The sequence below is a fragment of the Alloyangia pacifica genome, from assembly GCF_020524285.1.
Classification (GTDB): domain Bacteria; phylum Pseudomonadota; class Alphaproteobacteria; order Rhodobacterales; family Rhodobacteraceae; genus Salipiger; species Salipiger pacificus_B.
In genome coordinates, this window is the sequence record NZ_JAIVKX010000009.1 from 112,072 (window position 1) to 222,051 (window position 109,980).

Genomic DNA, 109,980 nt, shown 5'->3' on the forward strand with positions numbered 1-109,980 from the left:
GATAGAGCATCCGTCTCTCCCTCTCCCGGCGCCTCTGCGCCGCTCCTTCAGGTCCTGCCGCGGGATCGGGGCTCCTCTTCCCCGGTCACGCGACCCTGTCTCTCTGCCGGACCGGCGTCAGGCGGGTCCGTGCGTCTCTTCGGGGTAGGCGCGCTTCGGCGGCACGGCGTAGCCGGTCGCCTCCGAGTGCCGCACCAGCCAGAACCAGGCCCAGAGGCCCGCCGCGCCCCCCGCCGCCGCCAGCAGCAGCGCCGGCAGTATGCGCCCCTCGCTGCCGGTCAGTGCGAGGTAGCCGAAGGCCCAGAAGCCCGCCCAGGCCACCACGTTCAGGATCGCCACAAGTTTCGCCATGTCACCGTCCTCCCCTCGGTTTCCGTCCTGTCAGCCCGCCTCCCGCGGGCCGTCATCTGTCGCCGCATACTCCCGGCGGAGGCGCACTCCGCCGGGAGCCGGTCTACACCCTTTCGATGATGCGCTCTCCGAACAGCCCCTGCGGACGGAACAGCAGCACGATCAGCGCCAGCACGAAGGCGAACCAGGTCTCGGTATTGCCGCCCATCAGCGGCTGGCCCCAGTAGATCTCGAAGAGCTTTTCCAGCATGCCGATCATCAGCCCGCCGATAATCGCCCCGGTGATGCTTTCGAGGCCGCCGAGCATGAGAACAGGAAGCGCTTTGTAAGCAATGACTTCCAAGGCAAAGCTCACCCCGGCCCTTGCGCCCCAGGCAATGCCGGTGACCAGAGCGATGATGCCCGCGATGAACCAGACCAGCACCCAGATCGTCTGCAGCGAGATGCCCACCGACAGCGCCGCCTGGTGATCGTCGCCAAGCGCGCGGATGGCGCGGCCCATGCGGGTCTTGCCGAGGAACAGCAGCAGCGCCACCACCAGAAGCGCCGCGACGAGGACCGCCGTGATGTCCTTCTGCTCGAGGATCAGCAGTCCACCCCAGGGCTCGAGCACCACCGAGTCCGTCGGGATTCCGAGTTCCTCGGTGATCATCACTTTGTTCTCGCCGCCGAAGATGATCTCGCCGAGGCCGATCAGGAACAGCGTGATGCCGATGGTGGCCATGAAGAGGATGATGTCCGGCTGGCCAACCAGCGGTCGCAGCACCACCCGCTCGATGCTCACCGCGAGCACGAACATCACCGCCAGCGTCAGCACGACGCTGACCCAGGCCGGAATGCCCATGGCGTGCAGCCCGACGAGCGTCAGCGCGGCAAAGACCACCATGATGCCCTGCGCGAAGTTGAAGATCCGCGAACTGCGGAAGATCAGCACGAAGCCGAGCGCGATCAGCGCGTAGAGGATACCCGAGACGAGCCCCTCCCAGAGCACCTGCAGCAGGAAGTCCGGCGCCGCGAACATGTCGGCAAAGGGCTGGATGAAGATGTCGTTCAGCATGAAGCCTGCTCCCTCAATGCGCCACGCCAAGATAGGCGTCGATCACGTCCTGGTTTTGCCGCACCTCGTCGGGCGGCCCGTCGCCGATCTTCTTGCCGTAGTCCATGACCACCACCCGATCCGAGAGGTCCATCACCACGCCCATGTCGTGCTCGATCAGGCAGATGGTGGTGCCGAACTCGTCGTTCACGTCGAGAATGAAGCGGCTCATGTCCTCCTTCTCTTCCACGTTCATCCCCGCCATCGGCTCGTCGAGCAGCAGCAGCGAAGGCTCGGCGGCCAGCGCCCGCGCCAGTTCCACCCGCTTTTTCAGGCCATAGGGCAGCCGCCCCACCGGCGTCTTGCGGATGTTCTGAATCTCGAGGAAATCGATGACCTTCTCGACGATCTCGCGGTTGGCGATTTCCTCGTCGCGGGCTTTGCCCCACCAGATCGCCTGGCTGGCGATGCCCGCCTTCATGTGGGTGAGCCGCCCGGTCATGACGTTGTCGAGCACCGTCATCCCCTCGAAGAGCGCGATGTTCTGGAATGTCCGCGCGACGCCGAGCCGCGCCACCTCGTAGGGTTTCATCGGCGGGCGCTTGGAGCCCTTGTACCAGAGCTCGCCCTCGGACGGCGTGTAGAAGCCCGAGATGATGTTGAGCATCGAGGACTTGCCCGCCCCGTTCGGTCCGATGATCGCCCGGATCTCGCCCTCGCGGATGTCGAAGGAGATGTCCTTGATCGCGACAACCCCGCCGAATTTAAGGGTAATGTTCCGCAGCTCCATCAGCACGCCGCCGATCTGCCGCCCATCCTCGGTGACGTAGCCCACCTCTTTGCTGGCATCCTTCACGGCGTCCTGCCTTTCATCTTTCCCCAGAATTCCCAGATCCGACCCGTCCATCATTCCGCCGCCACCTTCATCGGCGCCGCCGGCACCACCTGCGCGTCGCGGATCTGCAGCGTTGCCTTGATCCGTCCCTTGCGCCCGTCCTCGTAGGTGACCTCGGTCTCGGTGTAGATGCTCTCCGAGCCGTCATAGAGCGCGGTCAGCAGGTCGGCGTATTTCTCGGCGATGATATTGCGGCGCACCTTGCGGGTGCGGGTCAGCTCGCCGTCATCGGCGTCCAGTTCCTTGTGCAGCACGAGGAAGCGGTGGACCTGGCAGCCCGAGAGCATCTCGTCCTGCGCCACGCTCGCGTTCACTTCCTCGACGTGGCTCTGGATCGTGTCGAGCACCTGCGGGTGTCCCGCCAACTCCTGGTAGGAGGCATAGGCGATATTGTTGCGCTCGGCCCAGTTGCCCACCGCCGTCAGGTCGATGTTGATGAAGGCGGTGCAGCGGTCGCGCCCATTGCCGAAAACCACGGCCTCGAGGATATTTGGGTAGAACTTGAGCTTGTTCTCCACGTATTTCGGCGCAAAGAGCGCGCCGTCGGCCATCTTGCCCACGTCCTTGGCGCGGTCGATGATCCGCAGGTGGCCGGTGGCCTCCTCGATGAAGCCCGCATCGCCCGTGGCGACCCAGCCCTCGGCATCCTTGGTGCCAGCGGTGCTGTCGGGGTTCTGGTAGTATTCCACGAAGACGCCGGGCGAGCGGTAGAAGACCTCGCCGCTCTCGGCGATGCGGATCTCGACGCCGGGCGACGGCACGCCCACGGTGTCGGGCCGCACCTCGTTGTCCGGCTGTTGGGTGATGAAGACCGAAGCCTCGGTCTGGCCGTAGAGCTGCTTGAGGTTGATCCCCAGCGCCCGGTAGAAATCGAAGATCTCCGGCCCGATCGCCTCGCCCGCGGTGTACCCGACACGCACCCGGCTGAAGCCCAGCGTGTTCTTCAGCGGCCCGTAGACCATGAACTCGCCGAGGGCATACTTGAGCCGCTCGAACATCCCCACCGGCTTGCCGTCGAGGATCTTCGGACCGACCACCTTGGCGTGGTTGAGGAAGTGGTGGAAGAGCTTGCGTTTGAAGCCGCCCGCGTCCTCCATCCGGATCATGATCTGGGTGAGCTGCGTCTCGAAAACCCTTGGCGGGGCGAAGTAATAGCTCGGTGCGATCTCGCGCAGATCGGTCATCATCGTCTCGGCGGACTCGGGGCAGTTCACGCAGAACCCGTTCCAGTATGCCTGGCCGATCGAGAAGATGAAATCGCCGACCCAGGCCATCGGCAGGTAGGCAAGAACCTCCTCGCCGGGGGTCAGGTGGTCGAACTCCGACGAGGACTTGGCGGTCTCGATGATGTTGCGGTTCGACAGCACCACGCCCTTGGGCTTGCCGGTGGTGCCTGAGGTGTAGAGCATCACGCAGGTGTCGTCGTAGCCGAGGGCATCGCGGCGGCGGTCGAGCTCGCCGATCAGCTCGTCACGGGCGGCGCGACCCTGCGCCTGCACATGGGCGTAGTCGTGCAACGCGCGATGGTCGTATTTCCGCATGCCGCGCGGATCGACGTAGATCATGTGCTCGAACTGATGCAGGTCGTCCTGAATCTCGATGACCTTGTCGACCTGTTCCTGATCGGCGGCGATGACGAAACGCGCGCCGCAGTGCTGCAGCACGTATTCCATCTCTTCGGCCACCGCGTCCTGGTAGAGCGGCACCGGCACCGCCCCGGCCATCTGCGCCGCCACCATCGACCAGTAGAGCGTCGGTCGATTGCGGCCGATCACCGCCACATGGTCGCCCGGCGCCACGCCGAGGTTCAGCAGGCCAAGTGCAAAGGCCTCGATCTCCTCTTGCGTCTCGGCCCAGCTCCAGCTCTGCCAGATGCCGAACTCCTTTTCCCGATAGGCGGGACGGCCGGCAAAGCGCGACGCATTGCGCTGCAACAGGGCCGGCACGGAGCGCAGCCCTGCTGCGCCCTCGGACATGTAAGCCAAAGTGTCTCCTCCCTAGGCTCCCGGGATCTTGTGATTTCCCGGACGCCCCAAGCCACCTCCTCCGCAGCTTGAGACGCGCTATTTCGCGAGTCAGCCCCATTAAGGGGTTCGGTCAGACTGAGCGTCAATGTTTTCGTGATCTTTGCCCGAATGTAACGAATTGTAACCGGCAGGCGTGACCTCGGGGCATGGCCTGGAGGGCAGCGGTCGCCTCCGCCGAATTTCGCTCTGACCCTGCGATCGCGTGGCGCGCGCCTCCGACTGCCCCCCGCGTCCGGATGCGCGGACCCGCGGCGGGCGCAGATTTTCGTGGACTCGCGTGGGGGAATTTGACCTTATGTGGCCAAAAAAACCTTCCTTTACCGACACATCAATTGATCCAACAGGGAAAATGCCATGAAACATCCGCTGCTCGCATCGCTTGTCGCGACAACCGCCCTGACCGCGCAAATGGCCTCGGCAGACACGCTGCGCCTGCTGACCTGGGGCGGGTACGCCCCCGAGGAGGTCATCGCGAAATTCGAGGAGGAGACCGGCCATACCGTCGAGGTGACCACCTCGAACAACGAGGAAATGATCGCCAAGCTGCGCGCCACGAACGGCGGTGGCTTCGATCTGGCGCAACCGAGCCAGGACCGGATCACCAGCGCGCAGGAAGAGTTCGGCATCTACAAGCCGATCGACATGTCCCGCGTCGAGAGTGATCTCTTCATCCCCTCGATGCTGAGCGCGACGGCGGAGAACACCACCTACGAAGGCGAGGTCTACGGGCTTCCGCACATCTGGGGTACCAGCGGGCTGGTGGTGAACACCGCCGAAGCCGGCGAGGTCACCGACTACACCGACCTCTGCGACGATGCGGTGGCCGGCAAGGTCTCTTACCGCCTCAAGCGCCCGACGCTGATCGGCTTTGCCTATTCCATGGGGCTCGACCCCTTCGCCGCCTACGGCGACACCGAGGCCTACCAGGGCATCCTCGACAAGGTCGAAGAGGCGCTCACCGCCTGCAAACCCAACGTGAAGACCTATTGGGACGGCGGCGACGAGATCAAGAATCTGCTGCGCTCCGGCGAGGTCGTCGCCGCCATGGCCTGGGACACCGGCGGCTGGCAGCTCAACGCCGACAACCCCGACATCACCTTTGTCGCCCCCGAGGCCGGGGCGCTCGGCTGGATCGACACCTTCGTCCTGCCCGCGCGTGGCCGCGCCGATGATGCCGCCTACGACTGGATCAACTTCGTGATGCGTCCAGAGATCGCCGCCATGATCACCAATTCGGCGGGCAACTTCACCGCCGCGGTGGGAGGCGATGCCGGTGTCGATGCCGATCTCAAGGCCCGCTACCAGGGCAGCTTCGACCAGGCGGCCATCGACAACATCAAGTGGTATCCGCCGGTCCCCGCCGGCCTCGAGGCGCTCGAAGGCGAAACGCTCGACCGGATCAACGCGGCGAACTGAGCCCGAGCATGGAATTTGGAAGGGCGCCCTAGGGTGCCCTTTCTTGCCTGAAAGGTTGACTTGTGACCGAGACCTCCCCCGATCTTGCCCCGCCCGATCTTGAGTGCCGCGCGCTGGTGAAGGCGTTCGACGGCTTCCGCGCCGTGGACGGCGTCAGCTTCGACGTCCCGCAGGGCTCGTTCTTCTCCATCCTCGGCCCGTCGGGCTGCGGCAAGACAACGCTGCTGCGCATGATCGCCGGCTTCCAGTCGCCGACCTCGGGGGACCTGCTGATCAAGGGGCGCTCGATGATCGGCGTGCCGCCGAACAAGCGGCCGGTGTCGATGGTCTTCCAGCACCTCGCGCTGTTTCCGACGATGAACATCGGCGAGAACGTCGGCTTCGGCCTGCGGCAGCGCGGGGTGTCGAAACCCGAGATCCGGCGCCGCGTCGGGGAGGCGCTCGAAAGGGTCGGCCTGCCGAACGTGTCGAAGCGCCGGGTCGACCAGCTCTCGGGCGGGCAGAAGCAGCGCGTGGCGATCGCCCGCTGCATGGTTCTCGAGCCGGACGTGCTGCTGCTGGATGAGCCGCTCGGCGCGCTGGACCTGAAGCTGCGCGAGCACATGAAGGTGGAACTCAAGGCGCTGCAGGCGGCGTTCAACACCACCTTCGTCTACATCACCCACGACCAGTCCGAAGCGCTGGTGATGAGCGACAATATCGCCGTGATGAACAAGGGCCGCTTCGAGCAGATCGGCACGCCGCAGGAGGTCTACCACGCGCCGCGCACCGCCTTCGTTGCCGGCTTTGTCGGCGATGCCAACCGGATCCCGGTGCAGGTGGTCGAACAGAGCGGCGGCACGCTTACCCTGAAGACGGGCGGCGGCGCGCAGCTGAAGCTCGACGCCGCGGCGCAGGGCGCGACGGACTGGCGGCCGGGACAGAAGGCCGAGGTCTTCCTGCGGCCCGAGGCGGTGGACCTGCTGCCCGCCAGCGAGGACCAGACCGGCACGGTGAACATGGTGCCCGGCGTGGTCGATGCGGTGCTCTTCAACGGCGCCAACAGCACGGTCACGGTGCGAGCGGCGGACGGCTCGCTGATGACCGCCGCGCTGCCGCAGACCGGCGCGCTGGCTGCCCTGCGCAAGGGCGACGCGGTCACCACGCGCTGGCACCCGGCGCAGGCGCGCTGCTACCCCGCGGCGGAGGGCTGAGCCATGGCCTCCGACACGTCGAAACTCGGGTTCTACCTGCTGCTTGCGCCGATCCTGCTGTGGCTGACCTTGCTGATCCTCCTGCCGCACATCGGGCTCTTCGTCGTCTCGATCAGCGAAAAGGTCGGGCCGCGCGACTACGAGACCGGCTTCGGCAACTACGCGGCCTTCTTCACCGAGCCGCTCTACTGGCGCACCTTCGCCCGCACCGCGATCATGTCGATCCTCGCGACGGCGCTGACGCTGCTGCTGGGCTTTCCGATCGCCTATTACATCGCGAAGATCACCAAGGGCCGCACCAAGACCACGCTTTTCCTAATGTGCATGATCCCCTTTTGGGTCTCGGAGCTGGTGCGCACCTTCGGCTGGATGATCCTGCTGCGGGAAACCGGGGTCTTCTCGCAGGTCCTGCAGTGGGCGGGGCTGGTGAGCGGCCCGGTGGAGATGCTCTACAACGACGCGGCGATCATGGTGGGCCTCGTCTATACCTCGATCCTGTTCATGGTCGTGCCGCTGGTGACGACGCTCGACAGCCTCGATGACAGCCTGATCGAGGCGGGCTACGACCTTGGCGGCACGACCTCGGCCATCCTGCGCGAGATCGTCATCCCGCACGCCATGCCCGGAATCGTGTCGGGCTGCATCGTGGTCTTCATGCTGTCGCTGGGGAACTACCTGACGCCGATCCTGCTGGGCGGCAAGGACAGCCTGTGGTTCACCGGGATGATCTACACGCAGTTCATCACCCGCTTCAACTGGGAGCTCGGCTCCGCCTTCGGCTTCTTGCTGCTGGCGCTGTCGTCGCTGGTCGTCTTCTTCGGGCTCAGGCTGTCCGGCCGGTCGCTCGCCGAGACCATGGGGCGCTCATGATCCCCAGCCTGCCCCGCTCGAACGTCGCCAAATGGGCCTACCGCGCCTATGTGACGCTGTTCTTCGTCTACCTCGGGCTGCCGCTCGCGGTGGTCTCGGTCTTTGCCTTCAACGACAGCCTCTTCCCGTCGCTGCCCTGGGAGGGCTTCACCCTGGCGTGGTTCTTCGGGGACGAGTCGCCCTTCATCGGCGTCTTCCACGAGCGCGCCATCCTGCGCTCGATCGGCACCTCGGCCTTCGTCGCGGCCTGGGTCTCGGCGCTCTCGGTCTTCGTCGGAACCTGCAACGCCTTCCTCTTCGTGCGCCACGACTTCCGCGGCAAAGCGCTGCTCTACATGATGATGCTGCTGCCGCTGATCATCCCGGGCGTGATCCTCGGCATCTCGATCCTCGTCTTCACCAGTTCCGTCGCCAACACGCTCGAGGACGCCACCGGGCTCTGGTTCGACGGGCTGCGGCCGGGGCTGATCCTGGTCATCCTCGGCCAGTTCTCCTTCATCACCACCTTCGCGACGCTGGTGATCTCGGCGCGGCTGCAGAAGTTCGATCCGAGCCTGGAAGAGGCGGCGCTGAACCTCGGCGCAACCCGCGCCGGGGCGATCCGCCAGATCACCCTGCCGTTCCTGCTTCCGGCGATCATCGCCTCGGCGGTGGTCTCGATGCTGATGAGCTTCGAGAACTTCAACACGACGCTGATGCTGGTCGGCTCGGACTCGCCGCTGACGATCACCATGTTCGACAAGCTCAAGCAGGGCTCCACGCCGGTGCTGAACGCGGTCTCGCTGCTGCTGATGCTGGCCTCGGCGGTGCTGGGGCTGCTCTCCCTGCTCTTCCAGAAGAAGCGGGAGTGAGCCGGCCGAGGGCCCCATGCTCTCCGATATTGCAGCCCCCTGGCACCCCGCTGCCGCGGACGGTCCGGTCAGTTCGCCGCACAGTCGGCCCGCAGGCCCCGCAGGAAGCGGGGGCGCTGCCCCTCTTGCCGCTGCGCGGCAATTCACCCCGGCGTATTGGGAAAGAGAAGAAGCGGCCGGCGCGGTGCATCGTCGCGGCGGGCTTCTCTCCGGCGCGGCGCGGTGCTAGCCCTTGGGGTGGAGGAGATTTCATGGACAAGGATGCGCTGACACAGGCGGGGTTGAACCTGATCCAGCAGGCACTCTCGATCTACGATCGGGAGCTGAAGCTGGCCGTCTGCAACCGGCCCTTCGCGCAGATGTTCGACCTGCCCGAGCGGCTGACCCGCCCCGGGGCCAGCTTCGAGGACACGGTGCGGCACCTGATCGAGGCGGGGGAATACGGCGAGGTCGAAGACCCCGAGGGCTTCCTGCGCATACGGGTCGAGCAGGCCCGCGCCTTCGCCCCGCATTACATGGAGCGCAGCCGCGCCAACGGGCGGACCATCTCGGTCGAGGGGGCGCCGCTGCCGCAGGGCGGCTGGGTGACGGTCTACACCGACATCACCGCGGTCAAGGCGCAGGAAGAGCTGCTGCGCACCCGCTCCGAGCTGCTGTCGGAAGAGGTGATCCGCCGCGCCGAGGCTCTGGCCGCCAGCAACCGGCAGCTGGCCGCCACCAATGCCGCGCTGGAAGAGGCGCGGCGCGAGCTGACCGAGATGGAGGCGCGCACCCGCCTCACCACGGAGATGATGCCCGCCCATATCGCCCGCGTCGATGCCGACGGGCGCTACACCTATTCCAACCGCCGCCTGTCGCAGGTGATGCCCGGACGCCCGTCCGAGATCTCCGGGCTGCACGTCTCCGAGGCGCTGGGGCCCGCCTACACCAAGGTCCGCCCGCACCTGCAGCGCGCGCTGGACGGCGAGCAGAGCATCTTCGAATTCACCGATGATGGCTCCTCGCGGCGCATCCGCGCGGTCTTCACCCCCGATCCCGCCGAACGCGGGGTCTATATCCTCTCGCTCGACGTGACCGAGGAGACCCAGGCGCGCGCCGCCCTGCAGCACGCGCGGCGGCGCGAGCTGGCCACGCAGCTGACCTCGGGGCTGGCGCATGACTTTTCCAACCTGCTGACCATCATCCTCGGCATGCAGTCGAAGCTGGCGCGGATGGACCTGCCGCCCGAGGCGGCGGAGCTGGCTGCGGGCACCCTGCAGGCGGCGCGGCGCGGCGGCGACCTCCTGGACCGCATCGCCGGGATCACCTCGCACCGCGCCTGGACCCCCGAGGCCGTGGCGCCCGCCGAGTTCCTCCGCGACCTGCAGGTGCTCACCGGCCCCACCCTGCCGGAGACTGTCACGCTGGAGATCGCTCCGGCCCCCGAGGGCGCCTTCCTGCTCGACCGCGGCCTCCTGCAGGACGCGGCGCTGAACCTCGTGCTCAACGCGCGCGACGCCTGCGGCGCAGCCGGCGGGCGGATCCGGGTGGAGATGCGCGCCATCAAGGACACCTGGCTCGAGCTGGCGGTGTCCGACAGCGGCCCGGGCTTCTCGCCCGAGGCGCTGAAACACGGGCTCGATCCCTTCTTCACCACCAAGGGCGGCTCCGGCTCGGGGCTGGGGCTGGCGATGGTCTACGACATGGTCAAGCTGGCCGGCGGCACGATCAAGCTCGGCAATTCCGAGACCGGCGCGCGCGTCACCCTGCGCCTGCCGCTGCGCCGCGCGCCGCGCGTGCAGGACGGGCCGCGGGGGCTGGTGCTGCTGGTCGAGGACGACACCGAGCTGCGGGCGCAGCTGCGCGATATGCTCACCGGGCTCGGTCACGCGGTCGTCGAGGCCAGTTCGGTGGCCGAGGCCCGCGCGCTGGCCGAGGGGCTCTCGCTCGACCTGGTGCTCTCGGACCTGATGCTGGAGGGGGACGAGCCCGGCTCGGCCCTGCCCGCCGCCCTGCCCGGGCTCGACGTGCGGCTGATGACCTCGCTGCCGCCGGGAGATCCGCGCCGCGCCGCCGCCGAGGCCGTGGCGCCGGTGCTGGCCAAACCCTTCACCGAGGGCCAGCTCGCCGCCTTCCTGTCCGGAGTGCCCGCATGAGCGCGCCGCTGGTCTCCATCCTCGACGACGAGCCGGCGATCCGGGCGATCCTGTCCGACGCCCTGACAGAGGCGGGCTTCCGCACCATGGCCTTTGCCCGCGCCACCGAGTTCGAGGCGGCCCTGAAGCGCGCCACCCCCGATGTCTGCCTTGTCGACCTCAGCCTTCCGGACCGCGACGGGCTGAGCCTCGTGCACCGGCTGGCGCTGGAACAGGGGGCGGTGGTGATCATCGTCTCGGGCCGCGCGCAGGTGCAGGACCGGGTGACCGGGCTGGAGCTCGGCGCGGATGATTACATCATCAAGCCCTTCGATCCGGCCGAGGTGGTGGCCCGGGTCCGCGCCCGGCTGCGCAGCCCGCGCGCCGCGCCCACGCGCGGCGACACCGCCCGCTTCGCCGGCTGGACCGCGCATTTCGACCGTTACGCGCTGGAAGACGCCAAGGGGCAGGAAACCCCCTTCTCCCATGCCGAGGGCGAGGTTCTGCGGCTGTTTCTGGAAAGCCCGAAACGGCTCATCACGCGCGCGCACATGCAGGAAAGCCTCGGCGGCGCGGCGGGAGAGAGTTTCGACCGGGCGATGGACGTGCGCATCTCGCGGCTGCGCACGAAGCTGCGGGAGGATCCGAAAAACCCGCGCCTGATCAAGACGATCTACGGCGCGGGCTATATCTTTCTGGGGGATGTAGAGTGGGTTTGACCGCGGGGCGAAGCCGAGCTCACTCCTCCTTCGGCCTCTCCGGAAGCGAGCGCTCTTCGCCCTGGACCGCCTGAAGCAGATCCTGCAGCTCGGCCTGCATCTGCACCAGCTCGTCGCGGTAGCGCGAGGGCTCCATCGCCTTGATCACCTCGGTGAAGCCGGCCAGCACCTTGGCCTCGGACTCGCGAATGCGCGCCATCATGTCGCCGTCGATGCCGCCGAACACCGCGCGCACCGAGAGGCCCGCGCGCTTGAGCGCCGCGCTCATGTTGTCGGACGGGTCGGCATCGCCGCCGACGGCGGTGATCAGCGCGGTCAGGCGCTGGACCTGCTCGACGTGCAGCCCGTGGAAGCGCACCGCGACGAAGCGGAACTCGGGATCGGCCTTCTCGACCATCTCGTCGAACCAGCCGCGCGCGCCGATGCTGCGTGCAAGCAGGTGCTGCAACTGGTCGAGCTGACGCGGGCTGGCGGTCACCGCCTCGGGCTGTCTGGGAACATCCTTCATGACAGGGTCCTCCGGTCTGTTGTCCTGCAACAAACGCCCCTGCCCCGCGCCGGTTCCCGCAGCCATGCGCCGCCGTCAGCCGAGCGCGCTCACCGCCCCGGCCAGCGCCTTCAGCCCGGTGACAAGATCCGCTTCCGCCGTATCCTCGGCGAAGTCGTGGCTGATGCCGCCGATCGATGGCACGAAGAGCATGGCCACGGGCATCAGGTTCGACAGGTTGGTGGCATCGTGCAGCGCCCCCGAGGGCATCACCCGCCAGCCGCCCGGCGCGGCCTCTTCCGCCCCCTGCTCCAGCGCCGCCCGCAGCCGCGCATCCATGGTCACCGGCGCCAGTTCCAGCAAGGGCGCGAACTCCAGGCCCAGCCCGCGCTCGGCGCAGACCTCGGCAATCGTCTCGCGCGCGATGGCCTCCATCCGGTCGAGCCGGTCCGCCGAGCCGTCGCGCCATTGCAGGGTGAAGCGCACCTCGCCGGGGACGATGGCATGGGCGTTGGGGTGCACCTCGACGTGGCCGATGGTCCAGACGGTTGCCGGGGTGACCACGTTGCGGAAGCGGTCGTTGAGCGCGGTGGCGAAGGCCGCGAGCCCCTGGAAGGCGTCCTTGCGCAGCCGCATCGGCGTGGTGCCGGCATGGTTCTGCGCGCCCTTCAGCGTCATCGACAGATTGCGCATGCCGACGATCGCCTCGACCACCCCCAGGCTGCCGCCCTCGGTGTCGAGCACCGGCCCCTGCTCGATGTGCATCTCGAGAAAGCCGGTGAAACGGTCCGGATCGAGGAAGGCACCGGCGCGTGCTCCCAGCGCCTTGCGGGCCTCGGAAAGCGGCGTGCCGTCGGGCCCCTGCAGCGCATCCGCCTCGCCCAGCGAGATATTGCCGCCCCAGATCGCGCTGCCGGTGGTCACGCCGAAGCGCCCTTCCTCGTCCTGGAAGGACACGCAGGACACCGGCGGGCCACCTGCTTCCTGCGCGGCGCGCGCCACCTCGAGCCCGGCGATCACCCCGAGCGCGCCGTCGAGCCAGCCGCCCTCGACCTGGCTGTCGGAATGCGAGCCGATCAGCAGCGACGGCCCGTCGACCAGCCCGAAGAGCGAGCCCACCGGGTCGAAATGCGCCCGCAGGCCTGCCTCTTCCATGCGCCCGGCCAGCCAGTCGCGGGCCTCGAGATCGGCCTCGGAAAAGGCCGGGCGGCAGACGCCCTTGCCGACGCCGGTGGCGCCGAAGGAGCGCAGCATGTGGAGGTCCGCGAGAAACCGTTCTGGGTCGATCGGAAGCGTGGTCATCGGTGTCTCCTTCTGTGTGCCAGGACGGCGCCCGGCCATATCTCAGGCGCTGTTTCCGGCGCTGGCGCGCGCCTCAGCCGCCCCGCAGGATGGCTTCGATCACCGGGCGGAAGCGCTCCGGAATCGGCTCGGGCCGGGCCTGCGCGTCCACCAGGACGTGCACGATGAATCCCTCGGCGCAGGCGCGGTCTTCATCGTTGCGAAAGAAGCCCACCTCGAAGCGCGCGGAACTGCGTCCGAGGTGGCCGCAGCGCACCCCCGCGTGCAGCACGTCCGGAAACCGCGCCTCGGCATGGTAGGTGCAGCCGTTCTGCACCGCAAGAAAGCGCAGCCCGCCGGGCTGGTCGATCTCCATGCCGGCCGCGAGCTGCCAGAGCGTCACCGCCGTATCGAGATAGGACAGGTAGGACGCATTGTTCAGGTGCCCGTAGGCGTCCATGTCCTTCCACCGGGTGGCGATCGGGTAGAAGGCGCAATAGTCGGCGCGGGTTGCGGGGGGCGTGCGGCTCATGCGGATCGGATCGCCCGGAACAGCGCCGAGGCGCCCCAGCCCGCCAGCGCGGCAATTGCCAGCGACAGCAACCCGTAGGCCAGCGGCATCTGCCGCGAGAGGGTGAAGAGCCAGCGCTCGAGCCCGACCTTGCCGACCTGGATCTCGCTTTCGTGCACCGCGACGACCCGCCCCGCACGGGTCAGGAAGACCCGGGTCAGGTAGCGCCCCTCCGAAATATTGGCGGGCATCGAGATCGATGTGTCGAACAGGGTCGACTCGCGCAGGTCCACGCTTTCCTCCTCGACCTTGTAGAGCCCCTGCCGCTCGCGCACCCGGATCAGCGCCTCGGTGAACGCCTCGCTGTCCATGATGTCCATTGGCGCCCCGACCGAGCGGATGGCGCGCGGGATCGAGACCTTGTGGCGCAGGTCCTCCACCGCAGAGATGCTCTGGTTCCACGGCGCCGACGTCGCAACCGCGTAGAAGCCGGGGGCGCTGTCGACCTCCACCGCCTCGGCGTTGACCCAGATCCCGAGCTTGCGCGCCTTGCGCCAGACGGTGACCGGCTCGAGCGGGCCTTCGACGGTGACGATCACCTGCAGCGGCGGGTCCTGCTGGATCGCGATCTCGCGTTTCACCGCCCCGAAGATCAGGATGTCCGAGCCGTCGAAATCGGTGGTGATCGACACGTTCGACTGGCTGAGGCCCAGCACCACCTCCTCGGCCCGCGCGGGCAGCGCGGCGAGCAGAAGCAGGAGGGCGGCGAGGACTCTCATCGCGACACCAGCTCGTAGAGTTCCGACGGCGTGATGAACAGATCCAGCGCCAGCTTGCCGCAGACCAGCAGCACCAGCGAGGCCAGCGCGATGCGCAGCTGCTCGGCCTTGAGACGGGTGCCGAAGGCGGTGCCGATCTGCGCGCCGATGACGCCGCCGAGGATCAGCACCAGCGCCAGCAGGATGTCGACCGTGTAGTTCGTGGTGGCGTGCAGCAGCGTGGTGAAGGCGCTGACGAAGATGATCTGGAACAGAGAGGTGCCCACCACCACCTTGGTCGGCATGCCGAGCAGGTAGATCATCGCCGGCACCATGATGAAGCCGCCGCCCACACCCATGATCGCCGCCAGCACCCCGACCGCGAAACCCACCAGAACCGGCGGGATGGCCGAAATGTAGAGCCCCGAGGTGCGGAAACGCATCTTGAAGGGCAGCCCGTGCACCCAGCCGTGATGGCGGCGTTTCGGGGCAGCGCCCTTGCGCGACTTGAAGATGGCGTTGAGGCTCTCGACGAACATCAGCCCGCCGATGATCCCGAGGAAGACCACGTAGCACAGGCGCACCAGCAGATCGACCTGGCCCATACTTTTCAGCAGGTTGAAGATCCACACCCCGAGCGCCGCGCCGATCAGCCCGCCCGCCAGCAGCACCAGCCCCATGCGCAGATCCACCGTCTTGCGCTTGAAATGCGCCAGCACGCCGGAGATCGAGCTTGCCACGATCTGGTTCGCGCCGGTGGCGACCGCGACGGCGGGCGGAATGCCCATGAAGAACAGCAGCGGGGTGATCAGGAACCCCCCGCCGACCCCAAACATGCCCGAAAGGATGCCGACCATCCCGCCCAACCCGAAGAGCAGGAAGACATTGACCGAAACCTCGGCGATGGGGAGGTAGATCTGCATGGGCTGACCTTGCGTCCGTCGCAGCGATTTGGCAACGGCCCCGGCGTGACAGCCACGGCATTGTGCTGCGCCGCGGCGCTTTTCCCACAGCCCGGGCGCCGCTTCGCCCTCTCGTGCCGAAAGTGCGTCTTCGTCAAAGAAACGAAAGGGCGGCTCTGGCGCGCCGCCCCCACTTCGGTGCACCGCACGTAAGGATTCTTCTCTTTAAAAATACGCACTGCCCGGCGCCATCGCATCGCGCGGCGCCGGGCAGGAGTAGGGATCCGCTCAGCGTTCCTTGACGTAGGGCTCGCCGCCGGCGCGCGGCGGGATCGCCTTGCCGACGAAACCGGCGAGGATCACCACCGTCAGGATGTACGGCAGCGCATCCATGAACTGCACCGGGATGATGAAGCCCCCGAGGTCGATGTTCTGGTAGCGTAGCGCCACCGCCTGCAGCAGGCCGAAGAGCAGGCAGGCATAGAGCGCGTACCACGGTCGCCACTTGGCGAAGATCAGCGCCGCCAGCGCGATGTAGCCGCGGCCCGCAGTCATCTCGCGCACGAAGCCCGCCTGCAGGCCGGTGGCGAGATAGGCGCCCGCAAGGCCGGTCAGCAGCCCGCAGATGGCAATGGCGGCAAAGCGCAGCCCGACCACCGAGACGCCCGCGGTGTCGACCGCTTCCGGGGCCTCGCCGACCGCGCGCAAGCGCAGGCCGAAGCGGGTGCGGAAGAGGATCCACCAGGTCAGCGGCACCATCAGGAAGGCGACGTAGACGAGGATCGAATGACCCGAGATCAGCTCGTAGTAGAGCGGGCCAATGATTGGCACGCCCCGCAGCGCCTCGGCGAAGGGCAGCGTGATGCTTTCGAACCGGCCGTCGCCCATCAGCGACGGTGTGCGCCCGCCTTGGCTGAACCAGTCCTGCGCGATCAGCACGGTGATGCCCGAGGCGAGGAAGTTGATCGCCACACCCGAGATCAGCTGGTTGCCGCGGAAGGTGATCGAGGCCAGCCCGTGGATGCCCGACATGATCATCGAGGCGGCGATGCCCGCCAGCAGGCCGAGCCAGACCGAGCCGGTGACCGCCGCGATCGCCGCCGAGAGGAAGGCCGAGGCCAGCATCTTGCCCTCGAGCCCGATGTCGACGATGCCGGCGCGTTCCGAGAAGAGGCCGGCGAGGCAGGCCAGAAGCAGCGGCGTGGCGAGGCGCACGGTCGAGTCGAGCACCTGCAGAAGCGTCGCGTAATCCATCACGAGGACCTCCGGCGCGTGGCGAGGAAGAGTTTTTCGAGCGGCAGTCGCACCATGTTGTCGAGCGCCCCGGTGAAGAGGATCACCAGCGCCTGGATCACGGTGATCAGCTCGCGCGGGATATTGGTCCAGAGCGCCAGTTCCGCGCCGCCTTGGTAGAGGAAGCCGAAGAGCAGCGCCGCGAGGAACACGCCCACCGGGTGCGAGCGGCCCATGAGGGCCACGGCGATGCCGATGAAGCCCGCGCCCTCGGTGGCGTTGAGCACCAGCCGTTCCGCCTCGCCCATGGTGGTGTTGAGCGCCATCATCCCGGCCAGCCCGCCGGAGATCAGCATGGCAACCACGGTGATCCGCACCGGCGAGATCCCGGCGTAGCGCGCGGCGCTCTCGGAATGGCCGAAGGCGCGGATCTCGTAGCCCAGCTTGGTGCGCCAGATCAGGTACCAGAAGGCGACGCAGGCCGCCACGGCGAGGAAGAAGGTCACGTTGGCCGGCGAGCCGCGGAACAGCGGGTTCTCGGCCGTGGCAAAGAGATCCTGGAAGGTCGGCAGGTGGGTGGCTTCGGGGAACCGCCCGGTGGCCGGCTCCATCGCGCCCACGGGGCGCAGCAGGTTCACCAGCACGTAGTTCAGCACCGCCGCCGCGATGAAGTTGAACATGATCGTGGTGATCACGATGTGGCTGCCGCGCTTGGCCTGCAGCCAGGCCGGGATGAAGGCCCAGCCCGCGCCGAAGGCCGCCGCCGCCAGGGTCGCCACGACCAGCGCGATCGACCAGTGCGGGAAGGGAATGAACAGGCAGGCCAGCGCCACGCCGAGCCCGCCGATCATCGCCTGCCCCTCGCCGCCGATGTTGAACATCTTGGCATGGAAGGCCACCGCGACGCAGAGTCCGGTGAAGATGAAGTTGGTGGTGTAATAGAGCGTGTAGCCCCAGCCGGAGCTGCGCATCAGCGCGCCGTCGACCATCAGCTTGAAGGCCTCGACCGGGTTCTCGCCGATGGCGAGGATCACCAGCGCCGACAGGATCGCCGCCAGCAGGATCGAGATCAGGGGCACGAGCACCGCATCGGCCCAAGCGGGCATCTTATCCATTCGGAACCTCGTTCATGGTCGCCAGGGGCGCGCCCAGTGCGCGCGTCTGCCTCCGGCGGGAGTATTTTCGGGAAGATAAAGGAGCGCGGTCAGTCATGCTGTGCCGCCTCGCGCGCTTCCTTTTCGTGCAGCGAGGCATCCACCGCGTCGATAACCCGGCCCTCGGGCTTTTCGGTCACGCCGGCCATCAGCAGGCCGAGCTCGGTCTGGTCGGTCTCGTCCGGCATGCGCTCGCCCATGATCTGCCCGTCGAACATCACCGCGATACGGTCCGAGAGCGAGAAAATCTCGTCGAGCTCCACCGACACCAGCAGGATCGCCTTGCCCTTGTCGCGCAGGCGGATGATCTCCTGGTGGATGAACTCGATGGCACCGATGTCGACGCCGCGGGTGGGCTGGCCGATCAGCAGCACGTCCGGGTCGCGCTCGATCTCGCGCGCCAGCACGATCTTCTGCTGGTTGCCGCCCGAGAAGTTGCGCGCCGCGAGGTTCGGGTTCGGCGGGCGCACGTCGTAGCGGGTCATCTTGTCCTGCGCCTCCTCGCGGATCAGCGCATTGTTCATCAGCATGCCCGACTGGTAGTGCGGGTCGCGATGGTAGCCGAAGACGGTGTTCTCCCAGGCGGTGTAGGGCATGATCAGCCCCTCTTCCTGGCGGTCCTCCGGCACGTGGCCGATCCCGGCCTTGCGCCGGGCGCTGCCGTCGGCGCCCGCGCCCGTGAGCGGCAGGGCCGCCCCCTTCATGGTCACCGCACCGGTGGCATCGGCGTAGCCGCCCAGCACCTCGAGCAGCTCGGACTGGCCGTTGCCGGCGACCCCGGCGATGCCCAGCACCTCGCCGGCGCGCAGTTGCAGCGACACCCCCTTGAGGCGTTCGACCCCGGCGTCGTCCACGTGGCGCAGGTTCTGCACGTCGAGCAGAACCTCGCCCGGCTGTGCCGCGGTCTTGTCGACGCGCAGCAGCACCTTGCGGCCGACCATCAGCTCGGCGAGCTGCTCGGGCGAGGTCTCGGCGGTCTTGACCGTGGCGGTCATCTCGCCGCGGCGCATCACCGAGACGGTGTCGGTGATCTCCATGATCTCGCGCAGCTTGTGGGTGATCAGGATAACCGTCTTCCCCTCGGCGCGCAGGTGATCGAGGATGCGGAACAGGTGGTCGGCCTCGGCCGGGGTCAGCACCCCGGTGGGCTCGTCGAGAATGAGGATGTCGGCCTGGCGGTAGAGCGCCTTCAGGATCTCGACGCGCTGCTGGTGGCCGACCGAGAGGTTCTCGACCAGCTCGTCGGGATCGACCGACAGCTCGTATTCCTCGGCCAGCTGCTTCAGCACGCCGCGGGCGCGCGCCAGCGAGGGGCGCAGCATCGGCCCGTCCTCGGCGCCGAGGATAACGTTTTCCAGCACCGTGAAATTCTGCACCAGCTTGAAGTGCTGGAACACCATGCCAATGCCCGCCGAGATCGCGGCCTGGCTGTCGGTGATGTCCTTCTTCTGCCCGTTGACCCAGATCTCGCCAGCATCGGCCCGGTAGAAACCGTAGAGGATCGACATCAGCGTCGATTTCCCTGCGCCGTTCTCGCCGATGATGCCGTGGATGGTGCCGGGCATCACGCGGATAGAGATGTCCTTGTTGGCCTGGACGGGGCCGAAGGCCTTGGAGATGCCCTTCAGCTCGATGGCGGGGATGTCGGTCATGCGAAGCCTCGCGGCAATGGAAAGTATGGCCCGGTTTCCTGTAGACGAGGAACCGGGCCACACGAAAGAGAAAAACGGGGACACGGCAACAGCCGCGCCCCCGCTCGTCAAGTCCGGATCAGAAGTTCAGCGCCGGGCAGCTGTCATCCGCCGAGTAATCGTGAACCTCGATCTCGCCCGCCACGATCTGCTCGCGCGCGGCGTCGACGGCAGTCTTCATCTCGTCGGTGATCAGCTCGGCGTTGTTCTCGTCGAGCGCGTAGCCGACGCCGTTCTCGGCAAGGCCCAGCACCTTCACGCCGGTTTCCAGCTCGGTGCCCGCGGTCATCGCCTCGGCCACGGCCACGTCGACACGCTTGAGCATCGAGGTCAGAACCTTGCCCGGATGCAGGTAGTTCTGGTTGCTGTCCACGCCGACCGAGAGGATGCCCTCGTCCGCGGCGGTCTGCAGCACGCCGATGCCGGTGCCGCCGGCGGCAGCGAAGACCACGTCGGCGCCCTGGCTGATCTGCGCCTTGGTCAGCTCGGAGCCCTTCACCGGGTCGTTCCAGGCCGCCGGGGTCGTGCCGGTCATGTTGGAGATCACGGTGATGTCGTCGCTGACCGCCTTGGCGCCCTGGGCATAGCCGCAGGCGAACTTGCGGATCAGCGGGATGTCCATGCCGCCGACGAAGCCGACGGTGCCCGACTCAGACGCCATCGCCGCCAGCATGCCGACGAGGTACGACCCCTCATGCTCGGAGAAGAGGATCGACAGCACGTTCGGGTGCTCTGCCGGATCGACGTAGCCGTCGATGGTGACGAACTTGGTGTCGGGGTAGTCGGTGGCGACCGCGGCGATCGGCGAGGACATCGAGAAGCCGGTGGTCACGACCGGGTTGAAACCGGCCTCGGCAAAGCGGCGCAGGGCCTGCTCGCGCTGTGCTTCCGACTGCAGTTCGATATCGCGGTACGCGCCGCCGGTTTCCTTCACGAACATCTCGGCGCCGTTGTAGGCCGCCTCGTTGAAGGATTTGTCGAACTTGCCGCCGAGATCGTAGATCAGCGCCGGATCCGCCAGCGCTGCGCCGGCAGTCAGGGCCAGCGTCGCGGCGGTGCCGAGGATGGATTTCATGAAGGTCATGTCTTGCTCCCGGGTCTGGACGTGCGGGCATCATTCAGCTGGCCCGCGAATTGGACTGCACTGTGGCAGATCATGCCCGATTAATCCTGTGCGCTACCGGAGGGTCAACAGGTTTTTGCAAGTCTGCGCACAGGGTTGGCGCATCGTGACATGTAACCTCAGGTCAGCGCCCGGCGCATGAGCAGCGCGTCGTCGCGGCTGCCATCCGCATGACGATAATAGCCTTTCCGGCACCCGGATAACGTGTACCCGCAGGCGGCATAGAACCCCTGGGCCGGGGTATTTGCAGCCGCCACCTCGAGAAACACCATTGCGGCGCCGCGCGCCCGCGCCGCAGCCTCGAAAGTCTGCAGCAGCCGCCGCCCCACCCCTTGCCGCTGCTCCGCGGGATCGGTGGCGAGGGCGAGAATCTCCGCCTCGTCGAGCACCACCTGCCCCAGCACGAAGCCGCCCGCCTCGCTCACCAGCAGCGACGCCGGTTGCTCCAGCGTCCCCGCGAAGGCCTGGGCGCTCCAGGGCTGCATGTGGGTATAGGCGCGCGCCGAAAGCGCGGCGAGCTGCTCGGCCGAAAGGCTCACCGGCTCAGTCCAGCAACCGCGGCGCCGCATCGCGCGACGGCGCGGCATCGGCGGGACGGATGTAGAGCGGCGCCGGACGCTGGTCGGGCTGCTTGAGCGCGGCGGCGCGGGCGATGCGGATCGCCAGCTCGCGCGGCTCGGGTGGCAGCAGCGCCTCGGTGCCCTCGGCGGGCACCAGCTCGGGCGTGCCCCAGTGGCGCTGCACGTAGACCTGTCCGCGCGGCGCCGGCACACCGGCCAGCGCGTCCGGCGCCTCGAGGTGGACCGCCTCGAAGGTGCTGACTCCCATGGCGGGCTTTCCGAGCCCCAGCGCCAGACCGCGCGCGGTCGAGACGGAAATGCGGATGCCGGTGAAATTGCCCGGCCCGATGCCGACGGCGATGCGGTCGAGATCAGCCCAGGTGACGCCGCCCTCGGCGAGCACCTCCTCGAGCAGCGGCATAAGGCGTTCGGCCTGGCCGCGGCCCATCTCCTCGGCGTGGGCGGCCAGCACAATGTCGCCGCGCAGCAAAGCGGCCGCGCAATGCGCGGCCGATGTGTCGAACGACAGGATCAGAAGATCACTCATGGATGGAACCGGACGCTCAGACGGCGACCGGGCGCACCTCGGTGACCTCGGGGATATAGTGGCGCAGCAGGTTCTCGATGCCCATCTTCAGGGTGAGCGTCGAGGACGGGCAGCCGGCGCAGGCGCCCTGCATGTGCAGGTAGACCACGCCGCGGTCGAAACCGTGGAAGGTAATGTCGCCACCGTCCTGCGCCACGGCCGGGCGCACGCGGCTGTCGAGCAGCTCCTTGATCTGGCCGACGATCTCGGCGTCCTCGCCGGTGAACTCCTTGTGGCCGGAGGCCTGCGCCTCGCCTGCCATCACCGGCTCGCCGGACTGGAAGTGCTCCATGATCGCGCCGAGAACGGCGGGTTTCACGTGATCCCAATCAGCCGCCTCGTCCTTCGTCACGGTGACGAAGTCGTTGCCGAAGAACACGCCGGTGACGCCGCTCACGCCGAACAGGCGCTTGGCGAGCGGCGAAGTTTCGGCGCCCTCGGGGCTGGGGAAATCCGCGGTGCCTGCGTCGAGCACGGTCTGGCCCGGCAGGAACTTCAGCGTCGCGGGGTTCGGGGTGGATTCGGTCTGGATGAACATCTGCGAGATACCTTTCTCCGGGCTGCACCCTATATGCGCCGCCGCTGCTCGGACGTCAAGTTTTGGAACGGTTCTAAATTGGAGAGTCGGGCAGTTTCGAGCAGATCAGGTCGCGGCAGTCGCCGACTACCGCCCGCCAGCCTCGCTCAGGTGATGGCCTCGAGCCGCTCCTTGGACATGTCGCCGGGCACGATGGTCAGCGGGATCGGCAGGCTGCCCGAGCTGCGGGTCATCTGATTGACCAGCGGCCCCGGCCCCTTCTTGTCGGCGGCCGCGCCGAGCACCAGCACGCCGATGCTGGGATCGTCGTTCACCTGCCCGAGGATCTCGGTCACCGGGTCGCCTTCGCGGATCACCAGCTCGGGGTCGACCCCCTGCCGGTCGCGCATCCACTTGGCAAAGACCTCGTAATGCGCCTCGATGCGCTCCCGCGCCTCTTCGCGCATGATGTCCCCGACCCCGATCCAGTGGTTGAATTCGTCCGGTTCGATCACCGAGAGGATCGCAACGCCGCCCCCGGTCTTGGCCGCCCGCATGGCGGCGAACCGCATGGCATTGAGGCATTCGCGGCTGTCGTCCAGCACGACGAGAAATTTGCGCATCCCAAGTCTCCTTCGGGGCGATCATGGCGCAGGGGCAAGGCGCAGGCAACGGGCTTTTGCCACCGTCGAAAAATGCCCGACGATCCGTCCGATGTCAGCGTTCGAGATGCGCCGCCATGCCCCGCGCGACAGGCCGCAGCATCCGCGTTCCGAGCCAGCCCCCGAGCGCCGTGAGCGCCTGCGCGAAGGCCAGCCAGAGCAGCGCCACCGTGGCAAAGGCGTGGTCCGAGACGCGCACCAGGGTGCGGAAGGTCCGCGATTTGCCCAGCACTTCCATCACCCCGCGCGTCTCGGAGCCCGCCACCTCCGACACCCGCGCCAGCCGCGCCGCATCCTCGGCGCCGTCGACGTGGCGCAGCAGCAGCACGCCATCGGTCATCGAGGTATCCCCCACCACCCGGCTCACGTCGCCGGCCACCGCCTCGGCCCTTGCCAGCCGGGCGCTGTCAGCGGCGTCGCCTGTGCCCGAGACCAGCCGCCGCAGCATCGCCGGATCGGCCAGCCGCGCCAGCTCGTCGAGGAAGGAGGGCGTCAGCGTGCGCAGCCGCCGCCCCATGCGCAGCGCGGTGGCCCCGGCCTTGACCGTGGCCGAGGTGCCGCCGGTCAGCGCCAGCGTGCCGGTCGCGGCGAGCCCCACTGTGGCCAGCGTGACCTCGACCTTGTCGACCTCGGCACCGCTGAAATAGTCGCCCCCGGCGCGGCGCAGCGCATTGAGATCGCCGATCGGGGTCAGTTCCAGCGGGATGCCGCAATAGGCCAGCATCTGCAACGAGGGGCAATTGGCGATGTCGGCGGCGCAGATGCCACAGGCCTCGACCTTGCCCCAGACGCTGTCCTTGGCCTCGCGCAGCGCGTCGATCTGCTCGGACTGCGCATGTTCAGGCGCGACCCCGATCCGCGCCGCCACCGGCAGCAGCATGTCGATGCGGTCAAGGTCCTGCGCCTCCAGCGCCGCGCCGATCTCCTGCGCCAGCCGCTCCGGGGTGAGGGTCTGCACCAGCGCCGCGTCAAGCGCGCGGCGCACCTCCGCCTCGCTGGCGGTGAGGAAGGGCTGGGCAAAGGGATGGGTGGTCAGTGCCCAGAGGCCGAGCGCGAGGCTGAGCAGCAGCGGCACGGCGCGAATGCCCCGCGCTACATTTCTGCGGGACTTGCGCGGCGCCTGGCGTGCAGCGGAGCCCCCAGTGAACCCCGATGCCCGCTTGGCGCGGAGCCCCGCCCCGTCCGCTGCGGCGGCGGCGCCCTGCCCCGGGCCGACCCGCGGTGCGCCCCGATCCGTTGCGGCGTCGAAATATCGTTCCGCCCGCAGCACCTTGCGCTGCGGCTCCTGCGGGCGTGTCGCGCGAAGCGGCGGCTCGCGGCGCAAGGCTCAGCCTTCGGTCAGCGCCCAGTCCCAGTAGAGTTCGCGCACGCGGCGCGCCACGGGACCGATCTGATAGTTGGTATCCTCGAAGCCCGAGACCGGCGTCACCTTCTGCAGGTTGCCCGACAGGAAGACCTCGTCGGCGCCCTCGAAATCCTCGAAGGACAGCACCGCCTCGTGGACCTCCATGCCGTCGGCGCGCATGTTCTGGATGTGGCGCGCGCGGGTGATGCCCGACAGGAAGGTGCCGTTGGCGATCGGGGTAAAGACCACACCGTCCTTGACCATGAAGACGTTGGCCGTGGCGCTCTCGGCGACATTGCCGAGCGCGTCGGCCACCAGCGCATTGCCAAAGCCGCGCGAGCGCACATCACGCAGCATGCGGGCGTTGTTGGGATAGAGGCAGCCGGCCTTGGCATTGCAGACCGAGCTCTCGAGCACCGGGCGGCGGAACCTGGTGCGGCCCAGGTGGGTCGCCGCGCCCTCGGGCGCCATGGGAATCTCCTCGAGCGAGATGGCAAAGGCGGTGCCCTCCTCGCCCGGCACGATGGCCGTGGAGTCGCCCTGCGTCGCCCAGTACATCGGGCGGATGTAGATTGCCGCCTCCTTGGGGTAGGCCGCGAGACCCTCCCAGACGATCTGCACCATCTCCTCGGTCGACACGAAGGGCGTCAGCATCAGCGCCTTGGCCGAGCGGTTGATCCGCGCGCAGTGGGCGTAGAGATCCGGGGCGATGCCGTTGACGTAGCGGGCGCCGTCGAAGACCGAACTGCCCAGCCAGGCGGCGTGGTCGGCGCCGCGCATGATCATCACGTCGCCATCGTGCCAGGTGCCCTGGAAATAGGTGCGGATGTTCTTGCCCGTTGCCATCGTCGTGTCTCCTGCGAAAGTTGCGCGGACCCTATGCCCGCGCGTCCGCGAGGTCCAGTGGCACGGCGCGCGCCCTCACGGAAGAGCGAGCGCCGGGCCTGTCAGCCCAGCGTCACGTCGAGGAACATCATCAGGATCAGCCCGAAGAGCAGCCCCGTCGTCGCCCGCTTCTGGTGGCCGTTGCGGTGGGTCTCGGGGACGATCTCGTGGCTGATGATGTAGAGCATCGCGCCGGCCGCAAAGGTCAGCCCCCAGGGCAGCAGCACCGAGCTGACCGAGACCGCGACAACCCCGAACAGCGCCCCCACCGGCTCGACCAGCCCGGTGAGCGCGGTGTAGAGCAGCGCCTTCCAGCGCGAGTACCCCAGGCCGACCAGCGCCACCGCCACGGCCAGCCCCTCGGGCATGTCCTGCAGCGAAATGCCGGTCATCACCGAAAACCCGTTGGTCCGGTCGACCCCATAGGCGACACCGATCGACAGCCCCTCGGGGAAGTTGTGGATCGAGATCGCCAGCACGAAGAGCCAGATCCGCGCAAAGGTGGCCTGGTCCGCCCCGCCCTCGGGGCCGGTCTTGAAGTGCTCGTGCGGAATGGCGTGGTTGAGCCAGGCCACGAAACCCGACCCGAAGGCGATGCCGAAAGCGGCGATGGCGGCGGCGATCCAGACCGATCCTGTCTGCTCCTGCGCCACGTCGATGCCCGGGATGATCAGCGAGAAATAGGAGGCCGAGAGCATCACGCCCGCGGCGAAGCCCAGCATCATGTCCGACGTGGCCTGCGTCATCTTGCGCCCGACCAGCGCCGGGATCGCCCCCGCCGTGGTCGCGATCGCCGCGATCATGCCGCCGCCAACGCCCCAGAAAATGTCCTGCATCATGCCTCCGAGCTGCTCGCGCGCACTAAACGGTCTTGCAGGGGGAGATACAAGCACACGTCATTGCGCAAATTTCCCGGAAGCGGTAAGGAAACCTGACCAGTCCAAGGAGGAACCCCGGCCCATGCCCGTGATCACCGAGATCGAAGACCTCAAGCGCATCTACAAGCGCCGGGTGCCCAAGATGTTCTACGACTACTGCGAGTCGGGCAGCTGGACAGAGCAGACCTTCCGCGAGAACAGCTCGGATTTCGACCAGCTCTACCTGCGCCAGCGCGTCGCCATCGACATGACCGGACGCAGCACGGCGACGCAGATGATCGGGCAGGACGTGGCAATGCCGGTGGCGCTCGCGCCGGTCGGCATGACCGGGATGCAGAACGCCGACGGCGAGATCAAGGCGGCCAAGGCGGCCGAGAAGTTCGGCGTGCCCTATTGCCTGTCGACCATGTCGATCTGCTCGATCGAGGACGTGGCCGAGAACACCTCCAAGCCGTTCTGGATGCAGGTCTACACGCTCAAGGACGACGACTACATGAAGCGTCTCTTCGACCGAGCCAAGGACGCCAAGTGCTCGGCGGCGGTGATCACGGTCGATCTGCAGATGCTCGGCCAGCGCCACAAGGATCTGAAGAATGGCCTCTCGGCCCCGCCCAAGCTGACCCCGAAGTCGATCGCCAACATGGCCACGAAGGTGCCGTGGGGGCTGGAAATGCTGCAGACCAAGCGGCGGTTCTTCGGCAATATCGTCGGCCACGCCAAGGGTGTGACGGACCCCTCCTCGCTGACCACCTGGACCGCGCAGAGCTTCGACCAGGCGCTCGACTGGGACCGCATCCGCGAGTTCCGCAAGATGTGGGACGGCCCGCTGATCATCAAGGGCATCATCGACCCGCGCGACGCCCTGGAAGCTTGCAACGTCGGCGCCGATGCCATCGTCGTGTCGAACCACGGCGGGCGGCAGCTCGACGGCGCGCTCAGCTCGATCCGCGCGCTGGCGCCGATCATGGATGCGGTAGGCGACAAGATCGAGGTGCATCTCGACAGCGGCGTGCGCTCGGGCCAGGACGTGCTGAAGGCCGTCGCCATGGGCGCCAAGGGCTGCTGGATCGGCCGCGCCTACATCTATGGCCTCGGCGCCATGGGCGAGGCCGGCGTGACACGCGCGCTCGAGGTGATCCACAAGGAACTCGACGTGTCGATGGCGCTTTGCGGGCGCACCGACGTCAATACGGTGGATCGCGATATCCTCATGATCCCCAAGGGGTTTTCCGGCGACTGGGAGGACTGACCCGGAACCGGTGATGGCGCGGCCCCGGGCCTCGCCATCGCAGGCATTGCCGCCTCAGGCGATGCTGATGCTGAGCGGCGCGAGCCCCTCGATCTCGACCACGCAGGTATCGCCGCGCTCCAGCGCGCTCACCCCTGCCGGCGTGCCGGTGTAGATCAGGTCCCCGGCCTTCAGCTCGACCAGCCCCGACAGGTAAGAGATCACCTCGGGCACCGACCAGATCATCTGCGCCATGTCGCCGTTCTGCCGCTCCTCGCCGTTGACGGCGAGCCGCAGCGTGCCCTTGTCGAGATGCCCGACTTCGGCCACCGGATGCACCGGCCCGCAGACCGCCGCGTAGTCGAACCCCTTGGCCATGGTCCAGGGCCGACCCTTCTTCTTGGCCTCGGCCTGCACGTCGCGGCGGGTGAGGTCGATCCCGGCGGCATAGCCCCAGACGCAGTCAAGTGCCTCATCCTCGGGAATGTCGACGCCGCCCTTGCCGAGCGCCACCACCAGTTCGCCCTCGTGGTGCAGGTCGGCGGTCGCGGGCGGGTACGGAATGGCATCCCCGGCCTCGGCGATGGTGTCGATCGGCTTGTCGAAGAAGAACGGCGGCTCGCGGTCCGGATCATGCCCCATCTCGCGCGCGTGCTCGGCGTAGTTGCGGCCGACGCAGAAGATCCGGCGCAGCGGGAAGCGGGCCTCGCTGCCGGTGACGGCGACCGAGGGCTGCGGCTGCGGGGCGAAGACGAAATCACTCATGCGGGTGTCCTTCCTGTGGTGCCGCCCGCGCAGCGCACCGCACGGGCCTTGTTGCGCAAAGCTCTAGCAGGCCCTGCGGCCAAGACCAGCCGGTAGAAGAAAGATTGATGCAACGATCAGGCGGCTCGGTGACAGGGATTTGCCCGCCCCCGCGCGATCTGCTAGCGCAGGGATCGACGCCCCAACCACAGGCCCGACCATGAGCGATCTCTTCGACGCCGCGCCCCTCAAGGGCCATGTGCCCCTCGCCGCCGCGCTGCGGCCCGAGACGCTGGACGACGTGGTGGGGCAGCAGGCGATCACCGCACCCGGCTCGATCCTGCGCCGCCGCATCGCCGCCAAGGCGCTGGGGAGCATCATCCTCTACGGCCCGCCGGGCATCGGCAAGACCACCATTGCCCGCGCCGTGGGCAACATGCTGGGCAAGGAATTCCGCCCGCTGCACGCCACCCGCGACGGCGTCAAGGAACTGCGCAAGATCGCCGACGAGGCGCGCATCCGTCCACTGCTGATCTTCGTCGACGAGGTGCACCGCTTCTCGGCCACGCAGGCCGACGACCTGCTGTCGATCTGCGAGGAAGGCACCGCCGATTTCGTCGGCGCGACCACCGGCAACCCCTACCACGCGCTGCCGCCCGCGCTGGTCTCGCGCTCGACCATCCTCAAGCTCGAGCCGATGACCCTCGAGGACATGGAGGTCGTGGTGCGCCGCGGCATCGACCATCTGGCTTCGCAGGGCATCGAGGTCACCATGGCGCCCGAGCAGGTGACACTGATCGCCGGGCGCTCCGGCGGCGATGCGCGCCGCGCGCTGACCACGCTGGAAAGCCTCGCCATCGGCCATGGCGTCGGGCGGGACGGCGGCGCGGTGGAGATCACCGAGTCCATGCTCGAGGAGGCCTATGCCTCGGCGGCGATCAACCACGACCGCTCGGGCGATCAGCATTACGACGTGGTGTCGGCCTTCGTGAAATCCATGCGCGGCTCGGATCCGGACGCGACCCTTTACTGGCTCGCCCGGCTGATCCATGCCGGCGAGGACCCGCGCTACATCGCCCGCCGCATCATGATCCACGCCTCGGAAGATGTGGGGCTGGCCGACAATACCGCGCTGCAAACCGCCGTCGCCGCCTCGCAGGCGGTGGAGAAGATCGGCTATCCGGAAAGCCAGATCATCCTCGCCCATGCCGCGCTGCACGTGGCCCGCGCGCCGAAGTCGGGCTCGGTGACGCGGGGCATCGGCGCGGCGCTCGGCCATGTCACGAGCCAGCCGCCCGCCCCGGTGCCGCTGCACCTGCGCGATGCGCATTACAAGGGCGCCGAGAAACTCGGCCACGTCGGCTATCTCTTCCCGCATGACGACCCGCGCGGCTGGGTCGAGCAGGTCTACGCCCCGGGCATTTCGCAGGGCGCCTTCTACCAGAGCGACGCGCGCGAGGCGGCGACCTTCGAGAAACGCGCCGACGCCTTCTGGGAAGGCGTGACCGGCCAGCCCCAGCCCCGCCGCCGCGGCTGAGGCCCCTGCCCGCCGCTTGGGCAGCGCCGGGCGTGACACATCTCAACAGGGCATCGCGGCTATCGGTTGGCGGCGGGCGCGATATACTCGACCATATTGTTCCGGCCGCGAATCGCGGTCGCCCGTAAGTATTTGACAGCAAGAATTTCGGTTGGCCGCTTTTCCGGCCCGCATTTTACAGTGAGCTCTTTGCGTTCTGGAGATTTCCCATGAAGTACCGCTCCGAGATTGATGGTTTGCGCTCCGTCGCGGTCCTTCCAGTCATCCTCTTCCATGCCGGATCGAGCCTGTTCAGCGGCGGCTACGTCGGGGTCGACATCTTCTTCGTGATCAGCGGCCACCTCATCACCACGATCATCGTGGCCGAGCTGAGCCGCGGCGAGTTCAGCCTGATGCGCTTCTACGAACGTCGCGCGAAACGCATTCTTCCCGCGCTCTGCCTGGTCAGCGTGACCGCCCTGCTGCTGGGCTGGATCTACCTGCAGGATAGGGACTTCGTCGAGTTCGTGCGCAGTCTTCTGGGGGTCGCGACCTTTTCCTCGAACATCCTGTTCTGGATGGAGGCGGATTATTTCGACACCGCCGCCGAGTTGAAACCGATGCTGCACACCTGGAGCCTCGCGGTTGAGGAACAATTCTACATCTTCTTCCCGCTGCTCTTGATGCTGTTCTGGCGGTATGGGCAGAAGGTCGTGCTCTACGTGCTGATCGCGATCTTCGTGGTCAGCCTCGCGCTGGCGCAATGGCAGGTGCGGACCGACCCGATGTCGGCCTTCTTCCTGCTGCACGCCCGTGCCTGGGAATTGGGGATCGGAGCCTTCTGCGCCTTCTACCTGCGGGCCGGGCACCCGCCGCTGGCTGCCGGTCTGCGCAACGGCCTTTCGGCGCTGGGGCTGGGGCTGATCGCCGTCGCGGTCTTCGGCTTCACCGCCGAGACACCGACGCCAAGCCTGATCACTCTGCTCCCGACGGTCGGTGCCGCGCTAATCATCCTCTTCGCCACGGGCGGCACCCTGGTGCAGCGCCTGCTCAGCACCCGCGCCATGGTTGGTGTCGGGCTGATTTCCTACAGCGCCTACCTCTGGCACCAGCCGCTGATGGCCTTCGCCCGACACAATTCTCTTGAAGAGCCCGCCTGGTACGTCATGGCGGCGCTGATCGCGCTGACGCTGCTGCTCGCCTCGCTGAGCTGGAAATACGTCGAGACGCCGGTCCGCAAGGGGCGTTACCCCCGTTTCAAGCTGTTCGGCGTCAGCGCCACCGGGCTCGCCGTTTTTGCCGGGCTGGGGCTCTTCATCCACAAGTACGACTATCTCGATTACCGCAGCGGCCAGTTCAACGCGCTCAACTCCCAGATCAGCCTGCTCGACTACGCGAACGACAACATGGCGCTGCTCGAGGCCAGCGCGATGCCGTTCAGCGGCTACGCCCACAACCTCGCCTGCCTCGGCAATTGCGACAACGGCCACCAGGAGCGCGACTGGTTCAGCGCCGACGGCTCGAAGCTGCGGCTGCTGCTGGTCGGCAACTCGCACTCCAAGGACATCTTCAACATGCTCCTCTTCAGCGAGGAGGCGATGCAATGGATCCAGCCCGGCCGCTACACCACCCAGATCGGCGATCTCGGGCCGCACAGCAAGTTCTTCAGCGCGCGCAGCTACGCCGCGGCGGACGCGGTCATGGTGGTCAGCCGCTACAAGGACTCCCGCGACGATATCGAAGTGCTGGGAGAGCTGGTGAAGCACATGCTGGATGACGGCAAGCCGGTCATCCTCGTGAAGAACATCTTCGAGTTCCCCAGCTACCTCGGCGGCAAGTGGACGGTCTTCGACAAGACGGTGCACGCCGCCGCGGCCGAGGGCATCACCGATCCGGCAACCATCGTCTCGCGCTCGAACCACGAGTACTACGAGATCTACAAGAGCGGCGCGACGGAAGACCGGGTGATCGCGGCCAATGCCGAGATCGACCGGCTGAAGGCCCAATACCCCGACCTCATCGTGCTCGACCGCATGGACTACGTCTGCTCGGAGGCCGAGGAGACTTGCTATTCCGCCAGCGCCACGCTGAAACAGTATTTCCCGGACTACGGCCACCACACCCAGGCCGGGGCGGAGTTCTTCAGCGGCCGCATGGACGCGGTCGGATGGATCGCCCCGGTGCTCGAGCTGGCGCACCACAAGCAGACCGCGCAGAACATGGCGGCGGAGTGAGCGCATCCGGACTGGAAAGCCCCCACGCCTGCGACGTGGGAGTCGATCGCTCGCCGTACGAAGACCCGCCCTAGCCCTCGGGCACGCTCAGCGCCTCGGCCACAGCCGTGACCGGCAGGTCGAGCCAGGTGACGCCCGTGTCCTCGAGGAACCTCTGCTCCATCCGGGTGAGCGGGCCCGGCATCACTGCCACGTGCCCCTGCCCCGAGCGCTTGGCGATCTGCCGGGCGAAGATGCGCAGCATCTGGTCGTCGAAACGGCAGCCGAGGAAGAGGAAGGGCTTGCCCGTGCGCCGCGCCTGCACCTCTTCGGGAATGGGGCGTTGGATGTCGATCTCGGTCAGCACCTCGACGTAATCGCTGTCGGACATGAGATACGACGACCCTGCCCGCGCGATCCCGTGCGGCTTGTAGAGCAGCGTCTCCCATGCCGGATCGGCGGTCTCGACCTGCTGCCCGGCGCTGTCATAGGCGCGGGTGAAGATGTCGATCCATTCGCCGTTGCGGCTGACGCCCTGCACCAGTCCCCAGTTACCGCCCGTCCCGAAGGCCCGAAGCAGCCCGTCGTCGTACCAGGTGTCCACCACCATCGGCGGGCGCACCCGCGCCAGCCAGTCGTGCACCGGGTTGGGTTGCGTCGCGGGCGCGTCGAAGGCCTCGATGACAATCTTGTCGAGCGTGGCGCGGAACTTCCGGCTCTCGACGTATTGCGCCACCGACCACAGGTTGCCCGAGGCGCGGCGCGGCGCGCGCACCTGCGCCTCGATCAGCGCGCAGAGCGCGGCGGGGGTGGTCGGGGCCGCGCCGCCCGAGAGCGCCGAGACCTCGGGCCCGAGATAGGCGATGCGTTTTCCGGCGGCGACCTCGTTCATCGCCTGTTCGAGCTGGTCGAGCGCATTCATCTGTCAGTCCTCCTCTGCGGTGGTGAGCCGGCGCGCATCCACGGTGATCGGCAGCTTCGGCGGCTCGTCGAAAGCGGGCATGGCAAAGACCCAGCCGTTGGCCAGCTTCGCCCAGCCTCCCCAGAGCCCGTCCTTCTCGGTCTCGACGACCATCTCCTCGAGGTCCTTCTTGGGCACGTAGGCCTCGATGCCCTTGGCGGTTTCGCGGATCATGACCTTCATTCGGCGGCCTCCTGTGCGGATCGGGTGACGATGTGGGATTGCAGCGCGTCGGGATTGTCCTGCCGCCGCAGCAGCGGTCCCTCGGGGGTCAGCTCGCGCTCGCGCATGCCGACGATGCTGGCGCGGTCGACGAAATCGACGGCGTAGATGTAGAACTGCTGCAGGAAGACGCCGATGTCGCGCACGTAGCCGACGTCGCCCTTGCGGACCACGGTTTCGCCGATTTCCTTGCCGGCCATGGTACCGTCGTTCTTGATGTTCTTCTTCGAGATCACCTTGTCGCCCGGCATGTAGGCCGGGTCGCGGTAGACCTCGATCTCGCGGTCGTCGGTGGACATCAGGCGCCCTCCCTCAGTTGCGCGAGCCGCGCGGCGGCGGTCTCGCGGATGATGTCTTCGGGGTCTTCGAGCAACGCCTGCACATCTGCGGCAGAGCCGCCCTCGGCGACCACGTGGCGCACCCGCATGTCGTCATCGCCGGCAAAGAGCCCCGGTCGCCGCAGCGCCGCCTCGCGCCGCACCAGCGGATCCGGATCGGCGCGGAAGCGGTCGAGCCAGCCCTCGCCCACACGCCGCGCGACGATGCGGCGGATCTCGGGGTCAGCATCGCCGATCATCATCGGCAGCATTCCCGGCTCCGCCCGCCGTGCCACGATCGAGCGCACGTAGCCGTCCGCGTCCGCCGCCATCGGCAGCAGCTGCTCGCGATGCAGCCGATGCGCCACGGCGATGCGCACGCGGCGGTCGGGGTCCTTGATGCGCCGCTCGGCATGGGCGGGCGGCAGGCGCAGGATCGCCATGGCGCGCACCCCGGCATCCGCGTCCGACAGCAGCCGCGGCAGGCGGAAGACCGAGGCCACCCGCGCGGCATTCATCCGCGTCTCGAAATAGGGGTGGCTCAGGCACATGTCCGCAAGGTCGGGGTTGAGCAGGAAGAACCGTTCGATCCGCTTGGCATAGCGTTCATGAGCGCAGGCCCAGCCCTGCCCGCACTGGCCAAGGTCGAGCCGCGTGCGGAAGCGGCAGGCGGCGCAATCGAGCGCCTCCCCCTGCCAGTCGACCGGTGCCGGACCCTCGGGCATCGCTCAGGCCGGCACGCAGGTTTCGGGGACCGGGCAGACCTCGGCGCATTGCGGGCGGTCGTAGTGGCCCTTGCACTCGGTGCAGAGCTCGGGGTCGATGATGTAGGTGTCGCTCTCGAAGAGGATCGCCGCGTTCGGGCACTCGAACTCGCAGGCGCCGCAGACGGTGCAGTTGCTCTGGATGATTTGCAGGGCCATCTCTTGTCTCTCCTAATCCGTGGCTTTCGGGGCGTGGCTGGGATCCGGCGGATCGGGGCGGCGCGAGAGGGCTGCGCCGCGCGCCGGAGGATGCATCAGGCGGTTTCGGCCTCGACCGCCGGCAGTCCACGCTTGGCGCGGTAGACGGCGGAGACGGCGGTCTCGATGTACTCGTAGGCGTGGTCCTGGATCGCCTCGATGCCGGCGGCGGCGAGGTCCTCGCGCGGGCAATCCCCGATCTTGGCGCAGAGGATGGTGTCGATCCCCTCCAGCGTCTTGATCACCAGCTCGAGCTTGTCCTCCTCGCCGTAGCCGCCGACGCAGTAGTTGTCGCAGCGGCGGTGGGTGACGAAGTTGACGCCCCGGGCATCCACCTCGAAGATCTGGAACTCGGTGGCATGGCCGAAGTGCTGGTTGATCCGCCCGCCGCCCTTGGTGGCGACGGCAATGAGCATCGGCGCGGCCTCTTCGGCGACGGCGGCATCGGTCTCGGCCCTGGCCACGGCGGCGGCGGCGCGGCGGTCCTCGCGTTCCTTGGCGACCCACTCCTTGTAGGTCTCGCGCTTGGCCGGGTCATAGGTCACCTCGTCGGGCACGAGGTCCATGGTGAACTCCTGCCCGCGATCCTCGCCGAGCAGCCCCACCGCATCGGCGCGGCACTGGCGGCAGTGCTTCATCAGGTTCGCCCCGCCCGCGCAGGCATCCTGCAGCTTCTTCAGCTCGGCTGCGGTCGGGCCGCGCTGGCCTTCGAGGCCGAAGACCGTGCCGTGCTCGGGCGCGGAAATCAGCGGCATGATATTGTGCAGGAAGGCGCCGCGCTTCTTCACCTCCTTGTTGACCTCGAGCAGGTGCTCGTCGTTGATCCCGGGGATCATCACCGAGTTCACCTTTACCAGGATGCCGCGCTCGTGCAGCATGTCGAGCGACTGCATCTGCCGCTCGTGCAGGAACTGCGAAGCCTCGAGCCCGGTGCGGCGCTTGTGCTCGTAGAAAATCCACGGGTAGATCTTCGTGCCGACCTCGGGGTCGATCATGTTGATGGTGAGGGTGACGTGGTCGATGTTCATGTCCATCAGGTCATCGACGTGCTCGGGCAATGCGAGACCATTGGTCGACAGGCACAGCTTGATGTCGGGCAGCTGCTGGTGGACGAGCCGGAAGGTCTCGCGGGTCTTGCGCCAGTCGTAGGCGCTGTCGCCCGGCCCCGCGATGCCGAGCACCGAGAGCTGCGGGATCTCGTTGGCCACGGCGATCACCTTGCGCGCGGCGTTCTCCGGCGTGAGCCGCTCCGAGACCACGCCGGGGCGGCTTTCGTTGGCGCAGTCGTACTTGCGGTTGCAGTAGTTGCACTGGATGTTGCAGGCGGGCGCGACCGCCACGTGCATGCGCGCGAAATAATGGTGCGCCTCTTCCGAGTAGCAGGGGTGATCCTTGACCTTCTCCCAGGTGGCCGGGTCCATGTCCTCGGGCGCGTCGGAGGAGCCGCAGGCCGACGACGAACAGCCGTCCGCCTCCATCGCCTTGGTCAACGTGTCTTTCGAGCCGACCGACAGGCCGTCGAGTGAGATGACATTTCCGGACATGGCGCATCCTCGCTGTTGGGGTCTGGCTAACTAGGCAGGGAGGAGCAAGGAGCGTGCCATGTGCTGCACCGGGGTTTCCGCGGCATTGGCGCGGCGGTTTGTCGGGTTGGGCACAAAGCGGTGCGACAAAAGCGTGGGGCGGTGCAACACGCGCCGGGCAAAGATGCGAAACGGTCAAATCCAAACCGCTGCCCCGCAAAAGCAAAGCGCGCGGCCCGGGAGAGAGGGTGGCCGCGCGCTTCAGCGCCCCGGGGAGGCGCCGGGATCAGATGCGGCGCACCTCGATCCCGTGTTTCTGCAGCGCATAGGCCACCTGCCGGGGGGTCATCCCCAGCAGCCGCGCCGCCTTGGCCTGCACCCAGCCCGCCTCTTCCATGGCCGCGATCAGCTCCTCGCGGGCGGTATTGGCGGTCTTGCGGCGCGGGAAGGTGTCGGCGGGCTCCACACGCTCGGGCGGCGCGGCGCGCTCGGGGCGGCGGATCGAGGGCGTCACCACCCGCCCCACCGCCAGCCCGCCGATCGGCGAGGCCCCCTCCTGCAGCCGCCACAGCTCGGCCGAGAGGCACGAGCCCTGGTTGCAGGCCAGCTCGCCGCCCAGAACGATCTCCCCGTCGGACAGCGCGGCGGCGCGGCTCACGCAGTTCTCCAACTCGCGCACGTTGCCGGGGAAGTTGCACTTGCAGATCGTCTCGAAGGCATCGTCGGCAAAGCGCACGTTGGTGCCGTTCTGATCGTTGAACTGGTCGAGGAAGAGCTGCGCGAGGGGCCGAATGTCGCCCTTGCGGTCGCGCAGTGGCGGCAGGACGATCGGCACCACGCAGATGCGGAAGTAGAGGTCGGCCCGGAACTCGCCGCGCGCCACCGCATCCTCGAGATCGCGGTTGGTGGCGGCGACGATGCGGGTGTCGACCTTGACGGTCTTGGTGCCGCCGACCCGCTCGAACTCGCCCTCCTGCAGCACCCGCAGCAGCTTGGTCTGGAAGGTCGGGCTGATCTCGCCGATCTCGTCGAGGAAGAGCGTGCCGCCATCGGCCAGCTCGAAACGTCCCTTCTTCAACGCATTGGCCCCGGTGAAGGCGCCCTTCTCGTGACCGAAGAGCTCCGATTCAAGCAAGGTCTCCGACAGCGCCGCGCAGTTGACCCGGATGAACGGCCCGCGGTGGCGCTCGGACTGCGAGTGCACCGCGCGGGCGAAAAGCTCCTTGCCCGTGCCGCTCTCGCCGCGCAGCAGCACCGGCGTGTTGGTGCCCGCCACGCGCTTGACCTGCGCGACCACGTCGACGATCGCCGGGCTGTCGCCGATGATCCCCTCGAGCGAGATCGGCACCTCCGCCGGTCTGCGCTCGGTGGCGCTCTGCAGCATCCGCCGGGTGTCCTCCAGCGCGCGCTCGCGGTCGCGGGCGATGCGACGGCGGAAGCGCAGCGCCTGTTCCAGCAGCGAGGCGACCATGGTCAGCACCCGCACGTCCAGATCCGACATCCCCGCCCGCGCATCCGCATGGCTGCGGTAGGCACAGAGGATGCCGAGCACGAAATGGCTCTGTTCCGGATCGCGCAGCGGCACGGCGACCAGCGTCTGCCCCTCGCCGCGCAGCCGCGGCGGCACCGCCTCTGGGCCGAATTCCTCGGCCACGTCGAAGGAGACCAGCGGCACCCCCGAGCGGAAGACGATCCGCGCCACCGCATCGGGCAGCACCTCGGAAGGCGGCGCGTCCGCATCGCGGGCAAAGGCAGTGGCTGCGATCTGGTAGGGGTTCACCACGCCCGTCACCGGCTGCGCCCCCGGCTCGGTGAGCAGCGCCAGCACCGCGTGGCGCAGGTCCAGGAAGGACGACAGCACGTTGAGGATGCTCGGCACCACGTCGATCGGGTCGGGCGCGGTGGCAAAGGTCTTGGCGATCTCGTAGATCGCGTCGAGCGCCAGCCGGTCGCGCGGCGGGCCGGCCTGCATCGCCTCCGCACGGCCCTGTTTCAGGCGTCCCGAGGTCGTCTCCGTCGATACTGCTTCATTCATCGTGAGGCCTCGCTTTCGCTCGCTGGGTCCCCTTCGGTTGCGTCACGGGACGGTCTCCCGGCGCGGCGGCGCTCAATTTCGCCTTTCGAGGAAGGGTAGCAGCATCCACTCGCCTCGGGGCACCGCCGCGCGCTGCTTGGCACGATTGATGCGGCCGCAAGCGTCTCGGGCGCGCGAAATGCGCAAGGTTTCGGCAGTGGCGCCGCAATAGCGGCCCATCTGACGACAACAAAGTGAAATGGTCACATATGGTCACGGGGAGAATCGGCGCCCCCTCAGGCATCCATGGCTCTGCGGCGGCGCTCGTAGGAGGAGCCAAGTCCAAGTACTGAACGGTATTTTGCTACCGTACGCCGGGCGATGCGCAGCCCCGAGCGCTGCGCGAGAGAGACGATGGCATCGTCGCTGAGCGGCTCCCGGGGGTTCTCGGCGCCGACCACGCGCTGCACGAAATCCATGGCACTGTCGCGCGAGACCGCCTCGCCCCCGGCCCCCGCGACGGGGCGCGAGAAGAAGGCGCGCAGCGGCAGCGCGCGGCCCGGCGTCTGGATCATCCGCCCCGAGACCGCGCGGCTGACGGTCGAGGGATGCACGCCGAGCTCCCCGGCCACGTCATCCAGCGTCAGCGGCGTCAGGTAGGCCGGCCCGCGGTCGAGGAACTGCCCCTGCCGCGCGACCAGCACGGCGGCGGTGCGCAGCAGCGTGTCGCCGCGGCGTTCCAGCGCCAGCGCCAGGGCCCGCGCCTCCGACAGCGCCCGGCGGCGCTGCTTGCGGGCCTCGGCGTCGATCTTGCCGTCGGGCAGCCGCTCCTCCTGGACCTTGATCGTCGGCGTGGTGGCGCGGTTCAGCTCGACGGTCCAGCCATCCGCGCCGCGCGTCGCCACCAGATCGGGCGGGAAGACCGGCGCGGGCGTGTGCTCGAAGGCCAGCCCCGGCTTGGGGTTGAGCCCACGGATCTGCGCCACGATCTCGGGGATGTCGCGTGGCTCGCAATCGCAGAGGTCGGCCAGTTCCTTGGTCCGCCCCTCGCCGAGCAGCTCGAGGTTGGCGATCAGCGTCTCGACCTCCCAAGTGAGCAGGTCGGCCTCGCGCGCCTGGATCATCAGGCAATCCGACAGCGAGCGCGCGAATAGACCCGCGGGCTCGAAGCCCTGCAGCACCGCCAGCACCTGCTCGGCCTTGCTCTGCGGACAGCCCGCAAGCAGCGCGATGGTCTCCGGCGGCTGGCCGAGCCAGCCCGTCGGCTCCAGCGCCTCGGCGAAATAGAGCGCGATCATCCGGTCGGCGGGCGTCTGAAACGCCAGCTCGATCTGCGCCACCACATGCGCCATCAGGCTCGGCCGGTCGGCGGCCACGGCGGCCACCGCGTCGAACTCATCGCCGCCGCGCGCGGCAAAGGCGGAGGGCGGCGTGTAGGTGACGAAGGGATTGGACTCGGCCTTCTCGCGCAGGTGCTCCGACAGATCCTGCGAGGCCATGCCGAGGATGGTGAGGGACTGGAGCATCTGCCCCCCCATCTGCATCGTCTGGCGTTGCGAAATCGTCTGGACGAATTCCATGGGCCCTATCCTATCATGGCGTGCCCCCGGGGCGGCCCGGAGACGGCTGCGATCCGGCGCCCGCAGGGGCAGGCGCCGCGAAATTCGGCAATTGCCCGCACCGGGGCATTGTCCCTGTCAGCGCGCACAGCGCAGCCCCGCCGCAGGCGTCCTTGCGGCATAGGGCGCGCCGACACGGCCCTCCGAGGTCACCGAGACCACCCGGCCGTCCTGCATGGTCACCACCTGGTCGCAGAGCCGCCGAACCTCCTCGGGGGCATGCGAGATGTAGATCATCGGGATCTGCGTGCGCGCCTGCACCCGCGCGATCAGCTCCAGCGTGCGCGCCTTCAGCCCCGGATCGAGAGCCGAGACCGGCTCGTCGAGCAGCAGCAGCTCGGGCTCGGCCATCAGCGCGCGGGCGATGGCGGCGCGCTGGCGCTCGCCGCCCGAAAGCCGCGCGGGCTTCGCGTCCAGAATATGCCCGATGTCGAGCGCCGCGATCACCTCGTCCCAGAACGCGGTGCTGACGTTGCGCGCGCCGTAGGCGAGGTTGCGCGCCACGCTCATGTGCGGAAACAGCAGCCCCTCCTGGAAGACCACGCCGATGCCGCGCCGGGCGGGCGGCACGTCGATGCCCGCCTCGCTGTGATAGAGCGCCCGGCCGCGCAGCGAGATGCAGCCGCGGGTGGGCCTGAGATGCCCGGCGAGGCAGGAAAACAGCGTCGACTTGCCCGAGCCCGAGCGCCCGATCAGCCCGGTGATCCCCCGCGCGGGCAGCGCGAGATCGACGTCGAGCACGAAGGCACCCTGCAGGTGGCGGAGATGGATCTCGATCATGCGGGCACTCCTTGCGGGCTCATCCGGCGCGACACCGCCTCCGAGGCCAGCAGCGCCGCCCCCGCCAGCACCAGCGACAGGAGGCAGAGCCGCATCGCCTCGGCCTCCTGACCCGGTGTCTGGGTCACGGTGAAGAGCGCCAGCGGCAGCGTCTGGGTGCGGCCCGGGATGTTGCCGGCGAGGGTGATCGTCGCCCCGAACTCGCCGACCGCGCGGGCGAAGGCCAGCGTCGTGCCGGTGAGGATGCCCGGCGCCATCAGCGGCAGGGTGACGGTGCAGAAGATGCGCATCTCGGAGGCGCCGAGGCTGCGGGCGGCGCGGGCGTAGCGCGGGTCGATCGCCTCGGCGGACTGGCGGATCGCGCGGACCATCAGCGGAAAGCCCACCACCGCGCAGGCGAGGACCACCGCCTGGCCGGAAAAGGCGATGCGGATCCCGAAAAGCTCGTTGAGCGGCCCGCCGATCACCCCGTTGCGCCCCAGCAGTACCAGCAGCAGGTAGCCCAGCACCACCGGCGGCAGCACCAGCGGCAGATGCACCAGCGCGTTGAGCGCCGCGTGGCCGGGAAAGCGCCGGGTGCCGAGCAGCCAGCCGCAGCCCACCGCCAGCGGCAGCGACCAGAGCACCGCCCAGGCCGAAGCGTTCAGCGAGAGCAGCAGGGCCGAGGTTTCCATGGGGCTGAGCGGGCCCATCACGACCCCTCCCGCATCGGCAGGAAGCCGTGACGCGCCAGCGCCGCCTGCCCGGCGTCGCTCATCAGGTAATCCAGCAGCGCCGCCGCGCCCTCCGGGTCGTCGCCCTGCGCCAGCGGCGCGACGAGGTAGCGGATGGGCGGGTGGCTGTCCCGCGGGACCTGCCAGACCACCTCGACACCCGCGACCCCGGCGGCATCGCTGGCATAGACCAGCCCCAGTGCCGCCTCGCCCTGTGCCACGGCGGCGACGGTGGCGGTGGTGTTGCGGGTCGGAACAAGCCGGCCCGCAACCGCATCCCAGAGCCCGAGGCTCTGCAGCGCCGCCACCCCGTAGCTGCCCACCGGCGCTACCTTGGGGTCGGCCATGGCAAAGCTCTCGCCGGTCAGCCGTACGTCGAGCGTGGCGGGATCGAGCGGCGCGGCGCCCTCGGGGGCGATCAGCACGAGACTGTTGGACATCAGTACCGAAACATCCTCCGGCGCCACCAGCCCCAGGCCCACGAGATACTCCATCCACTTGGGGTTGGCCGAGATGTAGAGATCGGCGGGCGCCCCCTGCTCGATCTGCCGGGCCAGCGTGCCCGAGGCGCCGTAGCTGGGGATCGCGGCAAGGCCGCTCTCGGCAATGCCCTCGTTCAGCGCCGCCCCGGTCGAGGCGGCGGCCAGCAGCATGGGGTCGGCGGCGGAGGCCATGGGCAGGACGGCGACGATCAGCGGCAGCAGGGGGAGTTTCATGCGGTAGCTCTCCTTGAAGGTCTCTCAGGCGGAAGCCGCGGCGGGCCATCCGCCGGACCATTCGATCTCTCCGGTCGCCTCGCCCACGGTGCGGCAGGTGCCGCAGCGCAGACAACTCTCGGGCGAGACCTCGATCCGGTCCCGCGCACCGAAGCGAAAGCAGGCGCCGGGGCAGATGCGGGTCATCGCGCGCAGCGCGGCGCTGTCCTGCGCGCGGCGGCGCAGGACGATGCGCGGCGCGCCGGGCTCCAGGGCTGTTCCGCGCCGGGCCAAGCTCACTCCCCCGCGAGCTTCAGCGTGTCGATGCCGACGAACCGGGCCTTCAGCTTGGCCTCCTCGTCGCGGAAGACCTTGAAGACCTTCTCCTTCAGCGGGGTGCTCTCGAGGAAGTCGCCATAGGCCTGCTTCAGGAGCTGCCGAGCCTCGAGAAAGACCTCTTCCTCGGTCTTGCCGGCAAACTCCGCCGCTCTCAGGTAGCCGCCGAAGCGCTTCATGATGTGCAGCCGCGAGACATCGACCACCTCCTTCTCGTAGGGGAGCAGCAGGTAGGTGAAGATATCCTCGGCCGAGGACAGCTTGTTGATGTGGTCGAGCACGCCGGTCTCTTCGAAATCCTTGGGCATTGGGGTCTCTCCTCTGGCTGGTCAGCTGTGAAATTCGTGTCTGGCTGTCGAGGTCTCGCGCGGCATCTCGATGCCGCCCTGCTTCACCGCGATTCGCGCGGCGCAATGGCTCTCGTGCCGGGCCAGCGCCGCGTCGCGCGCCGCCAGCCTTGCCTCGAGAAAGGCGATGCGGTCGGCCAGCCGGGCGAGCGTGCGCCCCACCGGATCGGGCATCAGGTGATGATTGAGATCGACCCGCAGAGGATCGCTGGAGGGCGGACGCTCGGTCTGCACGATGCGCGCCGGGATGCCGACCACGGTGGCCCCTGCCGGGACTGGCTCGACCACCACCGAATTCGCCCCCACGCGGGCCCCGGCCTCGACAGTGATCGGCCCGAGGATCTTCGCCCCCGCCCCGACCATCACGCCGTCACCCAGCGTCGGGTGGCGCTTTCCCGGCGACCAGGAGACGCCGCCGAGGGTGACCCCGTGATAGAGCGTCACGTCGCGGCCCACCTCGGCGGTCTCGCCGATCACCACGCCCGAGCCGTGGTCGATGAAGAAGCCCGCGCCGATGCGGGCGCCGGGGTGGATGTCGACCCCCGTGGCCATGCGCGCGAGATAGGACAGCAGCCGCGCGGTGCCGCGCCAGTCCGCGACCCAGAGCCGATGCGCGACCCGATGCGCCGCGATGGCGTGCAGCCCGGGATAGGTCAACGCGGTCTCGAGCCGTCCGCGCGCCGCCGGGTCGCGGCCACGGATGGCGGCAAAATCGCTGCGGATGAGCGTCAGCAGGCTCATGCCAGCCCCCCTTCGCGGCAGCTCAGCAGGATCGGCCGCGCGAGGCGCGCGATCATCTCGGCGAGATCGTCGCCGGTGGCCGGGCGCTTGGCGCGTACGGCGTGCTCGCGCAGCAGCGGCTTGAGCCGCAGGGCGATCTCCTCGGTGGCGGGCAACCCGGCGGCGGCCAGCGCCACGCGCAGCCCGGCGGTGCCGGAATGCTTGCCGATGACGATCTGCCGCTCGCGTCCGAAGCGCGCCGGGGCGCAACGCGGATCCTCGTAGGTGTCAGCCTGCTTGAGGATGGCATCGACGTGGATCCCCGCCTCATGGGCAAAGACCATGGCGCCGGTGATCGGCTTCGACACATGCAGCGCCCGGCCCGAAGCGGTGGCGACGATCTGCGACAGCGCGCGCAGCGCGCGCAGGTCGAGCCCGGTGGCGATGCCGCCCGCCTCCAGCGCCGCGCCGACCTCTTCCAGCGCCGCGTTGCCCGCCCGCTCCCCGAGGCCGTTGACGGTGACCGACAGGTGCGTGGCCCCGGCGAAGGCCGCCATCATCGTGTTGGCCGTGGCCATGCCGAAATCGTTGTGGGCGTGTATCTCCAGCGGCAGATCGGTGCGACTGCCCAGCTCGGCGACCAGCCGGTAGGTGGCCATCGGATCGAGGATGCCGAGCGTGTCGGCGATGCGGAACCGCATGGCCCCCGCCGCCGCCGCGACCTCGGCCAGCCGCACAAGAAACTCCGGATCGGCCCGGCTGGCGTCCTCGGCGCCGACAGAGACCTCGAAGCCCCGGTCCACCGCGCAGAACACCAGCGCGGCGGTCTCGCGCAGCGCCCAGTCCCGGTCCGCCTTCAGCTTGCCCTGCAGCTGCCGGTCAGAGGTCGGCACGGCGAAATGGATGCGCTTGGCCCCGGTCTTCCCGGCCATGTCGAGATCGTGCATCCGCAGCCGGCACCAGACCACCGGCACAGCCTGCGTCAGCTCGGCCATGACCTCGCGGATCTCGGCCACCTCGTCGAAGCCCATGGCGGCGATGCCGACCTCGATCTCGGCCACGCCCGCCTTGTCCAGCGCCCGCGCAATGGCGCGCTTCTCGGGCAGGGAAAAGGCCACCCCCGCGGTCTGTTCCCCGTCGCGCAGGGTGGTGTCGCAGAGCGCGACCCGGCTGGCGGCGGCATGCGGCGGGAAGGCGTCGGGATGCGTGGGGGCGAACATCGGTCTGTCTCCTCAGGCGTAGGCGGGGTTGAAGCCGTCCGGTTGCGCGCCGCCTTCGGTCCAGAAGGGCGACATCTCGCGCAGGCCGGCGATGATCCCGGGCATCACCTCGAGCACGCGGTCGATCTCGGCCTCGGTGGTCTCGCGCGAGAGCGAGAAGCGGATCGCGCCGTGGGCGGCGGTGAAGGGAATGTCCATGGCGCGCAGCACGTGGCTGGGCTCCAGCGAGCCCGAGGTGCAGGCCGAGCCCGAGGAGGCCGCGATGCCCGCCTGGTTGAGCTTCAGCAGGATCGCCTCGCCCTCGATGTACTCGAAGGCCACGGTGGCGGTATTGGGCAGCCGGTCGTGCGGATCGCCGGTGACGAAGCAATGACCGACGCTCTGCACCAGGCCCTTCTCGAGCCGGTCGCGCAGCGCGATCATGCGGGCGCTGTCCTCGGCCATGGTGGAGAGGGTCATCTCCGCTGCCCTGCCAAGCCCGATGATCGCCGGGGCGTTCTCGGTGCCAGCCCGGCGTCCGCGCTCCTGGTGCCCGCCGCGCAGCAGCGGGCGGAAGCGGGTGCCCTTGCGCAGGTAGAGCGCGCCGAGGCCCTTGGGCCCGTGGAACTTGTGCGACGACAGCGACAGCATGTCGATCTCGGTGGTCTTGAGGTCGATCGGCAGCTTGCCCACCGCCTGCACCGCGTCGGTGTGAAACAGCGCCCCCACCTCATGCGCCAGCTCGGCGAGGCCATCGACGGGAAAGACCGTGCCGGTCTCGTTGTTGGCCCACATGAAGCTGACCAGCGCGACCTTGTCGGACAGCGCCGCGCGGTAGGCGTCGAGATCGAGCCGGCCCAGCTTGTCGACGGGGATGCGGTGGACGGTGACGCCCTCGTGCTTCTCCAGCCAGTCGCAGAGCGACAGGATCGCCGGGTGCTCGACCGCCGAGGTGATGATCTCGGTGCGGCCCGGCTGGACCTGCAGCGCCGAGCGGATCGCGGTGTTGTTCGATTCCGAGCCGCCCGAGGTGAAGATGATCTCGTGATCGAACTCGGCGCCGATCAGGGCCTGCAGCGATTTGCGGGCCTGCCGCAGCGCGCCGCCGACCTCGGCGCCGAAGGCATGGATCGACGAGGCATTGCCGAACTGCTCGGTGAAATAGGGCAGCATGGCCTCGACGACCTCGGGGAAGACCCGGGTGGTGGCATTGTTGTCGAGATAGACGGGGGGAAGCGCCGTATCCTTCATCATCCTCTCCTATCAGGACTTGGCCACGGGCATGACCCGGATGGGCCGGCCGAGGGTTTCGGTGATCACCTTGGCGATCCCGCCGAGCGTGCTGGCGGCAAGCTGGCAGCCCGAGCAGGCGCCGACGAGGCTGACCAGCACGAGGCTGCCCTCCATGTCGACGAGCTCCACGTCGCCGCCGTCGCGGCGGAAGGTGGGGCGCATCTCCTCGATGATCTTCGAGACGACGATCGCCTCCTTCGCGGGGCTGAGGCCGCTGACCGGGGCCGGAGCAGGCGTCGGAGCCTCTACCACCGCAACTGGAGCGGGCGCGGCAGCGGCCGGCACGGCGATCTGGATCGGCTCGATCTGAACGGGGGCCGAGGGCTGCGCTGGCGGCTTCGGCGCCGGCGGCATGTCGGGGATGACGAAACCCTGCGCCTTCTTCTTCTGCGGCTTCGGGGCCGCGCCGAAGACATAGGCCTCCTCGGGCTTGATCAGCCCCTCGGCGGCCATCGCCTTGTTGGTGTCGGCGAGCAATTCCTCCAGCGGCTCGCGGCAGGAGTTACAGCCGCCGCCGGCCTTGGTGTAAAAGGTGACCATCTCGAGCGTGGTGAGCTTGTTGGTCCGGATCGCCCGCTCGATCATCCCGGCATCGACGCCGAAGCACTTGCAGATCAGCGCGCCTTCCTCGTGGTCGTCCTCGTCGAGCTCCTCGCCGGTATAGGCTGCAACGGCGGCGGTCAGCGCCTCCTGCCCCATCACCGAGCAGTGCATCTTCTCGGGCGGCAGCCCGCCGAGGAACTCGGCGATGTCCTGGTTGGTCAGCTTGCGCGCCTCGGCGATGGTCTTGCCGATCACCAGCTCGGTCAGCGCCGAGCTGGACGCGATGGCCGAGCCGCAGCCGAAGGTCTGGAACTTGGCGTCCTCGATCACCTCGGTCGCGGGGTTCACCTTGAGCATCAGCTTCAGCGCGTCCCCGCAGGAGAGGCTGCCGACCTCGCCCACCGCGTTGGCATCCACCAGCGCACCGGCGTTGCGGGGGTTGAAGAAGTAGTCCTTGACCTTGTCGCTATAGTCCCACATCGGCGCGCCCTCCCCTTTAGCAGAACGACTTGCCGCAGCCGCAGGAGCTGCTGGCGTTGGGGTTGTCGAAGACGAAGCCCGAGCCCTCGAGCCCGGTGACGAAATCGATGGTGGTGCCGCTGAGATGCGCCTGGCTCTCGGGGTCGATCAGCACGGTGACCTCTCCGGCGGTGACCACGGCATCGTCGGGCTGGGCCTCGAGCTCCAGCGCCATGCCGTATTTCATCCCGGCGCAACCGCCGCCCTGCACCATGACTCGCAAGCCGGCGACGGGCTGTCCGGCGCCGTCGATGGCGGTCTTGATGGCGCTGCGGGCGGGTTCGGTAATCTCGATCATCGGACTGTCTCCTGTGCGGGTGGCGTGGGCTTTCGCTTGCTACAGCAAGGAGTGTGCCAAGCGGCGGGAGGCAGATTTTTCAATTGGTTAAGTCGATTTGCAAAGTGAGGCGGCGGGCGACAATGACGGATGTACGACATGCGACAATGGATTTGCTCTCGCGGAGCCGCATGGAATCAAGGCCAATGGCCGCGGTGCGAGCGGTCAGTCAATGTGGCGCCATCGGTTCGAGCCCGATGGACGACGCCGTCCCGTGGCACCAAAGGTGCGCTGATGAAGGTCGGCACGCCGTCGGCGTGACGGGCTGGCGCATTGTCACCGTCGTGCGAGGGATGGAAGTCACTCGGGCTTGGCTGGCGTAAAGCGCTGACCTCAGTCGTCGCGGCGCCACCCCACGGGCAGGCGCCCGCACGGCTCGCGGTGCACGATTTGGGGTCCCTAGTCCTCCTCCACCGCCTCCAGCCGCGCCAGCAGCCAGGCGCCGCCGAAGCGGTCCGTGGGATCGAGCTCGGCCGCCTTGGCCAGCACCGCCCCCGCCTCCTGCATCTGCCCCAGGCGCGCCGCGCAATAGCCGATCGCCACCAGCGCCTGCAGGTAGAGCCCCGGCGCGAAGGCATGGGCGGAGAACGCCGCGTCCCACGCCCGCACATCCCGCCAGTCGGCGGCCAGGTTCAGCCGCCGCGCGGCAAAGCCCAGCAGCACCCGCGCCTGGTCCAGCGCGGCGGCGTGATCGTGGCTGTAGAAATAGAAACGGTAGGCCGCCAGCCGCACCTCGGGATCGGCGGGCGCGGCCCTCAGCGCGCGGGCGATGGCCTCGGCGCTCTCCGAAGGGCGCGAGCGGGCGGCCTCGGCCCCCGCGAGCAAGGTGGCAGGATCAATCGGGGGCAAAACACGCGGCCCTCTCGTCACAGTCATCGCAGGAGGGCGAGAGGCAGAGCGAGAAGGCGGAATCCGAGCAGATCTGCCGGTAGAAGAACTTCTTCCAGCGCATGTTGAGACTGTTCGCCCGCGCCAGCCCCGGCAGGTGGCGGCGGATCAACCCCGAGAGCGCGGCCCGCCCCGGCAGGCCGAGATCCTCCCACAGGTGATGCGGCTCGGCGGCTCGGCGCGCGAGGATGGCGGCCAGCCAGCGCGCCTCGTCGGTGGCGACGCCGCAGCGCCAGAGGATCAGCGTCTGGATTGCCTTCTGGTCGTCGGGCACGTCGGGCACCGGCAGGTCGAGATCGGGCAGCACCGCGTGCGGCAGCCAGCGGTCGCGCAGGGCCCGCAGCTGCGATCCCGAAAGGCCCAGCCGTTCGGTCAGCGGCCCCTGCCCGGCCTCGCGCTCGGAGAGCGCATGATCGAGGATGCAGCAGAAATCCGAGACCGTCAGCATCGCCTCGGCGAGCAGCCCCGCCTCGGCGGTCCCGGCAGGCAGCTCAGGCGAGCGCAGCATGGGTCTGGCAGTCCGAGGGGCAGACCCGCGCGCAGGCGCCGCAGCCGATGCAGTTCTCGGGAGCGATCATCGACATGACCTTCTTGACGATCTCGTCCTCGACATCCTCGTACTCGTCGGTACCGGGGCGGACGATCTCGCCGTCCTCGGTGACCCCGTGCAGGGTCATCACGGCGCGGCCGCAGACCTTGTAGCAGCGCCCGCAGCCGATGCATTTCTCGGGGTTTATGGCCATGAGATACTCGGGCACGTATTCGGCCCCGCCCCGGGTATAGGCGACAACGCTCATCTCACGCCTCCGCCGCGGCTTTCTTCGCCGCCTTCAGCGCCCCGCGCGCGGCGCTGAGCTCCTTGAAGATCTCGAAGGTGCGCTCGGCGGTCTCGGGGATCTTCTCCCAGTCCACCGGCAGCTCCTCGGCAAGGTCGTGCAGGTTCATCTTGGCGTCGGTGGCCCGCATCGAAAGTTTCTTCACGCGGGTTTCCAGCTCTTCGAGGCTCATGACAATCTCCTCTTCACGGGGGGTTTCGCGGGTCTGCGAAGGAAGCGCGACAGCGCGGTGCGCCCCGCGGCGGGCTTCAGCGAGACCGCGGGGGCGGGCTTGCGCGGGCGTGGCAGGGGCTCGATGCGCACCATGTCTCAGCCCTTCGCCGCGTCCGGGTATTTGTCGATGGTGGCCACCGCCGCCTCGACCAGCTTGTCGCCGGCCTCGGCCAGCTTGGCCCAGCTCTCGAAGCCGAAACGGTGCACGTCGCGCAGGTGCTTGGACACGACCACCAGCTTGCCGGCGATCAACACGACTCGGCCGAACCCCTCGTGGCTCATCTTCTGCATTTGGCTGGCCATGCAGCCCGAGCGCTTCTCGATCAGCAGGCCGACGGCGTCGTAGAACTTGCTCACCCGCCACATCACGTCGGGATCGGGATCGCCGATGATCGGGATGTCGCGGCGCTCGTCGCGGGTGACGATGAACTCGGACATGAGGTCAGCGTCGGACTTGTCGTCCCATTGGCCGTAGCTGTCCTCGGCGCGGATGACGGCGGCAAGCTGGGTGAGGAAATCGCTGTCCACCATCTCGCCGCCGCGCGGGGTCTCTAGGGTCTCAAGGGTCATCAGACGCTCTCCTGTGCGTAATCGTCCATGAAGCTGGGCTTGTCGAAGGTGCCGAGGATCTTGCGCAGGAAGGGCGGCGGCGTGCCGTTGAGCATCACCTGCACCTGCTCCAGCACCGCCTCGATCGGCTCGGGCTCCTTGCGCTTGATCGGATGCACCCCGGCCTTGACGATCTTCGCCGCCGAGGGGCCGCCGATGGCCAGCGCGAAAAGCAATGCGCAGCCGCGCAGCGCCTCGACCTTGGGGGTGATCTTGTCGTCCTGGTCGTCGTGCTTGCCCTTCTGCTTGGTCACATTGTCGAACTCATGCGCCTCGATGAAGCGATGGCCGGACTTCCAGACCTCGTAGACGGCGAACTTCTTGGCCGAGCCGAAATGCGCGCCAAGGTATTCCATGTCGTTGGTCGCGATGGCGATGCGCAGCGGCGTCTCGCCCGGGGCCGGGCCAGCGCTGGCAGTGTCGCCGTCAATGACGCGTAGCGTGCGGGACATGTTCGAACTCCTCTGCGATGGGGGCCGCGCCGAAATCCTCGGGGCGCGAGCGGTGGTGAAGCGATTGGACGGTCCCCGCGATCTCGTAGAGAAACGCACGGCTGCCGCGGTAGCCGACCCGGCAGGCGTCCTGCGCGCCGATCCGGTCGAAGATGGGAAAGCCCACGCGCACCAGCGGCGTATGCAGCCGGTGCTCGGCGTGGCGGCCGTGGGAATGGGTCAGCAGGATCTGCGCGCCATGGTCCCTGGCGCTGCGCTCGAAGTCACCCAGATCGCCGAGGATCACCTCTTCGCAGGGCATGCGCTCGATCAGCGGCGAATGCTGCGAGGTGGTGACGGCGGTGACGATCTCGGCCCCCATGGAGGTCAGCGCGCCCGACAGCGCGAACAGAAGGTCCGGGTCGGCGCCGATGGCCACCTTCAGCCCGCCGGTGTGGAAATGCGCGTCGAGCGCGGCGTCGATCAGCCGCGCGCGGTCGCGCTTGATCGAGGGCGGCGGGTCCTGCACACCCGACAGCCCCATGAGCGTGCGCACGAAGGCGTCCACCGGCTTCAGCCCGGTGACCGACTGGAACACCCGGTAGGGCACCATGGCCCGGTCCTCGATCATCTGCGCCGCCTTGCGCATCTGCTCGCCCACCGCCAGCGTGAAGGCGCTGCGCGAGATGGCCTCGATCTGCTCAAGCGGCGTGCCGCCCTGCGAGGTGCCGGACCAGTCGTCGCTGACGTGGCCGTCGAGCGAGGTGGAAATATCCGGCAGCACGATGGGCTCCAGCCCGAAGGCGCGGATCATCCGCACCAGCTCCTCGATCTCGGCGGGGGTGAGGTGCGAGCCGCAAAGCAGCGTCACCTGCCGCAGGTTCGGGTCGCGCTCGGTGACGCGCGGCACCAGCGCCCCCACGATGGCCTCGACCGCCTTGGCCCAGCCATCCTGCAGCGCGCCGTCGAAATCCGGCGTCGAGGCGTAGACAACCTTGGTGCCCGCGAAATCGGTGCGCCGCGCGACGATCTCCTTCAGTTCGCCCGGCACGTCCTCGCCCCGGGTCTCGGTCAGCGCGGTCGAGGCGATGCCGATGAACTTCGGGCTGGATTTCTTGCGCAGGTTCTCGATCGCCTCCTCGATCTGGTCGGCGCCGCCGAGGATGGTCGAGACCTCGTTCATCGCCGTGGTCTGCAGCGGCACGGCTTCCTTGAAGTGGCGCACGAGGTGGACCATGGCAAAGGCGGTGCAGCCCTGCGAGCCGTGGAACAGCGGCACGGATTTCTCGATTCCGAGATAGGCCAGCGCCGCGCCCAGCGGGGCCGAGCTTTTCAGCGGGTTGGTCGAGAGCGCGCGCTTGGGATGGGTGAGCCGGGCCATGTCAGCAATCCTCGAAATCGGTGTCGGAGGAGGGGAAGCCGGACACGTCCGGCGCGGCGCTGGCGATCACCTCGGCAGGCGGCAACGGCGGCACGAGGCTGACGGGCCTGCCCATGCCCGCACTCACTCCGGTGACCGGGCAGGCGCCGGAATGGGCGGGCAGCACGCGCCCCTCGGTCAGCGGCTCATCCCAGGGCGCGGGGGCGCGCAGCTCGTCCCACATCGGGTTGTTCACCGCCCGGTCGATGGCGCGCAGCAGGTCGACCATGCCCATGTAACCGGCGTAGGGCTCATGCTTTTCCTGGTTCACGTCGACCCAGGGCATCTTCGCCTTCAGCGCGACGAACTGGCTGCGCCCGCCCGACATCAGCACGTCCGCTCCGGCATCCTTCAGCAGGCGGTACATGTCCTTTGGCGCCATGTTGTCGAACATGTGCTTGTCGTCGCCCATGATGTCGACGACCCGGCCCTTGTCCTCCTCGGTGGCCTTGCGCACCGAGGTGCCGATCACCTCCATGCCGAGCTCCTGCAGCGCCGCCACCACCGACCAGCTCTTGTGCCCGCCGGTGTAGAGCAGGACCTTCCGGCCCGCGACGCGCGGGCGGAACGGCTCGAGCTCGGCCCAGATGCTCGCCTCTTCCTCGGCGATCAGCGCCTCGCAGCGGTCCAGCAATTCGGCAGCCGCGCCCTGCTCGACAAGGATGCGGCACATCTGGCGCAGGCTCTCGGAGGTGTCGGAGATGCCGTAGAAGGATCCTTCGAAGAAGGGGATGCCGTAGCGCTCGTCGAGCTTGCGGGCGACGTTGATCAGCGCCTTGGAACAGACCATCATCGTCACCTTGGCGCGGTGCATCATCGCCACCTGCCTGTAGCGCGCATCGGCCGAGAGCGAGCCGAGGATGCGGATCCCCAGCCGGTCGAGCAGCGGCTTCACCTGCCACAGCTCGCCCGACAGGTTGTAGTCGCCGACGATGTTGATGTCGTAGGGCGTGGTGACCTCGGGCTCGACGGTGCCGATCACGTGGTCGAGCATCGCCTCGCCCGCCAGCTTGTTGCCGAGGTTCTTGCTGCCGACGTAGCCCGGCGCGTTCACCGGGATGCAGGGGGTGCCGAAGGTGTCGCTCGCCGCCTTGCACACCGCGTCGATGTCGTCGCCGATGAGCGCGGGGACACAGGTGGAATAGACGAAGACCGCGGGCGGATCCTCGGCCTCGATCACCTCGCGGATGGCGCGGAAGAGCTTCTTCTCGCCGTAGCCCATGACGATGTCGAGCTCGGTCATGTCGGTGGTGAAGCCGGTGCGGTAGCGCTCGGACCCCGAGGAGGCCGCGCCGCGGTTGTCCCAGCCATTGCCCTCGCAGGCCAGCGGCGCATGCACCAGATGCGCGACATCGACGATCGGCTGCAGCACGATCTTCGCCCCGTCGAAGGCGCAGCCCCCCGCCGCCGCGCCGGGCGTCAGCGGCTTGGCGCAGCCCTTCTTGCGCTGCTGCTCGCTCTTGTTGACGTTGTGCCCGCAGGCGGGCTCGTCGAAGACATCGGCAATCTTGTCCTTCAGGGCGTCGGCCATGCTGCATCTCCTCGCGCGGTTCGAGGGTATTCAGCAAGCGCCGTGCCAAGTGGGACACGCTCGGCTTTTCAGGGGTTTGGCCGGCACATCCCGGTTTGTCGCGCATGTAGGCTTCGCGACAATGGCGCAAGCGCGACCCGCGTCGCGCGCCGATACCTCCGACGCGCCTCCGCATCAAATCCCTATTTTATTCTTCAATTCACATATATGATTACGTTGTCTAAGGGAGGAGACAGATGATGATCAGGAGAACCGCGCTCGCCGCGCTACTGGCGGCTGCGCCGCTTATGGCGATGGCAGAAGGCAAGACCCACCACGTGGCGATCCACGTGGACCAGAACGACCCGCATGTTCTGAACATGGCGCTCAACAACGCCCAGAACGTCGCGGCCTACTATACCGAAGCGGGCGACGAGGTGGTGATCGAGATGGTCGCCTACGGCCCCGGTCTGCACATGCTGGTCGAGGGCAAGAGCCCGGTGAAGGACCGGATCTCGACCATGGCGCTGGAGCTGCCGATCACCTTCTCCGCCTGCGCCAACACCATCGCCGGGATGGAGAAGAAGACCGGCGAGAAACTGGTGCTTCTGGACGAGGCCAGCGTAGTGCCCTCGGGCGTGGTGCGGCTGATCGAGCTGCAGGAGGACGGCTACGCCTACGTGCGACCGTAGAGGACGCGAAGTCAGTGCGACCCAAGCCGGGCGGGTGCCTGCCCGTGGGGTGGCGCCGCAACGGTTGAGGTCGGCACCATATCCCGGCCACGTCCGAGCGACCTCAAGCCGTCGTGCCTCAGTGTCAAAGCGCCAGCGCGCCCGGACGGGCAGGCGCTCGCCCGGCGGCCTTCGGCCTTGATTCGGGCGAACTGGCGCATCCCGAAAACCAAACCGGCCGCGGTCTCCCGCGGCCGGTTCTCGTTCTGCCCTGCCCGGCTCAGCGGGTCAGGTCGTAGCTGTAGTCGGTCTCGCCCGGGATGATCGTGTCGTCGTCGAGCTTGTCGAAGACCGTATCCAGCAGCTTGACCAGCACGTTCAGCGCCCCCTGGTAGCCCATGGTCGGGAAGCGGTGGTGGTGGTGGCGGTCGAAGATCGGGAACATCAGCCGGATCAGCGGCGTGCCGGTGTCGCGCTCAAGGTACTTGCCGTAGGAGTTGCCGATCAGCATGTCGACCGGCTCGGTGTCGAGCAGCGAACGCATGTGCCACAGATCCTTGCCGGCCCAAACCTGGCCCTGCTTGCCGAAGGGCGAGGAAGCGAGCAGTTCTTCCATCTGCTTGGCCCATTTCTTGCCGCCGTTGGTGGCGAGGCAATGCACAGGTTCGCCGCCCATCTCCATCACGAAACGTGCCATGGCGTAGACGAAATCCGGATCGCCGTAGATGGCGTAGGTCTTGCCGTGCAGATGCGCCTGGCTGTCGGCCAGTGCATCGACCAACCGGCCGCGCTCCAGCTTCAGGCTGTCGGGGATCGCCTTGCCGGTGAGCGCGCTGACCTTCATCAGGAACTCGTCGGTGGCCTGGATGCCCATGGGGTAATGCAGCGCGGCGGTCTCCTGCCCCTTGCCGGCGATGTACTCCATGGTCTTCGGGGTGCACCATTCCTGCAGGCTGATGGTGGCCTTGGCGTTCAGCGCCGACCTGGCATCCTCGAGCTTGGTGCCGCCCGAGTACATGCGGAACTCGCCGTCCGACGGGGTGTCATAGACATCCGACACGTCCGACAGGAAGGTGAAGTCGACGCCCATCTCGTCCAGCATCCGCTTGATCTCGCGGTTGTTGCCCACCGCGAAGCCGTCGAAGCCGGGGATGATATTGAGCCCCGCGCCCTCGACCCGCTCGGCCTTGTCCCAGAAGTGGCTCAGGATGCCCTTCTGCATATTGTCGTAGCCGTCGACATGGGAGCCGACGAAGGCCGGGGTATGGGCGTGCGGCACGTCGAAGTCGGTGTCGACCGAGCCCTTTTCCTTGGCCTGCAGGATGAAGGAGTTGAGGTCGTCGCCGATCACCTCGGCCATGCAGGTGGTGCTGACCGCGATCATCTTCGGATCGTAGAGCGCCTTGGTGTTGGCGAGCCCGTCGACCATGTTGATCAGCCCGCCGAAGACCGCCGCATCCTCGGTCATCGAGGACGACACGCAGGAACTCGGCTCCTTGAAGTGCCGCGACAGGTGCGAGCGGTAGTAGGCGACACAGCCCTGGCTGCCGTGCACGAAGGGCATGGTGGCCTCGTAGCCCTGGCTCGCGAAAACCGCGCCGAGCGGCTGGCAGGCCTTGGCCGGGTTCACCGTCAGCGCCTCGCGGGCGAGGTTCTTCTCGCGGTACTCCCAGGACTTGGTCCAGTCGCCGATCTCCTTGACCATCTCGTCAGGGTGACCGCATTCGAAGTTGATCTTCTTCTGGGCCAGCATCTCCTTGTATTCGGGCTGCTGGAAGAGCGGTGCGTGATCGAGCACCTTGTCTGCCGACTGGGGCATGGCTGTGATCCTTCTGTTGGCCGTCCGCATTCCGAGACGCGCCTGAGTTGAAGAAAGGTGGGAGAGCATCTCCCGGATCATGACGTTGCGGATGAGGGCGCTGCGAGAGCCGCCCATCCCCGTCCGGGGCGCCTGGCGTCCCGGACCGCGTTCGTCCCGCTCCCGTCTTGCCGGAGGCGAGCCGCCTCCGCTGGCGGGCGCGATTGCGCCCACCCTCGGGCCGGGCGCGTCCCTCCGTTGCGAAGAGACCACGCCGAGTGCGGTGTCAGAGCCTTACTCGGCAGCGATGGCCGGCCCGGTTTCGGGCGCGTCCCACGGGGCGTCGTACATGCCCCAGACCGGGTTGTTGATCGCGAGATCCATGTCCCGCGCGAAGATCGCAAAGCCGTCGTAGCCGTGGTACGGGCCGGAGTAGTCCCAGCTGTGCATCTGGCGGAACGGGATGCCCATCTTCTGCACCGGGTACTTCTCCTTGATCCCCGAGCCGACGAGGTCGGGGCGGATCTTCTCGATGAACTTCTCGAGCTCGTAGCCGGTCACGTCGTCGTAGATCAGCGTGCCGTCCTTCACGTAGTGGCCGGTGCGCTTGTAGTCGTCGTTGTGGCCGAACTCGTAGCCGGTGCCGGCGATGACCATGCCGAGATCGTCATAGGCGGTCACCACGTGGCGCGGGCGCAGCCCCCCGACGTAGAGCATCACCGACTTGCCCTCGAGACGCGGGCGGAACTTGGCGATGACCTCGTCGACCAGCGGCTGGTACTTGGCGATGACCTTCTCGGCATTCTCCTGGATGGTCTCGTCGAAGTTCTTCGCGATGGCGCGGAGCGAGGCGGCGATCTGGGTCGGGCCGAAGAAATTGTACTCCATCCAGCCGATGCCGTATTTCTCTTCCATGTAGCGGCAGATGTAGTTCATCGACCGGTAGCAGTGGATGAGGTTGAGCTTGGCCTTCGGCGCGCGCTCGATCTCGGCCAGGGTCGCGTCGCCGGACCAGTTGCCGACCACGTTGAGCCCCATCTCTTCCAGAAGGATGCGCGAGGCCCAGGCGTCGCCGCCGATGTTGTAGTCGCCGATGACGTTCACGTCGTAGGGCCCGGGCTCGTAGGCCTTCACCGCCTCGCTCTCGTCCTGCTCGAAGACCCAGTCGCGCACCGCGTCGTTGGCGATGTGGTGGCCGAGCGACTGCGACACCCCGCGGAAGCCCTCGCAGCGGACCGGCACCATGGTCTTGCCGCTTTCCTTCTTCTTCTGCTTGGCGACCGCCTCGATGTCGTCGCCGATGAGGCCGATGGGGCATTCCGACTGGATCGTCACGCCGTTCGACAGCGGGAAGAGCTCGTTGATCTCGTCGATGGTCTTGGCCAGCTTCTTGTCGCCGCCGAAGACGATGTCCTTCTCCTGGAAATCGGTGGTGAACTGCATGGTGACGAAGCTGTCGATGCCAGTCTTGCCGATGTAGTAGTTGCGGCGCTGGGACCAGCTGTACTGGCCGCAGCCGACCGGCCCGTGCGAGATGTGGACCATGTCCTTCACCGGACCCCAGACCACACCCTTCGAGCCGGCATAGGCACAGCCGCGGATCGTCATCACGCCGGGGATCGACTTGATGTTGGATTTCTGGGTGTCGCATTTCGATGCGATACCGGTGGTGGCATCCGGCGCGTCCTCGCTGGGCTTGGACACGGTCAGATGCTTGGCGCGGCGCTTCTTGGCTTTCTCCGGGTAGGCTTCGAGCACCTCTTCGATGAGGCTCTCGTAGTCGTCCGGCCCGCTTGCGTGATCCTTGGCCATCCTTTTGGCTCCTTCTCACAAATCTGGGGGGAATGGCGGGCAGTCCCCTGCCCGCCGGTCTCTGCCTTGGGGCGGGCTCAGCCGGCCGCCTGCTCGGATTCCTGCGCGGCGATCATCGCCTCGCGCTCTTCCTCGGACTGCATGATGCCGAATTCCATCAGCATCTCTTCCAGCTCGTCCATGGTCACCGGGGTCGGGATCACGCCCTTGCCCGAGTTCTCGTGGATCTTCCGGGCCAACTCGCGGTACTCCATCGCCTGCTTGCTCTCGGGCGCGTACTGCAGCACCGTCTGGCGGCGCAGCTCGGCGTGCTGCACGATGTTGTCGCGCGGCACGAAGTGGATGAGCTTCGAGCCCAGCTTGGCGGCCATCGCCTCGGCCAGTTCCAGCTCCTTGTCGGTCTGGCGCTCGTTGCAGATCAGCCCGCCGAGACGCACGCCGCCGGAGTTGGCGTACTTGAGAATGCCCTTGGCGATGTTGTTGGCGGCGTAGAGCGCCATCATCTCGCCGGACATGACGATGTAGATTTCCTGCGCCTTGTTCTCGCGGATCGGCATGGCGAAGCCGCCGCAGACCACGTCGCCGAGCACGTCGTAGGAGACGTAGTCGACATCCTCGTAAGCGCCGTTTTCCTCCAGGAAATTGATCGAGGTGATGACGCCCCGACCGGCGCAGCCGACGCCCGGCTCGGGGCCGCCGGATTCAACGCATTTGATGTCCTTGAAGCCGACCTTGAGCACGTCCTCGAGCTCGAGGTCCTCGACCGAGCCCATCTCGGCGGCGAGGTGCAACACGGTGTCCTGCGCCTTGGAGTTGAGGATCAGGCGGGTGGAGTCCGCCTTGGGGTCGCAGCCGACGATGAGGATTTTCTGGCCCATCTCGACGAGGGCCGCGAGGGTATTCTGCGAGGTGGTCGACTTGCCGATCCCCCCCTTGCCGTAAAAGGCGATCTGACGAAGTTCGCTCATATCCTTGTCCTTTGGTCTAGTGTGATCAATCTCGCGAAGGTGAGACGGTTCGCGACCGCGCTCAGGAAGGAATGAGCAGGAAGCGTGCCAAGCCCCTTGGGCTTAGAGGTCCTTCGAAATCAGCAACTTGAGAGAAACCGACAGAGTGGAGGAAACCCGACAAAGCCCGACAATGGGGCCGTGGAGAGCTGCGCATGCCCGCACGGGATCAAGGCGGAGCCGCCGGGCGAGCGCCGACCCATCCCCGCGGGCTGGCGCATTTGCATCCTCGCGCATCGGACAAGGGTCATCCGGACTTGGCATGGATGAAGCGCTGGCCACAATCGTTACCGCGCCACGGCACGGCACGGACAGGCGCCCGACCTGGCTCCGGTTGCGCAATCCCGAACGAAAAGCCCCGCCGCGAAGACCGCGACGGGGCATAGTTTCCAGCCTTGGAAGCGCGTCCTACTCCGCCGCCACCGCCTGCGTCAGGTGGCTCATCAGGCTCTCGGGGCTCGACACGCCGTAGGGGTCGTCGGGGCAGTTGTCCATCAGCCCTGGCTCCTCGAACCAGGCCTCGACCACCCCGTCATCGACGATCGCGGCATAGCGCCAGGACCGCTGCCCGAAACCGAGGTTGTCCTTGTCCACCAGCATGCCCATCTTGCGGGTGAACTCGCCCGAGCCGTCGGGGATCACCTGCACCTTCTCGATGCCCTGCGCCTTCGCCCATTGGTTCATCACGAAGCTGTCGTTCACCGACAGGCAGTAGATCGCGTCGATCCCTTGCGCGGCGAAGGCCTCGTATCCCTGCTCGAAGCCCGGAAGCTGGTAGGTCGAGCAGGTCGGGGTGAAGGCCCCGGGCAGCGAGAAGAGGATCACCCGCTTGCCCTTGAAGTAGTCCGCCGTGGTCCTGTCCTGCCAGCGGAAGGGGTTCGGCCCCTCGATCGCATCGTCGCGGACCCGGGTGCGGAAGGTGACGTCGGGCAGTTTCACGTTGGCTTTCATCCTTTGGCTCCTGTTCTGGGAAATGTTTGGGAGACTCACAGCGCCGCGCAGGCCGGATCGGGCGCGGCGACGGGCAGCGGCACGGGCTGCGGCGCGGAGGGGAAGGCTCCGCCTACGGGGTTGAGCCGCGCGAGCATCTCGGGCGTGGCGGAGAGGCTGCCATCCCCGGCGATCATCAGCACCGCCGAGACGCCCATGTCGGCGGCCACCTGCGGCCAGTCTGCGCGCCCCGCGACCGCCAGCGCCGTGGCGGCGGCATCGGCACGGGTGCCGCTGGTGTCCAGTACCGAGACCGAGACGATCTCCGACACCGGATAGCCCGTGCGGGGGTCGAGAATATGCGCGAACCGTTGGCCGTCGTGCTCGAAGTAGCGCTCGTAATTCCCTGAAGTGTAGAGAACTTCTCCAGGCTGCAGATCGACCGACCCCATCGCGCCCCAGACGAACGGATCGCGGATGGCCACCCGCCAGGGACGCCCCCCGTGGGCGCCGATGACGTTCACGTCTCCACCGGCATTTAACACTGCGTTGTCATATCCTTGCGACACGAATCTCACACCGATTTCGTCAAGCGCGGCGCCCTTGGCAAAGCCGCCGAGATCGAGCTGTACCGACCGGTCGGTCGCGCTGATCCGGTCACCGTCGAAGCGCAGGTTCAGGATGCTCGGATGCGCCGCACGCAGCGCCGCGATCTCGGCTTCGGAGGGGGGCGCTCCCTCGGGCGGCGTGTCCTGGTGGAAGCCCCAGAGCTCGATCAGCGCGCCGATCCCCGGCTCGAAGCGCCCGCCGCTGAGGCAGGCCAACGACTGCCCCTCGCGCAGCAGCGCCGCGAGCCGCGGGGCGACTTTCATCGTCTCACCGCTTGCAAGCGCGGCGTTGAGTTCCTCCAGCGCGCCGGGCTGCCAGGCGTGCCAGTCCCGGTGCATCTGCTGCAACGCGCGCCCTGCCTCTGCGGTCAGTGCCTGGGCCTCTGCCGCGTCCTCGCCGTAGAGCACCAGTTCGACCAGCGTGCCGAAGACGTAGAGCGTCTCGCGGAACTCCCGCTCGGGCTGCGCGGCGCGTACCGCGCCGAAGTAGAGCGCCGAGACAAGCAGCCCCCCGGCAATCACCGTGCGGCGCAGTTGCAGCGGGGTCATGTCCTCTCTCCCGCCCCTGTCCCCGCGGGGACGGGCTCTTCGATGCGCAGCGCCTCGGCGACGCTTCCGCGCAATTCGGCGCGGCGCAGGGGCAGCAGCGAGAGCGCGAGGACCGGCAGGCAGAGCAGCGCCGACCAGACATCCGGCAGCCCCAGCGCGGCAAAGAGCGCCAGCGCCAGCACCAGCGCCGCGGGCGGCAGCAGGTAGGCCAGCCCCGCCGCGCCGAGGAAGGCGGCGGCGGGCAGTGCGACGATCACCTCGTCGCCGAGCCGCACCCCCTCGGGACGCGGCAGGGTCAGGCGCATGGTGCCGCCCGCCAGCTCGGCCAGCGCCCCGGCCCCGCAGCCGCTGCGCGCGGCACATGTGCGGCAGGCCGAGGCGCGCGCGCCCTCAAGCGACACGCGGGTGCCGGACACCGCGGTGACGCGCAGCCGCTGGCGCAGCGCGCGCGGATCGGAACAGGCGGCGCGGGTCATGGCCTCACTCCGCCGGGACGATGCAGCCGTCCTCGAAGCAGACCGAGAGGCACTGCGGCACGTCGTGGTCGGGCTCGCATTCGGTGCAGACGTCGGCGTTGATGAAGAACACGCCCTTCTTGGGCACGATGGCGCCGGTCGGGCAGACCGGCTCGCAATCGCCGCAGGAGGTGCAGAGGTCGGAATTGATGAACATGGCCATGGGGTTGGATCCTTTGGTTGATGTTGGGGTCGGGACGGAAGCGGGTCAGCCGGGCCGAACCTTCACCGCCCCGCCCAGCACCTGGCACTGGCAGGCGAGGCGGTCGGAGTGGCCGGCGAGGTTTTCCTTCAGCACCCGCAGCTCCAGCGCCGAGGGCTCCGAGAGGTATTCGGCGCCCTCGACCACATGGGTGAGGCAGGTGCCGCAGTCGCCCTCGCGGCAGCCGTAGGTGATGCCCGCGCCGATCTTCTCGCTGATCTCGATGATCCGCGTCCCCGCGGGGACGGTGACCGTCAGGTCGACGTCGGTGAAGGTCAGCTGCGACTTGGTCATGGCGGCCTCCTGCTGCCGGGGGTTCCGGTGTGATCCAGCAAGCGGCGTGCCAAGTTCAGGGCGCGGAAATGGCGGCGTCCCCGCGGGGCGTCTGGCGAACTGCGCGCCAAGAGGCCGACAAATTGTAGGCAATGCGACAGGGCTGTGGGCAGGCCCCTGCGTAGGGACACACCGGACCGCAGAAGACCGGCGCCGGTTTCCCCGCCTGCCCCGCCCGCGCGCCGATCTTCCTTGAGATTTCCTGAACCGGGCGCGCGGTGAGGAGCGCCTTGCGCGGCCGATTGCGCTCCGTCGACCCCGCTTGGCACGGCGCTTGCTGCTCCCTTGGGCAACCGGCCGCGCTTGCGCGCCGCCCTCCTCAGACCGGAGCACCCGATGGAAGAGTTCTTCATGATCCTGCTGGGCACCGCGCTGGTGAACAACGTGGTGCTGGTCAAGTTCCTCGGCCTCTGCCCCTTCATGGGGGTGTCGCGCAAGGTCGATGCCGCCATCGGCATGGGGCTGGCGACGACCTTCGTGCTGACGCTGGCCGCCATCGCGAGCTGGATCGTCGAGACGGCGATCCTGATCCCGCTCGACCTCGGGTTCCTGCGCATCCTGTCGTTCATCCTGGTGATCGCCGCCATCGTGCAGTTCACCGAGGTGGTGATGCGCAAGCTCGCCCCGACACTCTACCGGGCGCTGGGGATCTACCTGCCGCTGATCACCACCAATTGCGCCGTGCTGGGCGTGGCGCTTCTGAACATCCAGGGCGGCCACGGCTTTGCGCAAAGCGCGCTCTACGGCTTCGGCTCGGCGCTGGGGTTCAGCCTGGTGCTGGTGATCTTCGCCGGGCTGCGCGAGCGGCTGGCGCAGCTTTCGGTGCCTGCGCCCTTCGCCGGGCCGCCGATCGCCTTCATCGCCGCGGGGCTGCTGTCGATGGCCTTCATGGGCTTCGCCGGACTCGTCCCCAACTGACCCTGCCGCCCAACCGACCCTGCCGCCGCACTGACCTTGCAAGGGAGCACCAAGAGATGATCACCGCCGCCGCCTCGATGTCCGCCCTCGGTCTCGGCCTCGGCCTGCTGCTGGGGGCCGCCGCGCGGAAGTTCCACGTCGAGACCCCGCCCATCGTCGACGAGATCGAGCAGCTGCTGCCCGGCACCAACTGCGGCCAATGCGGCTTTGCCGGCTGCCGGGGCGCCGCCGAGGCGGTGGCCGAGGGCAGCGCACCGGTGACGCTCTGCCCGCCCGGCGGGCGCGACGTGGCGCTGCAACTCGCGGATGTCACCGGCAGCGACTGCGGCTGCGGCGCGGCGGGCGGCGCCGACCTGTCGGGGCTGGCCGAGGCCGAGCCCATGGTCGCCTTCATCTTCGAGGACCATTGCACCGGCTGCACCAAGTGCTTCAAGCGCTGCCCGACCGACGCCATCGTCGGCGCCGCCAAGCAGATCCACACGGTGGTCTGGGATGCCTGCATCGGCTGCGACGCCTGCGTCGAGGTCTGCCCGACCGAGGCGATCATCCACCGCCGCAAGCCGCGCACGCTGCAGGGCTGGTTCTGGGAGAAACCGGCGCAGCCCTTCGCGCAATCCGCCGGAGGGCTGTCGTGATGATCCGCTTTTCGCTCTCCGCGCTGAAATCCCCCGGCACGCTGTTCTCGATCCGCGGCGGGGTGCATCCCGAGACCCGCAAGTTCCTCAGCGCCGGGGCGGCCATCGAGGCGATGCCGCTGCCCGCGCTGATCCGCGTACCCTTGCAGCAGCACATCGGGGCGCCCGCCGCGCCGCTGGTGAAACAGGGGGACACGGTGCTGAAGGGCCAGCTCATCGGGCGGGCGCGCGGGCCGGTCTCGGCCAACCTGCACGCGCCGACCTCGGGCAAGGTGATCGCCGTGGGGCATTTCCCGGCGCCGCACCCCTCGGGCCTGCCGGTGGCCACCATCACGCTGCGCCCCGATGGCGAGGACCGCTGGGGCCCGCGCCTGCCGCGCCTGCGCCCCGAGGATGCCGCCCCCGAGGAAATCGCCGCCCGCGTCGCCGAGGCCGGCATCGTCGGCATGGGCGGGGCGACCTTCCCGGCGGCGGTGAAGCTGAACCTGCGGGGCAAGTACCCGCTGCACACGCTGATCCTGAACGCCGCCGAATGCGAACCCTACCTGACCTGCGACGACCGGCTGCTGCGCGAGCACGCCGAAGAGGTCGCCGACGGCGCGGGCATCATGGCGCGGGCGCTCGGCGTCGCGCGGATCATCGTGGTGGTGGAGTCCAACAAGCCCGAGGCCGCCAGCGCCATGCGCCGCCACAACCTCGGCATGGGGCACCCCATCGAGGTGAAGGTGGTGCCGACGCAATACCCCATGGGCTCGGAGAAGCACCTCGTGAAAGCCGTCACCGGACAGGAGACCCCTGCCCGCGCGCTGACCGCCGAACTGGGGATCGTGGTGCATAATGCCGCCACCGCCCATGCGGTGCATGTGGCGGTGCGCTACGGCGAGCCGCTGATCTCGCGGGTGGTGACGGTCTCGGGGCGCGGCATCGCGCGGCCCGCCAACGTCCGGGCGCTGATCGGCACGCCGGTGGCCGACCTCATCGCCCATTGCGGCGGGCTGAGCGGGGAGCCGGAAAAGCTGCTTCTGGGGGGGCCGATGATGGGCCAGCCGGTCGCCAACCTGCGCGTGCCCATCGTCAAGGGCACCAATGGCGTGTTGGCGCTGAGCCCCTCCGAGACCCACCGCAGCGCCGCCATGCCCTGCATCCGCTGCGGCACCTGCGTGCAGGCCTGCCCCTGCGGGCTGACACCTTTCGAGCTGAACGCGCGGATCCAGGCGGATGACCTCGAGGGGGCGGCGGAGGTCGGGCTGCTCGACTGCGTCTCCTGCGGCTGCTGCTCCTTCATCTGCCCGTCGAACATCGCGCTGGTGCAGGGCTTCAACTTCGCCAAGGGCAGGCTGGCCGAGAAGCAGGCCCGCAAGCACCAGCAGGAAGAGACCAAGCGCCTCGCCGCCGCGCGCAGCGCCCGCGAGGCGGCCATCGCCGAGGCCAAGCGCGCCGCCATGGCCAAGCGCAAGGCGGAGATGGCCGCGAAGAAAACGCGCGAGGCGGCGGAAGCTGCAACGCAGCCCGGCGGGGAGGTGGTGAAATGAGACTGCCGCAGGTGGCCAGCGGGCCGCATTTCCACTCGATGTTCAACGTGCCGCGCACCATGGTGGCGGTGATGGTCTGCCTTGCCCCGGCGACCGGCTTCGGGCTGTACCAGTTCGGCTGGCCGGCCATGCTGCTCTTTGCCGTGACGCTGGCCGCGGCGCTGGTCTTCGAGGTGCTGTCGCTGGTGATCGCGGGCCGCCCGGTGCTGCCCTTCGCGACAGACGGCTCGGCGCTGCTGACCGGCTGGCTGGTGGCGATGACCCTGCCGCCCTGGGCGCCGTGGTGGGTCGGGGTGCTGGGCGCCTTCATCGCCATCGTGATCGGCAAGCAGGTGTTCGGCGGGCTGGGACAGAACCTCTTCAACCCCGCCATGGTCGCCCGCGCCATGCTGCTGATCGCCCTGCCGGTGCCGATGACGCAATGGGTGGCGCCCATGGGGCTGAAGGACGGGCCGGGCCTTGCCGACGCGCTGCGCATCACCTTCGGCCACGCGCCGGGCTATGACACCATGTCCAGCGCCTCGGTGCTGGGCCAGGTGCAGAGCCAGCTCGATGCAGGCAGGCCGATGCCTGAGATCCTGGGCGGCATGGCGAGCCTGCACGACCAGTTTTTCGGGCTGATGGCGGGCAGCCTCGGCGAGACCAGCGCGCTGCTGCTGCTGATCGGCGGGCTGTGCCTGGTGCTGCTGCGGATCATCCAGTTCGTCACGCCGCTGGCGGTTCTGGGCACAATCTTCGCGCTGTCGGGCGCGGCCTGGCTGATCGACCCGGACCACTTCGTGCCGCCGCTCTTCCACCTCACCTCGGGGGCGACCATGCTCTGCGCCTTCTTCATCGCCACCGACTACGTCACCGCGCCGGTGACCACCGCCGGGCGGGCGATCTACGGCGCGGGGATCGGCGCGCTGATTTGGGTTATCCGGGTCTGGGGCAGCTTCCCCGAGGGCGTCGCCTTTGCCGTCCTGCTGATGAACGCGGTGACGCCGTTGATCGACACCTACGTGCGGCCGCGGATCTTCGGGCGCACCCGCTCGGGCAAGCCGCTGCCGCTGGCCGCCAGCGCGGGAGAAAAGCCATGACCGATACTGCGCCCGACCCGTCGCGCCTCTCGGCGCTGAAGACCTCGCCCCTCGCCCCGGGGCTGCTGCTGGCGCTCTTCTCGCTGGGCACGGCGCTGATCCTCGCGCTGTCGGACGATCTGACCCGCGATGCCATCGCCACCCGCGCGACCGAGGATCTCTACGCCTCGCTGGCGCAGGTCATGCCGCCGGCCAGCTACGACAACGACCCGACGACCAGCCTGCGGCAGATGCTGGACGGCGAAGAGATGATCCCGGTCTACGTCGGCGCCGAGGGCGCGGACGTCTCCGCGCTGGCCTTCGCGCTCACCGGCTACGGCTATGGAGGCGCAATCCGCGTGCTGATCGGCCTCGATGCGCAGGGCACGCTGCTTGGCGTGCGCGTGTTGGCCCATGCCGAGACGCCGGGTCTGGGCGACAAGATCGAGACCGCCAAGAGCGACTGGGTCAAGGGCTTCGCCGGAAAATCGCTTCAGAGCCCCGCGCCCGACGGCTGGAAGGTCCGCAAGGACGGCGGGCAGTTCGACCAGTTCTCGGGTGCCACGATCACACCCCGCGCGGTGGTTGCCACGGTCCACCGGGGGCTGACGCTGTTCAAGGCAAACCGCGCGGCGCTGCTCGCACCGCTGGACGCAGAGGAGAGAGGCTGATGGCGCAGTACCGCAAGATCGCCCGCGACGGGCTCTGGGACAACAATATCGTCTTCGGCCAGATGCTGGCGCTCTGCCCGCTGCTGGCGGTGACCGGCACGGCGACCAACGGGCTCGGCATGGGGCTGGCGACGACGGCGGTGCTGGTCGCCTCGGGGCTGGCGGTGTCGCTGCTGCGCGGCGCGATCACGCCGGAGATCCGCATCCCCGCCTTCGTGCTGATCATCGCCTGCATCGTCACCGTGGTCGACATGGCACTGAACGCCTGGGTGCACGACCTGCACAAGGTGCTCGGCCTCTTCATCCCGCTCATCGTCACCAATTGCGCCATCCTCGGCCGGGCCGAGGCCTTTGCCTCGAAGCAGGCGCCGCTGGCCTCCGCCTTCGACGGATTGATGATGGGGCTCGGCTTCACCCTTGCGCTGACCGTGCTGGGCGGTCTGCGCGAGGTGCTCGGCTCGGGCACGCTTTTCGCCAATGCCTCGGTGCTGCTGGGCGCGCGCTTCGGGTTTCTCGAGACCGTGGTGATCCCCGATTACCAGGGCTTCCTGCTGCTCATCCTGCCGCCGGGCGGCTTCATCGTGCTGGGCTTCCTGCTGGCGCTCAAATCTCTGGCCGACAGCCGCCGCCGCGCCGCGAGCGCGGCCGAGACCGCCCGCGCCGCGCGCAGCTTCACCGCCGTGGGCGTGCTGCCCCGGCCCGAGGAAGGAGAGACGTCATGAATGTCGGCATCGCCTACGCCCGGCCCACCGCGCAGATCTGGCGCAATCTCGAGGTGCCCGAGGGCGCGACGGTGCGCGAGGTGATCGAGGCCTCGGGGCTGCTTGGCGAGTTCCCCGAGCTTGACCTCGCGGTCAACAAGGTCGGCATCTTCGGCGCCATCGCCAAGCTGGAAAAGCCGGTGAAGGAGGGCGACCGGGTCGAAATCTACCGCCCCATCCACCCCGACGCCGAGCTTCTGGAGAAGAAGAAATGAGCCGCCCCGTCGCATCCCAGAACACGCAAAAGGAGACGCGAATGCAACCCTTTACACGTCGACGTTTCACCACCTCCCTGCTCGCCGGCGCAGGGGCGCTCGGCGTGGCGGGTCTGCTTCCGTCGCTGGGCCGTGCCCGCACGCTGGTCATTGGCGGCGGTCCCGCCGGGGCCATGGCCGCGCTCCGGCTGCGCCACCGCGACCCCGCTGCCGAGGTTCTGCTGATCGAGCGCGATCCGACACGTCTCGGCGGCTCCGCCCCCGGCGCCTTCGGCCAGCCCGGAGCCGGCGTGACCCTGCACGAGCTGGATGCAGCCGGGGTGGGCGTGCTGCTCGACGAGGCGGCGGCGATCGACTGGCGGTCGGCACGGCTGGAACTGTTCAGCGGGCGCCGGATGGCCTTCGACCGGGTGATGCTGGCCCCAGGCACGGCGGCGGTGGACGAGGGGCTCCCCGGCCTCGATGCCACCGCCCGCCACCGCTGGCCCGCCGCCTGGGGCAGCGCGCGCGAGGCGCAGCGGCTGGCGGCGCAACTCGGCGCCCTGTCCGAGCGCGGCCACGTCGTGCTGCGCCTGCCGCGCGAGATCAGCCACCCCGAGGTGGCGCTCGACCGGGCGCTGGTGCTGGCGGCCTGGCTGCGGCGCGCGCGCCCCGACGCGCGGCTGACCGTGCTCGACGGCAGCGACACCGGGGCGCTGGCCGAACGCTTCCACGCCGCCACCGCGCGGCGCGGCGGCTGGATCGAGGCCACGTGGCAGCGGGCGCAGGTGACCGGCGTCGACGCCGAGAGCGGCCGTATCGACACCGACGCCGGACGGCTGCGCGCCGATGTGGTCAATTTCGTCACCCCGCGCAGCGCCGGGCCGCTGGCCCGGATCGCCGGGCTGACGGATGGCTCGGGCTGGTGCCCCTGCGATGCTGCGGGCCGCTCGCTGCAACGGGCGGACGCGGTGATCCTCGGCGATGCGCGCAAGGGCGCCCGGCGCACGCTCGAGGGCGCGACACCGGGGCCGGGCGGGTCAGTCTAGGCCAAGCTCCGGATTTCCGACCTCTGGGAAGGTGCCGTTGCAGAGACGCTGCCCATGTTCCGATCGCGTGACGGAGCGCGCGTATGCCGCGCCGCATGCGTTTGTGCGCGTCCCGGACCCGCATCCCGCGCCGTCTTTCCGGTCGTCCGGCCTCTCGCAGTGAGCCTGACGTCTAAGCTGACCTTGCAGACGTCGTGACCGCTGACGGCCGTAGGGCCAACGCGCGCGCCCAGACCAAAGCGCCCCTCTGGCGCCGGGCGCCATGCTGCACGCAGCTCTGTTCCCCGAGACGGCGCGCCTGATGCGCGTTTTCAAATAGTCTCACAACAATTCCCCCTCAGGCTGGCAGCACATTCGATCCGAGACGTGCCCGCGCCTTCTGCCCCCCTGCGCGCGGCGCGACCCTAAGCCCTTTTTCCGGCGGTCCCTCCAAGGGCCTGCTCCGCGCCGATCCCGCGCGGGGCTCGGTCGACTGCCGCCCCATGCCCCGAGGAGTGCCCTTTCATGCCCAGCGACACCCAGACAGCGCAATTGCAGCTGCGGACCGTACCGGCCGGATTCTACCGCGGCTTCAACCCGGCGGTCTCGATCACTGCCAAGGTCCTGATCACTTTGCTCATGCTGCTGATCCTGCTGGCCCCGGCGCTGGCCACGCAGCAGCTTCAGATGCTGAAGGATCTGGTGCTGACGCGCTTCGCGGGCTGGTACATCTACCTGCTGTCGGGCTTCGTGCTGTTCAACCTGACCGTCGTCTGCCTGCCGGTCTCGGGCCGGCTGCGGCTCGGCCCGCCCGGGGCGCGGCCCGAGATCGGCACCTTCTCGTGGCTGGCGATGATGTTCTGCGCCGGGATCGGCATCGGGATCCTGGTGTTCTCGGTGAGCGAGCCGGTCTCGGATTTCCTGACTAACCCCGACACGCTAGGCGGCGCCCTGCCCGCGGCGCAGGCCGAGACCCTGCCTTCGGCGATGCGCTTCGTGTTCTTCCACTGGGGGCTCTCGGCCTGGAGCAGCTACGTGATTGTCGGGCTGGCGCTCGGGCTTTCATGCCACCGCAACGGCCACCCGCTGACCATGCGCTCGGCGCTGGAGCCGCTGATCGGCAAGCGGCTCGAGGGCCGGCTCGGCGACGTGATCGACGTGCTGGCCATCCTCGCCACGGTCTCGGGCATCGCCACGACCATCGTGCTCGGGCTCGAGCACATCTGCTCGGGGCTGTCGGAGCTGACCGGCAGCCCCTTCTTCGCCGACCAGGCGGGCAACCCGCCGCTGGTGGCGCTGCTGACCGCGCTGGTGCTGGCCATCGCCGCCACCATCGCTTCGATCGTCTCGGGCCTGGAGCGCGGGGTGAAATGGACCTCGCATTGCGGCATCGCGCTGGCCTTCGTGGTGCTGGCGGTCTTCGTTGTCTTCGGCGGCGGCGCACGGGTGATCGGGGTCTTCGTGACGAGCCTGCTGCGCTACGTGCAGACGCTGCCCAGCCAGATGGTGACGCTGTACGATCCGGTGCAGGACAGCGCGCGGCACCTCTGGCAGGGCGACTGGACGATTTTCTACTGGGCCTGGTGGATTGCCTTCGCGCCCTTCGTCGGGCTGTTCCTGGTGCGCATCTCCAAGGGGCGCACGGTGCGGCAGTTCATCCTCGGCGCGATGCTCGGCCCGTCGCTGATGTGCTTTGCCTGGTTCTCCGGCACCGGCGGCTCGGCGCTGCTGATGGAGATCGACGGCCGCGCCGGCGGCACGATCCTGCAGGCCGAGCACGCCTATCGCATCGTCGCCGCGGTGAACGTCATGCTGGGACCGACGGGCGCGGTGCTGATGACCGCCGTGCTGACGCTGCTCTTCCTGGTGCTGATCATGGCCTCCTCGACCGCCGCGATCATTGCCATCAAGTCGATCGGGGCCGGCGGCAGCCCGCAGGGCGAGACGCCGTTGCACTCGATGCTCTGGGCCGTGGTCATCGCCGCGCTCACCGGGGCGATCATCGCCGCCGGCGGCATCGGCGCGATCCGCGATGCGATGCTGGTGATGACCCTGCCCTTCTCGGCGGTGCTGGCGCTCATGTTCCTGTCGGTGCTGCGCCACCTTGCAAGCGGCGCCTGACTTGGTCCGGGCCGCTGGGCCCGGACCACTGACGCCTAGGCTTCGGCCCGCTCCAGCGCTTGCCGGCGCAGCGCGGCAAGGTGGCCGACGACCAGCGCTAGGATCGCCACACCGAGGAAGGCCGCGATCGGGCGCTGGAAGAAGTCGGCAAAGACCTCGACCCGCGCCATGGCCGGGCGGAACTTGGTCTCCATGATCCCGCCCAGCACCAGACCGAGGATGATCGGCACCGGCGGCAGATCCTGCCGCTTGAGGATCAGCCCGATCCAGCCGAAGACCGCCGCGATGATGCAGTCGCTGATCGAGTTGCGCAGGCTGTAGACCCCGACGAAGCTCAGCGTCAGGATCATCACCCCGAGGAACCGCGTCGGGATGCGGATGATTTTCAGAAGCAGGTTCGACGAGACCATCATGAACAGCACCACGATCACATTGAGCAGGATCATCGCGACATAGAGCGCGTAGACGAAATCGATCTGCCCCTGGAAGAGCTGCGGGCCGGGGATCACGTTGTGCACGTAGAACACCGACAGCATCATGGCGGTGAGCGCCTCGCCGGGGATGCCGAGCGCCAAGAGCGGGATCATCGCGGCGGCGGGCACGGCGTTGTTGGCCGCCTCCGAGGCGACCAGCCCCTCTTCGCTGCCATTGCCGAAGGCGTCGGGGGTCTTCGAGGTCTTCTGCGCGTAGGTGTAGCTGAGGAACTGCGCGGTGAACTCGCCGACGCCGGGGATCATCCCCATCAGCACGCCGAAACCGGTGCCCGCCGCGACCAGCCGCTTGTGGCCGAAGGTGCGGCGCATGGCGCGGGCCATGGAGCCCTTGATCGGCTTGGCGTCAGGCGCCTCCTCGGGGCCCGAGAGCAGCAGGAAGGCCTGGCTCAGCGCGAAGAGCCCCAGCACGACGACGATCAAGTCGAAGCCAGAGGCCAGCCAAGGCTGATCGAAGGTGAAACGCTGGGTGTATTTCAGCGGCTCCAGTCCCACGGTGCCGAGGAAAACGCCGAAGCCCGCCAGCATGCCCGCCGCCAGCGCCTGGCCGCGGTGCGCGATGACCACCAGCACGAGGCCAAGCAGGGCAGCGAGGAAGATCTCCTTCGAGCCGAACATCGGCGCGACCTTGGCCAGCACCGGCGAGAGCAGGATCAGCGCGAGGATCGACAGGATGCCGCTGCCGAAGGAGGCGCCATAGGCCAGCCCCAGCGCCTTCAGCGCCTCGCCGCGCCTGGTCATCGGGTGGCCGTCGTAGGTGGTCAGCGCGTTGACCGCCGTGCCGGGCGTGTTGATCAGGATCGCCGGCAGCGCGCCGCCGAACATCGACGAGCCGTAGATGCCGAGTAGCATGACCAGGCCGACCAGCGGCGGCAGGGCAAAGGTGGCGGGCAGCAGGATGGCGATGGCCACAGCCGGGCCGACGCCGGGGATGGCGCCGATGATGACGCCACCCACCGAGCCGATCAGCAGGGCCAGCAGCACGTCGAGATGCATCAGCATGCCGATGCCGGAAAGGAGCATGTCCATGGCGGGGCCTCAGAAACGGGTCATCAGGAAGGAGCGGAAGCCGCCCGGCGGCAGAAGCTCGTAGATCCCGCCCGACGGGATGTTGACGCCGAGCAGGCTGCGGAAGACGAGCACGGTGCCGAGCGCGAAGAGCGTCGCGACGCCCATCCAGCGCAGCGACCGGTAGCCGAGCCGCCAGCTCAGCGCGCAGGTGAAAAGAATGGTCGACAGGAGGTAGCCGGCCCAGGGCACGAGCTCGACGTAGGCGAGGAACCACAGGGCGAATTCCAGCGGGCGGAGCCAGCCCTTGATCTCGTCCCAGGCGCCGCCCGAGGGATGCGCGGCGAGCGCGCGCAGCAGGTGGCCGCCGGAAAAGATCAGCATGGCCAGGATCGCCACCGCGGGCCAGAAGCGAGGCTGCACGAAAACCTTGGTGCGCGACAGCCAGTCGGTCTGGAACGGCAGCAGCAGGAGCAGCAGCAGCGACAGGCCGAAGAACCCCGCCGCGAAGATCACCTCGCCCGGCCCGGCGGCGCGGCGCGGACCGCCGCTGACCTGCCGCAGGCTGATGGTGCGCAGCACGCGCTGAAAGCGCGTGCCGGTGCGCTGGCCCGGGCGTGGAGGAATGTCCACGCCCGGCACCGGTTTGGCGAGCCGGTCACTCATCGAGCAGCTCGGCGATCTTTGCCCGCGCGGCCATGTCGGCCTCGAGCTGCGCCTCGGACTCCGCCGCGTCCTGCCAGTAGATCAGCGCACCGGTGTCGGCGGCGAGCTTCTTGGCGGCCTCCGAGGCCATGACCTTCTCGGCCACGGCGGCGATCTTGTCGCGCGCCTCCTGCGGTACGTCCGATTTCACGAAAAGACCGTTCCACAGCGCGAGGTTCAATTCGGGCACCACCTCGCCGACGGTCGGCGTGTCGGGGGTCAGCGGGATGCGTTCCGACCCGATCGAGGCGAGCACCTTGATGTCATCAAGGCAGGGGAAGACCTGCTGCAGCGTGGTGTTCATCACGTCCACGTCGCCCGAGGCCAGCGTGTTGCAGTCGAGCGCGTCGAAGGCGCTTTCATAGGCGAAGTCGAACCCTTTGGCCTGCGCCACGGCAAAGGTGATCTGCGTCGGCGTCAGCATGGCGCCGAAGTGGCCGAGCGCGACATCATTGTCCTGCGCGTAGGTGGCCAGTTCGTCCAGCGTGGCATAGGGCGCATCTCCGGCGGCGGCGATGACGAAGGGATAGGTCACGAAGATGCCGATCGGGTCGAAGGGGTTCGGCGAAAGCTGCGGGATGCCGATCTCGGGGCCCGAAAGCGGCACGTCCGACACGAAAGAGCCGATGGTGTAGCCATCCGCAGGGGCACCGGCCACCTCGACCGCGCCGGGGAACGGGCCACCGCCGCCACCGGGCTTGTTCACCACCGCGGCGGCGACGCCATATTCGCTCTGGAATTCGTCGGCGATCATCCGGGTCAGGATATCCTCGAGGTCGCCCGGCGGGAAGGGAATGACGAATTCCACCGGCTTTTCCGGGTATTCCGCGAGGGCTGCGACGGGGAGGGCCGCAAGGACGCCGGTGAGGGCGAGAGGGGCAATGCGTGTCATGTCTGTCTCCTGTTGGATCGGTTTCTTGGTTTTCTTCTTCGGGTCGTCTTCAGGCGAAGCCCACGCCCATGCCGGCGGTGGCCAGGGTCATCGGGGCGATCTCGCCCAGCCGGGCGAGGTCACGGGTGAGAACCGCGCGCAGGCTCAGCAGCAGGGCGAAGGCGGCGTAGAGGGCCAGCGCCAGCGCCGCCCCCTGCAGGTAGAGGTCCGGCCCCGGCATCGGCAGGCGGGTGAGACCATGCGCCGACAGCAGCGGAATGGCGCCGCTGGCGCAGAGGGCGCTGCCGTTGAGGACAAAGAGCGCCCCCAGCACGAGGGCCATCACGAGGTTCGACGCCGCCCGGTGCGCGCAGAGCGTTGGGGCTGCGCCGCGGGCCGCGAGCGGCACCAGCGCCAGCAAGGCCCCTGCCCCCAGCACCAGCCCCGGGGTGCCGCCCGCCATGGCAAGCGCCATGGCAGCCAGCGAGGCCAGCGCCGCACCGCGCTGCGCCCGGCTTGCCCCGGCCATGCAGGCCAGGGTGCCGAGCGCCGCGAGGGCCAGCAGGGAGAGGTGCCAGCCGGACATCGCTTACTCCGCCGCGATCTTGTTCGACCGGCAGCACTGCGCGCCGTTCGGGTCCTTGGGCACGTCCAGCGTCGGGTTGCGGTCGAAGAAGTTCTCGGGGCGCAGCTTGAAGCCGGCGTAATCCACCGGCATCACCGGCCAGTCCTCGGTGCGCGGGAAATGGGTCAGGCCGAAGGTGTGCCAGACCACGATGTCCTCGCCATCCACCGAACGGTTCGCCGCGGCGTAGGCCGGCAGCCCCGCACCGCCCGGATGCTGGTTCGGCGTGTAGCCCGCCGCCCACATCTCGTCGCGGTCGAACTGCGTGACCCAGAGCGATTTGGTGGCAAAGCCCGCGCGTTGGGTGATCGAGGCCTCGTCATCCGCCAGCAGCAGCGGCAGCCCCTCGGGGGCCAGCACATAGGCTGTGGGCTCGCCGAGGTAGTTGGTCGCCTCCGCCGAGGAGATGCGCCAGACCCGGCCCAGCTCGTTGCGGGCGACGCGCTGCGCGTCCTCTTCGGTCTCGAGCCGGGTGATCTGCCGGGTGAAGGCATTGCCCACCGGGTTGCCCTTGCCCATCGGCACGCGCTTGACGTCGATCTCGTCCACCTGGTTCTTCAGCCCGTCGATGGCGAAGTCGAGCCGCGCCGAGAACATGTGCTGGTGCTGCGGCGCGCCGAGCTGCGGCGCCAGTTCGGTGGCCCATTCATAGTCGCCCTCGGGGCGGCCCGAGGTGAAGACGATGCCGGTCGCCTTGCACTCCAGCTCGATTTTCCCGTCGAGGTAGAAGTACCAGTAGAAGCCGTAATCGTAGTTGCCGACCGTCACGAAGAAGGACACCACGAGACGGCGCTGGCGGCGCACGTCGGAGCGGCCGGTGAAGATGTCGGTGTGCTTCCAGAGCGTGCCGAAGTCTTCCTCGTGGATGCAGACGGCGTTCTTGATCTCCATCGGGTTGCAGAAGTCATCGACCACGGTGGCGTCGACGTAGTGGATCTCGCCCAGGCAATCGCAGCCCAGCACCAGCGAGTTCGCCAGACGCCCGAACTGGTACTCGCCCGCGTCGAAGTAGTTCTGCCACTCGTGCGTCGGCTGCGGCTCGCCGTAGGGCACCACCATCTCCGACACCGAGGCGCGGTTCAGGATCGAGCGGTCGCGGTCGCCGTCCTTGAAGCGGATGTCGTGCAGGGTCAGCCCCTCGCGGCCGTTGAAGCCGACGCGGACCTTCCAGTTCTCCCAGCTCAGCACGTTGTCCTCCATGGTGAAGGACCCGCCCTGCGGCTGGGTGATGTTGAGCGGCTTCATCGTTTCGCGCTTTTCGATCGCCGGATCGAGGTAGTCGTCGTTCTGCGCGGGCACGGTGGGGAAGCCGGTGTCGACGAAGCGCAGCACCTTCCGCTCGGTGAGGTCGACGTGGCAGACGACGCCCTCGATCGGATGGGCCCAGAGCGCGTGGATCGCCTCGGCGCTCGGCGCCTGGAAGCTGAGCACGCGCAGCATGCGGCGGCCTTCCTCCTCCTCGAAGCCGAAGACGCCGGCCGAGAGCGGACAGCAGAAAACGGTGTCGAGGTCGGTGATGCCACGCTTGGCCAGCGCCTCGACGAAGCGCGGATCGGCCTTGGCGATCTCCTCGGCGGCGACGTAATCCTCGTCGAGCACCGGGCCCCAGCCGTCGACCTTGGGATCGAGGCTGCGCTGGTGAATGATCGTCTTCGCGGGGACGTCGACGATGACCTCGGTCAGCGCCCCGGCGGCAAGGTCGGTGACCAGCACGCCGATCTCGCGCGGGATGGCGGCGCCGGGAGTGAAGGCGGCGAGCGTCTCGCGGGCCGGCTCGCGCAGCATGACATAGGAGTAGCGCATGCTCTCCCCGGCAAATCCGGCGGCCTCCAGAACGGCCTTCAGCGTGGTGATCTCGGTCGCCGTAATCGGGTCCAGCGGGTGCTTGACGGTCTGCGCTGCGGCGGCCTCGGCGGGCGGGGTTTCGGTGATGGTGTCGGTCATCTCGTCCTCTCGGGTGTCGCGGTTGTGCAAGAGGCTGAAGAGACGGACGCGGTGCATCTATTGCGAGATGCGCCATAAATTCGATAATTTGCGCCAAATGGCGCGCAGCACGTCGATTGAAGGAGCCAAAGAGCGCGTTCTGGCACGGCGCGCGCGAAACCTGTTTCCCGGCCGCATCTTTGCTGGGCGATTTGTCGCACCCGATGTGCACAACGCTGGCAGACTGCGAATGGCCGGTTTTCCCCGCGCCCGTCCCGGCGCGGTGAGTCGCCTAGCTGCGGCTGCGCGAGGGGGCCTCTCCGGTCCAGTTCCGCCAGGCACGCCAGAACACCGTCTCGTCGGAATAGCCCAGCGTCGCCGCCACCGACTTCAGCCGGGCACCGGGCCGGGCGAGCTGCTGCTCGGCGATCTGCCGGCGCTCGGCCTGCACCAGGGCGCGCAGCGAGGTGCCCTCCTGCGCGAGGTGGCGCTGCAGGCTGCGCGGCGCCATGCCGAGCGCCCCGGCGACCGAGGGCAGGTCCACCGGCGCCCGCCCGAGGTTGCGGCTGACAATCATCCGCACCCGCTCGGCGACGCTCATCTCCGGATCCTGCGCCCGCACGAGATCGGCGACATGGCGCTCGATCACCGCGATCAGCCCGGCGTCCTCGGTGCGGCGCAAGGTGTCGAGCCCCTCCTCGCCGAAGAGCAGCCGGTTGGCGCTCTGCTCGAAGCGTACCGGCGCACCGAAGAGCCGCTCCAGAAGATCGGGGCGGCGCGAGGGCGCGTGCGAGAAATGCACCTCGGCGGGCGACCAGCCCCGGTCGAAGGACTGGCGCAGAAGCTGGCACAGCGAGGACAGCGAGAACTCGGCGTCCTGCGCCCCCGACGACTTGGCGGCGCCACGGATCTGGTAGCTGATGCTGTGCCAGCCGTTCTCGTCCGGCTCGTGCGAAAAGATCATTTCGGTGGCGCTCTGCAATGCCGCGAGCGCGCCGAGGAAACGCGTCATGCCAAGCCGCAGGGTCGCCGATTGTGCCAGCAGCAGCCCGGTGGGTCCGAGGTCGGCGGGGGTGATCGAGCGACCGAGGCGCGCACCGAGCACCGGGTCATGCGCGGCGCGGGCGGCGGCCTCGAAGAGCCGCAGGTAGGCGGCGAGCGGGATTTCCTCGTAGGGATCGCGCAGCGCGCCGGGGGCCAGGCCCTCGGCCTTCAGGATCGCGCCCAGGTCCTCGCCCCGCGCCTCGAAATGCCGCAGCACCGGCGCGAGCGCGGTGGCGCGCACGAAGGGCCGGTCGTCGGGCGGGCGTCTGGGAAGGGTCATGGCGGCGCGGGTTCGGGACTGAACGGATCAGGAATGGCGGGTTCCGGCACTATCCCACCCCCACTCATGCCGGGCAAGCCAAGCGATGCGCCGTGTTGCAGCCCTGCCCGGCAATCAAGGCGGCCAAACAGTCGGCCATGAACCAAACAGTCGACCATGAAAAAGGCGGCGGGAGCCGAAGCCCCCGCCGCCGCGATGTCACACTGCCCCTTGCCGGGGCGGCGGATGATCAGAAGTGCACCGAACGCGCGGTTCCGGGAACCTCGACCGGCGGTGCGAACTTGGTCAGGTCGATGCCGTCCACCGCGGATTTGTACTCCTCGGCGCTCGGCGTGCGGCCGAGGATGGCCGAGAGCACGACCACCGGTGTCGAGGCGAGCAGCGACTCGCCCTTCTTCTCGGCGCTGTCCTCCACGACGCGGCCCTGGAACAGGCGGGTCGAGGTGGCCAGGACGGTGTCGCCCTTGGCAGCCTTCTCCTGGTTGCCCATGCACAGGTTACAGCCCGGACGCTCGAGGTAGAGGATGTTCTCGTACTCGGTGCGGTTCTGGGTCTTCGGGAAGAGGTCGTCGAACTCGAAGCCCGAGTACTTCTGCAGGATTTCCCAGTCGCCCTCTTCCTTCAACTCGTCGATGATGTTGTAGGTCGGCGCGGCCACCACGAGCGGCGCCTTGAACTCGACCTTGCCCTGAGATTTCTCAAGGTTTTTCAGCATCTGCGCGACGATCTTCATGTCACCCTTGTGGACCATGCACGAGCCGACGAAGCCGAGGTCGACCTTCTTCTCGGCGCCGTAGTAGGACACCGGGCGGATGGTGTCGTGGGTGTAGCGGCGCGACGGGTCGGCGTTGTTGACGTCCGGGTCGGCGATCATCGGCTCGACGATCTGATCGAGGTCGACCACCACTTCGGCGAAGTACTTGGCGTTCGCATCCGGGGTCAGCGCGGGCTTCTCGCCCGAGCGGATCTCGGCGATGCGCTTGTCGGCCTTGGCGATCAGCCCCGCCAGCGTGCCCGCCGCGTTGTCCATGCCCTTGTCGATCATCACCTGGATGCGGTGCTTGGCCAGCTCCAGCGAGCCGATCAGCGTCTCGTCGTTGGAGATGCAGATCGAGGCCTTGGCCTTCATCTCCGCGGTCCAGTCGGTGAAGGTGAAGGCCTGGTCGGCGAGCAGCGTGCCGATGTGCACCTCGATGACGCGGCCCTGGAAGACGTTGTCGCCGTGCTGCGCCAGCATCTGCGCCTGGGTGGCGTGCACCACGTCGCGGAAGTCCATGTGATCGGCCATCTTGCCCTTGAAGGTGACCTTCACGGACTCGGGGATCGGCATGGTCGCCTCGCCGGTCGCCAGCGCCAGCGCCACGGTGCCGGAGTCGGCGCCGAAGGCGACGCCCTTCGACATGCGGGTGTGGCTGTCGCCGCCGATGATGATGTCCCAGTCATCCACGGTGATGTCGTTCAGCACCTTGTGGATCACGTCGGTCATCGCGTGATACTGGTCCTTCGGGTCACGCGCGGTGATCAGGCCGAAGCTGTTCATGAACTTCATCAGGCGCGGGATGTTGGCCTGGGCCTTCTTGTCCCAGACCGAGGCGGTGTGACAGCCGGACTGATAGGCGCCGTCGACGGTCGGCGAGATCACCGTGGCCGCCATCGCCTCGAGCTCCTGGCTGGTCATCAGGCCGGTGGTGTCCTGCGAGCCCACGATGTTGACCTTCACGCGCACATCCGACCCGGCGTGCAGGGTCTTGCCCGGCGTGCTGCCCACGGCGTTGCGGTTGAAGATCTTCTCGACCGCGGTGAGGCCCTGGCCATCGACCGACACCTCTTTCGACGGTGCGTAGACCGGCGCGGGCTCAACGCCCAGCGTCTCGGCGGCAAATGTCTGCAGCTTCTTGCCGAAGACCACGGCGTAGGAGCTGCCGGCCTTCATGAACTCGACCTTCTGCGGGGTGAAGGCGGAGGAGACATCCACCAGTTCTTCGTCGCCGGCCTCGTTGTAGAGCTTCTTTTCCTTGGTGTTGATCGTCAGCACGGTGCCGGTGGCCACCGAGTACTTCTGATCGAGGATCGGGTTGCCCTCGTTGTTGAGGATCGGCTTGCCGTTCTCGTCGAGCTTCTTGACCCAGTTCTTCAGGTCGAGACCGATGCCGCCGGTCACGCCCACGGTGGTCAGGAAGATCGGCGAGATGCCGTTGGTGCCCGCGACGACCGGGGCGATGTTGACGAAGGGCACGTAGGGGCTGGCCTTCTTGCCGGTCCAGAGCGCCACGTTGTTGACGCCCGACATCCGCGACGAGCCGACGCCCATGGTGCCCTTCTCGGCGATCAGCATCACGCGCTTGTCCGGGTGCTGCAGCTTCAGCGCCTCGATTTCCTTCTGTGCCGCTTCCGAGATCATGCACTTGCCGTGCAGTTCGCGGTCCGAGCGCGAGTGCGCCTGGTTGCCCGGCGACAGCAGGTCGGTCGAGATATCGCCCTCGGCCGCGATGTAGGTGACGATCTTGATCTCTTCCTCGACGTCAGGAAGCTTGGTGAAGAACTCGGCCTTCGCGTAGCTTTCCAGCACGTCCTTGGCGACGGCGTTACCGGCCTTGTAGGCGGACTCGAGCCGTTCCATGTCGGCCTCGTAGAGGAACACCTGGGTCTTCAGCACCTCGGCGGCCTGCGCGGCGATCGCCGCGTCATCGCCGAGCGCGAGGTCGAGCAGCACCGCGACCGAGGGGCCGCCCTTCATGTGCGACAGCAGTTCGAAGGCGAAGGCGGGGGTGATTTCCGCAACCACGGCCTCGCCGAGGATGATCTTCTTGAGGAAGTCGGCCTTCACGCCGGCAGCGCTGGTGGTGCCGGGCAGAGTGTTGTAGATGAAGAACTCGAGCGAGTCCTTGCGGTATTCGTTGTCCGTGTCCTCGATCTGCGCGATCAGCTCTGCGACCAGAGCGCCATCGTCGATCGGCTTCGGGTGCAGACCTTCGGCTTTCCGCGTTTCGATTTCGGCCAGGTAATCGGTGTACAAGCTCATGGCGATCCCTACGGTTCAATGTTGGATTAAGCTGGAGCACCGGGCGGCGAGGACGTCCGGCGAACGGCGGTCGGCTTATTGTATGCGGCAGTATACCAGTGGCGGAATGCTGGCAAGGGCGAATAGCAGATCGCCTTGCGACACTGGGGCGGAAGCCTGCTGTCCACCAGTACGAAAGTGCCTCTCAGGGGCGTCCCGCAGCGGCGCGCCCAAGGTATAGGCGTACCTACGTGCCAACGCCCGCCGTCACCTCCCCCGGCGGACGTCCGAGGCTGCGGCGCGCTACTGATCCGACACAGCGCGCCCCTTGGGCCGCCGCCGCTCTGCGCACGCTTGACGGCCAAACCGCCCGCGGCCACAGTCCGCGCAACGATCAGCCTCCGCGCGCTGCGGGCAGCCCCCTCCTCGTGCGCGCCCGGCTGGCCTCATTCACCACGATCCGAAGAACGAAGGACGCCCCCCCATGAAAGGCTATTGGCTGGTGCTCGGCACCGATGTGACCGACCCCGAGGCGCAGGCGGAGTACGGCCGTCTCTGGGCCCCCGTCGCCGCCAGGTACGGCGCGAAAGTGAGACGCGGCGACCACGCACCCGCGCTGCTCGAGGCCGGCGACAAGTCTCGGATCCTGCTGGTGGAATTCGAGAGCCTCGCCAAAGCCAGGGCCTGCTACGACGACCCCGAGTACCAGGCCGCCCGCGCTTTTGCCATGAAGGCGGCGACGCGCGAGCTGGTGATCTTCGAGGGCGATCTGGGCTGAGCGCTCCCCCAAACGCTGCCATCCGCACGCGGCTCCCGGCGACGGGGGCCGCGTGCTTTCGTCTCGGCGCCGCGCCATCGGGCTTGACGCACCATGGGTGAAGCAGTCATTCATATGTGAGCAGACCTTTCACAGAAGAATGAGCGCCAGATGACCGCCAGCCCTCCGACCCAGACCGCAAGCAGCCCGGCAGCCCCCCTGCCCGAGCGCCCGCTCGAGGGGCTCTTGGTGGTCGACCTCAGCCAGTTTCTCTCCGGCCCCTATTGCTCGCTGCGGCTGGCCGATCTGGGCGCGCGGGTGATCAAGATAGAGCGCGCCGGTGCCGGGGACCTGTCGCGGCAGCTCTACCTGTCGGACACGGAAATCGGCGGCGACTCGACGATCTTCCACGCCATCAACCGCGGCAAGGAAAGCCTCGCGCTCGATCTCAAGGATCCGGCCGATCTTGCCGCGCTGAAGCGGCTGGTGGCGCAGGCCGACGTGATGATCCAGAACTTCCGCCCGGGCGTGGCGGACCGCATCGGCGTCGGATGGGAGGAGATGCACGCGCTCAATCCGCGTCTCGTCTACGGCTCGATCTCGGGCTACGGCGACGACGGGCCCTGGGTGAAGTTCCCCGGGCAGGACCTTCTGGCGCAGGCGCGCTCGGGGCTGATGTGGCTCACCGGCGACGCGGCGCAGGGGCCGGTGCCCATGGGGCTCGCCGTGGGCGACATGTTCGCCGGGGTGGCACTGTCGCAGGGCATTCTCGCGGCGCTGGTGCGGCGCGGCATCGACGGCATCGGGCGGCACGTGGAGACCTCGCTGCTCGAGGCGCTGGTCGATCTGCAGTTCGAGGTGCTGACCACCTGGCTCAACGACGGCCGCCGCCTGCCCACCCGCTCGCAGACCAATGGCGCCCACGCCTACCTCGGCGCCCCCTACGGCGTCTATGCCGCCAAGGATGGCTACCTCGCGCTGGCGATGACCCCGCTCGACCGGCTGGCGGCGCTTCTGGAGCTGCCCGAACTGGCCGGGCGCCCGGCCAGCGATGCCTTCAGCGCCCGCGACGCGATCAAGGCCCGGCTCGCCGAGCGCGTGGCCGAGAAGACCGTCGCCGACTGGCTCGCCATCCTGCAGCCCGCCGACATCTGGTGCTCGGAGGTGCTCAACTGGTCCGAGCTGATGCAGGCCGAGGCCTTCACCCGGCTCGACCTGCTGCAGACCGTGACCCGCGACGACGGCGTGTCGATCGACACCACCCGCGCGCCGCTGACCATCGACGGCCGCCGCCCGGCGGGCCGCCGCGCCGCGCCGCGCGTCGGCGAGCATTCGGAGACGATCCGCAAGGAGTTCGGACTATGATCACCCTCAAGGGCATGACCTGGGACCACCCGCGCGGCTACGACCCGCTCGCCGCCCTGTCGCGCGAATGGGAGGCCAAGCACGGCGTCTGGATCACCTGGGACCGGCGCTCGCTGCAGGATTTCGAGAGCTACCCGGTGCTCGATCTGGCCAAGGCCTACGACCTCGTCATCATCGACCACCCGCACGTCGGGCAGATCACCGGCGAAGCCTGCCTGACCCCCCTGCCCGATGCGCCGGAGATCGCCGCCGGGTCGCTCGGGCGTTCCTACGAGAGCTACACCTGGGAGGGTCGCCAATGGGCCTACCCCGTGGATGCCGCGGCGCAGGTTCAGGCGGTGCGGCCGGACCTGACGGCGCCGGTGACCACGTGGGACGAGGTGATGCGGCTCGCCGACGAAGGGCGGGTGCTGATCCCGCTGCGCCCGCCGCACGTGCTGATGAGCTTCTACACGCTCTGCGCCAACCTCGGGCATCCCTGCCAGGTCGATGGCGCCGCGCCCTTCGTCGACCGAGCCGGCGGCCTGCGCGCGCTGGAACTGCTGACGGCGCTCGCGGCGAAGGTCGACCCCGCCTGCTTCCAGATGGACCCGATCGCCGTGTTGGCCGAGATGGCGCAGAGCGATCGCATCGCCTGCGCGCCATTGATCTACGGCTACATCAGCTATTCGCTGCCCGAGGCCACGCCGCACCGCGTCACCTTTCACGACATCCCCGAGGCCGCGCCCGGCGCCGGGCCGAAAGGCAGTGCGCTCGGCGGCACGGGGCTCGCGGTCTCGGCCTTCTGCCAGCACCCGGACGCAGCCATCGCCTTTGCCCGCCATGCGGCGGGCCCCGAGGCGCAGGCCGGGCTCTGGGCCTCGACGGGCGGTCAGGCCGGGCACCGCGATGCCTGGGTATCGCCGCAGGTGGATGCGGGCGCGGGCGGCTTCTACTCGGGCACCCTCGCGACGCTGGATACCGCCTGGATGCGCCCCCGCCACGACGGCTACATGCCGTTCCAGCAGGAGGCGTCGGAGCGGATCAACGCGGCGCTGAAGGACGGGGCGTTCGAGGCCGCCCTGGACGACCTCGACCGGATGTTCGCCGCGACCTTCTGAGGCTCAGAGCTTCCAGATGCGCGCCGCGTTCCCCGCATAAAGCGCGGCGCGCTCATCTGCGCTCCAGCCGGCAAAGATCGCGCGGGTGGCGGCGACCCAGGTGGAGAGCCCGCCGCCCAGCGTGTTCACCGGCCAGTCGCCGCCCCAGCAGATGCGCTCGGGGCCGAAGGTCTCGGCGGTGTAGGTGACCCAGCGGGTCAGCTCATCCAGCGACCAGCCCGCCCCGCCATAGGCGACCACGCCGGAGATCTTGGCCGACACGTTCGGGCGCTTGGCGATCTCGGCAAGGTCGCGCGCCCAGATGTCCCATTGTCCGCCCTCGATATCCGGCACGCCGCAGTGGTCGAGCACGAAGCGGGTGTCGGGCGCGGAATCGACCAGGTCGATGGCCAGGGGCAACTGCCGGGCGAGCACGCAGAGGTCGAAGGGCAGATCGGGCCCGGCGAGCAGGCGGATGTTCTGCCGGAAGAGCGCCCCCTGCGAGACCGCGTCGGGCACCACGTGCAGCACGCGGCGGAATCCGACGACGAGATCGCGCGCGGCGGAGCGTTCAAGGAAGGCTGGGAAATCACCAGACTCCGGACGGCAGGCGGCAATCGCGCCGCGGATCGGGAAGGTTCCGCTGGCGGCCAGTTCCTCGACCCAGGTGGTCTCGTCCTCGATGCGCGCATCGGCGACGTCCACTTCCATGTGGATCGCCCCGCCGATGCCGATGCGGCGGGCCTCCTCGGCGTAGGTCTCCAGCAGCCAGTCCCGGTCCAGCAGCGGCGCGCCGGACAGCCACGGGTAGTCGAGCCGCCTGCGGTCGACGAGGTGAAGGTGGCTGTCCAGAATCGCGGGCTCTTGCATGTGCTCCTCCCTGAGCGAAGTATTCACTCAAGAATGGATCATTCAGATGCGAATGTCTCCCCCTCCGCGCCATATCCGGCAAATCGCGACAGCTCGGCCGTGGTCTCGACCAGCGCCGCCGTCGCGTCCTCGGGGCTGGGCGCGGATTCGCTGTCGACCAGCGGCAGGTAGGGAATGGTGACCGCGGCGATGGCCTCGCCGCTCGGCGCCAGGACCGGAGCCGAGAGGTTGGTCACGCCGACCGTCTGCGCCGAGGGCTTCACCTCGTAGCCACGGTCGCGGATGACCTCGAAGCGGGCCTCCAACTCGGCGGGGATCGCGCGCGCCGGCGCGCCGGTATCGCTGTTCTCGGCCACCATCGCGAGACGCCGCTCCGGGCTGGAGAAGGCCAGCAGCACGTTGCCCGAGCCGGTGTCGAAGAGGTTGATGTGGCTCCCGACGCGGATCGAGATGCCCCAGTAGCCCGGTGCCTCCTGCTGGGCGATGACCACGGCGTTGCCGCGGTCGAAGACGACAAGCTGGTTCGCCTGCCGGGTGCGCTCGGCCAGGTCGCGCAGCAGCGGTGTCGCCAGCGAGGCAAGCCGACGCGTCGGCGCGTGGAACTGCGCCATGCCGAACATTTTCAGCGTCAGCGCGTAGCGGTCACCCTCGACGCGGGCGACATAGCCACGGCGGGCGAGGCGCTCGAGCATCCGGTAGAACTCGTTGGGGGAACGGCCGAGCGCCTTGGCGATCTCGGCCTGGGTGAGCCCGCCCTCGATCCCGGCAAGCAACTCGAGAATGTCGAGCCCCTTGTCGAGCGCCGGCGCGCGGTAGCGGTCAGTGGTGTCGGTCATGCTGCTCTCTGTGAATTACGTCATTCATATAAGAATACGTTCTGCGCATCCAGCGGATTTCCTTGACAGGCGCCTCACATTGTATTTGCATATAAATAGATTATCCATAAGTGAGGGGATACCTCTCGCGGATTTTCAGGGAGGAGAACCATGAAATATCTGACAACCGCTTCGGCGGCGGTGCTGGCCTTGGCAACCGCCGCCTCCGCGCAGGATCTGCCGGGCAGCTTCGAGGGCGTGACCATCGAGGCGAAACTCATCGGCGGGCAGCAATACGAGCCGCTCTACGCACGGATCGCCGAATGGGAGGCCGCGACCGGTGCCAAGGTCGAGGTGATCTCGAAGAAGAACCACTTCGAGCTCGACCGCGAGATCAAGTCCGACATCGCCACCGGCCAGCTCGGCTGGTGCGTCGGCTCGAACCACTCGTCCTTTGCGCCGCAGTACCCGGGGATCTACGTCGACCTCCGCGAGTATCTGCCGGAAGAGGCGCTCGCCGACTTCGTGCCGGGCAACATCCAGTCGGCGACGCTGGACGGCAAGCTGGTGATGCTGCCCCGCGCGCAGTTCGACGTCTCGGCGCTCTACTACCAGAAGGACCTCTACGAGACCGCCGATGCCGCCGCCTTCGAGGCGGAATACGGCTACCCGCTCGCGGTGCCCGAAACCTGGGACCAGGTCGCGGATCAGGCGAAGTTCTTCGCCGATGCGCCGAACTTCTACGGCACCCAATACGCCGGCAAGGAAGAGGCCATCGCCGGGCGCTTCTACGAGATCCTCGTGGCCGACGGCGGCGAATTCCTCGACGCCGACGGGCGTCCCGCCTTCAACTCGGAAGCAGGCGTCGAGGCGCTGAACTGGTTCGTCGATCTCTACCAGGCGCAGGCCGTGCCCGCGGGCGTGCCGAACTACCTCTGGGACGATCTCGGCCAGGGCTTCGCCTCGGGCACGGTGGCGCTGAACCTCGACTGGCCGGGCTGGGCCGGGTTCTTCAACGACCCCGAAGCCTCGAAGGTCGCGGGCAACGTCGGCGTCGCGCCGCCGCCCAAGGGATCCGCGGACATCCGTTCGGGCTGGTCGGGCTTCCACGGGTTCTCGGTCACGCAGGACTGCGAGACCCCCGAGGCCGCCGCCTCGCTGGTCTGGTTCCTGACCAACGAAGACAGCCAGAAGCTGGAGAGCGCCGCGGGCCCGCTGCCTTCGCGCCAGTCGGTCTGGGATCACGTAATCGCCGAGGCCGAGGGGGACGCCTATCGCACCGAGGTGCTGAAGGCCTTCCAGGTGGCCGCCGAGACCGCCTTCCCCGTACCGCAGACGCCGAGCTGGATCGAGATCACCAACGTGCTCTACCCGGAACTGCAGGCCGCCATCCTCGGGGACAAGACCCCGCAGGAGGCGCTCGACACGGCCGCCGAAGAGGCGACCTACATCCTCGAGGACGCCGGCGAGCTCTGAGCCGCGCCGCTTCGCGGGCCGCCCTTGCGCGGCCCGCCTCCCCTGACAGGAGACAAAGATGAAGGCCTCGCGCCTCCCCCCGCATATCATGCTGCTGTTGCCTGCGGTGATCGTGCTCGCCGCCGTGGTGGTGCTGCCGCTGCTGCTGTCGCTCTGGTCGAGCTTCACGCCGTTTCGTCTGACCCGGCCGGAGTCGGTCTACCAGTTCATCGGCATCCGCAACTACCAGCGCATCTTCGGCGACATGGATTTCTGGATCGCCTTCGGCCGCACCGTGCTGCTGCTGACGGTGGCGCTGAATCTCGAGATGCTGATCGGCCTCGGCCTCGCGCTGCTGGTCGACCGGCAGACCCGCGGCCAGCGGCTGCTGCGCACCATCCTGATGTTCCCGATGATGTTCTCGCCGATCCTCGTCGGCTTCCAGTTCAAGTTCATGTTCAACGACAACGTCGGGCTGGTGAACAACGCCCTGCAGTCGCTGGGCCTCACCGATAAGGCGATCCCCTGGCTGATCGACGGCAAGCTCGCCTTCCTCGCCATCGCCGCTGCCGAGATCTGGTCCTCCACTGCGGTCTTCGCGATCTTCATCCTGGCGGGTCTCATGGCGATGCCGCGCGATCCGCAGGAGGCGGCCCGGGTCGACGGCTGCACGCCGTGGCAGACCTTCCGCTATGTCACATGGCCCTTCCTGATGCCCTTCGCCTTCATCGCGATGACCATCCGCAGCCTCGACGTGGCGCGGGCCTATGACATCATCAAGATCATGACCGACGGCGGCCCCGCCGGCCGGACCGAGGTGCTTTGGACGCTGATCGCCCGCACCGCCTATTCCGACGCCCGCATGGGGATGGCCAATGCCATGGCCTATGTCGCGATCCTGCTGTCGGTGGCCTTCACGGCGTATTTCTTCTCACAGCTCGGCAAGGCCCGGGCGCAGGTCGCGGGGGATTGGTGATGGACGCGAATGCCTCCGCACGTCTGAAGAAACGCGGCTCGGCCTGGGCGCTCAACATCGCGCTCTTCATCTCGATGCTGATCATCTGCCTTCCGGGCCTGTGGATCGTGCTCAACTCGCTGCGGCCCACGGTCGAGATCATGGCCAAGCCGCCGGTCTGGATCCCGCGCGAGCTGTCGTTCGATGCCTATGTCGACATGTTCTCGGGCGTCGGACAGGGCGGCATCCCGGTGGTCGCGTATTTCCGCAACTCGGTGATCATCGCCGTCACCTCGACGATCATCTCGCTGGCGATCGGCATGTCCGGCGGCTACGCCTTCGCGCGCTACCGCTTCAAGGGCAAGTCGGCGTGGTTCCTCGGCCTCATGCTGACCCGCACGGTGCCGGGCATTGCGCTGTCGCTGCCGCTGTTCTTCCTCTACGCCAAGGTCGGGCTGATCGACACCCACGCAGGGATGATCATCGCCTACACGGCGCTCAACGTGCCCTTCAGCATCTGGCTGATCGACGGCTTCTTCCGGCAGGTCCCGCGCGATCTGGCCGAGGCGGCGCAGATCGACGGCTGCACCCGCTGGCAGGCCTTCTGGCAGGTCGAGTTCCCGCTCGCCCGCCCCGGCATCGCCAGCGCCGGCATCTTCGCCTTCCTCACCTCGTGGAACGAGTTCGCGCTGGCCAGCCAGCTCACCCGCTCCACCGACAGCAAGACCCTTCCGGTGGGCCTGCTGGATTACACCGCCGAGTTCACCATCGACTGGCGCGGCATGTGCGCGCTGGCCGTGGTGATGATCATCCCGGCGCTTCTTCTGACTTACGCGGTGCAGAAGCACCTCGTCTCGGGCCTGACCTCGGGCGCGATCAAGGGATAAGACATGGCAACGCTCACCCTATCCACACTCGACAAGAAATACGGCGGCTTCCACGCGGTGAAGGGCATCGACCTCGAGGTCGCCGACGGCGAGTTCGTCGCGCTGGTCGGCCCCTCGGGCTGCGGCAAGTCCACAACGCTGCGGATGATCGCCGGGCTCGAGGACATCTCGGGCGGCGAGCTGCGCATCGGCGAGCGGGTGGTCAACGACCTGCCGCCGCGCGACCGCAACATCTCGATGGTGTTCCAGAGCTACGCGCTCTACCCGCATATGACGGTGGCCGAGAACATGGGCTTCTCGCTGAAGATCGCCGGACGCGATGCCGCCACCATCGACACCGCCGTGAAGGAGGCCGCGCGTATCCTCGACATCGAGCTGCTGCTGGAGCGCCGCCCCGCGCAGCTTTCAGGCGGGCAGCGCCAGCGCGTCGCCATGGGGCGTGCCATCGTGCGCGACCCGGACGTGTTCCTGTTCGACGAGCCGCTGTCGAACCTTGACGCCAAGCTGCGCGGCCAGATGCGCACCGAGATCAAGCAGTTGCACGCGCGGCTCGGTTCCACGGTGGTCTATGTCACCCACGACCAGATCGAGGCGATGACCCTCGCGGACCGCATCGTCATCATGCGCGGCGGGGTGATCGAACAGGTCGGAACGCCCGACGAGGTGTTCAACCGCCCCGCCTCGCGCTTTGTTGCCAGCTTCATCGGCTCGCCGCCGATGAACATGGCCGAGGCCACGGTCACGCGGGGCGCGCTGCATTTCGATGACGGCACCGAAGTGCCGGTGCCGCCCACCTTCACCGTCGCCGAGGGGCGGCGCGTGGTGCTTGGTCTGCGTCCGGACGACGTCTATCCCGAGGGGCACGGCATCCACAGCGAAAGCGGCCACGCCGTCGACAGCCGCGAGCTGCCGGTAAAACTGTCCGAGCCGCTGGGCAACGAGACGCTGCTCTTCACCGAGTTCGGCGGAGAGAACTGGACCGCGCGGATGCTGAACCCCCGCGTCGTCAAGCGCGGCGAGGTGCTGCGTTTCCACCTCGACCTGTCGCGCGCGCATCTCTTCGACGCCGAGACCGGGCTCACCCTGCGCGGCTGAGGAGGCACCATGGAGACGCTCAAACAGGACTGGACCCCGCCGGCCACCCGACGCCCGATCGTCATCTTCGGCGCGGGCTCGATCGTGCGCGATGCCCACCTGCCCGCCTGGGCCGCGGGCGGCTACCAGGTGGCGGGCATCACCGACCCCGACCACGCCAAGGCCGAGGCGCTGGCCGCCGAGCACGGAACGCGGGCGCTGACCGCCCGCGAGGCGCTGGCGGTGCCGGATGCGGTTTTCGACCTCGCCACCCCGCCCGACGCCCATGCGGGGATACTCGAACGGCTGCCCGAGGGCGCGCCGGTGCTGATCCAGAAGCCCATGGGCAGCACGCTCGAAGGCGCGAGCGAGATCCTCAGGATCTGCCGCGACCGCGCGCTACTGGCGGCGATGAACTTCCAACTGCGCTTTGCCCCCATGGCGGTGGCGCTGAAGGACGCCATCGACAAGGGCCTGCTGGGTCAGGTGGTCGACATCGAGATGCACGGGGTGCTCGCCACGCCGTGGGGCCTCTGGACCTTTCTCGAAGGGCTGCCCCGGATCGAGATCGCCATGCACTCGATCCATTACCTCGACCTGATCCGCCACCTCGTCGGCGACCCCAGGGGCGTCTCTGCCCGCACCCTCGGCCACCCGAGCCATGCCGTCGCCCAGACCCGCACCGCCGCGATCCTCGACTACGGACCCGAGCTGCGCTGCCTGCTCTCGGTCAACCACGACTGGGATTTCGGCCGCCCGCACCAGGCCTGCGAGCTGCGCGTCGCGGGCACGAAGGGCGCAGCTTTCATGAAACTGGGCGTGAACCTCGACTACCCCAAGGGCGAGCCCGACGTGCTGGAGATCAACGACGGCGGCGGCTGGCAAGCGATCCCGCTCACCGGCTCGTGGTTCACCGAGAGCTTCACCGCCCGCATGCACAACCTTCAGCGCGCCGCCGCGGGCGAGGAGGCGCTGATCGCCCCCGTCGCCGATGGCTGGCGCACCATGGCGCTGGTCGAGGCCTGCTACGCCGCCTCTGCCGCGCCGCTGACCCCCATTCAGGAGACCCCGTGATGGAACGCCCCCGCTACCTTGAAGAGATCGAGATCGGCGAGGTCCGCGAGACCTACGGCCGCACGATCACCGAGACCGATTTCGTCGTCCACGCCGGGCACACCGGCGACTTCTTCCCGCACCACATGGACGCCGAGTTCATGGCCAAGTCCGAGTTCGGCGGCCGCATCGCCCATGGCACGATGATCTTCGCCATCGGCGTCGGGCTGACCGCGACCGAGATCAATCCGCTGGCCTTCTCCTACGGCTACGACCGGCTGCGCTTTGTCCGGCCCGTCTTCATCGGCGACACCATCCGCACCCGCATCACCGCCGCCCGCAAGGAAGACGACCCCAAGCGTCCGCAGTCCGGCAAGCTCTTCGAGACGGTGCAGGTGCTGAACCAGCGAGACGAGGTGGTGCTGGCCTGCGAGCACATCTACGTGGTGCAGAAGAAGGAGGTCGCCGCGGCATGACACGGATCACCGGCCTGCGCACATGGGATCTGCGCTTCCCCTCGGAGGGTGGTCTCGACGGCTCCGACGCGATGAACCCCGACCCGGTCTATTCGGCCGCCTACGTGACTCTGGAGACCGACGGCGGGCACGAGGGCCACGGGCTGACCTTCACCATCGGGCGCGGCAACGAGCTTTGCGTCGCCGCCATCGAGGCGCTGAAGGGACAGGTGATCGGCCGCGACACCGACGACATCCGCGCCAACCCCGGCGCCTTCTGGCGCGAAATCACCGGCGACAGCCAGCTGCGCTGGGTCGGGCCGGAAAAAGGCGTCATCCACCTCGCGACCGGCGCACTGGTCAACGCGGTCTGGGATCTCATGGCGCGCGAGGCCGGGCTGCCGGTCTGGCGTTTCGTCTCCGAGATGAGCCCCGAGGAGCTCGCCCGCATTCCCGACTACCGCTACATGACCGATTTCCTCGACCCGGCACAGGCGCTGGAGCTTCTGCAGGAGGCCGCACGCGGCAAGCCCGCCCGCATCGCCACGCTGCTCGAGGAGGGCTATCCCTGCTACACCACCTCGGCGGGCTGGCTGGGCTATCCCGACGACAAGCTGCGGCGGCTCTGCCGCGAGGCCGGGGCGCAGGGCTTCACCCATGTGAAGATGAAGGTGGGCCGCGATCTGCAGGATGACATCCGCCGCCTGACCATCTTCCGCGAGGAGCTGGGCCCGGACGTCACGCTGATGATCGACGCCAACCAGGTCTGGGAGGTGCCGCAGGCCATCGACTGGGTGAACCGCCTGTCCTTTGCCAAGCCGTGGTTCATCGAGGAACCGACGAGCCCCGATGACATCCTCGGGCACAGGGCGATCCGCGAGGGCGTCGCCCCGGTCAAGGTGGCGACCGGCGAGATGTGCCAGAACCGGGTGATGTTCAAGCAGTTCATCGCTTCGGGCGCGATCGACGTGGTGCAGATCGACGCCTGTCGGCTCGGCGGGCTCAACGAGGTCTTTGCCGTGCAGCTGATGGCCGCCAAGGCCGGGCTGCCGGTCTGGCCGCACGCGGGCGGGGTCGGCCTGTGCGAATACGTGCAGCACCTGAGCATGATCGACTACGTGGCGGTCTGCGGCGCGAAGGACGACCGCCGCACCGAATACGTCGACCACCTGCACGAGCATTTCACCGATCCCTGCGTGCTGCGCGGCGGCGCCTATATGGCGCCCTCCGCCCCCGGCTTCTCGATCGAGATCAAGGACGCCACACGCCGCGCTTTTGCGGTGGACTGAAGAAGGCTGATCCGGGCGCAGGCCCTGCTGCCGCACCTCAGAACTGGTAGGCGGCCTGGAACCAGAGCCGCGTCTGATCCTGCGGCGTGCTGCCCTCGGGCTTCGAGAGGATGTGCGACAGGGCGATCTCGCCGAGGAAATTCCCCTGTAGCGTCCGCACGCCCCAGTTGGCGCTCGACCATTCGTCGCGGTCGCCCGAGAACACCGCGCTGCCCATGTTCCGCAACCGGCCGCCATCAACGGCGACGAAGCCCTGTGTCCGGCGCAGCGCGCCCGTCGACATGTCCGGCGGCTGGAAGTCCCGCGCCAGCTCGACCCGCCCGCCGAGGCACTGGTCGCCCATCACGTAGCTGCGGTCGAAGCCGCGCGCATAGGCATTGGTGCCATAGCCGCAGCGCTGCGAGACCGGCAGGCTGTCGCGGGTGAACTGCCCGATCACCCCGGCGTTCACGTAGGTCGCGGGCTGCACCGGAATCGAAACCTCTGCACTGAAGGCCACGCGCAGAAACTCCGGCGTCACCCCGCGTGCGCTCGGCAGCGGATTGTCTGCCTCGGAGGCGCCGAAGCCCGACAACCCCTTGGTCACCGCTAGCGCAAGACGGCGGCGGAAAGCGAAGGGCTTGCCACTGTCGTAGGTCAGCGCCAGCCGCAGCAGCCGCAGATCCTCGTCCGCCACCTCGAGCCCCATCATCTCGTCCGCGTGCGATTTCGCCGCGAACTCGAACGATCCGGTCAGCTTGTCCTCGCCCAGCGTCCAGACATGGCGCAGCCCCAGCGCCATGGTCTCGCGCTCGCCGGTCACGTCGAGCGGCATGAGGCGCTCGGTTCCGAGCAGGTAATCGCCGTAGTCGTAGTTCACGTAGAGCGTCGTGCCGGTGCCGAGCCCGAGCCGATAGCCCAGCCCACCCGCGCGCAGTTCGGGGCCGCCGTCGATATCGGGCCCGCCGAGCACGCCAAGCACGTCAATCTGGCTGCCATATTCCGTCGCGAAGGGAAATGAGACGCCCAAAGAGCCGACGTAGCGCCCGATCGGGTCCGAGCCTGTGGACGAAATTGTGGCGACCGCGGTCAATTCCTCGACCTTGCGGATTTGCGAGGTTGATCCCCTGTCCACGCCGGTCACCGGATCGACAACAAAATCCGCAAAGAATGCCTGTGCCCGCGCCTCGCCCCCCGAAAGGAGCACAAGTAACCACACGACAGTAAAGGCAAAACGCATAGAAAATTCTAATGATCCCGGCATGCTGAATGGTGTCCTTTCACGGCATACTGTTGGCGCGATGCTTTTGAGTCCGGGAAGGAATTCAACGGGAGGCGAAATTGCGAAAGCTATGGTAATCTACCACCAATTGATAAGAAATGAATAATTTCCACGCGGGGTTCGATACAAGCTGCCGCAAATTCGGGGGTCGCCATTACCAACGCCCAACAGTTTTCCCAGATCACCTTTGCAGAGGATTTCAGCTCCGCGCAGACCAGCGGCGGTCAGACCCTGCGTTTCACCCGGTCCGAGGCGCGGGCGCTCGCCCTGCTCACCCGCCATCCCGACAGGATTTCCACGCGCGAGATGCTGCTCGACGCGCTGACCGAGGTCGGCTCGGACCGCAGCGAGCGGAATATCGACTTCGTCATCAACCGGCTGCGCCGCAAGCTCGCCGACAACGCCCGGAGCCCCCGGTTCATCGCCACTCGCTACGGCGAAGGCTACGTCTGGGTCGCCGGACCGCCGGCGATGCTGCGCGATCCGGCCCGGGCCGACCTGCTGGTCGGGCCGCTGAACGGGCTCGACATGCTCGGCACGCTGCGGCCCCGCGCGGAGCGTTTCGCCAAGACCCTGCACGAGGTGGTCAAGGATGAGATCCCCGACGGGCAGAGCGTGATCTTCATGCCCGACGCCCTGCCGCGCGCGGGCACCGCCGGCCAGGGGCCGAGCAAGATGATCGAGCTGACCTTCTTCGCCGAGGACGGCGCGGTGCACTGCGTGACCGCGGTCAAGCAGTTCGACACCGCCCGCCTGCTGTCGGTCGGACGCGTCGGGCTCGAGGACGACGGCCATGCGCTGCTGACCGACCCCGCGGCCATGCGCGGCTTCATCCGGCGTCTGCTCAACGAGGCCTGGCACGCCAAGGCCGGGGCGACCGACGCCGACGCGCCGCTGCCGGTGTCGATGTACACGGCGGGTTTCTGGAAGATGGACAGCAGCGCCACGGCGACCGAGAGCCTCGCCAAGCTGACCGCCAAGGCCGAGTCGATCGACCGCAAGTATCTCACCGAGTGGCGCCAGTCCGAGCGCAGGATCATAGAGCTGCAGGACGCCGCCCCCGAGGATGCAAGCCTGCGGATCATGCACGCGGCGCATCTGCACACGAAATACATCATGCTCGGCCACAAGCTCTTTGCAGATGGCGTCGACGAGCGTGCCGCGGACGAGGCGGCGATCGAGGCGCTGGTGACCTCGGCCCTGCCGAATGTTCAGGACACGCCGGACCTCGCGATCATGGCGGCAAAGCTGCTGCATTTCCTCGACCGCGGCTACGACGAGCTGGCCGTCGGGATCGCAGAGCAGGCCTATCGCGCCAGCCTTTCGGTGACCTCGACCCTGCCGCTGATCGGGCAGCTGCGCGCCTTCATGGGAAGGATTGATGCCGCAATTCCCTGTATCGAGCAGGTGCTGCAACTGCTCGAGCCGGGCTCCAGGCCGTATCTTTACGCGCTGACCATCAAGTGCCAGATCCTCGTCGCCTCCGGCAACCGCGACGCGCTCGGCGACGCCAAGCGCCAGCTCTACAGCGTCTCGGTCCTGGCGCCGCTGTTCTTCGAACCGCTCTTCGGTGATCCGGACAACCCCACGCTGCGCGGCCGGCTGGCCTCCAGGGCCATGTCCCGGCGCATGGCGCTCGGCTGTCTCAAACACGCCGACTATGTCTCGGCCCGGCTTTTTGCCGTGGAGGAGCACCGCAACAATGCGATCCACAGCCCGCTGGCGCTGGTCTGCCGCCGCTTCGGGCCCGAGGCGGTGCCGCCCGAGATCGCCGCGCGCTACCCGGCGATGATGGCGCGTCTTTGCTGATCGCCCCGTTGCGGCGCAAAAATCGCGGTCTGCAACAATTGCGCGAGAATCGTGGTGCAGGCTGGTCACCGGAGCAAAGGGCAGCTTCCGTCCCGCAAAGCTCCGACCTCGATCCGAAGCGCGGCCTCCTTGGTCCCGCCGCGCCTGCGGACCAGCGATCTGCCCGGCCCGAACCTTCTTCCGTGGCTCCACGCCGGGCAGATCGTCTCTTTTCAGGAAAGCGCCCCCTCAGGGAAGGGGTTGCCGGTGCAGGCCGGTGCTCCGGCGGGCAAGAGGCGCGCCTGCTCGGCGCGCCCCCCGGCTCTCGAGATCAGAGAACCTCGCCCATCACCTTGTCCAGACGCGCCACCGTGGCGTCCACGTCCTTGAGCTTGTCGAGCCCGAAGAGGCCAAGGCGGAAGGTCGAGAAGCCCGCGGGCTCGTCCACCTGCAGCGGCACGCCGGCGGCGATCTGCGTGCCCTTAGCGGCAAAGGCGCGGCCCGACTGAACCTCGGGATCGGCGGTATAGCTGACCACCACGCCCGGCGCGCCGAAGCCTTCGGCGGCGACCGACACCACACCCTTCGACGCCAGAAGCGCGCGCACCTTGCGGCCAAGCTCGAACTGTGCCGCCTTGGCCTCGGAGAAGCCGAACTCGCGGGTCTCGTTCATCGCGTCGCGGAACATGCGCAGCCCGTCCGTGGGCATGGTGGCGTGATAGGCATGGCCACCCGCCTCGTAGGCCGCGGTGATCTGACGCCACTTCTTGAGGTCCAGAGCGAAGCTGTCCGAGGTGGTTTCTTCCAGACGCGCCAGCGCGCGCTCGGACATCATCACGAGGCCTGCGCAGGGGGTCGAGCTCCATCCCTTCTGCGGGGCCGACAGCAGCACGTCGACGCCGGTTTCCTTCATGTCGACCCAGGCGCAGCCCGAGGCGATGCAATCGAGCACCATCAGCGCGCCGACCTCATGCGCCGCCGCGGCCAGAGCGCTGATGTAATCGTCGGGCAGGATGATCCCGGCGGCGGTCTCCACGTGCGGCGCGAAAACGATGTCGGGCTGCTCGTCGCGGATCTTGGCGGTCACCTCCTCGATCGGCGCCGGGGCAAAGGGCACCTGGATGCCGTTGCCGGTGGCGCGGGCCTTCATCACGATGACATCGCCGCCGAATCCGCCGGCCTCGAAGATCTGGCTCCAGCGGAAGGAGAACCAGCCGTTGCGCACCACCAGCGCCTTTGCGCCGCGGCCGAACTGGCGGGCCACCGCCTCCATGCCGTAGCTGCCGCCGCCCGGCACCACGGCGATGCCGTCGGCACCGTAGACCTCGCGCAGCCCGGCCGAGATGTCGCGCATCACCTCCTGGAAGGCCGCCGACATGTGGTTGAGCGAGCGATCCGTGAAGACCACCGAGAATTCGTCGAGACCCGTCGGGTCCACATCCTTGCGCAGCGCCATGGCCACCTCCTTTGTTGTTGCGCAGGGGTTAGCGCGTTGCGCGCGGATTGGCAAAACCTCCGATGGTCGCGGGCGTCAGAGCGGCCCGGGACGGCGCTCCTCGGTCAGCACCACGTTGGCCTCGACCCGGCCCACACCGGGCAGGGTCATGATCCGCCGCCGCAGCACCCGTTCGAAATCGGGAATGTCGCGCGCCACCACCCGCAGGCGGTAGTCGAAGGCGCCGAGCACGTGCTCGACAATCTGCACTTCGGGAATGGCCGAAACAGCCCGCTCGAAGTCCTCGAGGCTGACGCGCCCCTTGGTGGCAAGCTTCACGCCGAGAAAGACGGTGACGCCAAACCCCAGCGCTTCGAGGTCGAGATCGAGCCGCGGTTTACGGAAGACGCCCATCTCGCGCAGCCGCTGGATGCGCCGCCAGCAGGCGGGCTGCGAGAGGCCGAGCTGCCGCCCCAGCGCCCCGGCGCTGGCACCCGCGTCCTTGGCCAGCGCCAGAACCAGCGCGCGGTCGGTGTCGTCGAGGTCGATCATAGGGGCACCGTCTCGTCGGATTTCACCAGCGCCACGTGCATCAGCGCCTCGATGTCCGAGATATGCGGCAGGGTGAGGATCTGGCCCCGGTAGAGCTGCTGGTAATGCGCCAGGTCGCGGGCGATGACCGCCAGACGCACGTCGATCGAGCCGAGGAAGGTCTGGATCTCGATCACCTCGGGCACCTGCCGCGCCGCCGCGATGAATTCGTCGAAGGCGCTGGCGACGGTCTTGTCGAGCGCCACGCGCAGCGAGACCTCCAGATCATATCCCAGGGCGGGCCAGTGGATCACCCCGCGCGTGCCGCGCAGCACGCCCTTCTCGCGCATCGCCGCGAGTCGCCGCGCCAGGGTCGAGGGCGTGACCCCTGCCCGCTCGGCCAGTTCGGCCCCGGGCAGGTCCGGCGCCGCCTGGAACTGGCGCAGGATGCGCCGGTCGGTGTCGTCGAGCATGTTTTCGCCGTTAATTCATCATTTCGAGAATGATCTTTCATCTTTCGGAAAAATATTCAAGAAAAACGCAACCCGCATCACCAATGGGTACGTAAATTGCGCCTCATAACCAAGCGGCGCAACAAACCGCCCGCACCAAGACCCGCAGCAAGGCTGCACCAAGGAAGGAAAAGACCCATGCGCGTCTATTATGATCGTGATTGCGACATCAACCTGATCAAGGACAAGAAAGTGGCCATCCTGGGCTACGGCTCCCAGGGCCACGCCCACGCGCTGAACCTGCGCGACTCGGGTGCGAAGAACATCGTCGTCGCCCTGCGCGAAGGCTCGCCCTCGGCCAAGAAGGCCGAAGCCGAAGGCCTGCAGGTCATGGGCATCGCCGAAGCGGCGGCCTGGTGCGACCTGATCATGTTCACCATGCCCGACGAACTTCAGGCCGAGACCTACAAGAAGTACGTGCATGACAACCTGAAGGAAGGCTCGGCCATCGCCTTCGCCCACGGCCTCAACGTGCACTTCGGCCTGATCGAGCCGAAAGCCGGCGTCGACGTCATCATGATGGCGCCGAAGGGCCCGGGTCACACCGTGCGCGGCGAATACACCAAGGGCGGCGGCGTTCCCTGCCTCGTGGCGGTCCACAACGACGCCACCGGCAAGGCGCTGGAGATTGGCCTGTCCTACTGCTCGGCCATCGGTGGCGGCCGCTCGGGCATCATCGAGACCAACTTCCGCGAAGAGTGCGAGACCGACCTCTTCGGCGAGCAGGCCGTGCTCTGCGGCGGCCTCGTCGAGCTGATCCGCTGCGGTTTCGAGACGCTGGTGGAAGCTGGCTACGCGCCGGAAATGGCCTACTTCGAGTGCCTGCACGAAGTGAAGCTGATCGTCGACCTGATCTATGAAGGCGGCATCGCCAACATGGACTACTCGATCTCCAACACCGCCGAGTACGGCCAGTACGTCACCGGCCCGCGCATCCTGCCCTACGAGCAGACCAAGAAGGCGATGAAGGAAGTCCTCACCGATATCCAGCAGGGCAAGTTCGTCCGCGACTTCATGCTCGAGAACGCCGTGGGTCAGCCGACCATCAAGGCCTCGCGCCGCGCCAACGACGAGCACGAGATCGAAGCCACCGGCGCCAAGCTGCGCGGCATGATGCCCTGGATCTCGGCCGGCAAGATGGTCGACAAAGCGAAGAACTGATCGGGATTGCCCGAACAGACGAAAGGCGCGGGAAATCCCGCGCCTTTTTCTTTTTCGGCTAGGTGTCTTGCGCATCGCGAGCCACGCGAGCGCCTCAGTCCTTCTTCTTCGCCTCGTTCTGCGCCTTCATGCGCGCCAGAAGCTCTTCCTTGCTCGCCTTGCCGCCGGTGCCGGCCTTGCCCTCGCGCTTGAGGTCTTCCGCCTTGAATTTCGGCTTGTTCGAACCGGCGCGCGCGCCGCCCATCTTGCTGTAGTCCATGACACGATCCTTTCCGCTGCCACGAAGATGACGTCACATGCCCCATCCGGCGCGGCTTCACAAGCGGCGCGCGGGGCATGGCCGCCTCACTCCAGGGTGATCTTGCAGTTGAGCGTATTGCTGACCGTGCAGATCGACTTCGCCTCGCGCAGCATCTCCTCGGGCAGTTCGCCCTCGATACGGCAGACCATCGACTCGATCCGCCCCGGCGCATCGAGCGATTTCTCGGCGGTCACCTTGATCGCATAGGCGGGCAGCGCCACGTCCTCGCGCTTGGCGACGATGCGCAGCGATTCCACGAGGCAATGCGCCACCGACGCCATCAGGGTCAGTACCGGCTTGTCGTAGGGCGGATGCGGCAGCGGCTCGGCGCCCTCGCCCGAGACGAAGCGCACAGGACCTTCGGGGGCGAAGAGCACCGAGACCGGGCCGAAGCGCTTGGGACGGAGTTTCAGGGCCATGTGGGAAAACCTTTCCTCAGAACAACAGGTTGGGCAGGTAGAGCGCGATCACCGGGAAGGCGGTCAGCACCCCCAGCGCGAATAGATGGATCAGCCAGTAGGGCACCGTCGCCGTCGCCACCCGCCCGAGGCTGATCTCGTTCTTGGTCAGGCTCGACAGCACCGAGAGATTGAGCCCCACCGGCGGCGTCACCTGGCCGATCTCGATGACGATGGTGATCAGCACGCCGACCCAGACCGGATCATAGCCCAGCCCGGTCAGCAGCGGGAAGACCACCGGCAGCGTCATGATCATCAGCGACAGCCCGTCGAAGAAGCAGCCGAGCAGCAGGTAGATCAGCACCACGATCAGCAGGATGCTGTACTGCCCGAGCCCGCTCGATGCGACGGTGTTCAGGATCTGCTGCGGGATGCCGAGGATGCTGACCGACTGCGCGAGGATCGTCGCGCCCAGCACCACGAAGCCGATCGCAGCGAAGAGCTGCGTCGAATGGAAGATCGCGTCGAGCAGCTTGCGCAGGGTCAGATCGCCCCAGAGGAAGGAGATCAACGCCGCCAGCACCACGCCCAGCCCCGCCGCCTCGGTGGGCGTGGCGATGCCGCCGATGATGCTGCCGATCACCGCGACGATCAGGATCAGCAGCGGCCAGACCTGGCTGAAGCCGCGCAGGATGTCGCGCAGCGGCAGGCCGCTCTCGTCGCGCGGGGCGATCTGCGGGTGGCGCAGCGCCTTCACCAGAATGTAGCCCATGAACATCAGCCCGATCATCAGCCCCGGCAGGATCCCCGCCATGAAGAGCCGCCCGATCGAGGTCTCAGTGAGAGCGCCGTAGATCAGGAACGACAGGCTCGGCGGGATCAGCAGCCCCAATGTGCCGCCGCCCGCGAGGCTGCCGACGATGACGTCCTTGTCATAGCCGCGCCGCACCATCTCGGGGTAGGCGACCGAGCCCACGGCGGCGGCGGTCGACATGCTCGAGCCGCTGACCGCGCCGAAAAGCGTGCAGACCGCGATATTGGTGTGCAGCAGCCCGCCCGGGACGCGGCGGAAGAGCGGGGCGAAGGCGGAATAGGCGCGGTTGCTCACGCCGCTGTGCAGCAGGATTTCCCCCAGCAGGATGAACAGCGGCACGGCGCTGAGGGTGAAGGAGTTGAACACGCTCCAGATCGCATCCACCGCCAGCGAGGTCGCGCCGTTGGAATAGACGTGCAGCAGCACCAGCCCCGTGAGGCCAAGCGCCGCGCCGAGCGCGACGCCGGTCGAGGCGCAGAACACCATGACGCCGATCAGCGTGGTCCAGAACATGGGCTATCTGTCCTTTTCGGGGGCCGGGATCACTGCACGTCCTCCGGCGCGTGCGGCCGTTCGGGGGCCAGCAGCCCCAGCAGCCGTCCGGCGAAGATCACCCATGTCACACCGACCGAAAGCGGCAGCGTCGCCATCCACGGGTAGAGCAGCACGCGGGCGGTCTCGGTCTTGAGGTTGCGCTTCCAGGCGAACTCGAGCCAGGGGATCGACTCCAGCGCGATCCAGCCGAAGAAGAGCACGCCGACCAGCATCGCCGCGATGCGCAACAGGTGCGGGACGCGGCTCCGCAGGGCGTCGGCGACGATCGAGACCCGCACGTGCTCGGCCCGCAGCGTCACCAGCGGCAGGGCGAGAAACAGCATGGCGCTCAGCATCAGCCCCACCATGTCCTCGGTGATATGGACCGGCGAATTGAAGAACCGCCGCATGACGACGCTGGTGGTGATGATCCCGACGATCCCCACCATGGCCAGCGCCGCCAGCAGCGCCATGGCGAGGGCCAGAACTTCCAGCCCCCGCGTCAACCTGTGTCTCAGCGCCACCATCGCCGTGGATCAGCGGCCGAGCGCTTCGAGCACGCGGGCGCGGTAGTCCATTGCGTTGCCCCCGGCTTCCTCGGCGAGCATCGCCCAGGTCTCGGACACGGCCTCCATGAACTGCGCCCGGTCTTCCTCGGGGAAGTCCTCGCCCCAGGTCACGCCCATCTCGCCCAGCTTCTCGCGCGCGGCCATCTCGGCCTCGGCGTCCTTGTCGTACTGGTTGGTCCGCTCCCAGAGCGCATCCGCCGCCGTGGTGATCGCCGCCTGGATCTCGGGGTCGGTGGACTCCCAGGTGTCGGTGGCGACGCCCAGCGTGTAGGGCGCCGAGGCCATCGGGTAGAGGAAGGAGGCGTAGTTCGTCACCTCCTGCAGCGAGATCGTGCTGGCGTAGAGCGCCGGGTAGAGCGCGCAGTCCACCACGCCGGTCTTCAGCGCCACGTAGGTCTCTTCCTGCGGGATGATCTGCGCGGCAACGCCGAGCTTGGTGAAAGTCTCGACCTGCTCGCGCGCCCAGACCCGCAGCTTGACGTCCTTGAGGTCCTCGAGCGTGTGGATCGGCTCGTCGCGGCAGAAGACCGAGACGGAGAGCGTCGGGATCGCCACGAAGCCGACGGTGGTCACGCCCCAGTCGGTGTATTCCTCCTCGTAGATCTCCTGCGCCACCGGCAGCACCGCCTTCAGCTCGTCGACGGTGCTGATCGCGCCCTGCACGAAAACCGACGACAGCGCCGGCGCATCGCGTCCGAGGTAGTTCGACCACATCAGGCTCATCTCCACCGCGCCGCGCGGCAGCACGCGCAGCAGGTCGGTGTTCTTCAGCCCCAGCGAGCCACCGCTGTAGACGGTCAGCGTGAAGTCCTTGTCGGCGAGCGCCGTGTTCACGTCCTCGGCGAACTGCTCGATCTGCGCGGTCTCCGGCCGGGTCTCGGGCAGGAAGTTGTTGAGGCGCCACTCTTCGGCCACGGCCGAGGTCGCGGCGGTGCCGGCGATTGCGGCGCCCAGAAGCGCGGTGCGGATGCGGATGTTCATTGGCGTCTCTCCTCTCGGCCGATCTCGGGGCCGCTCGTGCCCCCTGTCCGCGGCACATTCAATGGCCGCAACTGGTTGACCTTGGGGCGCAATCGCCTTTTGCGGGTGCGCGCAATCCGCGCCGAGGGCCTTTGCCGCCCGATCTCGCTGCGCTAGGCTCTCGCCGACACAGACAAGGGGGCGGAGATGGACTTCATGGCACGCGTGACCGCGATTGTCGGCGGCACGATGGTTCTACTGCGGCGCGCGGGCGCGCCGGGCACACAGGCGTTCGGCGCAAATCCTAGCATACCGGAGGCAAAGAAGCAGGGGATCATGACCCTGAAGATGCCGACCGCCAAGGGCTGGGAGCCGGGGCAGACCCCGAAGGCCGCGCCGGGGCTGAAGGTCAACGCCTTCGCCTCGGAGCTGCAGCACCCGCGCTGGATCGAGGTGCTGCCGAACGGCGACGTGCTGGTCGCCGAGGCGATGCAGCAGGGCCGCCCGCCGCAGACGCTCTTCGACCGCGCCATGCATGCCACCATGCGGCGCGCACGGGCGCTCGGAGACAGCGCCAACCGCATCACGCTCTGGCGCGACGAGGACGGCGACGGCGTGGCCGAGCGGCGGGAGGTCTTCATCGACAAGCAGAACCAGCCCTTCGGCATGGCGCTGGTGGACGGCACCTTCTACATCGGCAACACCGACGGCATTGTCGCCTTCCCCTACGAAGAGGGCGCGACCCGGCTGACCGGCGAGGGGCGCAAGCTGGTCGACTTCAAGCCGGACGGCCACTGGACGCGCAGCCTGATCGTCTCGCCCGACCGCAGCAAGATCTACGCCGGGGTCGGCTCGCTAAGCAATATCGCCGACGAGGGCGTGGAGGTCGAGCAAGGCCGCGCCGCGATCTGGGAACTGGACCTGAAAACCGAAGAGGCGCGCATCTTCGCCTCGGGCCTGCGCAACCCCGTCGGCATGGCCTGGGAGCCCACGACGGGCGCGCTCTGGACCGTGGTCAACGAGCGCGACGGCCTGGGCGACGAGACCCCGCCGGATTACCTCACCTCGGTGCAGGACGGCGGCTTCTACGGCTGGCCCTATTGCTACTGGGGGCAGATCGTCGACGACCGGGTGCCGCAGGACGCCGCGCTGGTCTCGCGTGCGATCCAGCCCGACTATGCGCTTGGCGGGCACACCGCCTCGCTCGGCCTGTGCTGGATGCCCGCGGGCACCCTGCCCGGCTTCCCGGACGGCATGGTGATCGGCCAGCACGGCTCATGGAACCGCTCGACCCTGAGCGGCTACAAGCTGGTCTTCGTGCCCTTCGAGAACGGCAAGCCCTCGGGGCCGGCGCGCGACATCCTCTCGGGGTTCCTCGCCGAGGACGAGAGCGTCTCCTACGGCCGGCCTGTCGGCGTCTGCATCGGGCCGGACGGCAAGTCGCTGCTGATGGCCGATGACGTGGGCGACATCATCTGGCGGGTGACCGGGGCCTGAGGGCCGTCAGCACAGATCGGAAAAGACAACAGGTCGAAAAAGAGAGAGGGGGGCGCTGCCCCCCTCTTCGCCTTGCGGCGAATTCACACCCCGTGACCTTCGTCTAGACGAAGGTCACGGGGCCATGCGCTCCGGATCATTCCCAGCAGTTGACCGCCACGGTCATGTCGCGGGCGGCGGCGGTGAGATCCTCGGGGGCCATGACGCCCTCGCCCTGCGAGGCGTTGCCCGGGATGCCCGCGCCCTGCAGGAAGGCCATCAGCGCCGAGGCATCGGTGGCAAAGGCCACGTTCTCCGGCAGTTGCTTGGCGCCCGGATCGCGCGGCATCAGCACGCCGACCACCGAGCCGCCGGCGTCGAGCACCGGCCCGCCGGCATCGCCCGGCGTCGCCTCGACCGCCAGCCGTGCCAGCCTCTCCTCGCCGCCGAGCCCCTTGCTGTCCTCGAGGGCGCCGAAGGTCAGCGTCGGCGCGCTCAGCACGCCGCCATAGGGGAAGCCCGCCACGGCCACCTCGGAGTTGAGCCGCGGCGTGTCGGTGCGCAGCCGCGCGACCCCGCGCGGCGCCAGGGCCGCGGTCGGGCGCAGCAGCGCCACGCCGAGATCCGCATCGCTCTGAAGCAACTGCGCGTCGTAGCTGCCGTCGAGGGTCAGCCGGCTGCAGCCCGCCACGGAAGCGGCCGAGGTCAGCACCGTGCCGCGCGCATCGACGAAGAACCCCGCCACGGTCTCGCGCGGCTTGCGCACCGGCAGGCCCGAGACCAGGTCGACCGCCTGCCCGTCGTCGCTGACCGAGGCCGGGTCGAGCACGCCGGAGGTGGCGCGGAAGCTGGTCTTCATCATGTTCACCACGCGCTCGAAGCGCGCCTCGTCGCCGGCGGGCCAGACCAGCGTCCAGCCCTTGATCTGCCCGTCCTGCAGCTGCACCTCGGTATAGCTGGTGATGTTGGCGTTGGCGCCGGTGAGGGTGAAGCCGTCGCGGCGCAGGCTGCGCGGGCCGGTCATCGGCACGATCGCCAGCGTCTGCAGGATCTCGTAGAGCCCGCCAAGCGCCTTGCGGTTGCCGGGCTGGCTGATCAGCAGCGCCTGCGCGCCTTCAAGCTCGCCATTGCCCTTGTAGATCGCGAAGGGGGCCTCGTGGCGGTCGAACTCCAGCACGCCCATCGGCAGCTCGATGGCGATGCCGGCGCGGGCGTCGGCCACCTTTTCCATGCCGGTGCCCTCGAGCACCGCGTTGTACTTGCCGAGCAGGTCGGCGCGCTGGCGAGAGGTGAGAATGCCCGTCACCTCGTAGCCGTTGTCGCGCTGCCATGCACCCATGGCCATGCGGGTACCATTGCCGAAGGCGCCGTCGATGGCGCTGTCGTAATGGCCCGACCAGCGCAGCGCCACCTGCAGCTGCTGGCGCTCGGCGGCGCTGAGCTGCGCCTCGCTGCGGCGGGCCTGCGCCACGGTTTCCTCGGGGATCACGGGATCGGCCGCGGCGGGGGCTTCCGCCGCGGCCTGCGGCGCCTCGCCCTGATCCTGCGCCAGCGCATCCGCCAGCGCCGCGGTCTGCTCGGCCGGCGCCGGATCAAGCGGCGCCGGGGTCACCGGCGCCTGCGCCGCGCCGCCACCGCCCCCCGCCCCGACCGGCCAGAACTGGCGGCCGTACTCGCCGGCCGCGGCGAGGTAGGAATCGCGCGGGATCTGCCCGGCGGCGCGCAGGCTGCGCAGCTGCGCGGCGGCGAAATCGGGATCGTAGGGGCCGAGCGCGATACCGTACCAGCCGCCGCCCAGCGAGAAGCCGTTCACGTCGCGCAGCCCGCCGGCGTAATCGCGCAGACGCGCCTCGGCCTCGTTCAGGCTGGGCTGCGCCTCGATCTGGATATAAACCACGTCGCCCTGCTGCGCTTCCACGCCCTGCGCCAGCATGACGGCCGCAGTGCCTGCTAAAAGAATGGATCTGAACATGGCTTCACTCGCTCCTCGGGCCCCGGTCTACTGATCGTCTCTTGTTTTCTGAGCCGAGTCTGTAACAGACCCCCGGCTCGCGTCATCTCAAAAGATGGTCAGGCTGGCGCATTGACCCTTGACCGTTGCACGCATAATCAGGCAGCCGACCATTGGACGACGGGCGCCCGCACAGGCGGCGCGCAAGGGGAAAGATGCCATGAGCGAGATCCGCAGCGAGAGCAGCAAGCCGCGCAGCTTCCAGGAAATCATCCTGCGGCTGCAGACCTATTGGGCCGCCAAGGGCTGCGCCGTGCTGCAGCCCTACGACATGGAAGTGGGCGCCGGCACCTTCCACCCGGCCACGACGCTGCGCGCGCTCGGCTCGAAGCCCTGGGCCGCCGCCTATGTGCAGCCCTCGCGTCGCCCGACCGACGGGCGCTACGGCGAGAACCCGAACCGACTGCAGCACTACTACCAGTACCAGGTGCTGATCAAACCGAGCCCGCCGGACCTGCAGGCGCTCTATCTGGGCAGCCTCGAGGCGATCGGCATCGACATGGCGCTGCACGACATCCGCTTCGTTGAGGACGACTGGGAAAGCCCGACGCTGGGCGCCTGGGGCCTTGGCTGGGAGGTCTGGTGCGACGGCATGGAAGTCTCGCAGTTCACCTATTTCCAGCAGGTCGGCGGCCATGACTGCCACCCGGTGTCGGGCGAGCTGACCTACGGGCTCGAGCGCCTGGCAATGTACGTGCTCGGCATCGATCACGTGATGGAGATGCCGTTCAACGATCCCGAGTCGCCCATCGCGCTGAAATACGGCGACGTTTTCCGCCAGACCGAGGAAGAATACTCGCGCTGGAACTTCGACGTGGCCAACACCGAGGTGCTGCTGCGCCACTTCGAGGAGGCCGAGGCCGAATGCGAGGCGATCCTCGCGCGTGCCCATGACGATCCCAAGACCGGCAAGCGCATCGTCATGGCCCACCCGGCCTACGACCAGTGCATCAAGGCCAGCCACCTGTTCAACCTGCTCGACGCGCGCGGCGTGATCTCGGTCACCGAGCGCCAGGCCTATATCGGCCGGGTGCGCACGCTGGCGAAGAAATGCGCCGACGCCTTCGTCAGCACCGAGGCCGGGGGCTGGAGCCCCGAGGCCGCGGAGAGCGCCGCGTGAGCGGCAAGATCCTCGCGATCTTCATCGTTGCGGCCGCACTGATCTTCGGCGCGGTCGTCTACTACGCGCAGGTCTACTACTTCTACGAGCCGCTGCCCGAGGCCGAAGCGCGCGTGGTGCTGACGCCGCAGGACCGCGGCGCGCCGCGCGACATCCCGTTCCGCGACTTCGAGGGGATCGACGCCTCCTCCTCGCCGATCCGCTACCGCGCCTGCTTCACCACGTCCGAGCGGCCCGACACGCTCGATCCGGTGTTCGAACGCTACGAGGGCGCCGAGCCGCGCAATGCGCCCGGCTGGTTCGGCTGCTTCGACGCCGAGGCAATCGGCGCGCAGATCGAAGCGGGCACGGCGCATGTCTACACCTCGCAGCGTAATATCGAGTTCGGCATCGACCGGGTCGTGGCGATCACCGACGACGGGCAGGGCTACGTCTGGGAAGAGGTGAACGAATGCGGCGACAAGGCCTATGACGGCACGCCGCTCGGCGAGGACTGCCCGGAGAGGTAAGCGCCATTCGCAGGCTAAGGGCGCGGGGCAAGCGCCGTCCTGTGGGAGGGCGCTGCCACATGCGTGCCAAGCGCTTCATCCCCGCCGATTTCGGAAGAAATCGAAACGCTGCGCGCCGATGAAAAGGCGCCGTCCCGTGGGGACGGCTCCGCGCATCGAGCTTGAACCGACGGCGCCACGATGGTCGACCGCTCGGCCGGCGGTTTCACCTTGAGTCCGGGCGGGTTTAGCCCTTCCAGTCGAAGAACCCCTCGCCCGCCTGCGCCAGCAGCTCCCGCGCCAGGTCGGCCCCCATGCGCGCGCCCTCGGTGATCGGGCCGCGGCGCTCGCCGGAGAGCGCCTCGCTGCCGTCGGGGCGCAGGATCTCGCCGCGCAGCCACAGCTCCTCGCCCTCCAGCAGCGCCAGCCCGGCGATGGGCGTCTCGCAGCTGCCGTCGAGCGTGCGCAGGAAAGACCGCTCGGCATCCAGCCGGAATTGCGTCGGACGGTCGTGGATCGCGTCGAGCATCTCGGCGGTGCGGGCGTCATCCGTGCGGCGCTCGATGCCGATGGCACCCTGCGCAATCGCAGGCAGCATGTCCTCGGGATCGATGGCCGTCATGTGCTCGCCGGCCATGTTCATCCGGTTGAGCCCTGCCATGGCAAGGAAGCTGCAGGCGGCGATGCCGTCCTCGAGCTTTTTCAGCCGGGTCTGCACGTTGCCGCGGAACTCCACCACCTGCAGGTCGGGGCGGCGGTGCAGCAGCTGCGCCCGGCGGCGCAGCGACGAGGTGCCGACCACAGTGCCCTCGGGCAGCTCGGCGATGGCCGAATGCGTGGGCGAGATGAAGCAGTCGCGCACGTCCTCGCGCGGCAGGTAGCAGTCGAGGATCAGCCCCTCGGGCTGCTCGGTCGGCATGTCCTTCATCGAGTGCACCGCGATGTCGATGCCGCCCGAGAGAAGCTGCTCCTCGATCTCGCGGGTGAACAGCCCCTTGTTGCCGATCTCCTTCAGCGGCCGGTCCGCGGCGATCATCGCGCGGTCGTCGCCGGTGGTCTTGATCACCACCACCTCGAAGGCCTCGGCGGGCAGGTCGAAATGCGCGGCCAGCCGGTCGCGGGTCTCATGCGCCTGAGCCAGCGCCAGCGGCGAGCCGCGGGTGCCGATCTTCAGGGGGGCGTCGGGCGAAGGCAGGGCGATGGGGGTCTCGATTGTCATGGCCCGAGCTTTATGTCGCGGGAGAAGCTGTGGCAATGGGGGGCGTTTTGACATATTGCCGCCCCCGAGAGACTGACCAGAAAGCCACGAAAGAAAGACGGGGGTTCCCATGACCAAGACGATCCTGCGCGCGCTCGCCGGCGAGACGCTGCCCACCCCGCCGATCTGGATGATGCGCCAGGCCGGGCGCTACCTGCCCGAGTACCGCGCCACGCGGGCGCAGGCCGGGGACTTCCTGTCGCTGTGCTACAACCCCGAGCTCGCCGCCGAGGTGACCCTGCAGCCGATCCGCCGCTACGGCTTCGACGCGGCGATCCTCTTTGCCGACATCCTGCTGCTGCCGCAGGCGCTGGGGCTTGACCTTTGGTTCGTCACCGGCGAGGGGCCGCGCCTCTCGACCATCCAGACCGACGCGGATCTGGCCGCGCTGAAGCCGGTCGCGGCGATCCACGACACGCTCAACCCGGTCTACGAGACGGTGAAGATCCTCTCAAGCGAACTGCCAAAAGAGACCACGCTGATCGGTTTCGCCGGGGCGCCTTGGACCGTGGCGACATACATGATCGCCGGGCGCGGCACCAAGGACCAGGGACCGGCACATGCGCTGAAGGCCGAGAACCGCAAGCTCTTCGAGGGCATCCTCGACGTGCTGACGCAGGGCACCATCGAGTATCTCACCAAGCAGGTCGAGGCCGGGGCCGAGGTGGTGAAGATCTTCGACAGCTGGGCCGGCTCGCTTGAAGGGGACGATTTCCACAAGTACGCGCTGGAGCCCGCCCGCATCATCACCCAGGAGATGAAGGCGCGCTTCCCCGGCCTGCCGGTCATCGCCTTCCCCCGCCAGGCGGGCGAGAACTACATCGGCTTCCACGCGGCCACCGGGGCGGATTGCGTCGCGGTCGATGACAGCGTGACGCCGGAGTGGGCCGCCGAGCACGTGCAGGTCTCGGGCTGCGTGCAGGGCAACCTCGCCTCGTCGCACATGGTCACCGGCGGCGATGCGCTGGTGCGCGAGACGCAGCGGGTGGTGCGGGCCTTCTCGAAGGGGCCGCACATCTTCAACCTCGGGCACGGCATCACCCCCGATGCCGACCCCGAGAACGTTCAGCTGATGATCGACACCGTGCGCAGCACGGTCACCGCCTAATCATTCGCTGAAGGTCATCGCCTGACGGTGACCGTCTGAAGATCAACGCCTGACGGCGGTGCTCCCGCGCCGCCGTCCCGGCTGCGGCCGCAACCGCGCCCGCTCGCGCAGGAAGACCACCAGACCCGCCCCGACGATCAGCGCGCAGCCGATCCAG

Annotated in this window: 112 protein-coding genes (2 of these 112 cut by a window edge); 35 read left to right on the forward strand and 77 right to left on the reverse strand. The window is 68.1% G+C overall.

The features are described 5' to 3' along the window. From LC039_RS13750 to LC039_RS13770, 5 genes are all read right to left on the reverse strand, one after another. On the reverse strand, nt 1–10 hold the beginning of the coding sequence (locus tag LC039_RS13750) for a branched-chain amino acid ABC transporter permease (protein ID WP_226625085.1). 1,067 nt of this gene lie to the left of the window's left edge; only the first 10 of its 1,077 coding nucleotides appear in the window; the start codon lies at nt 8–10; its stop codon lies off the left edge, out of view. A 107-nt stretch (nt 11–117) separates the two neighbouring features. After that, a complete protein-coding gene (locus LC039_RS13755; RefSeq protein WP_226625087.1) occupies nt 118–351 on the reverse strand; it encodes a hypothetical protein in 234 nt (77 codons plus the stop codon). Nucleotides 352–454: 103 nt separating this feature from the next. Continuing rightward, nucleotides 455–1,408, reverse strand: a complete 954-nt coding sequence (locus LC039_RS13760) for a branched-chain amino acid ABC transporter permease (RefSeq protein WP_226625089.1) — start codon at nt 1,406–1,408, stop codon at nt 455–457. Nucleotides 1,409–1,421: 13 nt separating this feature from the next. Then, complete coding sequence (locus LC039_RS13765) at nt 1,422–2,243, reverse strand: ABC transporter ATP-binding protein (RefSeq protein ID WP_226625090.1); 822 nt, start codon at nt 2,241–2,243, stop codon at nt 1,422–1,424. A gap of 50 nt (nt 2,244–2,293) precedes the next feature. After that, nucleotides 2,294–4,258: an AMP-binding protein gene (locus LC039_RS13770; protein WP_226625092.1), complete on the reverse strand. Its 1,965-nt coding sequence runs from the start codon at nt 4,256–4,258 to the stop codon at nt 2,294–2,296. A gap of 405 nt (nt 4,259–4,663) precedes the next feature. On the opposite strand from LC039_RS13770, the gene LC039_RS13775 reads away from it, so the two are divergent. From LC039_RS13775 to LC039_RS13800, 6 genes are all read left to right on the forward strand, one after another. Continuing rightward, nucleotides 4,664–5,725: an extracellular solute-binding protein gene (locus LC039_RS13775; RefSeq protein WP_226625094.1), complete on the forward strand. Its 1,062-nt coding sequence runs from the start codon at nt 4,664–4,666 to the stop codon at nt 5,723–5,725. Nucleotides 5,726–5,787: 62 nt separating this feature from the next. Next, nucleotides 5,788–6,918, forward strand: coding sequence for an ABC transporter ATP-binding protein (locus LC039_RS13780; RefSeq protein WP_226625095.1), 1,131 nt, complete (start codon nt 5,788–5,790; stop codon nt 6,916–6,918). 3 nt (nt 6,919–6,921) lie between these two features. Beyond that, a complete protein-coding gene (locus LC039_RS13785; protein WP_226625096.1) occupies nt 6,922–7,788 on the forward strand; it encodes an ABC transporter permease in 867 nt (288 codons plus the stop codon). After that, entirely contained in the window at nt 7,785–8,639 is an 855-nt protein-coding gene (locus LC039_RS13790; protein ID WP_226625097.1) for an ABC transporter permease, read from the forward strand. The genes LC039_RS13785 and LC039_RS13790 overlap by 4 nt, the downstream gene beginning before the upstream one ends. A 251-nt stretch (nt 8,640–8,890) precedes the next feature. Next, nucleotides 8,891–10,774, forward strand: coding sequence for a PAS-domain containing protein (locus tag LC039_RS13795; RefSeq protein ID WP_226625098.1), 1,884 nt, complete (start codon nt 8,891–8,893; stop codon nt 10,772–10,774). Continuing rightward, entirely contained in the window at nt 10,771–11,472 is a 702-nt protein-coding gene (locus LC039_RS13800; RefSeq protein WP_226625100.1) for a response regulator transcription factor, read from the forward strand. The genes LC039_RS13795 and LC039_RS13800 overlap by 4 nt, the downstream gene beginning before the upstream one ends. A gap of 19 nt (nt 11,473–11,491) precedes the next feature. On the opposite strand, the gene LC039_RS13805 is transcribed toward LC039_RS13800, so the two are convergent. The 16 genes from LC039_RS13805 to LC039_RS13880 form a co-directional block, all read right to left on the reverse strand. Beyond that, nucleotides 11,492–11,980, reverse strand: coding sequence for a DUF2383 domain-containing protein (locus tag LC039_RS13805; protein ID WP_226625101.1), 489 nt, complete (start codon nt 11,978–11,980; stop codon nt 11,492–11,494). A gap of 75 nt (nt 11,981–12,055) precedes the next feature. Next, a complete protein-coding gene (locus LC039_RS13810; RefSeq protein WP_226625102.1) occupies nt 12,056–13,261 on the reverse strand; it encodes a hydantoinase/carbamoylase family amidase in 1,206 nt (401 codons plus the stop codon). Nucleotides 13,262–13,334: 73 nt separating this feature from the next. Beyond that, a complete protein-coding gene (locus LC039_RS13815) occupies nt 13,335–13,772 on the reverse strand; it encodes an acyl-CoA thioesterase (RefSeq protein WP_226625104.1) in 438 nt (145 codons plus the stop codon). After that, nucleotides 13,769–14,530: a TIGR02186 family protein gene (locus tag LC039_RS13820; protein WP_226625106.1), complete on the reverse strand. Its 762-nt coding sequence runs from the start codon at nt 14,528–14,530 to the stop codon at nt 13,769–13,771. Before LC039_RS13820 ends, LC039_RS13815 begins: the two co-directional genes overlap by 4 nt. Beyond that, complete coding sequence (locus LC039_RS13825) at nt 14,527–15,432, reverse strand: sulfite exporter TauE/SafE family protein (RefSeq protein WP_226625114.1); 906 nt, start codon at nt 15,430–15,432, stop codon at nt 14,527–14,529. The genes LC039_RS13820 and LC039_RS13825 overlap by 4 nt, the downstream gene beginning before the upstream one ends. A 267-nt stretch (nt 15,433–15,699) precedes the next feature. Beyond that, nucleotides 15,700–16,665 carry an ABC transporter permease gene (locus LC039_RS13830; protein ID WP_226625115.1) on the reverse strand — a complete coding sequence of 322 codons (966 nt, stop codon included), beginning with the start codon at nt 16,663–16,665 and terminating at the stop codon, nt 15,700–15,702. Next, nucleotides 16,665–17,759: an ABC transporter permease gene (locus tag LC039_RS13835; RefSeq protein ID WP_226625117.1), complete on the reverse strand. Its 1,095-nt coding sequence runs from the start codon at nt 17,757–17,759 to the stop codon at nt 16,665–16,667. Before LC039_RS13835 ends, LC039_RS13830 begins: the two co-directional genes overlap by 1 nt. Before the next feature lie 89 nt (nt 17,760–17,848). Further along, complete coding sequence (locus tag LC039_RS13840; RefSeq protein ID WP_226625118.1) at nt 17,849–19,450, reverse strand: ABC transporter ATP-binding protein; 1,602 nt, start codon at nt 19,448–19,450, stop codon at nt 17,849–17,851. A gap of 118 nt (nt 19,451–19,568) precedes the next feature. After that, complete coding sequence (locus tag LC039_RS13845) at nt 19,569–20,573, reverse strand: BMP family lipoprotein (protein WP_226625119.1); 1,005 nt, start codon at nt 20,571–20,573, stop codon at nt 19,569–19,571. Between the two features lie 158 nt (nt 20,574–20,731). Next, on the reverse strand, nt 20,732–21,151 hold the full coding sequence (rimI, locus tag LC039_RS13850; RefSeq protein ID WP_226625120.1) for a ribosomal protein S18-alanine N-acetyltransferase: 420 nt from the start codon (nt 21,149–21,151) through the stop codon (nt 20,732–20,734). Between the two features lie 4 nt (nt 21,152–21,155). Further along, nucleotides 21,156–21,719 (reverse strand): tRNA (adenosine(37)-N6)-threonylcarbamoyltransferase complex dimerization subunit type 1 TsaB, encoded by a 564-nt coding sequence (tsaB, locus tag LC039_RS13855; RefSeq protein ID WP_226625125.1) that lies wholly within the window; start codon nt 21,717–21,719, stop codon nt 21,156–21,158. A gap of 16 nt (nt 21,720–21,735) precedes the next feature. Next, nucleotides 21,736–22,296 carry a NifU family protein gene (locus LC039_RS13860; RefSeq protein ID WP_226625127.1) on the reverse strand — a complete coding sequence of 187 codons (561 nt, stop codon included), beginning with the start codon at nt 22,294–22,296 and terminating at the stop codon, nt 21,736–21,738. A 146-nt stretch (nt 22,297–22,442) separates the two neighbouring features. Further along, nucleotides 22,443–22,898: a universal stress protein gene (locus LC039_RS13865; RefSeq protein ID WP_226625129.1), complete on the reverse strand. Its 456-nt coding sequence runs from the start codon at nt 22,896–22,898 to the stop codon at nt 22,443–22,445. Nucleotides 22,899–22,992: 94 nt separating this feature from the next. Then, nucleotides 22,993–24,012 (reverse strand): hypothetical protein, encoded by a 1,020-nt coding sequence (locus LC039_RS13870; protein ID WP_226625131.1) that lies wholly within the window; start codon nt 24,010–24,012, stop codon nt 22,993–22,995. A 252-nt stretch (nt 24,013–24,264) separates the two neighbouring features. Continuing rightward, nucleotides 24,265–25,128 carry a branched-chain amino acid aminotransferase gene (locus LC039_RS13875; RefSeq protein ID WP_226625133.1) on the reverse strand — a complete coding sequence of 288 codons (864 nt, stop codon included), beginning with the start codon at nt 25,126–25,128 and terminating at the stop codon, nt 24,265–24,267. A gap of 101 nt (nt 25,129–25,229) precedes the next feature. Then, a complete protein-coding gene (locus LC039_RS13880; protein WP_226625135.1) occupies nt 25,230–26,003 on the reverse strand; it encodes a ZIP family metal transporter in 774 nt (257 codons plus the stop codon). 124 nt (nt 26,004–26,127) lie between these two features. On the opposite strand from LC039_RS13880, the gene LC039_RS13885 reads away from it, so the two are divergent. After that, nucleotides 26,128–27,294 carry an alpha-hydroxy acid oxidase gene (locus tag LC039_RS13885; protein WP_226625137.1) on the forward strand — a complete coding sequence of 389 codons (1,167 nt, stop codon included), beginning with the start codon at nt 26,128–26,130 and terminating at the stop codon, nt 27,292–27,294. Nucleotides 27,295–27,348: 54 nt separating this feature from the next. Here the strand turns inward: LC039_RS13885 and LC039_RS13890 are convergent, their stop codons facing one another. Next, on the reverse strand, nt 27,349–28,038 hold the full coding sequence (locus LC039_RS13890; protein WP_226625138.1) for a fumarylacetoacetate hydrolase family protein: 690 nt from the start codon (nt 28,036–28,038) through the stop codon (nt 27,349–27,351). Between the two features lie 199 nt (nt 28,039–28,237). Here LC039_RS13890 and LC039_RS13895 point away from each other — a divergent pair, with 199 nt between their 5' ends. Both LC039_RS13895 and LC039_RS13900 read left to right on the forward strand, forming a co-directional pair. Next, a complete protein-coding gene (locus tag LC039_RS13895; RefSeq protein WP_226625139.1) occupies nt 28,238–29,554 on the forward strand; it encodes a replication-associated recombination protein A in 1,317 nt (438 codons plus the stop codon). Between the two features lie 209 nt (nt 29,555–29,763). Continuing rightward, nucleotides 29,764–31,767 (forward strand): acyltransferase family protein, encoded by a 2,004-nt coding sequence (locus tag LC039_RS13900; RefSeq protein ID WP_226625142.1) that lies wholly within the window; start codon nt 29,764–29,766, stop codon nt 31,765–31,767. A gap of 70 nt (nt 31,768–31,837) precedes the next feature. Here LC039_RS13900 and LC039_RS13905 read toward each other — a convergent pair whose 3' ends face one another. The 26 genes from LC039_RS13905 to nifE form a co-directional block, all read right to left on the reverse strand. Further along, the gene (locus LC039_RS13905; protein ID WP_226625150.1) at nt 31,838–32,668 is read right to left on the reverse strand and encodes an SIR2 family NAD-dependent protein deacylase; all 831 of its coding nucleotides are present in this window, start codon (nt 32,666–32,668) and stop codon (nt 31,838–31,840) included. A 3-nt stretch (nt 32,669–32,671) separates the two neighbouring features. Further along, nucleotides 32,672–32,890 carry a putative nitrogen fixation protein NifT gene (nifT, locus tag LC039_RS13910; RefSeq protein ID WP_226625153.1) on the reverse strand — a complete coding sequence of 73 codons (219 nt, stop codon included), beginning with the start codon at nt 32,888–32,890 and terminating at the stop codon, nt 32,672–32,674. Further along, nucleotides 32,887–33,228: a nitrogen fixation protein NifZ gene (locus tag LC039_RS13915; RefSeq protein ID WP_226625156.1), complete on the reverse strand. Its 342-nt coding sequence runs from the start codon at nt 33,226–33,228 to the stop codon at nt 32,887–32,889. Before LC039_RS13915 ends, nifT begins: the two co-directional genes overlap by 4 nt. Further along, on the reverse strand, nt 33,228–33,971 hold the full coding sequence (locus LC039_RS13920) for a 4Fe4S-binding leucine-rich repeat protein (RefSeq protein ID WP_226625158.1): 744 nt from the start codon (nt 33,969–33,971) through the stop codon (nt 33,228–33,230). The genes LC039_RS13915 and LC039_RS13920 overlap by 1 nt, the downstream gene beginning before the upstream one ends. 3 nt (nt 33,972–33,974) lie before the next feature. Continuing rightward, nucleotides 33,975–34,169 carry a 4Fe-4S binding protein gene (locus LC039_RS13925; protein ID WP_226625160.1) on the reverse strand — a complete coding sequence of 65 codons (195 nt, stop codon included), beginning with the start codon at nt 34,167–34,169 and terminating at the stop codon, nt 33,975–33,977. 95 nt (nt 34,170–34,264) lie between these two features. Beyond that, nucleotides 34,265–35,752: a nitrogenase cofactor biosynthesis protein NifB gene (gene nifB / locus LC039_RS13930; protein ID WP_226625163.1), complete on the reverse strand. Its 1,488-nt coding sequence runs from the start codon at nt 35,750–35,752 to the stop codon at nt 34,265–34,267. Nucleotides 35,753–36,017: 265 nt separating this feature from the next. Further along, nucleotides 36,018–37,703: a nif-specific transcriptional activator NifA gene (gene nifA, locus LC039_RS13935; RefSeq protein ID WP_226625553.1), complete on the reverse strand. Its 1,686-nt coding sequence runs from the start codon at nt 37,701–37,703 to the stop codon at nt 36,018–36,020. Nucleotides 37,704–38,041: 338 nt separating this feature from the next. Then, a complete protein-coding gene (gene rpoN / locus LC039_RS13940; protein WP_226625165.1) occupies nt 38,042–39,325 on the reverse strand; it encodes an RNA polymerase factor sigma-54 in 1,284 nt (427 codons plus the stop codon). 117 nt (nt 39,326–39,442) lie between these two features. Beyond that, the gene (locus LC039_RS13945) at nt 39,443–40,144 is read right to left on the reverse strand and encodes an ATP-binding cassette domain-containing protein (protein WP_226625168.1); all 702 of its coding nucleotides are present in this window, start codon (nt 40,142–40,144) and stop codon (nt 39,443–39,445) included. Then, a complete protein-coding gene (gene modB / locus LC039_RS13950; protein WP_226625171.1) occupies nt 40,141–40,836 on the reverse strand; it encodes a molybdate ABC transporter permease subunit in 696 nt (231 codons plus the stop codon). Before modB ends, LC039_RS13945 begins: the two co-directional genes overlap by 4 nt. Beyond that, entirely contained in the window at nt 40,836–41,573 is a 738-nt protein-coding gene (gene modA / locus LC039_RS13955) for a molybdate ABC transporter substrate-binding protein (RefSeq protein ID WP_226625172.1), read from the reverse strand. The genes modB and modA overlap by 1 nt, the downstream gene beginning before the upstream one ends. A 24-nt stretch (nt 41,574–41,597) precedes the next feature. Beyond that, nucleotides 41,598–41,846 carry a hypothetical protein gene (locus LC039_RS13960; protein WP_226625174.1) on the reverse strand — a complete coding sequence of 83 codons (249 nt, stop codon included), beginning with the start codon at nt 41,844–41,846 and terminating at the stop codon, nt 41,598–41,600. Between the two features lie 2 nt (nt 41,847–41,848). Continuing rightward, a complete protein-coding gene (gene nifW / locus LC039_RS13965) occupies nt 41,849–42,196 on the reverse strand; it encodes a nitrogenase stabilizing/protective protein NifW (protein WP_226625175.1) in 348 nt (115 codons plus the stop codon). Nucleotides 42,197–42,217: 21 nt separating this feature from the next. Beyond that, a complete protein-coding gene (gene cysE / locus LC039_RS13970) occupies nt 42,218–42,976 on the reverse strand; it encodes a serine O-acetyltransferase (RefSeq protein ID WP_226625177.1) in 759 nt (252 codons plus the stop codon). After that, on the reverse strand, nt 42,973–44,175 hold the full coding sequence (gene nifV, locus LC039_RS13975; RefSeq protein ID WP_226625178.1) for a homocitrate synthase: 1,203 nt from the start codon (nt 44,173–44,175) through the stop codon (nt 42,973–42,975). Before nifV ends, cysE begins: the two co-directional genes overlap by 4 nt. 12 nt (nt 44,176–44,187) lie before the next feature. Next, nucleotides 44,188–45,405, reverse strand: a complete 1,218-nt coding sequence (gene nifS / locus LC039_RS13980; RefSeq protein WP_226625180.1) for a cysteine desulfurase NifS — start codon at nt 45,403–45,405, stop codon at nt 44,188–44,190. 12 nt (nt 45,406–45,417) lie between these two features. Beyond that, a complete protein-coding gene (gene nifU, locus LC039_RS27065; protein WP_413463843.1) occupies nt 45,418–46,470 on the reverse strand; it encodes a Fe-S cluster assembly protein NifU in 1,053 nt (350 codons plus the stop codon). Between the two features lie 16 nt (nt 46,471–46,486). Beyond that, entirely contained in the window at nt 46,487–46,807 is a 321-nt protein-coding gene (locus LC039_RS13995; RefSeq protein ID WP_092419781.1) for an iron-sulfur cluster assembly accessory protein, read from the reverse strand. A gap of 438 nt (nt 46,808–47,245) precedes the next feature. Then, on the reverse strand, nt 47,246–47,695 hold the full coding sequence (locus tag LC039_RS26850) for a hypothetical protein (RefSeq protein ID WP_264179545.1): 450 nt from the start codon (nt 47,693–47,695) through the stop codon (nt 47,246–47,248). Beyond that, nucleotides 47,682–48,242, reverse strand: coding sequence for a nitrogen fixation protein NifQ (locus LC039_RS14005; RefSeq protein ID WP_226625183.1), 561 nt, complete (start codon nt 48,240–48,242; stop codon nt 47,682–47,684). Before LC039_RS14005 ends, LC039_RS26850 begins: the two co-directional genes overlap by 14 nt. After that, on the reverse strand, nt 48,226–48,531 hold the full coding sequence (fdxB, locus tag LC039_RS14010; protein WP_226625186.1) for a ferredoxin III, nif-specific: 306 nt from the start codon (nt 48,529–48,531) through the stop codon (nt 48,226–48,228). The genes LC039_RS14005 and fdxB overlap by 17 nt, the downstream gene beginning before the upstream one ends. 1 nt (nt 48,532) lies before the next feature. After that, a complete protein-coding gene (locus LC039_RS14015; protein ID WP_226625188.1) occupies nt 48,533–48,742 on the reverse strand; it encodes a CCE_0567 family metalloprotein in 210 nt (69 codons plus the stop codon). A gap of 137 nt (nt 48,743–48,879) precedes the next feature. Next, nucleotides 48,880–49,353: a NifX-associated nitrogen fixation protein gene (locus tag LC039_RS14020; RefSeq protein ID WP_226625190.1), complete on the reverse strand. Its 474-nt coding sequence runs from the start codon at nt 49,351–49,353 to the stop codon at nt 48,880–48,882. Then, the gene (gene nifX / locus LC039_RS14025; protein ID WP_226625193.1) at nt 49,353–49,844 is read right to left on the reverse strand and encodes a nitrogen fixation protein NifX; all 492 of its coding nucleotides are present in this window, start codon (nt 49,842–49,844) and stop codon (nt 49,353–49,355) included. Before nifX ends, LC039_RS14020 begins: the two co-directional genes overlap by 1 nt. After that, nucleotides 49,819–51,204: a nitrogenase iron-molybdenum cofactor biosynthesis protein NifN gene (gene nifN, locus LC039_RS14030; protein ID WP_226625195.1), complete on the reverse strand. Its 1,386-nt coding sequence runs from the start codon at nt 51,202–51,204 to the stop codon at nt 49,819–49,821. Before nifN ends, nifX begins: the two co-directional genes overlap by 26 nt. Before the next feature lies 1 nt (nt 51,205). Then, on the reverse strand, nt 51,206–52,774 hold the full coding sequence (nifE, locus tag LC039_RS14035) for a nitrogenase iron-molybdenum cofactor biosynthesis protein NifE (protein ID WP_226625199.1): 1,569 nt from the start codon (nt 52,772–52,774) through the stop codon (nt 51,206–51,208). 239 nt (nt 52,775–53,013) lie between these two features. Between nifE and LC039_RS14040 the strand changes: the two genes are divergently transcribed. Further along, a complete protein-coding gene (locus LC039_RS14040; RefSeq protein WP_226625202.1) occupies nt 53,014–53,445 on the forward strand; it encodes a DsrE family protein in 432 nt (143 codons plus the stop codon). A gap of 259 nt (nt 53,446–53,704) precedes the next feature. Here the strand turns inward: LC039_RS14040 and nifK are convergent, their stop codons facing one another. From nifK to LC039_RS14080, 8 genes are all read right to left on the reverse strand, one after another. Beyond that, on the reverse strand, nt 53,705–55,243 hold the full coding sequence (gene nifK, locus LC039_RS14045; RefSeq protein ID WP_226625205.1) for a nitrogenase molybdenum-iron protein subunit beta: 1,539 nt from the start codon (nt 55,241–55,243) through the stop codon (nt 53,705–53,707). A gap of 273 nt (nt 55,244–55,516) precedes the next feature. Then, nucleotides 55,517–57,034 (reverse strand): nitrogenase molybdenum-iron protein alpha chain, encoded by a 1,518-nt coding sequence (nifD, locus tag LC039_RS14050; RefSeq protein ID WP_226625207.1) that lies wholly within the window; start codon nt 57,032–57,034, stop codon nt 55,517–55,519. 77 nt (nt 57,035–57,111) lie between these two features. Then, nucleotides 57,112–58,002, reverse strand: coding sequence for a nitrogenase iron protein (gene nifH / locus LC039_RS14055; RefSeq protein WP_226625210.1), 891 nt, complete (start codon nt 58,000–58,002; stop codon nt 57,112–57,114). 447 nt (nt 58,003–58,449) lie between these two features. Continuing rightward, nucleotides 58,450–58,992, reverse strand: coding sequence for a peroxiredoxin (locus LC039_RS14060; protein ID WP_226625213.1), 543 nt, complete (start codon nt 58,990–58,992; stop codon nt 58,450–58,452). 35 nt (nt 58,993–59,027) lie between these two features. After that, nucleotides 59,028–60,128: an FAD:protein FMN transferase gene (locus LC039_RS14065; protein WP_226625221.1), complete on the reverse strand. Its 1,101-nt coding sequence runs from the start codon at nt 60,126–60,128 to the stop codon at nt 59,028–59,030. Continuing rightward, nucleotides 60,125–60,604, reverse strand: a complete 480-nt coding sequence (locus LC039_RS14070) for a SoxR reducing system RseC family protein (RefSeq protein WP_226625223.1) — start codon at nt 60,602–60,604, stop codon at nt 60,125–60,127. Before LC039_RS14070 ends, LC039_RS14065 begins: the two co-directional genes overlap by 4 nt. Before the next feature lie 4 nt (nt 60,605–60,608). Then, a complete protein-coding gene (locus LC039_RS14075; protein WP_226625226.1) occupies nt 60,609–60,806 on the reverse strand; it encodes a 4Fe-4S binding protein in 198 nt (65 codons plus the stop codon). A gap of 45 nt (nt 60,807–60,851) precedes the next feature. Next, nucleotides 60,852–61,139: a 2Fe-2S iron-sulfur cluster-binding protein gene (locus LC039_RS14080; protein WP_226625238.1), complete on the reverse strand. Its 288-nt coding sequence runs from the start codon at nt 61,137–61,139 to the stop codon at nt 60,852–60,854. Nucleotides 61,140–61,514: 375 nt separating this feature from the next. Here LC039_RS14080 and rsxA point away from each other — a divergent pair, with 375 nt between their 5' ends. From rsxA to LC039_RS14125, 9 genes are all read left to right on the forward strand, one after another. Next, nucleotides 61,515–62,096: an electron transport complex subunit RsxA gene (gene rsxA / locus LC039_RS14085; protein WP_226625241.1), complete on the forward strand. Its 582-nt coding sequence runs from the start codon at nt 61,515–61,517 to the stop codon at nt 62,094–62,096. Nucleotides 62,097–62,152: 56 nt separating this feature from the next. Next, nucleotides 62,153–62,731, forward strand: a complete 579-nt coding sequence (locus LC039_RS14090; protein WP_226625244.1) for an RnfABCDGE type electron transport complex subunit B — start codon at nt 62,153–62,155, stop codon at nt 62,729–62,731. Further along, nucleotides 62,731–64,263 (forward strand): electron transport complex subunit RsxC, encoded by a 1,533-nt coding sequence (gene rsxC / locus LC039_RS14095; RefSeq protein ID WP_226625246.1) that lies wholly within the window; start codon nt 62,731–62,733, stop codon nt 64,261–64,263. The genes LC039_RS14090 and rsxC overlap by 1 nt, the downstream gene beginning before the upstream one ends. After that, nucleotides 64,260–65,342 carry an RnfABCDGE type electron transport complex subunit D gene (locus LC039_RS14100; protein WP_226625249.1) on the forward strand — a complete coding sequence of 361 codons (1,083 nt, stop codon included), beginning with the start codon at nt 64,260–64,262 and terminating at the stop codon, nt 65,340–65,342. Before rsxC ends, LC039_RS14100 begins: the two co-directional genes overlap by 4 nt. Further along, complete coding sequence (gene rsxG / locus LC039_RS14105; RefSeq protein WP_226625251.1) at nt 65,339–65,992, forward strand: electron transport complex subunit RsxG; 654 nt, start codon at nt 65,339–65,341, stop codon at nt 65,990–65,992. The genes LC039_RS14100 and rsxG overlap by 4 nt, the downstream gene beginning before the upstream one ends. Further along, nucleotides 65,992–66,714 (forward strand): electron transport complex subunit E, encoded by a 723-nt coding sequence (locus tag LC039_RS14110; RefSeq protein ID WP_226625254.1) that lies wholly within the window; start codon nt 65,992–65,994, stop codon nt 66,712–66,714. The genes rsxG and LC039_RS14110 overlap by 1 nt, the downstream gene beginning before the upstream one ends. Then, complete coding sequence (locus tag LC039_RS14115; protein ID WP_226625269.1) at nt 66,711–66,968, forward strand: RnfH family protein; 258 nt, start codon at nt 66,711–66,713, stop codon at nt 66,966–66,968. The genes LC039_RS14110 and LC039_RS14115 overlap by 4 nt, the downstream gene beginning before the upstream one ends. Before the next feature lie 41 nt (nt 66,969–67,009). Further along, nucleotides 67,010–67,996 (forward strand): FAD-dependent oxidoreductase, encoded by a 987-nt coding sequence (locus tag LC039_RS14120; RefSeq protein ID WP_226625271.1) that lies wholly within the window; start codon nt 67,010–67,012, stop codon nt 67,994–67,996. A gap of 504 nt (nt 67,997–68,500) precedes the next feature. Beyond that, on the forward strand, nt 68,501–70,096 hold the full coding sequence (locus LC039_RS14125; RefSeq protein ID WP_226625273.1) for a BCCT family transporter: 1,596 nt from the start codon (nt 68,501–68,503) through the stop codon (nt 70,094–70,096). A 35-nt stretch (nt 70,097–70,131) separates the two neighbouring features. Here LC039_RS14125 and LC039_RS14130 read toward each other — a convergent pair whose 3' ends face one another. The 7 genes from LC039_RS14130 to LC039_RS14160 form a co-directional block, all read right to left on the reverse strand. Further along, on the reverse strand, nt 70,132–71,616 hold the full coding sequence (locus LC039_RS14130; RefSeq protein ID WP_226625276.1) for a tripartite tricarboxylate transporter permease: 1,485 nt from the start codon (nt 71,614–71,616) through the stop codon (nt 70,132–70,134). A gap of 9 nt (nt 71,617–71,625) precedes the next feature. Then, nucleotides 71,626–72,261, reverse strand: a complete 636-nt coding sequence (locus tag LC039_RS14135) for a tripartite tricarboxylate transporter TctB family protein (protein ID WP_226625277.1) — start codon at nt 72,259–72,261, stop codon at nt 71,626–71,628. After that, on the reverse strand, nt 72,254–73,192 hold the full coding sequence (locus LC039_RS14140; protein ID WP_226625280.1) for a tripartite tricarboxylate transporter substrate binding protein: 939 nt from the start codon (nt 73,190–73,192) through the stop codon (nt 72,254–72,256). The genes LC039_RS14135 and LC039_RS14140 overlap by 8 nt, the downstream gene beginning before the upstream one ends. 49 nt (nt 73,193–73,241) lie before the next feature. Beyond that, on the reverse strand, nt 73,242–73,757 hold the full coding sequence (locus LC039_RS14145) for a hypothetical protein (protein WP_226625282.1): 516 nt from the start codon (nt 73,755–73,757) through the stop codon (nt 73,242–73,244). A gap of 3 nt (nt 73,758–73,760) precedes the next feature. Next, on the reverse strand, nt 73,761–75,797 hold the full coding sequence (locus LC039_RS14150) for a primary-amine oxidase (protein ID WP_226625283.1): 2,037 nt from the start codon (nt 75,795–75,797) through the stop codon (nt 73,761–73,763). Between the two features lie 214 nt (nt 75,798–76,011). After that, on the reverse strand, nt 76,012–77,043 hold the full coding sequence (locus tag LC039_RS14155) for an AraC family transcriptional regulator (RefSeq protein ID WP_226625285.1): 1,032 nt from the start codon (nt 77,041–77,043) through the stop codon (nt 76,012–76,014). A 229-nt stretch (nt 77,044–77,272) separates the two neighbouring features. Further along, on the reverse strand, nt 77,273–80,065 hold the full coding sequence (locus tag LC039_RS14160) for a bifunctional aconitate hydratase 2/2-methylisocitrate dehydratase (protein ID WP_226625287.1): 2,793 nt from the start codon (nt 80,063–80,065) through the stop codon (nt 77,273–77,275). Between the two features lie 463 nt (nt 80,066–80,528). Between LC039_RS14160 and LC039_RS14165 the strand changes: the two genes are divergently transcribed. The 3 genes from LC039_RS14165 (at nt 80,529) to LC039_RS14175 (ending at nt 83,266) form a co-directional block, all read left to right on the forward strand. Further along, nucleotides 80,529–80,822, forward strand: a complete 294-nt coding sequence (locus LC039_RS14165; RefSeq protein ID WP_226625288.1) for a DUF1330 domain-containing protein — start codon at nt 80,529–80,531, stop codon at nt 80,820–80,822. Between the two features lie 150 nt (nt 80,823–80,972). Then, entirely contained in the window at nt 80,973–82,166 is a 1,194-nt protein-coding gene (locus LC039_RS14170) for a CaiB/BaiF CoA transferase family protein (protein ID WP_226625290.1), read from the forward strand. Then, on the forward strand, nt 82,163–83,266 hold the full coding sequence (locus LC039_RS14175) for an extracellular solute-binding protein (protein WP_226625291.1): 1,104 nt from the start codon (nt 82,163–82,165) through the stop codon (nt 83,264–83,266). The genes LC039_RS14170 and LC039_RS14175 overlap by 4 nt, the downstream gene beginning before the upstream one ends. A gap of 3 nt (nt 83,267–83,269) precedes the next feature. Here the strand turns inward: LC039_RS14175 and LC039_RS14180 are convergent, their stop codons facing one another. Together LC039_RS14180 and LC039_RS14185 are read right to left on the reverse strand one after the other, a co-directional pair. Beyond that, nucleotides 83,270–84,115: an amidohydrolase family protein gene (locus LC039_RS14180; RefSeq protein WP_226625293.1), complete on the reverse strand. Its 846-nt coding sequence runs from the start codon at nt 84,113–84,115 to the stop codon at nt 83,270–83,272. Between the two features lie 38 nt (nt 84,116–84,153). Next, a complete protein-coding gene (locus LC039_RS14185; RefSeq protein WP_226625294.1) occupies nt 84,154–84,951 on the reverse strand; it encodes an IclR family transcriptional regulator in 798 nt (265 codons plus the stop codon). A 150-nt stretch (nt 84,952–85,101) separates the two neighbouring features. Between LC039_RS14185 and LC039_RS14190 the strand changes: the two genes are divergently transcribed. From LC039_RS14190 to LC039_RS14220, 7 genes are read left to right on the forward strand one after another with little or no spacing between them, the layout of a single operon-like run. Then, on the forward strand, nt 85,102–86,406 hold the full coding sequence (locus LC039_RS14190; RefSeq protein ID WP_226625296.1) for an ABC transporter substrate-binding protein: 1,305 nt from the start codon (nt 85,102–85,104) through the stop codon (nt 86,404–86,406). Between the two features lie 58 nt (nt 86,407–86,464). Continuing rightward, entirely contained in the window at nt 86,465–87,361 is an 897-nt protein-coding gene (locus LC039_RS14195) for a carbohydrate ABC transporter permease (RefSeq protein WP_226625298.1), read from the forward strand. After that, on the forward strand, nt 87,361–88,227 hold the full coding sequence (locus LC039_RS14200) for a carbohydrate ABC transporter permease (protein WP_226625299.1): 867 nt from the start codon (nt 87,361–87,363) through the stop codon (nt 88,225–88,227). Before LC039_RS14195 ends, LC039_RS14200 begins: the two co-directional genes overlap by 1 nt. Nucleotides 88,228–88,230: 3 nt before the next feature. Beyond that, nucleotides 88,231–89,322: an ABC transporter ATP-binding protein gene (locus tag LC039_RS14205; RefSeq protein ID WP_226625306.1), complete on the forward strand. Its 1,092-nt coding sequence runs from the start codon at nt 88,231–88,233 to the stop codon at nt 89,320–89,322. A gap of 9 nt (nt 89,323–89,331) precedes the next feature. Beyond that, a complete protein-coding gene (locus LC039_RS14210; RefSeq protein WP_226625312.1) occupies nt 89,332–90,375 on the forward strand; it encodes a Gfo/Idh/MocA family protein in 1,044 nt (347 codons plus the stop codon). Then, nucleotides 90,375–90,830 (forward strand): MaoC/PaaZ C-terminal domain-containing protein, encoded by a 456-nt coding sequence (locus tag LC039_RS14215; protein ID WP_226625314.1) that lies wholly within the window; start codon nt 90,375–90,377, stop codon nt 90,828–90,830. The genes LC039_RS14210 and LC039_RS14215 overlap by 1 nt, the downstream gene beginning before the upstream one ends. Continuing rightward, on the forward strand, nt 90,827–92,098 hold the full coding sequence (locus tag LC039_RS14220) for an L-fuconate dehydratase (RefSeq protein WP_226625317.1): 1,272 nt from the start codon (nt 90,827–90,829) through the stop codon (nt 92,096–92,098). Before LC039_RS14215 ends, LC039_RS14220 begins: the two co-directional genes overlap by 4 nt. A gap of 37 nt (nt 92,099–92,135) precedes the next feature. Here LC039_RS14220 and LC039_RS14225 read toward each other — a convergent pair whose 3' ends face one another. Next, the gene (locus LC039_RS14225) at nt 92,136–93,212 is read right to left on the reverse strand and encodes a ShlB/FhaC/HecB family hemolysin secretion/activation protein (protein ID WP_226625319.1); all 1,077 of its coding nucleotides are present in this window, start codon (nt 93,210–93,212) and stop codon (nt 92,136–92,138) included. A gap of 378 nt (nt 93,213–93,590) precedes the next feature. Between LC039_RS14225 and LC039_RS14230 the strand changes: the two genes are divergently transcribed. Continuing rightward, nucleotides 93,591–95,168: a helix-turn-helix domain-containing protein gene (locus LC039_RS14230; RefSeq protein WP_226625556.1), complete on the forward strand. Its 1,578-nt coding sequence runs from the start codon at nt 93,591–93,593 to the stop codon at nt 95,166–95,168. Nucleotides 95,169–95,478: 310 nt separating this feature from the next. On the opposite strand, the gene LC039_RS14235 is transcribed toward LC039_RS14230, so the two are convergent. The 3 genes from LC039_RS14235 to LC039_RS14245 all read right to left on the reverse strand — a co-directional run bounded on the left by LC039_RS14235 (nt 95,479) and on the right by LC039_RS14245 (nt 97,586). Further along, on the reverse strand, nt 95,479–96,603 hold the full coding sequence (locus tag LC039_RS14235) for an aminotransferase class V-fold PLP-dependent enzyme (RefSeq protein WP_226625322.1): 1,125 nt from the start codon (nt 96,601–96,603) through the stop codon (nt 95,479–95,481). A gap of 75 nt (nt 96,604–96,678) precedes the next feature. Then, nucleotides 96,679–97,134: an Lrp/AsnC family transcriptional regulator gene (locus LC039_RS14240; protein ID WP_226625325.1), complete on the reverse strand. Its 456-nt coding sequence runs from the start codon at nt 97,132–97,134 to the stop codon at nt 96,679–96,681. Further along, entirely contained in the window at nt 97,131–97,586 is a 456-nt protein-coding gene (locus tag LC039_RS14245; RefSeq protein ID WP_226625327.1) for an Lrp/AsnC family transcriptional regulator, read from the reverse strand. Before LC039_RS14245 ends, LC039_RS14240 begins: the two co-directional genes overlap by 4 nt. Before the next feature lie 177 nt (nt 97,587–97,763). Between LC039_RS14245 and ilvC the strand changes: the two genes are divergently transcribed. Further along, nucleotides 97,764–98,786, forward strand: coding sequence for a ketol-acid reductoisomerase (gene ilvC / locus LC039_RS14250; protein ID WP_226625330.1), 1,023 nt, complete (start codon nt 97,764–97,766; stop codon nt 98,784–98,786). Nucleotides 98,787–98,880: 94 nt separating this feature from the next. On the opposite strand, the gene LC039_RS14255 is transcribed toward ilvC, so the two are convergent. The 5 genes from LC039_RS14255 to dctP all read right to left on the reverse strand — a co-directional run bounded on the left by LC039_RS14255 (nt 98,881) and on the right by dctP (nt 102,383). Beyond that, entirely contained in the window at nt 98,881–99,045 is a 165-nt protein-coding gene (locus tag LC039_RS14255; protein WP_226625332.1) for a hypothetical protein, read from the reverse strand. Nucleotides 99,046–99,131: 86 nt separating this feature from the next. After that, nucleotides 99,132–99,506, reverse strand: a complete 375-nt coding sequence (locus tag LC039_RS14260) for an OsmC family protein (protein ID WP_226625334.1) — start codon at nt 99,504–99,506, stop codon at nt 99,132–99,134. 16 nt (nt 99,507–99,522) lie between these two features. After that, nucleotides 99,523–100,812, reverse strand: a complete 1,290-nt coding sequence (locus LC039_RS14265) for a TRAP transporter large permease (RefSeq protein WP_226625337.1) — start codon at nt 100,810–100,812, stop codon at nt 99,523–99,525. Nucleotides 100,813–100,841: 29 nt separating this feature from the next. Beyond that, nucleotides 100,842–101,360 carry a TRAP transporter small permease gene (locus LC039_RS14270; protein ID WP_413463844.1) on the reverse strand — a complete coding sequence of 173 codons (519 nt, stop codon included), beginning with the start codon at nt 101,358–101,360 and terminating at the stop codon, nt 100,842–100,844. A gap of 9 nt (nt 101,361–101,369) precedes the next feature. Continuing rightward, nucleotides 101,370–102,383 carry a TRAP transporter substrate-binding protein DctP gene (dctP, locus tag LC039_RS14275; protein ID WP_226625350.1) on the reverse strand — a complete coding sequence of 338 codons (1,014 nt, stop codon included), beginning with the start codon at nt 102,381–102,383 and terminating at the stop codon, nt 101,370–101,372. A gap of 186 nt (nt 102,384–102,569) precedes the next feature. On the opposite strand from dctP, the gene LC039_RS14280 reads away from it, so the two are divergent. After that, nucleotides 102,570–103,859, forward strand: coding sequence for a PQQ-dependent sugar dehydrogenase (locus LC039_RS14280; protein WP_226625352.1), 1,290 nt, complete (start codon nt 102,570–102,572; stop codon nt 103,857–103,859). 136 nt (nt 103,860–103,995) lie between these two features. Here the strand turns inward: LC039_RS14280 and LC039_RS14285 are convergent, their stop codons facing one another. Further along, nucleotides 103,996–105,810: a serine protease gene (locus LC039_RS14285; RefSeq protein WP_226625364.1), complete on the reverse strand. Its 1,815-nt coding sequence runs from the start codon at nt 105,808–105,810 to the stop codon at nt 103,996–103,998. A gap of 199 nt (nt 105,811–106,009) precedes the next feature. On the opposite strand from LC039_RS14285, the gene LC039_RS14290 reads away from it, so the two are divergent. Both LC039_RS14290 and LC039_RS14295 read left to right on the forward strand, forming a co-directional pair. Then, entirely contained in the window at nt 106,010–106,969 is a 960-nt protein-coding gene (locus tag LC039_RS14290; protein WP_226625376.1) for a glycine--tRNA ligase subunit alpha, read from the forward strand. Continuing rightward, nucleotides 106,966–107,478: a DUF6446 family protein gene (locus tag LC039_RS14295; protein ID WP_226625379.1), complete on the forward strand. Its 513-nt coding sequence runs from the start codon at nt 106,966–106,968 to the stop codon at nt 107,476–107,478. Before LC039_RS14290 ends, LC039_RS14295 begins: the two co-directional genes overlap by 4 nt. Before the next feature lie 226 nt (nt 107,479–107,704). Here the strand turns inward: LC039_RS14295 and hemC are convergent, their stop codons facing one another. Beyond that, nucleotides 107,705–108,676 carry a hydroxymethylbilane synthase gene (hemC, locus tag LC039_RS14300; RefSeq protein ID WP_226625381.1) on the reverse strand — a complete coding sequence of 324 codons (972 nt, stop codon included), beginning with the start codon at nt 108,674–108,676 and terminating at the stop codon, nt 107,705–107,707. A 109-nt stretch (nt 108,677–108,785) separates the two neighbouring features. Between hemC and hemE the strand changes: the two genes are divergently transcribed. Further along, entirely contained in the window at nt 108,786–109,823 is a 1,038-nt protein-coding gene (gene hemE / locus LC039_RS14305) for a uroporphyrinogen decarboxylase (RefSeq protein WP_226625384.1), read from the forward strand. A gap of 42 nt (nt 109,824–109,865) precedes the next feature. Here hemE and LC039_RS14310 read toward each other — a convergent pair whose 3' ends face one another. Then, nucleotides 109,866–109,980 carry the final stretch of a DMT family transporter gene (locus tag LC039_RS14310; RefSeq protein WP_226625387.1) on the reverse strand. The gene runs 890 nt beyond the window's last position, so only the last 115 of its 1,005 coding nucleotides appear in the window; its start codon lies off the right edge, out of view; the stop codon is at nt 109,866–109,868.

What these genes read in the sequence shown, in the direction of transcription:
- LC039_RS13755 (WP_226625087.1), bottom strand. Translation starts at nt 351, where the DNA reads ATGGCGAAACTTGTGGCGATCCTGAACGTGGTGGCCTGGGCGGGCTTC.
- LC039_RS13760 (WP_226625089.1), bottom strand. Translation starts at nt 1,408, where the DNA reads ATGCTGAACGACATCTTCATCCAGCCCTTTGCCGACATGTTCGCGGCG.
- LC039_RS13770 (WP_226625092.1), bottom strand. Translation starts at nt 4,258, where the DNA reads ATGTCCGAGGGCGCAGCAGGGCTGCGCTCCGTGCCGGCCCTGTTGCAG.
- LC039_RS13775 (WP_226625094.1), top strand. Translation starts at nt 4,664, where the DNA reads ATGAAACATCCGCTGCTCGCATCGCTTGTCGCGACAACCGCCCTGACC.
- LC039_RS13785 (WP_226625096.1), top strand. Translation starts at nt 6,922, where the DNA reads ATGGCCTCCGACACGTCGAAACTCGGGTTCTACCTGCTGCTTGCGCCG.
- LC039_RS13790 (WP_226625097.1), top strand. Translation starts at nt 7,785, where the DNA reads ATGATCCCCAGCCTGCCCCGCTCGAACGTCGCCAAATGGGCCTACCGC.
- LC039_RS13795 (WP_226625098.1), top strand. Translation starts at nt 8,891, where the DNA reads ATGGACAAGGATGCGCTGACACAGGCGGGGTTGAACCTGATCCAGCAG.
- LC039_RS13800 (WP_226625100.1), top strand. Translation starts at nt 10,771, where the DNA reads ATGAGCGCGCCGCTGGTCTCCATCCTCGACGACGAGCCGGCGATCCGG.
- LC039_RS13805 (WP_226625101.1), bottom strand. Translation starts at nt 11,980, where the DNA reads ATGAAGGATGTTCCCAGACAGCCCGAGGCGGTGACCGCCAGCCCGCGT.
- LC039_RS13810 (WP_226625102.1), bottom strand. Translation starts at nt 13,261, where the DNA reads ATGACCACGCTTCCGATCGACCCAGAACGGTTTCTCGCGGACCTCCAC.
- LC039_RS13815 (WP_226625104.1), bottom strand. Translation starts at nt 13,772, where the DNA reads ATGAGCCGCACGCCCCCCGCAACCCGCGCCGACTATTGCGCCTTCTAC.
- LC039_RS13820 (WP_226625106.1), bottom strand. Translation starts at nt 14,530, where the DNA reads ATGAGAGTCCTCGCCGCCCTCCTGCTTCTGCTCGCCGCGCTGCCCGCG.
- LC039_RS13825 (WP_226625114.1), bottom strand. Translation starts at nt 15,432, where the DNA reads ATGCAGATCTACCTCCCCATCGCCGAGGTTTCGGTCAATGTCTTCCTG.
- LC039_RS13830 (WP_226625115.1), bottom strand. Translation starts at nt 16,665, where the DNA reads ATGGATTACGCGACGCTTCTGCAGGTGCTCGACTCGACCGTGCGCCTC.
- LC039_RS13835 (WP_226625117.1), bottom strand. Translation starts at nt 17,759, where the DNA reads ATGGATAAGATGCCCGCTTGGGCCGATGCGGTGCTCGTGCCCCTGATC.
- LC039_RS13840 (WP_226625118.1), bottom strand. Translation starts at nt 19,450, where the DNA reads ATGACCGACATCCCCGCCATCGAGCTGAAGGGCATCTCCAAGGCCTTC.
- LC039_RS13845 (WP_226625119.1), bottom strand. Translation starts at nt 20,573, where the DNA reads ATGACCTTCATGAAATCCATCCTCGGCACCGCCGCGACGCTGGCCCTG.
- tsaB (WP_226625125.1), bottom strand. Translation starts at nt 21,719, where the DNA reads ATGAGTGATCTTCTGATCCTGTCGTTCGACACATCGGCCGCGCATTGC.
- LC039_RS13860 (WP_226625127.1), bottom strand. Translation starts at nt 22,296, where the DNA reads ATGTTCATCCAGACCGAATCCACCCCGAACCCCGCGACGCTGAAGTTC.
- LC039_RS13865 (WP_226625129.1), bottom strand. Translation starts at nt 22,898, where the DNA reads ATGCGCAAATTTCTCGTCGTGCTGGACGACAGCCGCGAATGCCTCAAT.
- LC039_RS13875 (WP_226625133.1), bottom strand. Translation starts at nt 25,128, where the DNA reads ATGGCAACGGGCAAGAACATCCGCACCTATTTCCAGGGCACCTGGCAC.
- LC039_RS13880 (WP_226625135.1), bottom strand. Translation starts at nt 26,003, where the DNA reads ATGCAGGACATTTTCTGGGGCGTTGGCGGCGGCATGATCGCGGCGATC.
- LC039_RS13885 (WP_226625137.1), top strand. Translation starts at nt 26,128, where the DNA reads ATGCCCGTGATCACCGAGATCGAAGACCTCAAGCGCATCTACAAGCGC.
- LC039_RS13890 (WP_226625138.1), bottom strand. Translation starts at nt 28,038, where the DNA reads ATGAGTGATTTCGTCTTCGCCCCGCAGCCGCAGCCCTCGGTCGCCGTC.
- LC039_RS13895 (WP_226625139.1), top strand. Translation starts at nt 28,238, where the DNA reads ATGAGCGATCTCTTCGACGCCGCGCCCCTCAAGGGCCATGTGCCCCTC.
- LC039_RS13900 (WP_226625142.1), top strand. Translation starts at nt 29,764, where the DNA reads ATGAAGTACCGCTCCGAGATTGATGGTTTGCGCTCCGTCGCGGTCCTT.
- LC039_RS13905 (WP_226625150.1), bottom strand. Translation starts at nt 32,668, where the DNA reads ATGAATGCGCTCGACCAGCTCGAACAGGCGATGAACGAGGTCGCCGCC.
- nifT (WP_226625153.1), bottom strand. Translation starts at nt 32,890, where the DNA reads ATGAAGGTCATGATCCGCGAAACCGCCAAGGGCATCGAGGCCTACGTG.
- LC039_RS13915 (WP_226625156.1), bottom strand. Translation starts at nt 33,228, where the DNA reads ATGTCCACCGACGACCGCGAGATCGAGGTCTACCGCGACCCGGCCTAC.
- LC039_RS13920 (WP_226625158.1), bottom strand. Translation starts at nt 33,971, where the DNA reads ATGCCCGAGGGTCCGGCACCGGTCGACTGGCAGGGGGAGGCGCTCGAT.
- LC039_RS13925 (WP_226625160.1), bottom strand. Translation starts at nt 34,169, where the DNA reads ATGGCCCTGCAAATCATCCAGAGCAACTGCACCGTCTGCGGCGCCTGC.
- nifB (WP_226625163.1), bottom strand. Translation starts at nt 35,752, where the DNA reads ATGTCCGGAAATGTCATCTCACTCGACGGCCTGTCGGTCGGCTCGAAA.
- nifA (WP_226625553.1), bottom strand. Translation starts at nt 37,703, where the DNA reads ATGCAGGCCGGCCCGCCGCGCGACCGGCTGGCGCTCGACGCGATCTAC.
- rpoN (WP_226625165.1), bottom strand. Translation starts at nt 39,325, where the DNA reads ATGGAATTCGTCCAGACGATTTCGCAACGCCAGACGATGCAGATGGGG.
- LC039_RS13945 (WP_226625168.1), bottom strand. Translation starts at nt 40,144, where the DNA reads ATGATCGAGATCCATCTCCGCCACCTGCAGGGTGCCTTCGTGCTCGAC.
- modB (WP_226625171.1), bottom strand. Translation starts at nt 40,836, where the DNA reads ATGGGCCCGCTCAGCCCCATGGAAACCTCGGCCCTGCTGCTCTCGCTG.
- modA (WP_226625172.1), bottom strand. Translation starts at nt 41,573, where the DNA reads ATGAAACTCCCCCTGCTGCCGCTGATCGTCGCCGTCCTGCCCATGGCC.
- nifW (WP_226625175.1), bottom strand. Translation starts at nt 42,196, where the DNA reads ATGCCCAAGGATTTCGAAGAGACCGGCGTGCTCGACCACATCAACAAG.
- cysE (WP_226625177.1), bottom strand. Translation starts at nt 42,976, where the DNA reads ATGAGCCTGCTGACGCTCATCCGCAGCGATTTTGCCGCCATCCGTGGC.
- nifV (WP_226625178.1), bottom strand. Translation starts at nt 44,175, where the DNA reads ATGTTCGCCCCCACGCATCCCGACGCCTTCCCGCCGCATGCCGCCGCC.
- nifS (WP_226625180.1), bottom strand. Translation starts at nt 45,405, where the DNA reads ATGAAGGATACGGCGCTTCCCCCCGTCTATCTCGACAACAATGCCACC.
- nifU (WP_413463843.1), bottom strand. Translation starts at nt 46,470, where the DNA reads ATGTGGGACTATAGCGACAAGGTCAAGGACTACTTCTTCAACCCCCGC.
- LC039_RS13995 (WP_092419781.1), bottom strand. Translation starts at nt 46,807, where the DNA reads ATGATCGAGATTACCGAACCCGCCCGCAGCGCCATCAAGACCGCCATC.
- LC039_RS14005 (WP_226625183.1), bottom strand. Translation starts at nt 48,242, where the DNA reads ATGCTGCGCTCGCCTGAGCTGCCTGCCGGGACCGCCGAGGCGGGGCTG.
- fdxB (WP_226625186.1), bottom strand. Translation starts at nt 48,531, where the DNA reads ATGAGCGTTGTCGCCTATACCCGGGGCGGGGCCGAATACGTGCCCGAG.
- LC039_RS14015 (WP_226625188.1), bottom strand. Translation starts at nt 48,742, where the DNA reads ATGAGCCTCGAAGAGCTGGAAACCCGCGTGAAGAAACTTTCGATGCGG.
- LC039_RS14020 (WP_226625190.1), bottom strand. Translation starts at nt 49,353, where the DNA reads ATGACCCTTGAGACCCTAGAGACCCCGCGCGGCGGCGAGATGGTGGAC.
- nifX (WP_226625193.1), bottom strand. Translation starts at nt 49,844, where the DNA reads ATGTCCCGCACGCTACGCGTCATTGACGGCGACACTGCCAGCGCTGGC.
- nifN (WP_226625195.1), bottom strand. Translation starts at nt 51,204, where the DNA reads ATGGCCCGGCTCACCCATCCCAAGCGCGCGCTCTCGACCAACCCGCTG.
- nifE (WP_226625199.1), bottom strand. Translation starts at nt 52,774, where the DNA reads ATGGCCGACGCCCTGAAGGACAAGATTGCCGATGTCTTCGACGAGCCC.
- LC039_RS14040 (WP_226625202.1), top strand. Translation starts at nt 53,014, where the DNA reads ATGATCAGGAGAACCGCGCTCGCCGCGCTACTGGCGGCTGCGCCGCTT.
- nifK (WP_226625205.1), bottom strand. Translation starts at nt 55,243, where the DNA reads ATGCCCCAGTCGGCAGACAAGGTGCTCGATCACGCACCGCTCTTCCAG.
- nifD (WP_226625207.1), bottom strand. Translation starts at nt 57,034, where the DNA reads ATGGCCAAGGATCACGCAAGCGGGCCGGACGACTACGAGAGCCTCATC.
- nifH (WP_226625210.1), bottom strand. Translation starts at nt 58,002, where the DNA reads ATGAGCGAACTTCGTCAGATCGCCTTTTACGGCAAGGGGGGGATCGGC.
- LC039_RS14060 (WP_226625213.1), bottom strand. Translation starts at nt 58,992, where the DNA reads ATGAAAGCCAACGTGAAACTGCCCGACGTCACCTTCCGCACCCGGGTC.
- LC039_RS14065 (WP_226625221.1), bottom strand. Translation starts at nt 60,128, where the DNA reads ATGACCCCGCTGCAACTGCGCCGCACGGTGATTGCCGGGGGGCTGCTT.
- LC039_RS14070 (WP_226625223.1), bottom strand. Translation starts at nt 60,604, where the DNA reads ATGACCCGCGCCGCCTGTTCCGATCCGCGCGCGCTGCGCCAGCGGCTG.
- LC039_RS14075 (WP_226625226.1), bottom strand. Translation starts at nt 60,806, where the DNA reads ATGGCCATGTTCATCAATTCCGACCTCTGCACCTCCTGCGGCGATTGC.
- LC039_RS14080 (WP_226625238.1), bottom strand. Translation starts at nt 61,139, where the DNA reads ATGACCAAGTCGCAGCTGACCTTCACCGACGTCGACCTGACGGTCACC.
- rsxA (WP_226625241.1), top strand. Translation starts at nt 61,515, where the DNA reads ATGGAAGAGTTCTTCATGATCCTGCTGGGCACCGCGCTGGTGAACAAC.
- LC039_RS14090 (WP_226625244.1), top strand. Translation starts at nt 62,153, where the DNA reads ATGATCACCGCCGCCGCCTCGATGTCCGCCCTCGGTCTCGGCCTCGGC.
- rsxC (WP_226625246.1), top strand. Translation starts at nt 62,731, where the DNA reads ATGATCCGCTTTTCGCTCTCCGCGCTGAAATCCCCCGGCACGCTGTTC.
- LC039_RS14100 (WP_226625249.1), top strand. Translation starts at nt 64,260, where the DNA reads ATGAGACTGCCGCAGGTGGCCAGCGGGCCGCATTTCCACTCGATGTTC.
- rsxG (WP_226625251.1), top strand. Translation starts at nt 65,339, where the DNA reads ATGACCGATACTGCGCCCGACCCGTCGCGCCTCTCGGCGCTGAAGACC.
- LC039_RS14110 (WP_226625254.1), top strand. Translation starts at nt 65,992, where the DNA reads ATGGCGCAGTACCGCAAGATCGCCCGCGACGGGCTCTGGGACAACAAT.
- LC039_RS14115 (WP_226625269.1), top strand. Translation starts at nt 66,711, where the DNA reads ATGAATGTCGGCATCGCCTACGCCCGGCCCACCGCGCAGATCTGGCGC.
- LC039_RS14120 (WP_226625271.1), top strand. Translation starts at nt 67,010, where the DNA reads ATGCAACCCTTTACACGTCGACGTTTCACCACCTCCCTGCTCGCCGGC.
- LC039_RS14125 (WP_226625273.1), top strand. Translation starts at nt 68,501, where the DNA reads ATGCCCAGCGACACCCAGACAGCGCAATTGCAGCTGCGGACCGTACCG.
- LC039_RS14130 (WP_226625276.1), bottom strand. Translation starts at nt 71,616, where the DNA reads ATGGACATGCTCCTTTCCGGCATCGGCATGCTGATGCATCTCGACGTG.
- LC039_RS14135 (WP_226625277.1), bottom strand. Translation starts at nt 72,261, where the DNA reads ATGAGTGACCGGCTCGCCAAACCGGTGCCGGGCGTGGACATTCCTCCA.
- LC039_RS14140 (WP_226625280.1), bottom strand. Translation starts at nt 73,192, where the DNA reads ATGACACGCATTGCCCCTCTCGCCCTCACCGGCGTCCTTGCGGCCCTC.
- LC039_RS14145 (WP_226625282.1), bottom strand. Translation starts at nt 73,757, where the DNA reads ATGTCCGGCTGGCACCTCTCCCTGCTGGCCCTCGCGGCGCTCGGCACC.
- LC039_RS14150 (WP_226625283.1), bottom strand. Translation starts at nt 75,797, where the DNA reads ATGCACCGCGTCCGTCTCTTCAGCCTCTTGCACAACCGCGACACCCGA.
- LC039_RS14155 (WP_226625285.1), bottom strand. Translation starts at nt 77,043, where the DNA reads ATGACCCTTCCCAGACGCCCGCCCGACGACCGGCCCTTCGTGCGCGCC.
- LC039_RS14160 (WP_226625287.1), bottom strand. Translation starts at nt 80,065, where the DNA reads ATGAGCTTGTACACCGATTACCTGGCCGAAATCGAAACGCGGAAAGCC.
- LC039_RS14165 (WP_226625288.1), top strand. Translation starts at nt 80,529, where the DNA reads ATGAAAGGCTATTGGCTGGTGCTCGGCACCGATGTGACCGACCCCGAG.
- LC039_RS14170 (WP_226625290.1), top strand. Translation starts at nt 80,973, where the DNA reads ATGACCGCCAGCCCTCCGACCCAGACCGCAAGCAGCCCGGCAGCCCCC.
- LC039_RS14175 (WP_226625291.1), top strand. Translation starts at nt 82,163, where the DNA reads ATGATCACCCTCAAGGGCATGACCTGGGACCACCCGCGCGGCTACGAC.
- LC039_RS14180 (WP_226625293.1), bottom strand. Translation starts at nt 84,115, where the DNA reads ATGCAAGAGCCCGCGATTCTGGACAGCCACCTTCACCTCGTCGACCGC.
- LC039_RS14185 (WP_226625294.1), bottom strand. Translation starts at nt 84,951, where the DNA reads ATGACCGACACCACTGACCGCTACCGCGCGCCGGCGCTCGACAAGGGG.
- LC039_RS14190 (WP_226625296.1), top strand. Translation starts at nt 85,102, where the DNA reads ATGAAATATCTGACAACCGCTTCGGCGGCGGTGCTGGCCTTGGCAACC.
- LC039_RS14195 (WP_226625298.1), top strand. Translation starts at nt 86,465, where the DNA reads ATGAAGGCCTCGCGCCTCCCCCCGCATATCATGCTGCTGTTGCCTGCG.
- LC039_RS14200 (WP_226625299.1), top strand. Translation starts at nt 87,361, where the DNA reads ATGGACGCGAATGCCTCCGCACGTCTGAAGAAACGCGGCTCGGCCTGG.
- LC039_RS14205 (WP_226625306.1), top strand. Translation starts at nt 88,231, where the DNA reads ATGGCAACGCTCACCCTATCCACACTCGACAAGAAATACGGCGGCTTC.
- LC039_RS14210 (WP_226625312.1), top strand. Translation starts at nt 89,332, where the DNA reads ATGGAGACGCTCAAACAGGACTGGACCCCGCCGGCCACCCGACGCCCG.
- LC039_RS14215 (WP_226625314.1), top strand. Translation starts at nt 90,375, where the DNA reads ATGGAACGCCCCCGCTACCTTGAAGAGATCGAGATCGGCGAGGTCCGC.
- LC039_RS14220 (WP_226625317.1), top strand. Translation starts at nt 90,827, where the DNA reads ATGACACGGATCACCGGCCTGCGCACATGGGATCTGCGCTTCCCCTCG.
- LC039_RS14235 (WP_226625322.1), bottom strand. Translation starts at nt 96,603, where the DNA reads ATGGCGCTGCGCAAGGATGTGGACCCGACGGGTCTCGACGAATTCTCG.
- LC039_RS14240 (WP_226625325.1), bottom strand. Translation starts at nt 97,134, where the DNA reads ATGATCGACCTCGACGACACCGACCGCGCGCTGGTTCTGGCGCTGGCC.
- LC039_RS14245 (WP_226625327.1), bottom strand. Translation starts at nt 97,586, where the DNA reads ATGCTCGACGACACCGACCGGCGCATCCTGCGCCAGTTCCAGGCGGCG.
- ilvC (WP_226625330.1), top strand. Translation starts at nt 97,764, where the DNA reads ATGCGCGTCTATTATGATCGTGATTGCGACATCAACCTGATCAAGGAC.
- LC039_RS14255 (WP_226625332.1), bottom strand. Translation starts at nt 99,045, where the DNA reads ATGGACTACAGCAAGATGGGCGGCGCGCGCGCCGGTTCGAACAAGCCG.
- LC039_RS14260 (WP_226625334.1), bottom strand. Translation starts at nt 99,506, where the DNA reads ATGGCCCTGAAACTCCGTCCCAAGCGCTTCGGCCCGGTCTCGGTGCTC.
- LC039_RS14265 (WP_226625337.1), bottom strand. Translation starts at nt 100,812, where the DNA reads ATGTTCTGGACCACGCTGATCGGCGTCATGGTGTTCTGCGCCTCGACC.
- LC039_RS14270 (WP_413463844.1), bottom strand. Translation starts at nt 101,360, where the DNA reads ATGGTGGCGCTGAGACACAGGTTGACGCGGGGGCTGGAAGTTCTGGCC.
- dctP (WP_226625350.1), bottom strand. Translation starts at nt 102,383, where the DNA reads ATGAACATCCGCATCCGCACCGCGCTTCTGGGCGCCGCAATCGCCGGC.
- LC039_RS14280 (WP_226625352.1), top strand. Translation starts at nt 102,570, where the DNA reads ATGGACTTCATGGCACGCGTGACCGCGATTGTCGGCGGCACGATGGTT.
- LC039_RS14285 (WP_226625364.1), bottom strand. Translation starts at nt 105,810, where the DNA reads ATGTTCAGATCCATTCTTTTAGCAGGCACTGCGGCCGTCATGCTGGCG.
- LC039_RS14290 (WP_226625376.1), top strand. Translation starts at nt 106,010, where the DNA reads ATGAGCGAGATCCGCAGCGAGAGCAGCAAGCCGCGCAGCTTCCAGGAA.
- hemC (WP_226625381.1), bottom strand. Translation starts at nt 108,676, where the DNA reads ATGACAATCGAGACCCCCATCGCCCTGCCTTCGCCCGACGCCCCCCTG.
- hemE (WP_226625384.1), top strand. Translation starts at nt 108,786, where the DNA reads ATGACCAAGACGATCCTGCGCGCGCTCGCCGGCGAGACGCTGCCCACC.